The 85,363-nt window shown below is 70.9% G+C and carries 76 protein-coding genes and 1 pseudogene (1 of these 77 cut by a window edge); 49 read left to right on the forward strand and 28 right to left on the reverse strand.

The annotated features are described in order from the left end of the window. From BLV01_RS12705 to BLV01_RS12715, 3 genes are all read right to left on the reverse strand, one after another. A protein-coding gene (locus BLV01_RS12705) for a hypothetical protein (RefSeq protein WP_091799799.1) crosses the window boundary here: on the reverse strand, window positions 1-241 show its 5' portion. The gene continues 83 nt to the left of window position 1, outside the view; the window shows 241 of its 324 coding nt (coding positions 1-241); the start codon lies at window positions 239-241; its stop codon lies beyond the left edge, outside the window. Window positions 242-306: 65 nt separating this feature from the next. Further along, on the reverse strand, window positions 307-1,227 hold the full coding sequence (locus tag BLV01_RS12710; RefSeq protein ID WP_091799801.1) for an NAD(P)/FAD-dependent oxidoreductase: 921 nt from the start codon (window positions 1,225-1,227) through the stop codon (window positions 307-309). Continuing rightward, window positions 1,220-1,681 (reverse strand): Rrf2 family transcriptional regulator, encoded by a 462-nt coding sequence (locus BLV01_RS12715; protein ID WP_091799803.1) that lies wholly within the window; start codon window positions 1,679-1,681, stop codon window positions 1,220-1,222. Before BLV01_RS12715 ends, BLV01_RS12710 begins: the two co-directional genes overlap by 8 nt. Before the next feature lie 475 nt (window positions 1,682-2,156). Between BLV01_RS12715 and BLV01_RS12720 the strand changes: the two genes are divergently transcribed. Genes BLV01_RS12720 through BLV01_RS12730 form a run of 3 tightly spaced genes read left to right on the forward strand, consistent with a single transcriptional unit; the run spans window position 2,157 to window position 12,669 of the window. Continuing rightward, entirely contained in the window at window positions 2,157-8,654 is a 6,498-nt protein-coding gene (locus BLV01_RS12720; RefSeq protein WP_175485915.1) for a DUF7507 domain-containing protein, read from the forward strand. Then, a complete protein-coding gene (locus tag BLV01_RS25450) occupies window positions 8,561-8,878 on the forward strand; it encodes an OmpA family protein (RefSeq protein WP_139178665.1) in 318 nt (105 codons plus the stop codon). Before BLV01_RS12720 ends, BLV01_RS25450 begins: the two co-directional genes overlap by 94 nt. A gap of 11 nt (window positions 8,879-8,889) precedes the next feature. After that, complete coding sequence (locus BLV01_RS12730) at window positions 8,890-12,669, forward strand: hypothetical protein (protein WP_254782631.1); 3,780 nt, start codon at window positions 8,890-8,892, stop codon at window positions 12,667-12,669. 444 nt (window positions 12,670-13,113) lie between these two features. Here BLV01_RS12730 and BLV01_RS12735 read toward each other — a convergent pair whose 3' ends face one another. Then, entirely contained in the window at window positions 13,114-15,993 is a 2,880-nt protein-coding gene (locus BLV01_RS12735; protein WP_175485917.1) for a M16 family metallopeptidase, read from the reverse strand. A gap of 175 nt (window positions 15,994-16,168) precedes the next feature. Between BLV01_RS12735 and BLV01_RS12740 the strand changes: the two genes are divergently transcribed. From BLV01_RS12740 to BLV01_RS12765, 6 genes are all read left to right on the forward strand, one after another. Then, window positions 16,169-17,356, forward strand: coding sequence for a cystathionine beta-lyase (locus tag BLV01_RS12740; protein ID WP_217633504.1), 1,188 nt, complete (start codon window positions 16,169-16,171; stop codon window positions 17,354-17,356). 172 nt (window positions 17,357-17,528) lie between these two features. Further along, window positions 17,529-17,735: a hypothetical protein gene (locus BLV01_RS12745; protein ID WP_091799809.1), complete on the forward strand. Its 207-nt coding sequence runs from the start codon at window positions 17,529-17,531 to the stop codon at window positions 17,733-17,735. Between the two features lie 552 nt (window positions 17,736-18,287). After that, window positions 18,288-18,500, forward strand: coding sequence for a ribbon-helix-helix domain-containing protein (locus BLV01_RS12750; RefSeq protein ID WP_091799811.1), 213 nt, complete (start codon window positions 18,288-18,290; stop codon window positions 18,498-18,500). A gap of 126 nt (window positions 18,501-18,626) precedes the next feature. After that, window positions 18,627-19,277, forward strand: a complete 651-nt coding sequence (locus BLV01_RS12755; RefSeq protein ID WP_091799813.1) for a hypothetical protein — start codon at window positions 18,627-18,629, stop codon at window positions 19,275-19,277. Between the two features lie 415 nt (window positions 19,278-19,692). Further along, window positions 19,693-20,433, forward strand: coding sequence for a response regulator (locus tag BLV01_RS12760; RefSeq protein WP_091799816.1), 741 nt, complete (start codon window positions 19,693-19,695; stop codon window positions 20,431-20,433). Continuing rightward, a complete protein-coding gene (locus BLV01_RS12765) occupies window positions 20,430-22,430 on the forward strand; it encodes an ATP-binding protein (RefSeq protein WP_091799819.1) in 2,001 nt (666 codons plus the stop codon). The genes BLV01_RS12760 and BLV01_RS12765 overlap by 4 nt, the downstream gene beginning before the upstream one ends. A gap of 15 nt (window positions 22,431-22,445) precedes the next feature. On the opposite strand, the gene BLV01_RS12770 is transcribed toward BLV01_RS12765, so the two are convergent. Further along, complete coding sequence (locus BLV01_RS12770; protein ID WP_091799822.1) at window positions 22,446-23,246, reverse strand: helix-turn-helix domain-containing protein; 801 nt, start codon at window positions 23,244-23,246, stop codon at window positions 22,446-22,448. Between the two features lie 203 nt (window positions 23,247-23,449). Between BLV01_RS12770 and BLV01_RS12775 the strand changes: the two genes are divergently transcribed. Then, window positions 23,450-24,292, forward strand: a complete 843-nt coding sequence (locus BLV01_RS12775; RefSeq protein ID WP_091799825.1) for a hypothetical protein — start codon at window positions 23,450-23,452, stop codon at window positions 24,290-24,292. A 294-nt stretch (window positions 24,293-24,586) separates the two neighbouring features. Here the strand turns inward: BLV01_RS12775 and BLV01_RS12780 are convergent, their stop codons facing one another. After that, window positions 24,587-25,423: a universal stress protein gene (locus tag BLV01_RS12780; RefSeq protein ID WP_091799828.1), complete on the reverse strand. Its 837-nt coding sequence runs from the start codon at window positions 25,421-25,423 to the stop codon at window positions 24,587-24,589. Between the two features lie 333 nt (window positions 25,424-25,756). Here BLV01_RS12780 and cydP point away from each other — a divergent pair, with 333 nt between their 5' ends. The 5 genes from cydP to BLV01_RS12805 are packed head-to-tail and all read left to right on the forward strand — an operon-like array spanning window position 25,757 to window position 29,099. Then, window positions 25,757-25,963 (forward strand): cytochrome oxidase putative small subunit CydP, encoded by a 207-nt coding sequence (gene cydP / locus BLV01_RS12785; RefSeq protein ID WP_091799831.1) that lies wholly within the window; start codon window positions 25,757-25,759, stop codon window positions 25,961-25,963. Between the two features lie 5 nt (window positions 25,964-25,968). Continuing rightward, a complete protein-coding gene (locus BLV01_RS12790; protein WP_091799834.1) occupies window positions 25,969-27,528 on the forward strand; it encodes a cytochrome ubiquinol oxidase subunit I in 1,560 nt (519 codons plus the stop codon). Window positions 27,529-27,538: 10 nt separating this feature from the next. Further along, window positions 27,539-28,672, forward strand: a complete 1,134-nt coding sequence (cydB, locus tag BLV01_RS12795) for a cytochrome d ubiquinol oxidase subunit II (RefSeq protein ID WP_091799837.1) — start codon at window positions 27,539-27,541, stop codon at window positions 28,670-28,672. Next, window positions 28,672-28,797 carry a cytochrome bd-I oxidase subunit CydX gene (gene cydX, locus BLV01_RS12800; protein ID WP_078996588.1) on the forward strand — a complete coding sequence of 42 codons (126 nt, stop codon included), beginning with the start codon at window positions 28,672-28,674 and terminating at the stop codon, window positions 28,795-28,797. The genes cydB and cydX overlap by 1 nt, the downstream gene beginning before the upstream one ends. Beyond that, window positions 28,797-29,099 carry a cyd operon YbgE family protein gene (locus BLV01_RS12805; protein WP_091799840.1) on the forward strand — a complete coding sequence of 101 codons (303 nt, stop codon included), beginning with the start codon at window positions 28,797-28,799 and terminating at the stop codon, window positions 29,097-29,099. The genes cydX and BLV01_RS12805 overlap by 1 nt, the downstream gene beginning before the upstream one ends. A gap of 4 nt (window positions 29,100-29,103) precedes the next feature. Here BLV01_RS12805 and BLV01_RS12810 read toward each other — a convergent pair whose 3' ends face one another. After that, the gene (locus BLV01_RS12810; RefSeq protein ID WP_091799843.1) at window positions 29,104-29,727 is read right to left on the reverse strand and encodes a LysE family translocator; all 624 of its coding nucleotides are present in this window, start codon (window positions 29,725-29,727) and stop codon (window positions 29,104-29,106) included. A gap of 365 nt (window positions 29,728-30,092) precedes the next feature. Between BLV01_RS12810 and BLV01_RS12815 the strand changes: the two genes are divergently transcribed. The 4 genes from BLV01_RS12815 to BLV01_RS12830 all read left to right on the forward strand — a co-directional run bounded on the left by BLV01_RS12815 (window position 30,093) and on the right by BLV01_RS12830 (window position 34,192). Next, complete coding sequence (locus BLV01_RS12815; RefSeq protein ID WP_175485919.1) at window positions 30,093-31,829, forward strand: serine hydrolase; 1,737 nt, start codon at window positions 30,093-30,095, stop codon at window positions 31,827-31,829. After that, window positions 31,813-33,057, forward strand: a complete 1,245-nt coding sequence (locus tag BLV01_RS12820; RefSeq protein ID WP_091799849.1) for a sensor histidine kinase — start codon at window positions 31,813-31,815, stop codon at window positions 33,055-33,057. Before BLV01_RS12815 ends, BLV01_RS12820 begins: the two co-directional genes overlap by 17 nt. Next, the gene (locus BLV01_RS12825) at window positions 33,054-33,815 is read left to right on the forward strand and encodes a LytR/AlgR family response regulator transcription factor (RefSeq protein WP_091799851.1); all 762 of its coding nucleotides are present in this window, start codon (window positions 33,054-33,056) and stop codon (window positions 33,813-33,815) included. Before BLV01_RS12820 ends, BLV01_RS12825 begins: the two co-directional genes overlap by 4 nt. A gap of 212 nt (window positions 33,816-34,027) precedes the next feature. After that, a complete protein-coding gene (locus tag BLV01_RS12830) occupies window positions 34,028-34,192 on the forward strand; it encodes a DUF1328 domain-containing protein (protein WP_078996594.1) in 165 nt (54 codons plus the stop codon). Between the two features lie 101 nt (window positions 34,193-34,293). Here the strand turns inward: BLV01_RS12830 and BLV01_RS12835 are convergent, their stop codons facing one another. Continuing rightward, window positions 34,294-35,235, reverse strand: coding sequence for a LysR family transcriptional regulator (locus BLV01_RS12835; RefSeq protein ID WP_091799854.1), 942 nt, complete (start codon window positions 35,233-35,235; stop codon window positions 34,294-34,296). Window positions 35,236-35,368: 133 nt separating this feature from the next. Here BLV01_RS12835 and pcaD point away from each other — a divergent pair, with 133 nt between their 5' ends. The 5 genes and pseudogenes from pcaD to BLV01_RS12860 all read left to right on the forward strand — a co-directional run. After that, entirely contained in the window at window positions 35,369-36,172 is an 804-nt protein-coding gene (pcaD, locus tag BLV01_RS12840; RefSeq protein WP_091799858.1) for a 3-oxoadipate enol-lactonase, read from the forward strand. Between the two features lie 82 nt (window positions 36,173-36,254). After that, window positions 36,255-36,506: a hypothetical protein gene (locus tag BLV01_RS12845; protein ID WP_091799862.1), complete on the forward strand. Its 252-nt coding sequence runs from the start codon at window positions 36,255-36,257 to the stop codon at window positions 36,504-36,506. A 201-nt stretch (window positions 36,507-36,707) separates the two neighbouring features. Beyond that, a complete protein-coding gene (locus tag BLV01_RS12850) occupies window positions 36,708-37,181 on the forward strand; it encodes an RcnB family protein (protein WP_091799865.1) in 474 nt (157 codons plus the stop codon). A gap of 65 nt (window positions 37,182-37,246) precedes the next feature. Continuing rightward, complete coding sequence (locus tag BLV01_RS12855; protein WP_091799868.1) at window positions 37,247-37,531, forward strand: hypothetical protein; 285 nt, start codon at window positions 37,247-37,249, stop codon at window positions 37,529-37,531. Window positions 37,532-37,706: 175 nt separating this feature from the next. After that, window positions 37,707-38,984: pseudogene (locus BLV01_RS12860) on the forward strand (D-amino acid dehydrogenase); the annotation flags it as partial. Between the two features lie 102 nt (window positions 38,985-39,086). Here BLV01_RS12860 and BLV01_RS12865 read toward each other — a convergent pair. Next, window positions 39,087-39,728: an arylesterase gene (locus tag BLV01_RS12865; RefSeq protein ID WP_254782632.1), complete on the reverse strand. Its 642-nt coding sequence runs from the start codon at window positions 39,726-39,728 to the stop codon at window positions 39,087-39,089. Window positions 39,729-39,892: 164 nt separating this feature from the next. Here BLV01_RS12865 and BLV01_RS12870 point away from each other — a divergent pair, with 164 nt between their 5' ends. Then, window positions 39,893-40,657 (forward strand): ABC transporter ATP-binding protein, encoded by a 765-nt coding sequence (locus BLV01_RS12870; protein WP_254782633.1) that lies wholly within the window; start codon window positions 39,893-39,895, stop codon window positions 40,655-40,657. A gap of 1 nt (window position 40,658) precedes the next feature. Continuing rightward, window positions 40,659-43,163 (forward strand): ABC transporter permease, encoded by a 2,505-nt coding sequence (locus BLV01_RS12875; protein ID WP_091799879.1) that lies wholly within the window; start codon window positions 40,659-40,661, stop codon window positions 43,161-43,163. Window positions 43,164-43,341: 178 nt separating this feature from the next. Here BLV01_RS12875 and BLV01_RS12880 read toward each other — a convergent pair whose 3' ends face one another. Continuing rightward, a complete protein-coding gene (locus BLV01_RS12880) occupies window positions 43,342-43,599 on the reverse strand; it encodes a hypothetical protein (RefSeq protein ID WP_091799883.1) in 258 nt (85 codons plus the stop codon). A 156-nt stretch (window positions 43,600-43,755) separates the two neighbouring features. Continuing rightward, entirely contained in the window at window positions 43,756-44,532 is a 777-nt protein-coding gene (locus tag BLV01_RS12885; RefSeq protein ID WP_091799886.1) for a hypothetical protein, read from the reverse strand. A 100-nt stretch (window positions 44,533-44,632) separates the two neighbouring features. Between BLV01_RS12885 and BLV01_RS12890 the strand changes: the two genes are divergently transcribed. Genes BLV01_RS12890 through BLV01_RS12900 form a run of 3 tightly spaced genes read left to right on the forward strand, consistent with a single transcriptional unit; the run spans window position 44,633 to window position 47,092 of the window. Then, entirely contained in the window at window positions 44,633-45,685 is a 1,053-nt protein-coding gene (locus tag BLV01_RS12890) for a class I SAM-dependent methyltransferase (RefSeq protein WP_091799889.1), read from the forward strand. Next, complete coding sequence (locus tag BLV01_RS12895; protein ID WP_091799892.1) at window positions 45,682-46,383, forward strand: pseudouridine synthase; 702 nt, start codon at window positions 45,682-45,684, stop codon at window positions 46,381-46,383. The genes BLV01_RS12890 and BLV01_RS12895 overlap by 4 nt, the downstream gene beginning before the upstream one ends. A gap of 7 nt (window positions 46,384-46,390) precedes the next feature. Then, window positions 46,391-47,092: an HAD family hydrolase gene (locus BLV01_RS12900; protein WP_256375604.1), complete on the forward strand. Its 702-nt coding sequence runs from the start codon at window positions 46,391-46,393 to the stop codon at window positions 47,090-47,092. 183 nt (window positions 47,093-47,275) lie between these two features. Here the strand turns inward: BLV01_RS12900 and BLV01_RS12905 are convergent, their stop codons facing one another. From BLV01_RS12905 to BLV01_RS12920, 4 genes are all read right to left on the reverse strand, one after another. Continuing rightward, window positions 47,276-48,706 (reverse strand): hypothetical protein, encoded by a 1,431-nt coding sequence (locus BLV01_RS12905; protein ID WP_217633505.1) that lies wholly within the window; start codon window positions 48,704-48,706, stop codon window positions 47,276-47,278. A gap of 4 nt (window positions 48,707-48,710) precedes the next feature. After that, the gene (locus tag BLV01_RS12910; RefSeq protein ID WP_139178668.1) at window positions 48,711-49,571 is read right to left on the reverse strand and encodes a hypothetical protein; all 861 of its coding nucleotides are present in this window, start codon (window positions 49,569-49,571) and stop codon (window positions 48,711-48,713) included. 447 nt (window positions 49,572-50,018) lie between these two features. Beyond that, window positions 50,019-50,576, reverse strand: coding sequence for a DUF1415 domain-containing protein (locus tag BLV01_RS12915; RefSeq protein WP_091799901.1), 558 nt, complete (start codon window positions 50,574-50,576; stop codon window positions 50,019-50,021). Between the two features lie 10 nt (window positions 50,577-50,586). After that, complete coding sequence (locus BLV01_RS12920) at window positions 50,587-51,069, reverse strand: YajQ family cyclic di-GMP-binding protein (RefSeq protein ID WP_091799904.1); 483 nt, start codon at window positions 51,067-51,069, stop codon at window positions 50,587-50,589. A gap of 218 nt (window positions 51,070-51,287) precedes the next feature. Here BLV01_RS12920 and BLV01_RS12925 point away from each other — a divergent pair, with 218 nt between their 5' ends. The 4 genes from BLV01_RS12925 (at window position 51,288) to BLV01_RS12940 (ending at window position 54,876) form a co-directional block, all read left to right on the forward strand. Beyond that, the gene (locus tag BLV01_RS12925) at window positions 51,288-52,343 is read left to right on the forward strand and encodes an NAD(P)-dependent alcohol dehydrogenase (protein WP_091799907.1); all 1,056 of its coding nucleotides are present in this window, start codon (window positions 51,288-51,290) and stop codon (window positions 52,341-52,343) included. A 62-nt stretch (window positions 52,344-52,405) separates the two neighbouring features. After that, window positions 52,406-52,972 carry a CcdC protein domain-containing protein gene (locus BLV01_RS12930; RefSeq protein ID WP_091799910.1) on the forward strand — a complete coding sequence of 189 codons (567 nt, stop codon included), beginning with the start codon at window positions 52,406-52,408 and terminating at the stop codon, window positions 52,970-52,972. A 120-nt stretch (window positions 52,973-53,092) separates the two neighbouring features. Next, a complete protein-coding gene (locus tag BLV01_RS12935; RefSeq protein WP_254782634.1) occupies window positions 53,093-53,977 on the forward strand; it encodes a DMT family transporter in 885 nt (294 codons plus the stop codon). A 98-nt stretch (window positions 53,978-54,075) separates the two neighbouring features. Beyond that, window positions 54,076-54,876, forward strand: a complete 801-nt coding sequence (locus tag BLV01_RS12940; RefSeq protein ID WP_139178669.1) for a VOC family protein — start codon at window positions 54,076-54,078, stop codon at window positions 54,874-54,876. A 187-nt stretch (window positions 54,877-55,063) separates the two neighbouring features. Here BLV01_RS12940 and BLV01_RS12945 read toward each other — a convergent pair whose 3' ends face one another. Both BLV01_RS12945 and BLV01_RS25460 read right to left on the reverse strand, forming a co-directional pair. Further along, on the reverse strand, window positions 55,064-55,696 hold the full coding sequence (locus BLV01_RS12945) for an OmpW/AlkL family protein (protein WP_091799916.1): 633 nt from the start codon (window positions 55,694-55,696) through the stop codon (window positions 55,064-55,066). Window positions 55,697-55,828: 132 nt separating this feature from the next. Continuing rightward, window positions 55,829-56,284: a hypothetical protein gene (locus BLV01_RS25460; protein WP_139178670.1), complete on the reverse strand. Its 456-nt coding sequence runs from the start codon at window positions 56,282-56,284 to the stop codon at window positions 55,829-55,831. 74 nt (window positions 56,285-56,358) lie between these two features. Here BLV01_RS25460 and BLV01_RS12950 point away from each other — a divergent pair, with 74 nt between their 5' ends. From BLV01_RS12950 to BLV01_RS12970, 5 genes are all read left to right on the forward strand, one after another. Beyond that, complete coding sequence (locus BLV01_RS12950) at window positions 56,359-57,141, forward strand: DUF2884 family protein (protein WP_091799920.1); 783 nt, start codon at window positions 56,359-56,361, stop codon at window positions 57,139-57,141. Window positions 57,142-57,359: 218 nt separating this feature from the next. After that, a complete protein-coding gene (locus BLV01_RS12955; RefSeq protein ID WP_091799923.1) occupies window positions 57,360-58,766 on the forward strand; it encodes a dihydrolipoyllysine-residue acetyltransferase in 1,407 nt (468 codons plus the stop codon). 72 nt (window positions 58,767-58,838) lie between these two features. Then, the gene (locus BLV01_RS12960; protein ID WP_091799926.1) at window positions 58,839-59,522 is read left to right on the forward strand and encodes a hypothetical protein; all 684 of its coding nucleotides are present in this window, start codon (window positions 58,839-58,841) and stop codon (window positions 59,520-59,522) included. Window positions 59,523-59,673: 151 nt separating this feature from the next. Further along, window positions 59,674-61,488, forward strand: coding sequence for a dihydrolipoyl dehydrogenase (lpdA, locus tag BLV01_RS12965; protein WP_091799929.1), 1,815 nt, complete (start codon window positions 59,674-59,676; stop codon window positions 61,486-61,488). Next, window positions 61,445-62,332, forward strand: coding sequence for a hypothetical protein (locus BLV01_RS12970; protein WP_139178671.1), 888 nt, complete (start codon window positions 61,445-61,447; stop codon window positions 62,330-62,332). The genes lpdA and BLV01_RS12970 overlap by 44 nt, the downstream gene beginning before the upstream one ends. Before the next feature lie 79 nt (window positions 62,333-62,411). On the opposite strand, the gene BLV01_RS12975 is transcribed toward BLV01_RS12970, so the two are convergent. Together BLV01_RS12975 and BLV01_RS12980 are read right to left on the reverse strand one after the other, a co-directional pair. Beyond that, window positions 62,412-63,218: a hypothetical protein gene (locus BLV01_RS12975; RefSeq protein WP_254782635.1), complete on the reverse strand. Its 807-nt coding sequence runs from the start codon at window positions 63,216-63,218 to the stop codon at window positions 62,412-62,414. A gap of 311 nt (window positions 63,219-63,529) precedes the next feature. Continuing rightward, entirely contained in the window at window positions 63,530-63,748 is a 219-nt protein-coding gene (locus tag BLV01_RS12980) for a DUF2061 domain-containing protein (protein ID WP_091799935.1), read from the reverse strand. A gap of 322 nt (window positions 63,749-64,070) precedes the next feature. Between BLV01_RS12980 and BLV01_RS12985 the strand changes: the two genes are divergently transcribed. From BLV01_RS12985 to BLV01_RS13025, 9 genes are all read left to right on the forward strand, one after another. After that, window positions 64,071-64,439, forward strand: a complete 369-nt coding sequence (locus tag BLV01_RS12985; protein WP_254782636.1) for a hypothetical protein — start codon at window positions 64,071-64,073, stop codon at window positions 64,437-64,439. A gap of 9 nt (window positions 64,440-64,448) precedes the next feature. Beyond that, window positions 64,449-65,279: a F0F1 ATP synthase subunit A gene (atpB, locus tag BLV01_RS12990; protein ID WP_091800065.1), complete on the forward strand. Its 831-nt coding sequence runs from the start codon at window positions 64,449-64,451 to the stop codon at window positions 65,277-65,279. Between the two features lie 77 nt (window positions 65,280-65,356). Further along, a complete protein-coding gene (gene atpE, locus BLV01_RS12995; RefSeq protein ID WP_057946213.1) occupies window positions 65,357-65,638 on the forward strand; it encodes a F0F1 ATP synthase subunit C in 282 nt (93 codons plus the stop codon). 88 nt (window positions 65,639-65,726) lie between these two features. Further along, complete coding sequence (locus BLV01_RS13000) at window positions 65,727-66,197, forward strand: F0F1 ATP synthase subunit B (RefSeq protein WP_057946214.1); 471 nt, start codon at window positions 65,727-65,729, stop codon at window positions 66,195-66,197. A 17-nt stretch (window positions 66,198-66,214) separates the two neighbouring features. After that, window positions 66,215-66,742, forward strand: a complete 528-nt coding sequence (locus tag BLV01_RS13005) for a F0F1 ATP synthase subunit delta (protein ID WP_091799938.1) — start codon at window positions 66,215-66,217, stop codon at window positions 66,740-66,742. A gap of 123 nt (window positions 66,743-66,865) precedes the next feature. Beyond that, complete coding sequence (atpA, locus tag BLV01_RS13010; protein ID WP_091799941.1) at window positions 66,866-68,416, forward strand: F0F1 ATP synthase subunit alpha; 1,551 nt, start codon at window positions 66,866-66,868, stop codon at window positions 68,414-68,416. An 85-nt stretch (window positions 68,417-68,501) separates the two neighbouring features. Further along, window positions 68,502-69,365 carry a F0F1 ATP synthase subunit gamma gene (atpG, locus tag BLV01_RS13015; protein WP_091799944.1) on the forward strand — a complete coding sequence of 288 codons (864 nt, stop codon included), beginning with the start codon at window positions 68,502-68,504 and terminating at the stop codon, window positions 69,363-69,365. 70 nt (window positions 69,366-69,435) lie between these two features. Continuing rightward, window positions 69,436-70,872, forward strand: a complete 1,437-nt coding sequence (gene atpD, locus BLV01_RS13020) for a F0F1 ATP synthase subunit beta (protein WP_091799947.1) — start codon at window positions 69,436-69,438, stop codon at window positions 70,870-70,872. A gap of 140 nt (window positions 70,873-71,012) precedes the next feature. Further along, window positions 71,013-71,438 carry a F0F1 ATP synthase subunit epsilon gene (locus BLV01_RS13025; RefSeq protein WP_091799950.1) on the forward strand — a complete coding sequence of 142 codons (426 nt, stop codon included), beginning with the start codon at window positions 71,013-71,015 and terminating at the stop codon, window positions 71,436-71,438. Between the two features lie 113 nt (window positions 71,439-71,551). Here the strand turns inward: BLV01_RS13025 and BLV01_RS13030 are convergent, their stop codons facing one another. Next, window positions 71,552-71,935, reverse strand: coding sequence for a GtrA family protein (locus BLV01_RS13030; RefSeq protein ID WP_091799953.1), 384 nt, complete (start codon window positions 71,933-71,935; stop codon window positions 71,552-71,554). 407 nt (window positions 71,936-72,342) lie between these two features. Here BLV01_RS13030 and glmU point away from each other — a divergent pair, with 407 nt between their 5' ends. Continuing rightward, the gene (gene glmU / locus BLV01_RS13035) at window positions 72,343-73,713 is read left to right on the forward strand and encodes a bifunctional UDP-N-acetylglucosamine diphosphorylase/glucosamine-1-phosphate N-acetyltransferase GlmU (protein WP_091799956.1); all 1,371 of its coding nucleotides are present in this window, start codon (window positions 72,343-72,345) and stop codon (window positions 73,711-73,713) included. A gap of 276 nt (window positions 73,714-73,989) precedes the next feature. On the opposite strand, the gene BLV01_RS13040 is transcribed toward glmU, so the two are convergent. The 8 genes from BLV01_RS13040 to BLV01_RS13075 form a co-directional block, all read right to left on the reverse strand. After that, window positions 73,990-75,294: a sensor histidine kinase gene (locus tag BLV01_RS13040; RefSeq protein ID WP_091799959.1), complete on the reverse strand. Its 1,305-nt coding sequence runs from the start codon at window positions 75,292-75,294 to the stop codon at window positions 73,990-73,992. An 11-nt stretch (window positions 75,295-75,305) separates the two neighbouring features. After that, window positions 75,306-76,670 (reverse strand): sigma-54-dependent transcriptional regulator, encoded by a 1,365-nt coding sequence (locus tag BLV01_RS13045; protein WP_091799962.1) that lies wholly within the window; start codon window positions 76,668-76,670, stop codon window positions 75,306-75,308. Between the two features lie 167 nt (window positions 76,671-76,837). Further along, on the reverse strand, window positions 76,838-78,703 hold the full coding sequence (locus BLV01_RS13050; protein WP_091799964.1) for a DUF885 domain-containing protein: 1,866 nt from the start codon (window positions 78,701-78,703) through the stop codon (window positions 76,838-76,840). A 213-nt stretch (window positions 78,704-78,916) separates the two neighbouring features. Beyond that, on the reverse strand, window positions 78,917-80,143 hold the full coding sequence (locus tag BLV01_RS13055) for an ABC transporter permease (protein ID WP_091799967.1): 1,227 nt from the start codon (window positions 80,141-80,143) through the stop codon (window positions 78,917-78,919). Window positions 80,144-80,150: 7 nt separating this feature from the next. Then, window positions 80,151-81,479 (reverse strand): ABC transporter permease, encoded by a 1,329-nt coding sequence (locus tag BLV01_RS13060; RefSeq protein WP_091799970.1) that lies wholly within the window; start codon window positions 81,477-81,479, stop codon window positions 80,151-80,153. A gap of 10 nt (window positions 81,480-81,489) precedes the next feature. Next, a complete protein-coding gene (locus BLV01_RS13065; protein WP_091799973.1) occupies window positions 81,490-82,212 on the reverse strand; it encodes an ABC transporter ATP-binding protein in 723 nt (240 codons plus the stop codon). A gap of 180 nt (window positions 82,213-82,392) precedes the next feature. After that, complete coding sequence (locus BLV01_RS13070; RefSeq protein ID WP_139178672.1) at window positions 82,393-82,602, reverse strand: hypothetical protein; 210 nt, start codon at window positions 82,600-82,602, stop codon at window positions 82,393-82,395. Between the two features lie 2 nt (window positions 82,603-82,604). After that, window positions 82,605-83,888 carry an efflux RND transporter periplasmic adaptor subunit gene (locus BLV01_RS13075; RefSeq protein WP_091799980.1) on the reverse strand — a complete coding sequence of 428 codons (1,284 nt, stop codon included), beginning with the start codon at window positions 83,886-83,888 and terminating at the stop codon, window positions 82,605-82,607. A 184-nt stretch (window positions 83,889-84,072) separates the two neighbouring features. Between BLV01_RS13075 and glmS the strand changes: the two genes are divergently transcribed. Further along, window positions 84,073-85,363 (forward strand): glutamine--fructose-6-phosphate transaminase (isomerizing) (gene glmS / locus BLV01_RS13080; protein WP_091799983.1); only part of this gene is annotated, 1,291 nt, incomplete at its 3' end.

Genomic DNA, 85,363 nt, shown 5'->3' on the forward strand with positions numbered 1-85,363 from the left:
CCCAGCCCGCCGCCGCCGCATCGGTGCGGAACGGTCGGCTGACGTGGTCCTTGAGCCCGAGGTGGCGACGGATCGTGGCGATCGCGCCGTGCCCGTCGCGGGCCGGGGTGACCGTGGCCAGCCAGGCCTCGCAGTCCTCGTCGGGTACCGCGACCAGGTGCGAGGGGAAGATCGAGCCGGCGAAGGGGGCCTCCCAGTGGAACCCGGGCGGCAGCTCGTGCAGGGGCGAGTGAGTGTCCATGGCGCGGACGCTAGAACGCCCGCGTCTCGCGAACTAAGACGCGCCGCGCGCGGCGGACGCGCAGTTCAGGCCGCCAGCGGCTGGAACACCAGCGCCTGGTGCGCCGACGCGCCGGCGGTGACGCCGTCGGACGCGGCCCAGGTCGCGTTGTGCATCGGCCGGGCGATGTCGCCGGCGGCGTACACGCCGGCGACCGTGGTCTGGCGGCTGTCGTCGGTGCGGATCACCGGCCCCATCGGGCCTTCCTCGATGGCGCAGCCGAGTTGCTCGGCCAGCGCACTGTTCAAGCGCGTGCGGCCGGCGATGAACAACGCGTCGATGGCGACCTCGCGGCCGTCGCCCAGGCGCAGCGCCGACAGCGATTGTTCCGCGCCCAACAGTTCGGCGATCGGCGCCGGTTCGATCGCCACGCCGCGCTGCGCCAATTGCGCGGCGACCTGCGCGTCCGGCGCCGGCTCGCCGTTGAGGTAGAGCGTGGTCGGGCCCCAATCGGCGACCAACAGCGCCTTTTGCGCGGAAAAACTGGCCGACTGCAGCACGCCCAGGCGCCGGCCGGAGAATTCGTAGCCGTGGCAGTACGGGCAATGCAGCACGCTCTTGCCCCAGCGTTCGGCCGCGCCGGGCAGCTGCGGCAGCACGTCGTTGACGCCGAAGGCCAGCACCAGCTTGCGCGCGGCGAGCACGCTGCCGTCGGCGGCGGCGACTTCGAACCCGCCGTCGATGGCGGCCGCGCGCACCGCTTCGGCGGCGATGACGCGGGCCGAGGGATAGCGGCGCAGTTGCGCCTGCGCGGCGGCGACCAGGGTGCGCGGGTCCTCGCCGTCGCGGCTGAAGAACCCGTGCGCGGCGTCGGCGAAACGGTTGCGCGGGCGGCCGGCGTCGAGGATGCGCACCGAGCGGCGCGCGCGCGCCAGCTGCAGCGCGGCGGAGAGTCCGGCGAAACTGCCGCCGATCACGATGGCGTCGAGCAGGGAATCGTCAGTCATGGGCGTGCTCCAGGTCGATGGTGTGTCCGGCGGCGACCACGCCGGCGTGGAAGTCGGCGCTCAGCGCGGCCAGGGTCACGCCGCCGAAGCGTTCGAGCAGCAGCGACTGGGCCGCGTCGAAGGCGCCGTCGAGGGCGTGGTTGACCGCTTTCTCGACCAGGCAGTGCGGGTTATCGCTGCGATGGCCGAGCGCGAACAGGCCGGGCGCGCCGATGCCGCGGTAGATGTCGAGCAGGGTGATGGCGTCGAGCGGGCGGGCGATGCTCCAGCCGCCGCCGTGGCCCTTCTCCGAGCGCACCAGCCCGGCCTCGCGCAGGCCGGCCATGGTCCGGCGCACGACCACCGGGTTGGTGCGCATCGCCCGGGCCAGGATTTCCGAAGTGACCGGACGCGGCGACTCGGCCATGTGCAGCAGCACGTGGAGGACGCCGGAGAGGGTGCTGTTGGATTTCATGGAACTAATGATGTTACGTGATGCGGGGCATTGTCAAACCGGGCGACCGGGACGAAGGCGCGACGCGCCCGCTGCGGCGGGGTCGGGGTTCGCTGCGGTTATCGATCGCCCGTGTCGGCGGGCGGGCGCACGCGCTCGGCGGAGATGGCCTGCGGCTCCTCTGATGTGCCTTAGGGCGAAGAAAAACCGCTTTCGATGACGCAGTCGCCGTGTGCGGGGGGCGCTTCCCTGGGCGAAGTTCGATGTCGGAAGACAGCACGAAGCAGTTTCGCGCCTGAGCGATTCGGATTCGTCCCAATCGGCCCAAGCCCTTGCCGATCAGCCTTTTACGGGAGCCTGGGCGCCCGCGCCTGTGATGCGTTTCGCCTTCATGTCCGCGCCGGAGTTCGCCCGGCGATTGAAGGGGTTAGTGAATCAGGGGGCGTCATCCGTGTTGGGATCGATCTTCAAGCAAACGGCTGCGGTCGGCGGCAGCGTGGGCAGGTGGCTCCTGCTTGTCTCGCTGTTGGCGGGAGCCGGCAACGCCCTGGCCCAGAACGCGACCAACCGCGCCAGCGTCGCCCCCCCTGTGGGCATCGTCAACACGGGCGCGGGCTGCACCGCCGCGGGCGGCGTCTTCGACAACGCCACCGGCAGTTGCACGGCGACCGACGACGACCCGATCTTCCGGCTCAACCTCAGCAAGACCGCCGGCACCGCGACTGGGCCGACCGCCGCCGGCGTGTATTCGGTCACCTATACCATCGCAGTGGCCAACGGCACTGCCGCGGCCGGCACCTACGGGCCGATCAGCGACGCCCCCTCGTTCCCGACCAACCTGCAGGTCACCGGCGCCGCCTGGACCTGCACCGGCGGCTGCACCGCCGGCAGCGCCACCGGCGCGGGGCCGTACCAACTCGCCGCCGCCAACACCGCGATCGCCGCGAACGCGACCCACACCTATTCGCTGACGATCAACTTCGTCTACACCGACGACACGCCCGCGCCGGCGTGTTCGGCCAACACGCCCGGCCAGGGCCTGTACAACCGCGCGGACCTGCCCAGCGGCGCGGAGAACGACACCACCGACAACGCCGCCTGCGTGAACCCGCCGCAGCCGCCGACTCCGGCATTGGACCTGACCAAGACCGCAGGCGCGATCACCGATACCGACACGCCGGCCAACGGCGCGGGCGATGTCGGCGACACCGTCGCTTACACGTTCGAAGTGACGAACACCGGCAACGTCACCTTGACCGACGTCAACGTGACCGATCCGCTGCTGCCGAACCTCGCGTGCACGTCGGTAACGCTGACGCCGGGCGAGACCCAGACGCTGACCTGCACGGCGGGCAACGTCTACACGCTGACCCAGGCCGACGTGAACGACGGCGCCCTTGTGAATACGGCCACCAGCACCGGTACGACGCCGAGCGGCGGCATCGTGGACGACATCGACAGTGCGACGGTGACGATCGCGGGCGCTCCGCAGTTGACCCTGACCAAGACGGCCGGTGCGATCACCGATACCGACACGCCGGCCAACGGCGCGGGCGACGTCGACGACACCGTCGCCTACACCTTCGCAGTGCAGAACACCGGCAACGTCACCTTGACCAACGTCAACGTGACCGACCCGCTGCTGCCGAACCTCGCGTGCACCGCGGTGACCCTGGCCCCGGGCGAGACCCAGACGCTGATCTGCACGGCGGGCAACGTCTATACGTTGACCCAGGCCGACGTGAACGCGGGCAGCCGTGCCAACACGGCGACCGGCACCGGCACCACGCCGAGCGGCGGCACCGTGGACGACACCGACGATGAGACGGTGACGATCGCCCAGGCGGCCGACCTGACCTCGGAAAAGACTCAGACCAGCAACGCCGACGAAGACGGCAGCGGCTCGATCACCGTGGGCGACACGCTGAGCTACCGCGTCCGCGTGACCAATACCGGCAATGTGACGCTGACCGACGTGGCCGTCAGCGACGACAAGATCACGCCGAACACGATCACGTGCGCGACCGTGGCCCCGGGTGCGTTCTGCGACCTGGTCGGTACCTACAAGGTCCAGCAGAGCGACGTTAACGCCGGCTCGATCGTCAACAAGGCGACGGTGAACACGTCGACGCCGGGCGTCTGCCCGACCGGCTCGACCGACGCCAAGTGCAACCCGACGGTGACCGTGCCGGTGACCCAGACGGCTGACCTGAGCTCGGAGAAGACCCAAACCACCAATGCCGATGAAGACGGCAGCGGCAGCATCACTGTGGGCGACACGCTGAGCTACCGCGTCCGCGTGACCAATACCGGCAATGTGACCCTGACCGACGTGGTCGTCACCGACGACAAGATCACGCCGAACACGATCACCTGCGCGACCGTGGCTCCGGGTGCGTTCTGCGACCTGGTGGGTACCTACAAGGTCCAGCAGTCCGACGTGAACACGGGCTCTATCGTCAACAAGGCGACGGTGAGCACGTCGACGCCGGGCGCGTGCCCGGCTGGCTCGACCGACGCCAAGTGCAACCCGACGGTCACCGTGCCGGTCACCCAGACGGCTGACCTGACGTCTGAGAAGACCCAGACGGCCAATGCGGACGAAGACGGCAGCGGCAGCATCACCGTGGGCGACACGTTGAGCTACCGCGTGCGGGCGACCAACACCGGCAACGTGACCCTGACCGACGTGGTCGTCACCGACGACAAGATCACGCCGAACACGATCACCTGTGCGACCGTGGCCCCGGGTGCGTTCTGCGACCTGGTCGGTACCTACAAAGTCCAGCAGTCCGATGTGAACGCGGGCTCGATCGTCAACAAGGCGACGGTGAGCACCAGCACGCCAGGCGTGTGCCCGGCGGGCTCGACCGACGCCAAGTGCAACCCGACGGTCACCGTGCCGGTGACCCAGACGGCCGACCTGACCTCGGAAAAGACTCAGACCAGCAATGCCGATGAAGACGGCAGCGGCAGCATCACCGTGGGCGACACGCTGAGCTACCGCGTCCGCGCGACCAACACCGGCAACGTGACCCTGACCGACGTGGTCGTCACCGACGACAAGATCACGCCGAACACGATCACCTGCGCCACTGTGGCCCCGGGTGCGTTCTGCGACCTGGTCGGTACCTACAAGGTCCAGCAGAGTGACGTCGATGCGGCTTCGATCGTCAACAAGGCGACGGTGAGCACCAGCACGCCGAACGTCTGCCCGACCGGCTCGACCGACGCCAAGTGCAACCCGACGGTCACCGTGCCGGTCACGCAGACGGCGGACCTGAGCTCGGAGAAGACCCAAACCAGCAATGCCGACGAAGACGGCAGCGGTTCGATCACCGTGGGCGACACGCTGAGCTACCGCATCCGGGTGACCAACACCGGCAATGTGACCCTGACCGACGTGGTCGTCACCGACGACAAGATCGCGCCGAACACGATCACCTGTGCGACGGTTGCTCCGGGCGCCTTCTGCGACCTCATCGGTACGTACAAGGTCCAGCAGTCGGATGTGAATGCCGGCTCGATCGTCAACAAGGCGACCGTTGCCACCTCGACGCCGAACGTGTGCCCGGCCGGTTCGACGGATGCCAAGTGCAACCCGACGGTCACCGTGCCGGTCACGCAGACGGCGGACCTGAGCTCGGAGAAGACCCAAACCAGCAATGCCGACGAAGACGGCAGCGGTTCGATCACCGTGGGCGACACGCTGAGCTACCGCATCCGGGTGACCAACACCGGCAATGTGACCCTGACCGACGTGGTCGTCACCGACGACAAGATCGCGCCGAACACGATCACCTGCGCCACGGTGGCCCCGGGTGCGTTCTGCGACCTGGTCGGTACCTACAAGGTCCAGCAGTCCGATGTGAACACCGGCTCGATCGTCAACAAGGCGACGGTGAGCACTAGCACGCCGAACGTCTGCCCGACCGGTTCGACCGACGCCAAGTGCAACCCGACGGTGACCGTCCCGGTCACCCAGACGGCGGATCTGAGCTCGGAGAAGACCCAAACCACTAACGCCGATGAAGACGGCAGCGGCAGCATCACCGTGGGCGACACGCTGAGCTACCGCGTGCGGGTGACCAACACCGGCAACGTGACCCTGACCGACGTGGTCGTTACCGACGACAAGATCACGCCGAACACGATCACCTGTGCGACCGTCGCTCCGGGTGCGTTCTGCGACCTGGTCGGTACCTACAAGGTCCAGCAGTCCGACGTCAACGCGGGCTCGATCGTCAACAAGGCGACCGTTGCTACGTCGACACCGAACATCTGCCCGACCGGCTCGACCGACGCCAAGTGCAACCCGACGGTCACCGTCCCGGTGACCCAAAAGGCCGATCTGACGTCCACCAAGGCCCTGACCGGCAATGCCGACGAGGACGGCAGCGGTTCGGTGACGGCCGGCGATACGTTGACCTACACGATTACGGTCGCCAACACCGGCAACATCGCGCTGACCAACCTGACGGTGACCGACGACAAGATCACGCCGAACTCGACCGTCTGCGCGACCGTCGAGCCGGGCCAGACCTGCGTGCTGACGGGTACCTACAAGGTCACCCAGGCCGACGCGAACACCGGACTGGTGCGCAACACGGCCGTGGTCCGGGCCGAGACGCCGCCGGGCGTGCCGTCGCCCTGCGTGGCCGGCGGCAGCGATCCCAAGTGCAACCCAACGGTGACCGTGCCGGTGGCCCAGGCCCCGGGCCTGACCTCGGTCAAGACCATGGACCGCAACGCCGATGAGGACGGCAACGGCGCGGTGAGCGTCGGCGACACGCTGACCTACTCGATCACGGCGACCAACACCGGCAACGTGACCCTGACCGACGTGGTCGTCAGCGACGACAAGATCGCGCCGAACACGATCACCTGCGCGAGCGTGGATCCGGGCCGTACCTGCGTGCTGACCGGTACCTACAGGATCGTCCAGGCCGATGTGGATGCCGCCGCCGTGGTCAACACCGCGACGGTGACCACCACCACGCCGAACGTGTGCCCGGCGGGCTCGACCGACAAGGCCTGCAAGCCGACCGTGACCGTGCCGATCCAGGCGCATCCGGCCGTGGCCATCGTCAAGGTCGCGACGCTGACGGTCGACAACGCCACCCAGGGCGTCGGCAACGTCGGCGACGTCATCAGCTATGCGGTGCGCATCACCAACACCGGCAACATCACCCTGCACGACATGGGCACCAGCGACGTACTGGAGAACTACGCGCCGACCCAGCTGCGCTGTGGCACCACCACGCTCGCCCCGGGCGCCAGCACCGATTGCGAGGTCTACACCCACACCATCACCCGCGAGGAAGCCCGCGCCGGCGGCACCCTGGACAACGTGGTCACGGTCACCGCGCACTACGGCAGCGTGGGCGGCGGCCAGACCTCGGGCACCGCGACCGCCACCGGCACGGCGATCATGCCGATCGAGCCGGAGCAGGACACCGACCTGGTCGTCAGCAAGGAAGCGCGTCCGCAGCGGATCAAGATCGGCGACCTGGTGCGCTACACGGTGACCGTCAAGAACGTCGGCGAGACCGACGCGATCGACGCGACCCTGGTGGACACGCCGCCGGCCGGCTTCAGCCTGGTCGAAGGCAGCCTGCAGGTCGCCGACCGCGACGGCCAGGGCCGCCTGGTCGGCACCTCGCCGGTCAGCGTGGACGGCCTCGACATCCAGGCCGGCCAGTCGGCCACGGTGGTCTACCTGCTGCGCGTGGGCGCCTCGGTACGGCCGGGCAGCCACATCAACAGCGCCTACGCCGAGGACGGCGGCAAGCGTTCCAACATCGCCACGGCGACGGTGGAATTGGTGTCCGACCCGCTGCTCGACGAATCGCTGCTGCTCGGCACCGTGTTCGACGACCGCGACGAGGACCGCTGGCAGGATCCGGCCGACTTGACCGACCTGCGCGTGCAGGGCGGCTTCGCTCCGGGCGCCTACATCGCCGGTTCGACCACGGTCGACCGCGGCGACGGCGCCCGGCCGGAACCGGACGCCAGCGCGCCGATGCTGCACGGCATCGACCTGGGCAAGATCGGCGGCCGCCAGTCCGACGCCGACCCGGTCGCCGCGCATACCGTGACGATCAGCCAGTTGCTGCGCGAGCCGGGCTTTACCGACGACTTCGTGCTGACCAACGCGCAGGGGGTGACCGTGCGCATGGACGCGGCCGGCAACACCCGGGTGGAGCGTTCCGGCGATGCCGCCAAGGGCCTCACCGGCGCCAACCCCAAGGTCGAACGCCGCGTGGCGCAGGCGCAGGGCGGCTACCGCGTCGACTACATCGTGAGCAACCACGGCGTCGACGAACGCGGCATCCCGGGCGTACGCCTGGCGTCGGTCGAGGGGCTGTTGATCGAGACCGACCAGTTCGGCCGCTACCACCTGGAGGGCGTCGCGGGCGGGCCATGGGAGCGCGGGCGCAACTTCGTGCTCAAGCTCGATCCGGCGACCCTGCCGCCGGGCAGCAAGCTCACCACCGACAACCCGTTGGTGCGTCGCCTGACCCCGGGCATCCCGGTGCGCTTCGACTTCGGCGTCAAGCTGCCGCCGGGCGAGATCCCCGGTCCGAAGCAGGACGTGGAACTGCGCATCGGCGAGGTGTTCTTCGATGCCGGCAGCGCGCAGGTCAAGCCCGCTTACCTGCCGGCAGTGGAGAACATGGCCGAGAAGGTCCGCCAGTACGGCGGCGGCGAGATCGTCATCACCGCCAACGGCGACAGCGAAGCGCTGGCGATGGATCGCGCCCTGGCCGTGCGCAAGGCGCTGGAGTCGCTGTTGGCGCCGGAGCAGCTCAAGGCAAGGCGCTGGAGTCGCTGTTGGCGCCGGAGCAGCTCAAGGCACTGCAGATCAGCGTGCGTACCGACGCGCAGGACCCGAAGACGATGGTGGTCGGCTTCGCCGAATGGCCCAAGCTCGGCGAGGTGCTGTTCGACACCGACAAGTCCACGGTCAAACCGAAGTACCTGCCGTTGCTGAAGAAGATCGCGGCCGCGCTGGAGGACTTGAAGGGGAATCGCGTGGTCGTCATAGGCCACACCGACAAGCGCGCGTCCGATGCCTACAACGTCGCCTTGGGCATGCGGCGGGCGAAGGCGGTTTACGACGCCATCGCAGCGCACGCCAGTCCCGAGGTGCGCAAGGCCCTGCGCGTGGATGCGAGCAACGATCCGGACGCCCCCGCCGGCAAGAGCGAGAAATGAAGGGCGCCACCATGAAGATGAAACTGCTCGACTACACCCTGATCGGCATCCTGGCCGGTCTGTCCCAGGTCGCCGGCGCGCAGCAGGCCGCGCCGCCGGCTGCGGCCGCGCCCGCGCCGTCGCCCGAGTCCGCGCAAGCGCCGGCCCCGGCGCCGCAAGCGGTCGGCGCGCCGCCGTTGAACTGCGGCGACAACGGTTGCGGCAGCGGCGAAGGCGTGCTGTTCGAGCTGCGCACGCGCGGCAAGCGCCAGCCCGAGACGGTCGGCACCACCGACCGTTCCTCGTCCCAAGCGCTGCAGCCCGATCGCCGCGTGACCATCGAGGCCGAAGTGCCGCGCTCGGAGTGGAAGGGCGTGCTGCAGCCCGGCCAGGCCATCGTTGTCGGCAAATGGTCGCTGCAGCTGCCCGGCGGCGGCGTGGTGTGGGCGACCGAAGACCCCAACCTCGGCCAGCCGCGCATGGCCGTGTCGGCGCCGTCGCTGCTCGCGTTCGAGAACGGCAAGATCGCCAAGCCGGTCAGGTTCTACGCGTACAACAACTATTCGGCCTTCATCAAGCGCGCCGAAGTGCTGCTGTACCGCGCCACCGACACCGACCTGGTGACGCCGATCGCCAAGGTCGAGCTGCCCAATGCCGCGGTCGCCGACGCCGAATGGAACGGCGAGCTCGACCCGGCGCTGCAGCTGCGGCCGGGCGACGAGCTGGTCTACATCGTGCGCGCCTACGGCGACGGCGGCAGCTTCGACGAGACCTATCCGCGGCGGCTGCAGCTGGTCAGCCCGAGCGAGGCCGAACGCGGTTCGCGCCTGCTGCGCGAGCAAGTGGAAAAGCGCCAGGGCGCGGCCTTCAGCGTCGAGGACGCCGAGCAGCTCAGCCAGGTCGACCGGGTGTTCGGCCAGGACAGCCTGCGCCAGCAGAACATCGCCATCTACGGCTCGCGCATCCGCATCCAGGGCCGCAACATCCCCGACCGCGAATCGATCAAGATCAACGGCCAGTCGCATCCGATCGACCTGGAGCGCAAGTTCGTCGCCGAGTACCTGGTGCCGGTGGGGCAACACCGCTTCGACGTCGAAGTCAGCGGCGGGCAGGGCGGCCGCTCGCACCAGGCGCTCGATGTCGACGTCAGCGGCCGTTACCTGTTCGCCGTCGGCCTGGCCGACGTCACCGCGTACAAGGGCAGCACCAGCGGCTCGATCGAGACGGTGGCCAACGACAAGCGCCTGGCCGACGACAGCCTGGTCGTGGACGGGCGGCTGGCGTTCTATCTGAAGGGCAAGTATCGCGGCAAGTACCTGGTCACGGCCCAGGCCGACACCCAGGAACGCGAGGTTTCCGAGCTGTTCAACGGCTTCTGGGACGCCGACCCGCAGGACGTGTTCCGGCGCCTGGATCCGGACCAGTACTACCCGGTCTACGGCGACGATTCGACGACCTACCGCGACGTCGACACCATGGGCCGGCTGTACCTGCGCGTGGACTGGGACAAGAACCAGGCGCTGTGGGGCAACTTCAACACCGGCCTGACCGGCACCGAGTACGCCCAGTACAACCGCTCGCTGTACGGCGGCGCGCTGAGCTGGCGCAGCCGGCGCAGCACCGCGCTCGGCGAGCCGGGCAGCGAACTGCGCGTGTTCGGCTCGCAGGCGCAGACCGCGCCGGGCCACACCGAACTGCTCGGCACCAACGGCAGCCTGTACTACCTCAAGCACGGCGATCTGCTGCCGGGCTCGGACAAGCTTGCGGTGGAAGTGCGCGACCGCACCACCGGCCGGGTGCAGAGCCGGGTCGAACTGGTGCGCGGCGCCGACTACGAGATCGACGAGCTGCAGGGCCGGGTGCTGCTGACCCGCCGGCTGGACCAGATCAGCCGCCAGGATGCGCCCAGCCTGACCCGCGACACGCCGCTCGACGGCTTCGACCAAGTGCTGCTAGCCGACTACGAGTACGTGCCGACCGGTTTCGATCCGGACGACACCACGCTCGGCTTCCGCGGCAAGCACTGGTTCGGCGAGCACCTGGCCGTGGGCGGCACCTGGATCGACGAGAACCGTTCCGGCGAGGACTACACGCTGCAGGGCGCCGACGTCACCCTGCAGGCCGGGCGCGGCACCTTCCTCAAGCTCGAGAACAGCCGCACCCAGGCCACCAGCGCGCCGATCTTCTATTCCGACAACGGCGGCCTGAGCTTCTCCGAACTCAATTCCGGGCTGCAGGACCGCAGCGGCCGCGCCCGTTCGGTCGAAGCGCGGGCGAACTTCAAGGAACTGGGCTGGAGCGACGGCGAATGGACCGCCGGCGCGTGGTGGCGCGAGGTCGACAAGGGCTATTCGATCGCCCGCTACGACACCAACGCGGCGGTCGAGGAGCGCGGCGCCGAGGTCTACGGCGAGCTGACGCCGTCGCTGCGCCTGTTCGCGCGCTACAGCGTGGCCGAGCGCGGCCCGCAGTCGCTGACCCAGGCCCAGGCCTCGCTCGAATGGCGGCTCAACGACGAGTCCACGCTCAGCGCCGAAGTGCGCCGGGTGCAGGAAGACCGCGCCAACGGCCTGGATGCCAACGGCGTGCTGGCCGCGCTGCAGTACAAGCAGCGCATCGGCACCCAGCTGGAGCTGTTCGCGACCGTGCAGAAGACGGTCGACGACGACGAGGGCCGCTATGCCGACAACGACCGGGTCACGGTCGGCGGCAAGTACCTGTTCGGCGAACTGTCCAGCGTCGGCGCCGAGATCAGCAGCGGCGACCGCGGCGATGCGGCCAAGCTCGACGCCGAATACCGGCTGACCCCGGACCATTCGATCTACGGCGCCTATACCTATTCCACCGACACCAGCGACTACGAGCCGCTGTTCGACGACCGCCTCAACACCGGCTGGACCCTCGGCCAGCGCTGGCGCCTGTCGAACCAGGTCAACCTGTTCAACGAGAGCGTGTTCCTCAAGGCGCCGAACGAATCGGGCCTGGGCCATACCTTCGGCATGGACTTCTACCCGGGCGAGGGCTGGAACCTCGGCTTCGCCCTGACCAAGTCCACGCTCGAGCGCGAGGCCGAGCTCGGCAACGTCCAGCGTCGCGGCGCCAGCCTCACCGGCGGGCGCAGCTCGCTCGACACGCAGTGGCAGAGCAAGCTGGAATGGCGGCGCGACAGCGGCGCCGAGCAGCGCGAACAGTGGACCAGCACCAACCGCTTCCTGCACAAGTTCGACGACAGCTTCCGCATCGCCGGGCGGCTCAATTACTCGCAGACCCAGGACAAACTCAACGCCCAGGCCGGCGCCAAGTTCGTCGAGGGCAACGTCGGCTTCGCCTGGCGTCCCTACAACAGCACCCGCTGGGCGCTGCTGGGCAAGTACACCTACCTGTACGACGTGTCTTCGCTGCAACAGGTCGGGCCGGACATCGCCACCTACGACCAGCGCACCCAGGTGCTCTCGTTCGAGGGCGTCTACAACCCGAATCAGCGCTGGGAGTTCGCCGGCAAGCTGGCGCGGCGCGAGGGCGAAGTGCGCTTCGGCCGGCTGGAAGGAAAGTGGGCGGACTCGGCGACCACCTTCGGCGCGGTGCAGGCGCGCTACCGCGTGCACGAAGTCTGGCACGGGCTGGCCGAGTACCGTTGGCTGGACGTGCGCGACGGCGGCACCCGCACCGGCCTGCTGCTCGGCGTGGATCGCGACCTCGGCAAGAACTTCCGCGTCGGCGTGGGCTACAACTTCACCGAGTTCAGCGACGACCTCACCAACTTCGATTACGACCACCGCGGGTGGTTCCTCAACATGGTCGGCAGCTACTGAGGCGTCCCGATGCGCGGCCGAGGCCGCGCATCGGGACGGGCGAATCGACGGGCGAATCGACGGGCGAATCGACGGGCGAATCGACGGGCGAATCGACGGGCGAATCGACGGGCGAATCGACGGGCGAATCGACGGGCGAAGGGCGGTGTCTGCGGCGCGAGGACGTTGCCCGGTCGCGGCTCGGCACATCCGCGCCGACAAGGTGGAAACGAGGCCGTTCGTCGATTGGCGCGCGAGCTATGGCTGTCGATCAAGCGCCCGCGGCGCGAACGCGGCAGTCCGCGGCGACAAGGTCGCTACCCGAAGCGAACGCAGCAGGCGGTCTGCGAGCGCGCCGATCGTGCGCCATTGGGCGAGGCCGGAAGCGTCGCCATGCGGCTGCTGCGCGTGGCAGCCTTACAAAAACGCGTTCATCGGCCCTAAGCCGCGCGAAACCGGGACACTTCAGCGCTGCGCCTCCTCGGCCGTCAGCGTCTCCACATCCGAATAGGCCGCGCGCAACGGCGCGGCGAGGGTCGCGGCCGGTCCGACTACGGTTAGGCTGCTGCCCTGCGGCGCGAACCAGCGTCTGGCCGCTTGCCGGACCTGTTCGGCCGCGACGTCTCCGATCGCGTCGGGATAGTCGCGCAGTTGCGCGATCGGTACGTCCTGGGCGACGAAACCGGCCAGGGTCGCCGCCAGGCCCGCGCGGGTGCCGAGCCGGCGCTCGTAGTCGCCGACGACCAGCCGCTTGCGCGCGTCGAGTTCGGCGGGGGCGAGCGGCGCGTCGCCGAGGCGGCGCAGTTCGGCCTGGATCAGCGCGGCGACCTCGGCGGCGGACTCGGGGCGGGTCAGGGTGGCGGCGTAGAACAGGCCCGGCGTGCGGGTCTGGCTGAGCAGGCTGCCGGCGTCGTAGGTCAGCCCGCGCTTGTAGCGCAGTTCGGCGTTGAGCCGCGACGAGCCGCCGGCGCCGAGCGCGGCGTTGGCGACCGCGGCGGCGGGCCAGTCGGGATCGCTGCGCGCCGGGCCGGGCCGGGCGACGATCACCGCCGCCTGCGCGGCGTCGGGGCGGTCGACCAGGCGCGTGCGCGGCGGCGGGAGCGCGTCCGCATCCGCCGGCGGCGCCGGGGCGTCGGGCGGCGGCGTCGCGCGCCAATCGCCGAAGGCGGCTTCGGCCAGCGCTTTGGCGCGTGCGATGTCGATATCGCCGACGACGATCAACGCGGTGCGCTCCGGCCGCCATGCGCGCGCGTGCGCCGCGCGTGCGTCTTCGCCGGTCGCCGCGCGCAAGCCGACGGCGTCGCCGCCGGGCGGGCGGCCGTAGCCGCTCGTGCCGAACGCGCTGCGCGCGGCGACGCGGCGGGCCAGCGCCATCGGTTCCTGCAGCGTGCCGTCGAGGTTGTCGAGGGCGCGCTCGCGCACCGGCTCGAACCCGTCGGACGCGAACGCGGGGCGGCGCACCAGATCGGCGAGCAGGTCCAGCGCCGGCGCCAGCGAAGCGCCGTCGACGCTGAGTTCGTAGCTGGCCGCATCCGGCCCGACCGCGCCGCCGAGGCTCGCGCCCAGCGCCTCGGTGTCGGCGACGATGCGCTGCGCCGGGCGCGTCGCGGTGCCCTGCAGCGCCCATTGCCGGGCCAGCGCGGCGACGCCGGCGCGGCCGCGCGGATCGGCGACGCTGCCGGCCGGCGCGGTCAGCGCCAGCGCCACCAGCGGCGATCCGCGGCGCTCGGCGACGATCACGCGCAGGCCGTTGTCCAGGCGCAGCTCGTGCGCGCTCGGCGGCGGCGTTTGCGCCATCGCGGCCGGCGCGGGCAGCGGCACGCGTTCGGATTCGGGCGCGGTCGCGACAACGGGCAGGCCGGCGGGAATCGCCAGTTCGTTCTCGACCACGCTCGCGGCCACCGCGACCGGATCGGCGCGGCCGCCGGGCGCTGCGGTCTCGGGCAGGCCGCGCACGAATGCGGCGCGCTGCGGGCGTAGGTATGTGCGGGCGACGCGCTGCACGTCGGCCGCGGTCACCGCCGCCAGCGCGCGCCATTGACGGCGGTCGGCGGCGGCGTCGCCGGCCACGGCCAGCGCGCGGCCCAGCGCCAGGGCGCGGCCGTCGGGCGTTTCGCGCTCGCGCAGCGCGGCGGCGAGCAGCAGGCGCTTGGCGCGCAGCAATTCGCCGGCCGCGACCGGATGCGCGCGCAGGTCGTCGATCTGGGCGAGCAACGCGGCTTCGCCCGCGGCCGGATCGGCATCGCCGGCGAGGATCGCGTACAGCGCCAGGTAGCCGCCGTAGCGGCGGCGCTCGAACAGGCTGGAGGCGGCCTGCGCCTTGCCGGCCTGGACCAGCCGCGCGTTGAGGCGCGAGCCGGCGCCGTTGGAGACGATCGCGTTGAGCGCCATCAGCGCCGGCGTGTCGGCGTGCGCGTCCGGCGGCAACGCGAACGAGGCCACCACCGCCGGCAGCGGCGTGCCCGGCGCATGCACGGTGCGCCGCAGCGGCGCCCGCCGCGCCGGTTCGACGGTGGCCGCGAGCGTCGGCAGCGGCCGCGCGGGGCGCGCGATCGGGCCGAAGTAGCGGTCGACCCAGCGCTGCAACTGCGCCGGATCGAAACGCCCGGACACGATCAGCGCCGCGTTGTCGGGGCGGTAATAGGCGGCGCGGAACGCGCGCACCTCGTCCAGCGAGATCCGGTCCAGGTCCTCGGGCCGGCCGATCGACGGGCGCGCGTAGGGCAGGCGCGCGTACGCGGCCGCCGGCAGGTCGGCCTGGACCAGCCGGCCGAAGTCCTGCGATCGCAGGCGGGTGCGGATTTCCTCCTTGACCACCTCGCGCTCGGCGGCGAGGGTGGCGGCGTCGATCACCAGCGCGCCCATGCGCTCGGCTTCGGCGAACAGGATCCGCTCCAGGTACGCGGCCGGCACGGTTTCGTAATAGCGGGTGTAGTCGTCCTCGGTGGCCGCGTCGTCGCTGCCGCCGATCTCCTCGGCCAGGCTGGCGAAGCGGCCGGCGGGCAGGTTGCGGGTGGCCTTGAACATCAAGTGTTCGAGCAGGTGGGCGAGGCCGGCGCGGTCCTTGGGATCGTCGCGGCCGCCGACGCCGTACCACAGGTTCACCGCGACCTCGCTCGCGTCCGGATCGGGCAGGGCGTAGACGCGCAGGCCGTTGCCCAGGGTGCGCTCGGTGTAGGCCAGCGGCGGCACCGCGAGGCCCGCGTCCGCGGCCGGCGCGGGCGATGCGGCCACCACCGGCATGAGCGCCAGCACGGCCAGTGCGGCGAGCGCGGCAGGGACGAGCGAACGGTGCAGGCGCATCCGGCACAACCCCGACAGGGACGAAGACTGGAGCTTACTCACGCTTCGGGTCGGCGCCGGGACTGCCATGAGTCACGATCCGCAACGCCGACGACCGCCGTCGCCCGCACGCCACCGCGGCCGTACGGGCGCGGTGCGCGCTTGTGTAAGCTCGGGCCGACCCCCGGCGCCGCGCGCGCCAACCGCACCGCGCGCCGCCCTCATCGACGGACTGCCCATGCCCCCCGAAACGCCTCCCGCCCCGCCCCTGGACTGGCGCACCCGGCTCGCCCATCCCGACGCCGCGGCGCCGCCGGGCTTCCGCTCCCTGGTCACCCCGGTCTACCGCGGCTCGACCACCGTGTTCGCCAGCGCTGCGCACGTGCACGACCACTGGGACCGGCGCGAGACCCCGTACACCTACGGCCTGTACGGCACCCCGACCACGCTGGAGCTGGCCGCGCGCATCGCCGAGTTGGAAGGCGGCGGGCTGACCTTCATCGCCCCGGGCGGACAGGCCGCGATCGCCCTGGTCGATCTGGCCGTGCTCAAGGCCGGCGGCCATGTGCTGGTCCCGGACTGCATCTACGGCCCGCACCGCGAATTCTCCGACCGCTGGCTGCGCCGCTGGGACATCCGCGCCGAGTACTACGACCCGATGATCGGCGCCGGCATCGCCGCGCTGCTGCGGCCGCAGACCCAACTGGTGTGGTGCGAGAGCCCGGGCTCGGTGACGATGGAAGTGCAGGACGTGCCGGCGATCGCCGCCGCCGCGCATGCCGCCGGCGTGCCGGTGGCGCTGGACAACACCTATTCGGCCGGGGTGTTCTTCGACGCCTTCGGCCACGGCGCCGACTTCGCGGTGCAGGCGCTGACCAAGTACATCGGCGGCCACAGCGACCTGCTGCTGGGCTCGGTCACCGTGCGCGACGAGGCGCTGTACCAGGCGCTCGGCGACGCCCAGCAACTGCTCGGCATGGGCGCCTCGCCCGACGACTGCAGCCTGGCGCTGCGCGGCCTGCAGACCCTGGGCGTGCGCCTGGACCACCTGCAGCGCAGCACGCTGGAGGTCGCGCAGTGGCTGCAGGCGCAGCCGCGGGTCGCGCGCGTGCGCCACCCGGCCTTGCCGGGCAGCCCGGGGCACGAACTGTGGAAGCGCGACTTCACCGGCTCGGCCAGCGTGTTCTCGGTCGAGTTCGATCCGGCCCTGGCGCAGGACGAGCTGGTCGCCTTCATCGACCGGCTGCGCCTGTTCAAGATCGGCTACAGCTGGGGCGGCACCACCAGCCTGGTGGTGCCGCAGTTCTCGTTGCACCGCGAGCTGCCGCGCGCCGGCCGCAACCTGGTGCGCTTCAACATCGGCCTGGAGCGCAGCGCCGACCTGATCGAGGACCTGCGCGCCTCGCTGGCGCGGCTGCCGGGCTGAGCGCCGCCGCGCCGGCGTTGCGAAACCACCAAGCAGCGCACGCTTGCAGTGCGACATGGTGCCATCCGGCGCAGGTGCGCCGTGCCGGACGGCGTCGCTAACATCGCAGGACCGGCGCCGCCCGGCGCCGGCGGGCCATGCCCAGCCATGGGCGATGCAAAGGAGAGCCACGATGAAGATGCAGGGAAGGACGCTGGCGGCGCTCGCCGCGTTCGTGTTCGGCAGCGCGGCGGCGATGAGCGCCGGCGCCAACAGCTACGACTGCCAGCGGTGCTGGGACAACTACCACGGCTGCAAGAACACGCCGGAATACTGCGACGGGCAGTTGCAGGAATGCCTGCTGCGCGGGGACGGCAAGTTCCCCTGTCCGCCGGCCTGAGCCGGGGAACGGCACCGGCCGGTCGCGGCGCTGCGCCGCGGCCGGTCGGCGCGACGGCGCACGCGGGCGTGCGGGTGCGGCGCCAGCGGCCGCGATGCCGCGCGCGGCGGCGGTTCGCAACGATGGCCTGAACATCCGGGATGCGTTCGCCCCAGGCGCGAGCGCATGGCCGACAACAGCGCGAGCGCCCGGCGACACGACGCGGCACGACCGCCCAGCGGCGGCACCAAAACTGCGCAGTAACGAGCCCGGATGCTGCACCGCCGGCCCACGCGCTGCCGGAAAACCGCAACGGTTTGTAACCAGCGTTCGATTGCGTGCGTTCGCGCACACGATCGCGCCCGCAGCGAGGCGGGACGCGGCGCGCCTTTGGCGAGCTGTGCATCTATTGATGTATTTCGTGAGTATTCAATACTCAAAAAATCAGCAAATCGATCTGACAGGCTGTAAAAACCATGACTTTCGCGCGCCAGAAAATGCAGATCGCATAGGGTGAACGGCTATCGTGTGCGTTTGTTCCATTCCCTACGCCACGTTTTCCCGGAGCGATCGATGAAGCACCAACGCATGACCTTGAGCCTGGAAGCGGGCGAGATGGCCGAACTCGAACAAATGGCCAAGCGCGGCAATTCCAACAAGACCGAGGTGATCCGGCGCGCGGTGCGCATCTATATGCTGCTGGAGCAGATGCGCAGCGAGGGCAAGGAACTGCACGTGCAGGACCAGCCGGGCTCGCGCCAACTGGAGCGGCTGGTCTTCATCTGAGCCGCGTCGCATACGCGTGCCGGCCGCGTGTCCGCATCGCGGCCGCCGGGGCGATGGGAGCAAGGCTGCGCCGCAGGACGGGAACGCTCCGCGCCGCGCCTGGCTCACCTCACCCGGGAAATCCTCATGAACACCGCAATCGCGCGGACCCTGGCCGCCGCGCTCGCAGGCGCGCTGTCGCTCCAGGCCGCCGCGCAGGAACGCAGCTACACCTACCTGGAAGCCGGCTATGTCGCGCAGGCGTTGCAGTCGCCGCGCGACGCCCGGTTCGCGCTCGACGATATCGACGCGCGCGGCGGCTATCTCGCCGGCTCGCTGGCGCTGGGCCCGCAGTGGTACCTCGTCGCCGGTTTGTACAAGGGCCGCGACGAGGTCGCCCTGCGCGCCGCCGGGGTCGAACTGGCGAAGTTCGACCTCGACGCGCAGCAGGCCGTGCTCGGCCTGGGCTACCGTCATGCGCTGAGCGAGCGCCTGGACTGGACCGCCGAACTGTCCTGGCTCGACACCCGCCTGGCGTTCGAGCACAAGCCGCTGGCGCTGCGCGAGCGCAGCGACGGCGACGACGCGCGCCTGGCCCTGGGCGTGCGCGGCGATCTCGCGCCGAACCTGGAGGGCTGGGCGAGGCTGCGCTACACCGACGGCGATGCCTACGACGGCGAATTCGGCGGCGGCGTCGGCTTGTTGCTCAAGTTCAACCGTGTCTGGGGCGTGAGCGCCCATGCCGAGGCCGGCGCCGGCAACCGCCAGTACAGCGTCGGAGTGCGCGCGAGCTTCTGAGCGGCCGTCGCGGGCGCGCGTGTCGAGCGCCGCGCGCGATCGCAGGGGCGCGGCGGTCGCAGCCGCGCCGGGACGGCGGATCGGATGTTTCGATCCGGGTCGAGCCTTGCGTGCGCAGGACGGCGCCATGGCCGGTGCCGCAGCAGCAGCCGCGGCGCAACCGCGAGCCGTCCGGGATCGCAGCGCGCGCATGCGACGGCGCGCGTACGGCGACGCGATGAGCCGCCGCAGCGGCCATCGCCCTATCACGACTGCGCGCCGCGCAACTTGATCCGGATCAAGCCATGCGCACGCCAAGCCTTGCGCACACGCGACGCGCTGCCGCGCATGCGACCGGCCGCGCTATTGCCGCTGCCTGCGAATCGTTCCATGCTTTCTGCGCCTTTCTTCCACAGCCGCCGTGCGAGTGAGCGCGATGCCTCCCCAATCCAGCGACGCCGCACCGGCCGCCGCGCAGCCGCGGCTGCTGCTGGTCGACGACGACGCCGACATCCTCGCCCTGCTGGCGCGCTACCTCGGCGCCAACGGCTGCAAGACCGCGACCGCGGCCAGCGCGGCGCAGGCGCGCGCGAGCGTGGCCGCGGGCGGCATCGACCTGGTGCTGCTGGACCTGGGCCTGCCGGACGAGGACGGCCTGTCGCTGCTGCGCCACCTGCAGACCCAATGGCGCGGGCCGGTGATCGTGGTCAGCGGGCGCGGCGAGGCGGTCGACCGCGTGGTCGGGTTGGAGCTGGGCGCCGACGACTATGTGGCCAAGCCGTTCGACCTGCGCGAACTGCTGGCGCGGGTGCGCTCGGTGCTGCGCCGCGCCGCCGCGCCGGCGCAAACGCCCGCGGCCGATTGCCTGCGGTTCGAGGGCTTCCGTCTCGATCTGTCGGCGCGCCGGCTCACCGACGCGGCCGGCGCCGAGATCGCGCTGACCACCGGCGAGTTCCAACTGCTGCGCGCGCTGTTGCAGCGGCCGCAGCAGGTGCTCAGCCGCGACGAATTGATGAGCGCGCTGCACGGCCGCGAGGCCGGGCCGTACGACCGCACCATCGACGTCGCCATCGGCCGGCTGCGGCGCAAGATCGAGGCCGACCCGGCCGCGCCGGGCCTGATCAAGGCGGTGCGCGGCGCCGGCTACCTGTTCGCCGCCACGGTCAGCGCGGCATGAGCGCGCGCGCGTCCTTCGCCGATCTGTTCGAAGCGGTGCCCGACGCGCTGCTGCTGGTCGACGGCGACGGCTGCATCGTCCAGGCCAACGCCCAGGCCGAGCGGCTGTTCGGCTACGCGCCCGGCGCGTTGCTGCGGATGCCGGTCGAGGCGCTGATCCCGGCCGCCGCGCGCGAGCGCCATCGCCGCTATCGCGAGCACTACATGGCCAAGCCGCACGTGCGGCCGATGGGCGTGACCGGGCAGAGCCTGATCGGGCTGCGCCCGGACGGCACCCAGTTTCCGGTCGAGATCGCGCTGAGCCCGATGGGCGGCGAGCACGGCCCGCGCTACCTGGCCTCGGTGCGCGACATCTCCGAGACCCAGCGCGCGCGCCAGGCGCTGGTGCGCGCGCGCTACGACGCGCTGGCCGCGCGCATCGGCCAGCTGGCGCTGGAAGCGCAGGACGAATCGGGCGTGGTCGACGCGCTGCCGCAATTGCTCGCCGCCGCGCTGGACATCGCGACGGTGGCGGTGCTGTTCGTGTCCGGCGACCGCCAGAGCGTGGAAGTGCGCGCCAGCGTCGGCCTGGACGAAGGCGACGCCGCCGCGCCAGGGCTGGACGAGGCGCTGTTGCTGGCCCAGCTCGGCGCCGGCGACAGCGTGCTGGCGGAGGATTTCGCCAGCGCCGCGGCGCCGCGCTTCGCCTTGCCCGCGGCCGCCGGCAGCGGCGTGCTGGTGCCGTTGCTCGACCGCGGCCGGCCGATGGGCGCGCTGCTGGCGCTGGCGCCGCAGCCGCGCCACTTCGACCACGATGCGCTGCATCTGCTGCGTTCGGTCGCCAACCTCGCCGCCGCGTTCGTGCAGCGCCGCCGCACCGAGGAACAGCTGGCGCATTCGCAGCGGCTGGACGCGATCGGCCAGCTCACCGGCGGCATCGCCCACGATTTCAACAACCTGCTCACGGTGATGTCCGGCAGCCTGCAACTGCTGGAAATGGAATGCGCGGACAAGCCCGAGGCCGGCGAACTGATCGCCAGCGCGCTGCGCTCGGTCGGGCGCGGCGCGGAACTGACCGGCAAGCTGCTGGCGTTCGCCCGGCGCCAACGCCTGAGCCCGCGCGCGGTCGACGTGCCGGCGCTGCTGGGCGATGTCGAGAGCATGCTCAAGCGCACGCTCGGCGACAGCGTGCACCTGCACGTGCAATGCGCCGATGCGCTGGCGCCGGCGTACGCCGATCCGGGACAGCTGGAAGCGGCGTTGCTCAACCTGGCCTTGAACGCGCGCGATGCGATGCCGCGCGGCGGCGAGATCGCGATCGAGGCCGGCGCCCACCGCGTCGCCGCCGCGCACCGCGGCGGCGACGGCGAGGCGGAATTGATCGCGGGCGACTACCTGCGGCTGACCGTAGCCGACACCGGCCGCGGCATGGCCCCGGAAACCCTGGCGCGGGCGATGGAGCCGTTCTTCACCACCAAGGAAGCCGGGCGCGGCAGCGGCCTGGGCCTGAGCATGGTCTACGGCTTCGCCAAGCAGAGCGGCGGGCACCTGCGCATCGACAGCGCGCTGGGCTACGGCACCCGGGTGGAGTTGTTCCTGCCCGCGGCGCGCGCGCCTGCGGCGGCGCCGGCGCCGGCCGCCGCCGCGCACGCCACCGGCCGCGGCGAGACCGTGCTGGTGGTCGAGGACGATGCGGCGGTGCGCGCGATCGCGGTGGCGTTCCTGCGTTCGTCCGGCTATGGCGTGGTCGCGGTCGGCAGTGCGGCGGAGGCCTTGCGCTACCTCGCCGGCGACGGCGAGGCGGCGGCGATGTTCAGCGACGTCATGCTCGGCGAAGGCATGAACGGCAAGGAGCTGGCGGCGGCGGCGCGGCGGTTGCGCGCGGCGCTGCCGGTGGTGCTGACCTCCGGCTACGAAACCCCGGCCGTCGCCGCGGGCGAAGCCTTCGACCTGCTGCGCAAGCCGTACCGGCGCGAGCAGCTGGCCGCGGCGATCGCGCGCGCGGTCGGCGCCGGCTGAGCCTGCGCCGCCGGTTCAGTGCACGCGCGCGCCGGCGCTCAACACCTCGCCCAGGCCGGCGCGGTCGCGCAGGCGGATCTCGCGGCCGGCCACCTCGATCAAGCCGCGCGCCTGCAGCCGCGACAGCGAGCGGGCCACCGTTTCCAGGGTCAACGCGAGGAAATTGCCGAGTTCGGCGCGGGTCATGCGCAGCTGCAGGCATTCGCCGCTGAAGCCCAGCGCGTGCAGGCGCGCGGCCAGGTCGAACAGGAAGGTCACCACGCGCTGGTCGGCGCCGAGCGTGCCCAGCGCCAGCATCCAGTTCCAGTCGCGGCGGATCTCCTGCGCCAGCAGCGCGGTGATGCGCTCCTGGAACTGCGGGTGTTGGTTGCGCAGTCGCGCGAACGGGACTTCCCACAGCTCGCCGGTGTCCAGCGCGACCGCGTCGCAGGCGTAGGCGTTCATGTCCAGCGCGTCCAGGCCGAGCAGGTCGCCGCGCATGCGGAAGCCGGTGATCTTCTCGCGTCCGTCTTCGCTGACCAGCGCGGTCTTGAAGAAGCCGGCGTGGACCAAGTACAGCGCGGTGCGCGGCTGGCCGGCGCGGAACACGTGTTGCTTGGCGCGCACCCGGCGGCGCTGCAGCGGCAGGCCCAGGCGCGGCAGTTCGCGCTGCAGCCACAGTTCCAGCCCGGCGTCGCTGGCCGGCGCGCCGGCGGCGAATGCGGCTGCGTCGGCATGGGTAGAGCGGGCTTCGACAGCGTGCGCTTCGAGGACGCCCGCTTCGAGGACGTCGCCAGCGAGATAGGCATCGGCGAGAACGTTGCGATCGAGCAGCATGGCGGCGGTTCCGGTTCGGCGTGTGGGCTGCGCACAGGCTAGGCGCGCGGGCCCGCGCGGCGATGGGGAGGCGGTAACCGGCGGTAACGGTTTGTAACGCCCGCGGCGGCGCGCGAAGTTGATCCCGATCAAGCATCCGCCGCGCACGGCGGGCACAGTGACGGCGAGCGGGCGCGTCCCGCGCTCGCCGGACCCGCCTTGCCGTGACCCGTCTGACCCGATTCACCGATCCGCACGCCGTCGACCTGTGGGACACCCGGTTCCGCTGGCGCAGCGGCGAGCGCCTGCGCGACCGCACCGTCGACGCCACCTGGCAGCGGGTGGCGGCGGCGCTGGTCGCGGTCGGCGGCGACAGCGGTTACTGGTGCAGCCGCTACGTCGCCGCGTTCGGCGCTTGGCAGGTGCTGCCCGATCCGCGCCTGCTGCGCCGCGCCGGCACCGAGCGCGCGGTGCCGGCGCTGCGCACGCCGCGCGCCGCGCTCAACGCCGGCGCGTTCGTGCTCGACGCCGGCGGCGAGCGCGCGCGTTTCGACCACGACCGCTTCGCCATCGCCGCGGCGTTGGCGGTGCGCATGCTCGACGATGCGGCGGTGGCGTTCGGCGCCGAGCGCGGGCGCCTGCGCCTGGAAGTGGGGGTGATCGGGCTGGCCGATGCGCTGGCGCGGATGGGCGTGGATTACCTGGACGCGGCCGCGCCGGCGCAGGCGCAGGCGATCGCCCGTTCGTTGGCGCTGGGCTGCCTGCAGGGCGCGGGACGGCTGTCGCGCGAGCGCGGCGCGCGCGCGGGCGGCCCGGACCTGGCCGCGGCGTGGTCCGCACGCGAGACCCCTGCGGCGCTGGCCGAAGCGCTGTCGGCCAATCGCCGCCACGCCCGCCTGACCCGGGTGCGCCCGCAACCAGCGTTGGCGCGGCTGGCCAACGGCGCCAGCGACGGGATCGAGCCGGCGCGCCACGCGAGCCCGTCCGGCCCGCTGCGCGCGGCGCGGGCGCGGATCGCCGCGGCGATGCAGGGGTGGATCGATGCGCCGGTGCGGACCCGGTCGTAAGCGATGGCGTCGTGCGCTGTGCAGGGGCGGGGCGGGCTGCGGTTGTGGCGGGGCGCGCGCGGCGAAGCCGTTGGAGCGTCGTGGGGTTGCGCTTGGGCTGGCGGCGGTTGCGTCGTGGTTGCGGTGGCGCGGTCGCGGCTTGCGCCGCTCCTACAAGGGCCAGCGACGGGTTCGTGAGCGCCCTGTAGGAGCGGCGCAAGCCGCGACCGCGCCACGACGCTTACGACGAAACCCTCGCTGCGTCGTTGAAGCCAAACCTGGGCCGCCGCAGGCGGGCCAGCCACCGAACCCGCATCAGTGGCCGAAGAACACCGGCAGCCGCGCCGACAGCAGCAGCTCGCGGGTCACGCCGCCCAGCACCCATTCGCGCAGGCGCGAGTGGCCGTAGCCGCCGGCCACCAGCAGTTGCACGCCGCTGCGTTCGGCGTAGTCGAGCAGCACTTCGGCGACGCTGTGCTCGCCCGCGCGCAGGTTGACCAGGTCGGTGGGGATGCTGTGGCGGACCAGGTGGGCGACCATGCGCCGGGCCGAGTCCAGCGCCGGGTCGTCGTCGCCGCGGCCGATCACCACCAGTTCCACCAGGCCGGCGTCGGCCAGCAGCGGCAGTGCGTCGTGCACGGCGCGCGCGGTCGGCCGCGTGGGTTGCCAGGCCACCATCGCCCGCCGCAGCGGCAGGGTCGGGCCGCTGGCGGGCGGCACCACCAGCACCGGGCGGCCGGACTCGAGCAGCAGGGCGGTGAACCACGCGTGCAACGCAGCCGCGCCGTCGGCGCGGCCGCCGCTGCCGGCGAGCAGGCACAGGTCGGCGTCGAAGGCTTCGCGCGCCACCGTGTGCGGCGCGTCGGCGTACATCGCCTCGACCGCGCGCGCGTCCCAGCACACGGTTTCGTCGTCCAGGCGCGCCTTGAGGTCGGCCAGGCGCTGCTGGCCGCGCTCGCGCAGCGCTTCGTACACGCCGCCGCCGGTCGGGTCCGGGACCATGTCCCAGGCATGGCTGATCGGCACCGGCAGGTCGACGCTCTCCAGCACCGACAGGCGCGCGCTGTGGCGCGCGGCGAGTTTCACCGCCAGCCGCAGCGCGTCGGCGTCGCCGGCGTCGCCGGTCATCGGGATCATCAGGTCCTTGTACATGTGCGTTCTCCGCGGCCGGATCGGCTCCGGCCCGTATGCCGCCTGTCCGCCGCGCGCCGGCCCGCGTCGCGCGGGTTCGGGTCGTGCCGGTCCCGGCGCGTGACCGCCGCCGCCCGCCCATTAGCGCCGGCCGGGCGCGCGCGGCGTTGATCCGGATCAAGCCGCGGCGGTGACCGGCGGCGGCGTTCGCCGCGCGCGGGCGCGAACGCGGTCGCAAACGCGACGGGCGCGGCGGTCGGGCCGCGGCGACCGATCGGCTGGCGGCTTGACCTGGATCAACACGCCACCGGCTGCGTTCGCGTCGAATGCTCGCAGATTCCCCGGGAGCCGGCCGTGAAAAATCCGCAAGCGCAGGACGATGAACGCGGCGCCGCCGCGTCGCCGCCGCGCTGGCGCGCGGCGTTGCTGCGCCGCATCGCGCTGACCATCGCCGCCAAGCTGGCGTTGCTGACCGCGCTGTACCTGCTGTTCTTCTCGCCCTCGCACCGCCCGCCCATCGATGCCGGCGCGATCGACCGGCTCCTCCTGCAAGCAAGGTGAACCCCATGCCGGACCTGTACGTCGTCGATCTGTCGCGCCTGCAATTCGCGCTGACAGCCCTCTACCACTTCCTGTTCGTGCCGCTGACCATCGGCCTGGCGCTGATCATGGCGATCATGGAAAGCGTCTACGTGATGAGCGGGCGCGCGATCTGGAAGCAGATGACCCGGTTCTGGGGCGTGCTGTTCGGAATCAACTTCGCCATGGGCGTGGCCACCGGCATCACCATGGAATTCCAGTTCGGCACCAACTGGGCCTACTACTCGCACTACGTCGGCGACATCTTCGGCGCGCCGCTGGCGATCGAGGGGCTGATGGCGTTCTTCCTGGAGAGCACCTTCGTCGGCCTGTTCTTCTTCGGCTGGGAACGGCTGAGCAAGCTGCAGCACCTCACCGTGACCTGGCTGACCGCGCTGGGCGCGAACCTGTCGGCGCTGTGGATCCTGATCGCCAACGGCTGGATGCAGAACCCGGTCGGCGCGCAATTCAACTTCCACACCATGCGCATGGAGATCACCGACTTCGCCGCGGTGGTGTTCAACCCGGTCGCGCAGGCCAAGTTCGTCCACACCGTCAGCGCCGGCTACGTCACCGGCGCGATGTTCGTGCTGTCGATCAGCGCCTGGTACCTGCTGCGCGGGCGCAACGTCGAGATCGCCAAGCGCTCGATGGTGGTGGCGGCCAGCTTCGGCCTGGCCTCGGCGCTGTCGGTGGCGGTGCTCGGCGACGAGAGCGGCTACACCGCTTCGGAAAACCAGAAGATGAAGGTCGCCGCGATCGAGGCCGAATGGCGCACCCATCCGGCGCCGGCCGCGTTCACCGCGTTCGGCATCCCCGACATGGAAAAGCGCGAGACCGCGCACGCCGTCCGCATTCCCTGGGCGCTGGGCCTGATCGCCACGCGTTCGCTCGACGGCGAAGTCGCCGGCATCCACGACCTGGTCGCGGAGAACCGCGAGCGCATCCGCCGCGGCATCGGCGCCTACCAGGCGCTGCGCGAACTGCGCGCCGACCGCGACGACGCCGACAAGCAGGCCGCGTTCATGGCCCTGCGCGAGGACCTCGGTTTCGGCCTGCTGACCCTGCGCTACACCGCCGACCCGGCCAGCGCCGACGAGGCGATCATCGAGCGCGCCGCGTGGAGCACGGTGCCGAACGTGCCGGTGCTGTTCTGGTCGTTCCGGATCATGGTCGCGCTGGGCTTCTACTTCATCTTCCTGTTCGCCGCCGCGTTCTGGCTGGCTACGCGCAACCGCCTGGAAACGCGCTGGTTCCTGCGGATCGCGCTGTACAGCCTGCCGCTGCCGTGGGTCGCGGCGGAACTGGGCTGGATCGTGGCCGAGGTTGGCCGCCAGCCCTGGGCCATCGACGGCGTGCTGCCGACCTTCCTCGGCGTGTCGGCGACCAACTCCACCCAGGTGATCGCCAGCCTGGTCGGCTTCGTCGTGCTCTACACCGGATTGGCGGTGGTCGATGCGGTGCTGATGCTGCGCGCGATCCGCTCCGGACCCGATCGGCTGAAATTCTGGCCGGCTACCCGCACCGCCGCTGCGCACACCGCCTGAGGACCCGGCCATGATCGATTACGCACTGTTGCGCGAACTGTGGTGGCTGCTGCTCGGCGTGCTGCTGATCGGCTTCGCCGTCACCGACGGCTACGACCTGGGGCTGGGCGCGATCTTGCGCCTGATCGGCCGCGACGACGTCGAGCGGCGCATGGCGCTGGAGGCGATCGAGCCGAACTGGGAAGGCAACCAGGTCTGGTTCGTCCTCGGCGGCGGCGCGGTGTTCGCGGCCTGGCCGCTGCTGTATGCGGCCTCGTTCTCGGCGTTCTACTTCGCCATGTTCCTGCTGCTGGTGGCGCTGATCCTGCGCCCGGTCGGCTTCGCCTTCCGCAACCGCCTGCCGCACCCGCGCTGGCGCGGGGCGTGGGACTGGGCGCTGACCATCGCCGGCGCGGTGCCTTCGCTGGTGTTCGGCGTCGCCTTCGGCAATCTGTTCCTGGGCGTGCCGTTCCACTTCACCGAAGACCTGCTGCCGGTGTTCGACGGCGGCTTCCTCGGCCTGTTCCATCCGTTCGCGCTGCTGGCCGGCGTGGTGAGCCTGGCGATGCTGGTGATGCACGGCGCCAGCTACGCGGCGATGCGGGTGGAAGACCCGGTCGGCGCGCGCGCGCGCCGCATCGCCCGGATCGCCGCGGCGGCGACGATCGCCGCGTTCGCCGCGGCCGGGGTATGGCTGCGCTCGCTGCCGGGCACGGCCATCGTCGGCGCCTGGAGCACCGCCGCGCCGTCGGACCCGCTGGCCAAGCAGGCCATCGCCGTCGACGGCGGCTGGCTGGCGAACTACGCGCTGCAGCCGTGGCTGATCGCGCTGCCGGCGCTGGCGTTCGCGGCCTTGCTGGCGGTGGCGCTGCTGCGCTCGCGCACGGCGAGCTTCATCGCCAGCGGCCTCGCGGTGGCCTGCATCATCCTGACCGCCGGTGCGTCGCTGTTCCCGTTCCTGCTGCCCTCGGCCACCGATCCCGCCCACGGCCTGACCGTGTGGGACGCGTCCTCCAGCCAGCGCACGCTGGGGATCATGCTGGTGGCCGCGGCGATTTTCCTGCCGCTGATCCTGGCCTACAGCGCGTGGGCGTTCCGGGTCATGCGCGGCACCATCACCCGCGCCCATGTGCAGGCGCAGGGCGAACACGAAGGAGGTTACTGATGTGGTACTTCGCCTGGATCCTGGGCCTGGCCCTGGCGTGCAGCTTCGGCGTGCTCAACGCGATGTGGTTCGAGATGCGCGAGGACGACGAGCAGTCGCGCGCGCAGGCGCGGCGCGGCCGCTGATGGACGCCGCGCACGAAGCGGCGCACGCGGCCGCGGGCGGCGGCTGGGTGCGCGCGCTGTCGCTGCTGCTGGCAGCGTCGCTGTCGCTGGCGCTGCTGTTCCTGCCGGCGATGCGCGGCGCCGAACTCGGGCCCGGCGCGCACGGCCTGCTGACGCCGCTGGTGATGGCGATCTGCGCCGGCTTCGTCCACGGCGTGGGCCTGCGCCCGCGGCGCGCCTGGGCGCGTGCGCTGCTGCATCCGGCGCTGCTGTGGCCGCTGATGCTGGGCCTGGCCGCGCTGTGGGCGCGCAGCCTGCAGTAAGGCCTCAGCGCTGCGCGGTGGCGAGCTTGGCGGCGAGCCCGACGAACACCGCCGCGGCGGCGCGGTTCATCCAGCGCTGGGCGCGCCGGGAACGGGCGAAGCGCTGGCCGAGCGCGCCCGCGCTCAACGCCAGCGCGCCGAACACCAGCGTGGTGGCGACGATGAAGGTCGCGCCCAGCCCCAGCATCTGCGCGGTCACCGAACCGGCCTGCTGGTCGACGAACTGCGGCAGGAAGGCGAGGAAGAAGATCGACACTTTGGGGTTGGTGAGGTTCATGACGATCCCGCGCAGGTACAGCCGGCCGGCGCCGCCGCGCGCGCCTTCGCCGTCCGCGGCCGTCATCGCCGGCGCGCGCAGCGACTGCCAGGCCAGGTACAGCAGGTAGGCCGCGCCGGCGTACTTGAGCAGGTCGAAGGCCAGCCGCGAGCGCTCGAACAGCGCCGCCACGCCCAGCGCCACCGCGCCGGTGTGGACCAGCAGCCCGCTGCACAGCCCCAGCACCACCCACAGCCCGGCGCGCTTGCCGCGCAGCGCGGACTGGGTCAGCACGAACACATTGTCCGGGCCCGGCACGACGGCCAGCAACAGCGCGGTGGCGAAGAACGCGGCGAGGGTTTGCGGGTCCATGGGACGGCTGCGAGGCGGGGCGTTCCATTGGAGGCGAGCGGGCGGCGGCGCGCAAGCGCGGGCTGCGTCCGGCCTGCGCGTTGCATGGATTCGCTTGCTGTAGGAGCGGCGCCAGCCGCGGCCGCGACAGCGCGCGCGCCGGCGCGAGCGTCTGTCGCGCGGACGGGGCCGCAGCCGGGGCGGGTTGCGCCGGCGGTCGCGGGCCGCGGCCGTGGCTGGCGCCGCTGCTACACGGGCCGGGGCGGCAAAGGCTCCGTCGCGCCCGCGCCGGGGTTCGTCGCCGCCGGTCGTGCGCCGGTCGCATGGCTAAGCGCAGCGGGGCCGTGCGGGCGAGGCTGGCGCTTTCCCGCGAAAGGAGTCCGCCGATGAATCCGTCCCGTCCCTTCCGTCCGGTCGCGGCCTGCGCCGCGCTGGCTGCGGCCTTGGTCGCCACCGCATGTGCCGCGTCCGTGCCGGCCGCCGCCACCGCCACCGCCACCGCCGCCGACGAGGCGCCGCCGACCGCGCTGGCCGCCGCGCTGCGCGCCCGCCTCGACGGCGACCGCAGCGGCGCGTGCTGGGCCGCCGCGCTGATCGACGGCGAGCGCGTGCAGCGCGCGTATGCGTGCGTGGATCCGCGCCAGGTCTCGCGCATCGGCCCCGACGCCGCGTTCGAGATCGGCTCGATCAGCAAGACCATGACCGCCGCGCTGCTGGCCGAACTGATCCGCACCGGCCGCGCCTCGCTCGACGATCCGCTGGCCGACTACCTGCCGGCCGGCGCCCGGGTGCCGGCGTTCGAAGGCCGCCCGATCCGCCTGCGCGACGTGGTGACCCACCGCTCCGGCCTGCCGGCGCTGCCGCCGGGGGTGGCGCTGGACCCGGCCGATCCCTACGCCCGGCTCGACATCGCCGCGCTGGTCGGCGCGCTCGCCCGGGTCGAGCTCAGCGCGCCGCCGGGCCGCGACTTCGCCTATTCCAACTACGCGATGATGCTGCTGTCCTACGCGGTCGCGCACCGCGCCGGAAGCGACTACGAAACCCTGTTGCGGCAAGGCCTGCTGCAGCCGCTGGGCATGCGCGGCGCCTACGTCGACCGCCGGCCCGAGGGCGTGCGCGAGGTCGCCGGCCGCCTGCCCAACGGCCAGGCCACGCCGGCGTGGCGCTTCGGCGCCGACCTCGCCGGCGTCGGTGGGGTGCGCGCGACCCTCGACGACATGGTCCGCTACGCCCAGGCCGGACTGGCGCTTGCGCCGGCGACGGGCGAGGGCGCGCCGGCCGTCGCCGCCGTGCAGCAGACCCTGCAAGCGCTGCCGGGCGAGCCGCCGATGGGGATGAACTGGATGCTGCTGGAACACGATGGCCGCACCCTGGCCGAGCACGCCGGCGGCACCGGCGGTTTCTCGTCCTACCTCGCCCTGGACCGCAGCCGCGGCCGCGCGGTGGTGGTGCTGTCGGACACGTCGCTGACCGCGACCGGCGGCCTGGCCGGGTTCGGCCGCCACCTGCTCGACCCGGGCTTCCCCGCCGAGCGCGCGCGCAAGCCGGCCAAGCCGGATGCGGCCTTGCTCGACCGCCTGGCCGGCGACTACTCCCTGGCCGGCCTGGCGACCACGCTGCGCCGGCGCGGCGACGCGCTGACCGTGCAGGCGCAGGGGCAGCCCGAGTTCGAGCTGGGCTACGACGACCACGGCGATTTCTACCCGCTGCAGTTCGATGCGCTGTTGCGCCCGGTGCGCGGCGGCGACGGCCGCGACGCCTTCGTGTGGAACCAGGGCGGCGGCAGCATGGCGGCGCAGCGCAGCGCGCCGGCGGCCGCGCCGCCCGCCAACGCCGCGGCCAACGCCGCGCCAGCGCCGGCGCCGGCCGCGCAACGCCTGGGCGATTTCGTCGGCGACTATCCGCTGGCGCCCGGCTTCGTGCTCGCCATCCGCGAGCGCGACGGCGCGCTGTACGCGCAGGCCACCGGCCAGGGCGCGCTGCGCCTGCTCGCCGAGGGCGCCGAGCGCTTCCGCACCGAAGGGGTCGATGCGCGGATCGAGTTCCAACGCGGCGGCGATGGCAAGATCGTCGCACTGACCCTGCACCAGAACGGACAAGCGCTCCATGCCCCGCGCCGCTGACGCCGCCCCGCCAGGCCCTGCCGAACCCGCGCTCGACCGCGCGCTGCCCGCCGACGTGCAGATCGGCGGGCACCAGGTGTGGGACCGCTACAAGCGCTATCCGGTGTTCAGCCGGCCGTGGCTGCGCGGGCGCAGCGCGATGTTCGCGCTGGTGGCGACGCTGTTCGCCGCCGCCACCGCGGTCGGCGTGTACGTGATGAGCCATTCCTGGCTATCGACCCTGATCAGCGCGCCGCTGCAATTCGCGTTCTGGATGGTGGTCACCTCGGCCGGGCCGGCCCTGGCGGTCGCGGTGCGCCATCGCGGCTGGCCGCCGCGGCGCGAGCGCGCGGCGATCTTCGCGGCGATCGCGCTGGGCGTGGTGCTGGCGTTCCTGGTCGATGCGGTGGCCTCGCAGTGGATGGTCGAGCTGATGGGCGAGCAGGCGGGCCAGACCGCCGCCCACGCCGCGGCCCCGCCGCCGCCGCCCTGGCGCTGGTTGCTGACCGCGCTGGCGCTGTCGCTGGAAGGCCTGCTGTACGCGCTGCTCGGCGGCGCGCTGGCGGTGTACGCCTACCTGGGCGAGGCCTCGCGCTGGCAGGCCAGCCTGGAGCGCCGCCGCTACCTCGCGCTCGACGAGAGCAACCGCCGCACCGAACTGCAGCTGGGCGTGCTGCAGGCCCAGATCGAGCCGCATTTCCTGTTCAACACCCTGGCCTCGGTGCGCGCGCTGGTGCGGCCCGATCCCGCCCGCGCGGAAGCGACGCTGGACGCCCTGGTCGGCTATCTGCGCGCCACCATCCCCAAGCTGCGCGAAGCCGAGGCGCGGCTGGACGCGGAGCTGGGCCAGCAGCTCGACATCTGCGCCAGCTACCTGGAAGTGATGCGGCTGCGCACCGACGGCCGGCTCAGCCACGCCGTGCAGGCGCCGCCGGCGGTGCGGCTGCTGCCGTGCCCGCCGCTGCTGCTGATCCCGCTGGTGGAGAACGCGGTCAAGCACGGCATCGAGCCGCGCAGCGGTCCGGGCCGGATCGACCTGCGCGCGCGCCGCGACGGCGACTGGCTGGAACTGGAAGTCGCCGACGACGGCGTCGGCCTGCGCACCGGCGTCGGCGGCGGCGTCGGCCTGGCCAACGTGCGCGCGCAGCTGGCCGCGCGCTTCGGCGAGCGCGCCACGCTGCAACTGTGCTCGCGCCGCGAGGGCGGCACCCTGGCGCGGGTGCGCCTGCCGCTGGAGCCGTCGGCATGAGCGAACGCATCCGCGCCGTGCTCGCCGAAGACGAGGCGCCGCAGCGCCAGGCGTTGCGGGAGGCGCTGGCGCAGGCGTGGCCCGAGCTCGATCTCGCCGCCTGCGAGGACGGCGCCGAGGCGTTGCAGGCGGTGCGCGCGCTGCGCCCGCAGGTCGCGTTCCTCGACATCCGCATGCCCGCGGTCGGCGGCCTGGACGTGGCGCGCGAAGCCATCGCCGGCGGCGCGCTGGTGGTGTTCACCACCGCCTACGACGAATACGCGGTGCGCGCGTTCGAAGCCGGCGCCGCCGACTACCTGCTCAAGCCGGTGAGCCGGGAGCGTCTGGACCAGGCGTTGGCGCGCGTGCGCGAGCGCCTGCGCCAGGCCCGCCCCGACGACTGGCGCGCGCGCCTGGACGCGCTGGAAGCGCAACTGCGGCCGCAGGGCGAGCGCCTGATCCGCTGGATCGGCGCCAGCGTCGGCGACAGCGTGCGCATGATCGGCATCGACGAAGTCGTGTATTTCCAGGCGCAGGAGAAATACGTGCGGGTGGTGACCGGCGACGGCGAAGCGCTGGTGCGCACGCCGGTCAAGGAACTGCTGGCCGGGCTCGACCCGGCCTTGTTCTGGCAGGTGCACCGCGGCCTGGTGGTGCGGGTGGCGGCGATCGACCGCGTGCGCCGCAACGAACTGGGCCGGCACGAGCTGACCTTGAAAGCGCGCGCGGAAATCCTGCCGGTCAGCACGGCGTTCGCGAGCCGCTTCCGCGGAATGTAGCGGAAGCAGCGCGACCCAGCGCACGCCTGCAGGCTGAATCGTACAGCGGCGTGAAGCCGCGGCGACGCGACGTTAACGAAACGATGAGGGCGCTGAAGCTGCGCTGCACGGGGATGCGCGCCATCACCGCGCGCGAACCTGCGCTGGGGGAGGATCGATCCACCAGCTTCGGGCCGCGCCCGCAGCGCAAACCTGCAGTCAGGAGAACCCTCATGCTTCACTACGCCGTCGTGTTCTTCGTCATCGCCCTGATCGCCGCCGTGCTGGGCTTCACCGGCATCGCCGGTGCGGCCAGCAACATCGCCTGGATCCTGTTCGTGGTGTTCGTGGTGCTGGCGATCATCTCGCTGCTGCGCGGCCGCCGTCCGGCGGCATAACCCAGCCGCGCTCTTCGCAATCCGACGCGGCGCGCAGCGCCGCAAGGCCGGACCGGTTCGCCGGTCCGGCCTTCGTTTTGGGCGTCCGATCGGCGCGTCCGCTAGCGCGCGCGCTCGCCGGTCGCGGCGGCCGGCGCCGCCAGTGCGGCGCGCAACTGCGGCGCGTGCGCCTGCAGGTGATCCCAGAGCCGCGCCGCGACCGGCCCGTGCGCGCGGTCGCGGCGGCGCGCGGCGACCAGGCGTTCGCTGCGGCCGGGCAGGTGGCGCCCGGCGATGGACTGCAGCCGGCCGTCGGCGAGTTCGTCGGCGACCAGGAAATGCGGCATGTGCCCCCAGGCCAGTCCGTGCGCGATCAGGTCCTTCTTCATCAGCTGATCGGCCACCGTGCACTGCGGCGCGCCGTCGATGGTGAAGTAGTCCACCGGCGGCGAATGCCGCGCGCTGTCGCGCATCACGCACTGGGTGAGGCCGCGCAGCCGTTCGGGACGGATCGCGCGGTCGATCGGGAAGGGCAGGAAGCCCGGCGCGACCACCGGCACCATCCGCACCTCGCCCAGGGTTATGGTTTCCAGCTGCGCATCGCCGGCGTCGAGGCGGTGCACGATCAGGTCGGCGCTGTCGTCGAACAGACGCTCGCGCGGCCCGCTCACCGATTCGAAGTGCAGGTGCAGGCGCGTGTTCGGGCACTGGGCGAAGAATCGGCCGAGCACCGCCAGCGCCTGCGGGCGCGGGCACAGGTCGCCGAGGACGATATGCAGCTCGCTTTCCTCGCCCATCGCCAGTTGCTCGGCGTGGGCGCGCAGCTGCTGCAACTCGCCCAGCAGGTTTTGCGCGCGGCGGTGGAACGAACGCCCGGCCGCGGTCGGCGCGACCCGGTAGCCGCTGCGGTCCAGCAGCGCCAGCCCGAGCTGGCGTTCCAGCCGGGCGACCGCGGCGAACACCGCCGGGTGCGAGCGGTGCAGCGCCGCGGCCGCGGCCTGGAAGCCGCCGGCCCGGATCACCGCGTCGAAGCATTGCAGGTCGTGCAGGGTGAATCCGGACATGTCCGTTTTATCTACAGAGTTATTGCGATCTTTGTAATATCAATCCGGGCGCCCGGCAACCAGGATGCCGGGCATGCGGCGGCATCGTCCCGCGATGCTTGAGCCGCGATAGCGATCTTTCCTGGAGCCGCCCGTGTCCGCTTCCTTCTCCTCGCACATCCTCGCCGGCGACGGCGTCCGCATCGCCTACCGCTTCGACGGCGACCCCGGCCTGCCGGTGCTGCTGCTGTCCAACTCCATCGCCACCGACCTGCATATGTGGGACGCGCAGATTCCGGCGCTGAGCCGGCGCTTCCGGGTGCTGCGCTACGACGCGCGCGGCCACGGCGCGTCCGCGGCGCCGGCCGGCGCGTATTCGCTCGACCGGCTCGGCCGCGACGTGCTGGAACTGCTCGATGCGCTCGGCCTGGACCGCGTGCACTTCCTCGGCCTCTCGCTCGGCGGCTTCGTCGGCCAGTGGCTGGCGGTGCGCGCGCCCGAACGCATCGACCGGCTGGTGCTGAGCAACACCTCCGCCTACCTCGGCCCGGCGGCGGTGTTCGACGAACGCATCCGCGAGGCCGAAGCCGCGACCGACATGCGCGCCATCGCCGAGCGGTTCCTGCGCGACTGGTTTCCCGCGGCGATGCTCGACGCGCGCGATCCGCGGGTGGAGCCGTTTCGCGCCACGCTGCTGGCGCAAAGCGCGGCCGGCCTGGCCGGCAGCTTCGCCGCGGTGCGCGACGCCGACCTGCGCCGCACGCTCGGCCTGATCGCCGCGCCGACCTTGGTGATCGCCGGCGAATCCGACCCGGTGACCTTGCCCGAACACGGCCGCGCCATCGCCGCCGCGGTGCCCGGCGCGCGCTGGCTCGCGTTGCCGGCGGTGCATATGGCCAACATCGAAAACCCCGATGCGTTCGAGCCGGCGGTGCTCGACTTCCTGTCGGCGGCGTGAGCGGTCGGTTGCGCGACCGCCGGCGCGGTCGCGTCGCCGGCTTTGGAGTATCTTCGGCCGGTCCTTCCGCCCCAACGCCCCCATGAGCGACCGCGAACGCCGCAAGCTCGATGCCGAACTGGTGAACCCGGCGGGCCTGCGCGCCGGGCTCAACCGCGCCCAGCTCGATGCCTTGGCGACGCTGGAGCAACTCGGCTGGACCTTGCGTTTCGTGCGCCGGCCGATGTTCCTGGATCCGATTCCGGTGGTGTTCCAGCGCGACGGCGAGCGCTTCGTGGTGGTCGAGTCCGACGGCTCGTTGAACGAAAACCCGAGCTTCCGCATCCGCCAGTGACGGCGGCGCTGAACGCCGGCCCAGCGCCGCGAAGCGCTTACGCAAACGATACCCGCGCTTCGCGCGCGGCTTACGATTGAAATTCTTTAATCCTCCCGCCAGCACCACGACAGCCCGGCGGACTGAGGATCACAGGCACGCGTCCGGCAGCCGCGATCGTCGCTGACATCCCGTCAGCTCTCCTCAGAAGGAGTCCGGATCATGTTCGCCTTGTCCTGCGATTCTCCGCGCTGTCGCCGCCGTCTCGCCGTTGTGGCGCTGGCGCTGGTCTTGCCTGCTCTGGCGCTGTCCGCCGGCGCGTTCGAACGCCGCGGCGGCGCGTTCGAGCCCCAGCGCGCGCCGCACGGCTACCAGCGCATGGAGCCGCCGCGCGGCGTCGAGGCGCGGCCGCGCCAGTTCGATCGCGGCTACTTCGCCCACAATTTCCAGGCCCGGCGCGGTTACCGCATCGGGCCGTGGCGCGCGCCGCCGGGCTTCGCCTACCGGCGCTGGGGCTACGGCGAATTCCTGCCGCGCGCGTACTGGGCGCCGGAATTCGTGCTCGCCGATTTCTGGCTGTTCGGTCTGGACATTCCGCCGGTCGGCTACGAATGGGTGCGCTACGGGCCCGATGCCTTGCTGATCGATCTGCGCAGCGGCGAAGTGGTGCAGAGCGTCTACGACAATTTCCTGTGAGCGCGCGCCGGAGCCGCGGCTGCGGCGCCGCCGCGTGGCGATTTCCCCGCAATGGAGCCGTTCCGATGAATCCTCGTATCGCTGTCGTCGCGGCGGTCGCCGCGTTCGCGCTGTCCTGCCTGCCGGTCTGGGCCGCTGCGCCCAAGCCGGCGCCGCCGTCGGCCGCCACGGCCTTGCCGAGCTACGAATCGCTCGACGGCAACGGCGACGGGGTAGTGACCCTGCCCGAGGTGACGGTGCGCGCGCCGGAGCTGGCCAAGCGCATCGTGCATTGCGATGGCGACCGCGACCGCCGGCTCAGCCGCAAGGAATACGCGGCGTGCAAGCCGGCGCCGGCGCACGCGGGCTGAGGCGCCGCGCTGCGCACCGGCGCACAGTTCGCGCCGGCGCGTCGGCGCATGCGTGCGCGATGCGGGTTTCCGCCGTATTCCTGCGGCCGCGGTGCGGTGGTAGCCTGCCGGCTCGGCGCTCGCCGGCGCCGGTTTCGGGCCCGCACGGGCCGCGTATCGGCAGGCCCGCGCGGCGGCGGGCATTCGGGAGTCGCGCATCAAAGTCCTCGTCCTCGGCAGCGGCGTGATCGGCACCGCCGCGGCCTACTACCTCGCCCAGGCCGGCCACGAAGTCGAAGTGATCGACCGCCGGCGCGCGCCGGCGATGGAGACCAGCTACGCCAACGCCGGCGAGGTCTCGCCGGGCTATTCGGCGCCGTGGGCCGGGCCGGGCGTGCCGCTGAAGGCGATCAAATGGCTGGCGATGCGGCACCGCCCGCTGGTGATCCGGCCCGCGCTGGATCCCGCGCTGTGGCGCTGGTGCCTGGCGATGCTGCGCAACTGCACCCACGCGCGCTATCGGATCAACAAGGGCCGGATGGTGCGGCTGGCCGAATACAGCCGCGACTGCCTGCGCGAGCTGCGCGCCGACACTGGCATCGACTACGACGCGCGCGAGCTGGGCACGCTGCAGCTGTTCCGGAGCCAGCGCCAGCTCGACGACGCCGGCAAGGACATCCAGATCCTGCGCGAGTCCGGTGTGGCCTACCAATTGCTCGACCGCGACGGCTGTATCGCGCACGAGCCGGCGCTGGCGCGGGTGCGCGAGCGGTTCGCCGGCGGCCTGCGCCTGCCCGGCGACGAAACCGGCGACTGCTTCAAGTTCAGCCAGAATCTCGCCGCGCTGGCGCAGGCGGCGGGCGCGCGCTTCCGCTTCGACACCCAGCTCACCGGCGTGGAAGCCGAAGGCGGGCGCTGGCGCCGCGTGCGCACCGACGCCGGCACGCTGGAGGCCGACGCCTGCGTGCTCGCGCTCGGCAGTTATTCGCCGCGCTGGCTGGCGCCGCTGGGGCTGCGCATCCCGGTCTATCCGGTGAAGGGCTATTCGCTGACCCTGCCCATCGTCGATGCCGCCTGCGCGCCGGAATCGACGGTGATGGACGAGACCCACAAGGTCGCGGTGACCCGCCTGGGCGACCGCATCCGCGTCGGCGGCACCGCCGAGCTGGCCGGCTACGACCTGCGCCTGCACGAAGCGCGGCGGCGCACCCTGGCGCACGTGGTCGGCGACCTGTTCCCGGGCGGCGGCGACGGCGCGCGCGCCGAATTCTGGTGCGGCCTGCGGCCGATGACGCCCGACGGCACGCCGCTGCTCGGCGCCACCGCGGTGCGCGGCCTGTACCTGGCCACCGGCCACGGCACGTTGGGCTGGACCATGGCGGCCGGCACCGGGCGGGTGCTGGCCGACCTGATCTCGGGCCGCGCGCCGCAGATCGACCTGGAAGGGTTGGGCATCGAGCGCTACGCGCGCTGAGGCGCGCGTAGCCGGCTTCGCGGACGTCGCGGCCGATATCGCGCCAGCTATTCGACGTCATGCCCGCGAACGCCGCAATCCATGCGCGGCTGCGCTACTCGCTCACTTCAGCATCGGCCCCAGCTTGGTCCACACGTGATCGCGCAGCTTCGGCTGCGCCGCCGCGGTCGGGTGCAGGTTGTCGTTCTGGAAGTTGTTGCGGTCGGCCGCGACCGGTTCGAGCAGGAACGGCAGCAGCGGCGCCGAATGTGTCTGCGCCAGTTCGCGGTAGTTGCGCTCGAAGCCTTCGGTGTACTCGCGGCCCAGGTTCGGCGGCATGCGCATGCCGATCAGCAGCACCTGCGCCTTGGCCGCCTGCGCGGCCTGGATCATGCGCTCCAGGTTGGCCCGGCTCTGCGCCAGCGGCAGGCCGCGCAGGCCGTCGTTGGAGCCCAGCTCGATCACCACCACCGCCGGCCGGTTGCGCTGCAGTTCGCCGGCGATGCGCGCGGCGCCGCCGGCGGTGGTCTCGCCGCTGATGCTGGCGTTGACCACCCGCCAGCCCGGCTTGGCCTGGGCGATGCGCTGCGCGGTCAGCGCCACCCAGCCCTGCGGCGCGGCCAGGCCGTAGCCGGCCGACAGCGAGTCGCCCATGAACAGCACCGTGCGCTGGGCCTTGGCCGCGGGCGCCGCAGGCGCGGGTTTCGCGGCCGATGCGGGCTGCGCGGCCGCCGGCGCGGCGGCGAACGCGGCGGCGGCGAGCACGCCCGCCGCCAGGGCAGGACCGATGGCCCATTGAAGCCGGCGCCGCGGCCCCGCATATCCTTCGTTCGCGGCGCGCGCACCAAGGGCGCGCGGCGCGCCGAAACTCTTAAAGATCATTTAATAACGTCTCCCGAAGATGCGGCGAGGCAAGCAGAAGGACGATCATGGCAGTTTCCGACCTGGCCGCACCGATCATGGCCGATGGCCTCGCGCAAAACGATGAACGAGCGCAGACCGGGCGGTCGCCCGATCCGCTGCGTCCGATCACCCTGGACGTGCGCGGGCTCGGCAAGCGCGTGAGCCTGCCGTCCGGCGAACTCAGCATCCTCGATGGGGTCGGTTTCGCCATCGCCAAGGGCGACACGGTCGCGATCGTGGGCGCGTCCGGCTCCGGCAAGAGCACGCTGCTGTCGCTGCTGGCGGGCCTGGATTCGCCCAGCGCCGGCACCGTCACGCTCGACGGCGAGACCATTTCCGCGCTCGACGAGGACGGCCGCGCCCGGGTGCGCGGCGAGAAGGTCGGCTTCGTGTTCCAGAGCTTCCAGCTGCTGCCGTCGCTGACCGCGCTGGAGAACGTGATGCTGCCGCTGGAGCTGCGCGGCGACCGCGACGCGCAGGCGCCGGCGCGCGCGATCCTGGACAAGGTCGGCCTCGGCCAGCGCCTGGACCACTATCCGCGCCAGCTCTCCGGCGGCGAGCAGCAGCGCGTGGCGCTGGCGCGCGCGTTCGTGACCCGGCCCTCGCTGCTGTTCGCCGACGAGCCCACCGGCAACCTCGACACCCACACCGGCCAGGCGATCATCGAACTGCTGTTCCAGCTCAACGCCGACGCCGGCACCACCTTGATCCTGGTGACCCACGACGATCATCTGGCCGAACGCTGCCACCGCCGCATCCGCCTGGACAGCGGCCGCCTGGTGCAGGCCTGACATGGGCCGCACGATCGCGATGGCGTGGCGCCAGCTGCGCCGCGACCTCAAGGCCGGCGATGTGCGCATCCTGCTCGCCGCGCTGGTGCTGGCGGTGCTGGCGGTGACCGCGGTCGGCTTCGTCACCGACCGCGCCGAGCGCGCGCTGGCGATCGAGGCCAACCGCCTGCTCGGCGGCGACGCGGTGGTGCGCGCCGACCAACCCATCGCCGGCAAGCTGCGCGCAGCCGCCAACGCGCCGGAACTGCGCCGCGCCGAGGCGACCGAACTGCAGACCATGATCCGGGTCGGCGAGCGCCTGCAGCTCGGCGACCTGCGCGCGCTCGGCGCGGGCTTCCCGCTGCGCGGCGCGTTCCGCATCGCGCAGCGCGCCGGCGGCGCCGAGCGCGACGCGCCCGGCGTGCCCGCGCCGGGCACGGTGTGGATGAGCCAGGCCGGCGCCGACACCCTGGGCGCCCGGATTGGCCAGGAGATCGCCATCGGCGACGCGCGCCTGCGCCTGGCCGCGCTGGTGACCCAGGAGCCCGACGCGTCGCTGGACTACTTCAACATCGCGCCGAAGGTGTTCCTCAACCTGTCCGACCTGCCGGGAACGGGCCTGATCCAGCCCGGCAGCCGCATACGTTATCGCCTGGTCGTGGCCGGCCCGGCCGCGGCGGTGGAGCGTTTCGTCGCCGCGGCCAAGCCCGCGCTCGGCCGCGGCCAGCGCCTGGAGACCATCGCCGACGCGCGCCCGGAAGTGCGCTCCGCGCTCGACCGCGCCGGCCGCTTCCTCGGCCTGGCCGCGCTGGTCTCGGTGGTGCTGGCGGCGGTGGCGGTGGCGATGGCCGCGCGCCGCCACAGCGAGCGCCACCTGTCCGGCACCGCGGTGATGCGCTGCCTCGGCGCCAGCCAGCGCACCCTGGTCGGCATCCATGTCGGCGAGATGGTGCTGCTGGGCCTGCTCGCCAGCGCGATCGGGGTGACGCTCGCGTTCGGCCTGCAATGGGCGATCGGCGGCTGGCTGGAGCAGTCGCTGAAGATGTCGATCCCGCCGGCCGGCCTGCTGCCGGCGCTGCAGGGCTTCGCCGTCGGCCTGGTGGTGCTGCTGGCGTTCGGCGCACCGCCGGTGCTGGCGTTGCGGCGGGTGCCGGCGCTGCGGGTGCTGCGCCGCGATCTCGACGCGACCGAGCCCAGCGCGTGGCTGGTCGCGCTCGCCGGCCTCGGCGGGCTGGCCGCGCTGCTGTGGTGGAAGGCCGGCTCGCTGCTGCTCGGCGCGTACATGCTCGGCGGGATCATCGCCACCTTCGCGGTGCTGGCGCTGTTGGCGCTGGGTCTGATCGTCGCGGTGCGGCGCCTGCGCTCGCGCCTGCGCGGCGCGCTGCGCTACGGCCTGGCCAACGTCAGCCGCCGCGCCGGCGCCAGCATCGCCCAGGTCTCGGCGCTGGGCCTGGGCCTGATGGCGCTGCTGCTGCTGACCTTCGTGCGCACCGATCTGCTCGACCGCTGGCAACTGGCGCTGGCGGCCGACGCGCCGAACCGCTTCATCATCAACGTGCAGCAGGACCAGATGGCCGATGTGCGCCGCTTCATCGGCGAACAGGGCATCGGCGAACCGACCCTGTTCCCGATGATCCGCGCGCGCCTGGTCAGCCACAACGGCCAGGCGGTGACCGGCGACAGCTACGCCGCGCGCGGCGACCGCGCCAAGCAACTGGCCGAGCGCGAGTTCAACCTGTCGGTGGCCGATACGCTGCGCGACGACAACAAGATCGTCGACGGCGCGTTCTGGGCGCCGCGCAAGCTGGCGCAGCCGGAGGTGTCGGTCGAGGAAGGTTTCGCCGAAACCCTGGGCTGGAAGGTCGGCGACCGCATCGGCTTCGACATCGCCGGGCAGCCGTACGAGGCCAGGATCGGCAGCCTGCGCAAGGTCGATTGGGAAAGCTTCCGGCCGAACTTCTTCGTGATCGGCTCGCCCGGCTCGATGGACGGCTACGCCGCCAGCTACATCACCGCGATCAGCGTGCCGGCACAGGACACCCGCTTCACCTCGCAGTTGGTCGAGCGCTTTCCCAACCTGTCGGTGATCGATGTCGAGCAGGTGCTCAAGCAAGTGCGCAGCACCGCCGACCAGGTCTCGACCGTGGTCGAGGTGGTGTTCTATTTCTCGCTGTTCGCGGGCCTGCTGGTGCTGATGGCGGCGGTCAGCGCGAGCCAGGACGAGCGCCTGCTCGAAGGCGGGGTGATGCGCGTGCTCGGCGGCAGCCGTTGGCAGTTGCGGCTGGCGCAGGCCTCGGAGTTCGCGGCGATCGGGCTGTTGTCGGGGCTGGTCGCGGCGATCGCGGCCTCGGCGCTGGCCGGCGTGGTCGCGGTGAAGGTGTTCGACCTGCCGTGGGAGTTCGACTGGCGCATGGCCGCGGCCGGCGGCGCGGCGGGCATGCTGGCGGCGTTGGCGGCGGGGATGTTCGCGACCCGGCGGGTGCTGGATGCGCCGCCTTCGGTGACGTTGCGCGAGCTGCAGAACTGAGGCTGCGCGTTGTCCTGATCCGCCCGCTGCCTTCGCACGGGCAAGCGCTTCGCGGCGCCCTGGATTAAAGCATTCGCGGGCAGGCCCTTCTCCCGCAAACGGGAGAAGGGCCGCGATCAACGCTTGGCTTTTGAAGCCCCTCTCCCCGTGCGGGAGAGGGACTGGGGTGAGGGCCGCCTCACACGCTCAACTGCGGTTCCGCCTCGAACCTGCGCGCATAGCCGCGCTCATCGGCCACCCGCTCGATTTCGCCGTCGGCCAGTTCCGGCGCCGCGTACACCGCGTAGACCACGTCGCCTTCGCGCAATCCCACGTGGTGCAAGCGATAGCGCGCCTTGCCGCTGCCGGTGTCCGGCGGATAGTGGCGCGGCGCGGTGCCGCCTTCCAGATCGAGTTCGCTGTTGTCGACGGTGCCGCCGACGAAGAGGGCTCGCATTGCGCGACGCTCCTGTGCTGGACGAGGTTTCATCCTCGCGGCGGCGGCGTTGGCGCAGGATGAAGCGGATGTTGCCGCGATGCGAAATGCGCGAGGCCCTTCAGGCCCGATGCTCGTGTTTCAGGTCGCGGCGATCCGAGACACGAGCATCCAAACTCACTCGCCCGGCGAGAGATGCCCCGAGAACACCCGGTGCTTCGGATGCAGCCGCAGCCACGCGGTCTGCGCGAGCAACGCGGCCGCGATGGCGACCGCGGTCCACGCCGCCACCGTCGCTCCGGGCAGGGCCGATTCGGATTGCTTCGCATACACCGCGGCCAGGCCCCACAGCGCCGCCAGCACGTAGCCGGCGCTGCCGCGCAGGCGCGCGTTCAAGGCCAGCAGCACCAGCGCCGCGGCGGCGAACAGGGCCAGGCTCCACGGCAGCATGGCGTCCACCGGCGCCAGCCGGTAGGCCACGATCACCTGCGCGGTGTTCAGGAACGCCGCCAGCGACAGCCAGCCGGCGTGCAGCGACATCGCGAACTTCGCCCACAGCGCCTGTCCGGGCAGCGGGGTGGGATCGCGCGCCAGTACCGCCGCGGCCCAGGCCAGGCAGGCCAGGGCCAGCCAGATCGTCGCCAGCGCCAGCCAGAACCATTGCTGCGAGAACAGCGGCATCCACAGCGCGGTCAGGGTGAAGCCGGCCGCGGCGGCGGGGCGCACCCGCTGCAAGGTGTCGTCCTCGCGCCGGCGCGACCCCAGTTGCCAGACGGCGAAGGCCAGATCGAGCAGGAAAATCAGGCCCCAGATCGCGAAGGCGTAGCCGGCGGCGACCAGCAAAGTGGGGTAACGGTCGGAGATTTCGCCGTTGTCGGGGCCGAAATAGCCCTGTTGCGAGAACCAGGCCACCGCCGGCATCAATGCGGCCGCGACCAGCACGGGCAGGCGCACGGTGGGCGCTCCTTGCGTCGATTGCGATGGCCACACCCTAACCCGCAGCCGCGTAAAATCGGCGCGATGAACCTTTTCGCCCAACTGGCCAGTGCCCGCCATGCGCGTTGACCGCTCCGACGACGCGCTCGACACCCTGTTCCAACCCATCGCCGACGGCGTGCTGGCCTGGCCCGGCGAGGCCTTGTTCCTGCGCGCGCGCGACGGCGTCGGCCTGCGCCGGGCGCCGCGCCCGGGGCTGCTGTGCGAGCAGGACTTCAAACCCGCCGCCGACGCGCTGGAGCGCGGCGGCCTGGACGTGGTCGACCTGGAAACGTTGGACCCGCAGCGCCGGTTCCCGCTGGTGCTGGTGCTGCCGCCGCGCCAGCGCGAGGAGGCGCGCGCGCTGTTCGCCCAGGCCGTGGCGCGCTGCGCGCCGGGCGGGCGGGTGCTGGCGTGCCTGCGCAACGACGAGGGCGCGCCCTCGGGCGAGGACGACCTGGCCAAGCTGGCCGGCAAGGTCGGCAGCCTGTCCAAGCGCAAATGCCGCGCGTTCTGGACCGCGCCGCTGCAGGGCCCGGCCGATCCCGCGCTGCTGCGCGCCTGGTCGGCGCTGGACGCGCCGCGCGCGATCCTCGACGGCCGTTTCCTGAGCCGTCCCGGCGTGTTCGCCTGGGACCGGATCGACCCGGCCTCGGCCCTGCTCGCCGCGCACCTGCCGGCCGACCTGGCCGGCCGCGCCGCCGACCTGGGCGCCGGCTACGGCTATCTGTCGGCCGATCTGCTGGCGCGCTGCCCGCGCATCGTCTCGCTCGACCTGTACGAAGCGCAGGCGCGCGCGCTCGCGCTGGCGCGCCACAACCTGGACGGCGCGCGGGTGCCGGTGGAAAGCTTCTGGCACGACGTCACCGCCGGCCTGCCGCGCCGCTACGACGTCATCGTCAGCAACCCGCCGTTCCACGCCCAGGGCCGCGAGGAGCGCCCGGACATCGGCCGCCGCTTCATCCAGGTGGCGGCGCAATCGCTCGAGCGCGGCGGCCGCCTGTGGCTGGTCGCCAACCGCCATCTGCCGTACGAACAGGCGCTGGACGAGCACTTCGGCGAAGTCCGCACCGTCGCCCAGGACGGCGGCTTCAAGGTGGTGGAGGCGCGCGGCGCGCGGGGGCGGGCATGAAACTGGTCAAGCTGATCGCCAACCTCGGCTACGGCAGCCGCAAGGACGTGGCGGCGATGTTCCGCCAGGGCCGCGTCGCCGATCCCGACGGCGAAGTGCTGTACGCCGACGACCAGGTCGAACACGCCGCGATCCGCATCGACGGCGAGCCGCTGGACCCGCCGGCCGGGCTGGCGCTGATGCTGCACAAGCCGGTCGGCTACACCTGCTCGACCAAGGACCCGGGCCGGGTCGTCTACGACTTGCTGCCGCCGCGCTTCCGCCTGCGTTCGCCGTTGCTGTCGCCGGTCGGCCGGCTCGACCGCGACACCAGCGGCCTGCTGCTGCTGACCGACGACGGCGCGCTGCTGCACCGGATCGTTTCGCCGAAGGCCAAGCTCGGCAAGGTCTATGAAGCTATCTTGGCTCAGGACCTGCGCGGCGACGAGGCGGCGGTGTTCGCCAGCGGCGAGTTGATGCTGGAGTCGGAGAAGACTCCGCTGGCGCCGGCGGTCATGGAAACGCTGGAACCGCGGCGGGTGCGGCTGACCCTGACCGAAGGCCGCTACCACCAGGTGCGGCGCATGTTCGCCGCGGTCGGCAACCACGTGGTCGCGCTGCACCGCGCGCGCATCGGCGGTTTGTCGCTGCAGGATTTGCCGGGCGGGCAATGGCGCACGCTCGATTCCACCCATCTCGAGACCCTGTTCCGTGGCTGAAACCTCCGTGGCTGAGACGTCCGCAGCGCTGGATTTCGTTCCCGACGCCGTGCTGTTCGACATGGACGGCCTGATGCTCGACAGCGAGCAGGCGATGCTGGAGACCTGGCGCGAAGCCGCCGCGGCCGAGCGCTTGGTCGCGCAGGACGCGGTGTGGCTGGCGATGGTCGGCATGCACGACCGCGCCAGCCTCGCCCACCTCAGCGGGCATTTCGGCGCCGACGCCGCGGCGCGCTTGCGCGACACCAGCTATCGGCTCTACGACGAACGCGTCGCCGCCGGCCTGCCGCGCAAGCGCGGCCTGCTGGAACTGCTCGACCTGCTCGACGCGCACCGCGTGCCCAAGGCGGTCGCGACCTCGACCCAGCGCCCGCGCGCGCTGGCCAAGCTGGCCGCGAGCGGATTGATCGAGCGCTTCGCCGTCGTCGTCGCCGGCAGCGACGTCGAGCATCCCAAGCCGGCGCCGGACATCTACCTGCTGGCCGCGCGCGAACTCGGCGTCGACGTGCGCCGCTGCGTGGTGCTGGAAGACTCCGAACCCGGCGTGCGCGCCGCGCTGGCGGCCGGGGCGACGCCGATCCAGGTGCCCGACCTGGTCGCGCCGGGCGCGGAACTGCGCGCGTTCGGCCACCGCATCGTGGCCTCGCTGGAACAGGCGCGCGGATTGCTGGAGCGGGTGCTGGCGCCGGGCGCAGCCCGGGCCGGCTGAGCGGCCGCACGCGCCACGGCTCCACGTATCGCTGAGCCGCCGCGCCGGCGTGCGTGCGACCTGGGCCTACTGAGGGCGGGCCATTTCGAGCTGTCGGTCGAGCGTCGTTCCAGGGCTCTGGACACCGTCGCGCTGCCGACGGGGCGGTCTCTGCGCAAGCGTGAGGACGCGGCCGCGCCCTATCTAGAGCGTCATCCTGGCGCCGGTCGGGCCTTCCGGGTCTTGAGTCGGGGCCTGGGCCTGCTGCCGGGCCTGTTGTTGGTTGAGTCGCTCGACCCGTTCCAGGCTCGTTTCCGCAGGCACTTGGGCGGCGTTGCCGGCGTCGATCGCCAGGTGGTGGTGCGGCCCGGCCGGCCCGTGCGGGGAGGCAAACCCGATGAGGTTCGTGCCCCCGTCCGCCGCCTTGCCGATCGCGACCCCGGTGAGGTTGGCCCCGACGATCGGGTCCGCCTTTACGGCCGCCAGGCCGGCCGCGGCGAGGTTGCGGGACTCGGCTTCGCTCCAACGTCCGTCCGCCTTGATCGCGCCGTGGAACATCTCGAATCCCCGGTGGTCCGGGTGGCCGGGGCTGTCCGCGCGAAACGCGGGACACGCGGCTGGGGCGTCGACGTCCACGTCCTTGGGGGGCGGGTTGGAGGGGCCTGTGCTCGTATCGCGCACGGTCTTCCACTCGAGCTTGCCGTCGCTGGTGTCGGTGAAGCTGAAGCGCTTACCGGGGCTTCCCAGGTCCACTCCGTTGCGTTCGATCTGCGCCAGGTCGAGCTTCAGGCGTTTCAGGTCGAGCCGGACCTCCGGCACCGCTTGCGTCGTTCCCTTCGCCGCTTCGGCGTGTGCCGCAGCGATGGTCGACAGCACGGACGGCCCGTAGTAGTTGCGGTAGTTCGAGTCCCCGCTCCGCCCGAGGGTCGCGCCCCGGTCGTAGTGGCAGGCCGCCACCGCTTCAACGGCCGGGCTGTTGAAGCGGTTGCCTGTGAGCTGGTATCCGCGGGGCCCGAGTCGGATCCCGGGGGCCAGCTTGGCCTCCAGGCTGTCTTCGTTGGTGTCGACGCACTTCGTGGACGCGTCAACGCGTTGAAGGAAGCTCTCTTGGGTATAGCCGCCCGGCTGGGTAGAAGCCACCCGGCTCGCGACAGCATTCATGCCGATCAACTCGGACAGCGCTTCGTCGCCGCGAGTGAAGTTCAAGTAGCGCTTGGCGTCGGCGGTCACGTCGACATACGACGCGTTGCCCACGCCTTCGGTGAGCCTGATTTCGATCGCGTTGGACAGCCGGCCGATCTCTTCTGTGCGCTGCTTGGCTGTGAGCGCGTGCCCCGTTTCGTGACCCAGCGTGTTGGTGATGTTGTCCAGACGGGCCTGCGCGTTGACGGTTTTATCGGTGAAGCTGCCCACGCTGATGAAAACGGTGCCGGTCGCGCTGTCGTAGTGGCCGCTCTCGTGTTTTCCCTGGGTCACGCCGATGCGCTTGAGGGCCTTCTGGTTCGCCGCGTCGACCATCACGCTGGCGAGGTAGGGCGAGGTCAGGATTGCCGCCTCGACGTCCCGGGCTGCGCCGGGCGGAATGTTCTTTTGGCTGGCGAGTTCGTCGACCAATGCGCGCAGTTGCGACGGCATCGGCTCAGCCATGGTCGACCTCGGCGTCGTCGGCGTCGATCTCAACGGCCATCACGCAAGGGCGCCCCTTCGGATCGGAACCGTCGAGCGCTCGGTAGAGGGTCACGACCAGGTAAAAGGTGATGTTGTTCGCCGGGACGTCCTTGCGAAACGACCAAAACTCCTTGAGGTGCGGCGCGCTTTTCGAGCGCGCGTAGCCCATCGCGGCGATCTCGTCGCTGAAGGGGCCGAAGTCGAAACTGCACGTGGACAACGCGTTCTCGGGCTTGCGGGGGTCGCCCTTCCAACCCGCAGGCACCCAGCGGATTTCCACGTGCTGCCCCGGTGTGCCCGAATACAAGGCATTGACCCTGACGCCATAGCGAACCCCGTCCACCAGCGGCCCAGCGACCCGCTGGCGCTCGGCGTCCTTGGGGTCCGGGCCCAAGGGGGTTCCCAGCACCTGCGCGACGTGGGCTGCCTCGGTGTCGCGAGCGGTCTTCAGCCCCGCAATGAGCTTCAGCACCCGCGCCCGCAGCTCTTGGGTCGACAGGGCGGGTCCCTGAGGCAGGGGTAGGGGCGTCGATGGGGCCGGGTTGGCCTTCGGCGGCGGAGTAACGCTCTCGGCGTAAGCCGCGGCGCGATCAGCGGCGGCTGCCGCCGCATCGGCGGGGTTGTCGGTGGGGGCGGTGGCGTCTGGTGGGACGGAGGTGGGCGCCGTCATGGCGGGCTGCTCCTGGCGGGACGCGGCGACGGGGTCGGCCGCTGGCTGGGCGCACGCCGCCACGCCAGCCAAGGCAAGCGCCAAGAGGTACCCGCGGCCGCGCGGGCGGGATTTGGGGCGGTCAGGGCCGTCCGCGGGGCGGATGGCGGCATTGCGTGTCATCGGGTCCATCCTTCGCCGCGTCCATCGCCGGGTGCCCGGCGAGGCCAACGATGCGCAGCTTTGGGTTGTGCAGCAAGGCCCATTTTGAGGAGGCGGTCAAGCGGGCAACGCGATGCGGGACGCAGATCGAAAGGCCCATTCGAGACGTGTACTCGCCAGGCACGCGGAGTGTACCTGCCCCCTGTCTGGCCAAGCCCAAGGGTCAAGACCGAGTCCGGATCGCGCGAGGGTTCCGGCGATGTAGCCGATCAAGGTCGCGCCCGGCGACAGCGAAGTTGCGGCTGCGAAAATCCTCGAAGAGCGACTTCGGTGGCGGGCGCCGGCTTCGCTGTTGGCTGGAGTCGATGGCCGCGCATCTGCAGCGGCGTGACGCGTTCGCGGCCGACCCGGATCGGGGACGAAGCGTTTTGATTTAGCTCCGCCGATCTCGACGCAACCGCGCCCGACTCAGCCGCCGAAATTCCACGCCGACAGCTTGCGCCAGCCCTCGGCGCCGAGCTTCTCCAGCGTCGCCAGGTTGCGCTCGACGATCGCGTCGGGGTCCGGGAACGCGGCCACCGCGCGCTCCACGCTGCTCTCGCGCAGCAGGTGCAAGGTGGGGTAGGGCGAGCGGTTGGTGCAGTTGCCGATGTCGTCGTAGGCGGTGCCGGCGAACTGGTAATCCGGGTGGAAGCTGGCGATCTGGATCTCGCCCTCCAGGTCCAGCAGCGCCACCGCCTCGTCGGCGAGGTCGAGGAAGTCGTTGAATTCGAGGAAGTCGGTCAACGCCTGCGGATGGATCAGCAGCGTGGTGTCGATCTGCTCGGCCGGGGTCTGTTCCAGCAGCACCAGTTCCGACGACAGTTCTTCCAGCAGTTGTTCCGGGGTGCGCGCGTAACTCAGCACGAAGCGGATCTGGCGCTTGGCCAGCACCGCCTTGGCGAACGGGCACAGGTTCAGCCCGATCACCGCGCGCTCCAGCCAGCGCGCGGTCTGTGCGACAGGATCGGGGCCGTACTCGTGCATCGCGCGCGGCTCAGTCGCGGAAGTTGTCGTACTGCAGCGGGCGCTCGAAGTCGCCGGCGCGCAGCAGGGCGATGGCGGCCTGCAGGTCGTCGCGCTTCTTGCCGGTCACGCGCAGCTTGTCGCCGTTGATCTGGGTCTCGACCTTGAGCTTGGCGTCCTTGATCGCGGCGGCGATCTTCTTCGCCAGCTTCTGCTCGATGCCCTGCTGCACGGTGATCTTCTGGCGCGCGCCGGCCAGGTTGGTCTCGATGTCGCCGAACTCCAGGCAGCGCGCGTCGATCTGGCGCGCCGACAGGCGCTGGCGCAGGATCAGGGTCATCTGCTCGAGCTGGAACTCGCTCGGCGCCGACTGGGTGATCAGCTTGTCGTCGAGCGCGAACTTGGCGTCCACGCCCTTGAAGTCGAAGCGGGTGGACAGCTCGCGGTTGGCCTGGTCGACCGCGTTGGTGAGTTCGTGGGTATCGACTTCGGAAACCACGTCGAAAGAAGGCATGGCGCACTCGCACGATGGGGGAAACGCCGCACAGGGTAGCGCAAGCGCGACGGCGATACGCAGCGTTGCAGCGGCGCAGCGTTCCCGGCCGCGCCGGATTGACGCCGGCGCCACGCCGCGCGCCTAGAATGAACGCCCCAGCGCCCGTCCGCCTCCGGCCACGACCCGGGGGACCCGCGGCCGCCGCTGCGTCCCGTCCACGCCACCTGGAATCCCCCATGCCCAAGACCGCCGCCTACGCCGCGCGCAACGCGCATTCGCCCCTGGCCCCGTTCTCGATCGACCGCCGCGAGCCCGGCCCGGACGAGGTGCTGATCGACATCCTGTATTGCGGCGTCTGCCATTCCGACATCCACCAGGCCCGCGACGAGTGGGGCGGTTCGATCTTCCCGATGGTGCCGGGCCACGAGATCGTCGGCCGGGTCGCCCAGGCCGGCGCCAACGTGAAGGGCTTCAAGGTCGGCGACGCCGTCGGCGTGGGCTGCTTCGTCGATTCCTGCCGCGAATGCGCGCAGTGCAAGGCCGGCGAAGAGCAGTACTGCGACCAGGGCATGACCGGCACCTACAACTCGACCGAGCGCGGCAGCGGCGCGCCGACCTACGGCGGCTACTCGACCCGCATCACCGTCGACCAGGCCTACGTGCTGCGCATCCCCGAGTCGATCCCGCTCGACCGCGCCGCGCCGCTGCTGTGCGCCGGCATCACCACCTACTCGCCGCTGCGCCACTACGGCGTCGAGGCCGGCGACGAACTGGCCGTGGTCGGCCTCGGCGGCCTGGGCCACATGGCGGTCAAGCTGGCGGTGGCGATGGGCGCGCGGGTGACCGTGCTGAGCACCTCCGAGTCCAAGCGCGAGGCCGCGCTGGAACTGGGCGCGCACGCCTTCGCCGCGACCCGCGACAAGGACACCTTCAAGCGCCTGGCGCGCAGCTTCGACTTCGTCATCGACACGGTCTCCGGCGAGCACGACTACAACGCCTACCTGAGCCTGCTCAAGGTCGACGGCACCATGGTCCTGCTCGGCGTGCCGGAAAAGCCCGCGCCGGTCGCGGCCGGCGCGCTGATCATGCAGCGGCGCAAGCTCGGCGGCTCGCTGATCGGCGGCATCCGCGAGACCCAGGAGATGCTGGACTTCTGCGCCGAGCACGGCGTGGCCTCGGACATCGAGCTGATCGGCATCGAATCGATCAACGAAGCCTACGAGCGGATGATCAAGGGCGACGTGCGCTACCGCTTCGTGATCGACATCGCCAGCCTCGAAAAGGCCGCCTGATCCGCGGGCCGCGGGAGGGCCCGAACGCCCTCCCGCCGCCCTCGCGGCCGTAGACTGCGGCCATGCCGCTGCTGCTCATCCCGTTCGCCCTGCTGGCCCTGGCCCTGTTGTGGGCGCTGCTGATCCCGGTCGGCCTGATCCAGCGCTATCGCTACGGCAAGGCCCGCCGGCGCGCGCTCGGCTGGGCGGTGAGCCTGGGCGCGGCGTTCTCGCTGCTGTCGCTGCTGCTGTTCTTCGCCGGCGCCTGGGTGTCGGGCCACTGGGTCGCCGACGCGCCGGCGTTCGCTGCCGCCGGGTTGCTGGCCGGGCTGGCGCTCGGCGCGCTCGGGCTGGCCCTGACCCGGTTCGAGGACGACCCTCGCGGCCTGTACTACACCCCCAGCCGCTGGATCGCGCTCGGCCTGACCGGCTTGATCGCCGCGCGCCTGGCCTACGGCCTGTGGCAGGGCCTGCACGCCTGGAGCGCCGACGCGCCGCACGCCTGGCTGCCGCGCCAGGGCGGCCTGTTCGCGGTCGGCGGGCTGCTGCTGGGCTATTACCTGGTCTACACCCTCGGCCTGCGCCGCCGCCTGCGACGCCATCGCCTGGCCCGCACGCCGCCGCCCGGCCACACTGCTGCCGGGCGCTGACAGCAGGCGGGTGACGGCCCGCGGCGGCCGGGTCATGATGCCGGACCCCGACGTCGCCTCTGCCATGACCACGCCGTTCTCCCGCTGCTTCGCCGCCGCCTGCGTCCCGGCGCGCGCGCCATGACCGCCGCCAACCCGCACGCGCGCCGCGCCATCGCCACCATGCTGGTGGCGGTGCTGATGTTCTCGATGATGGACGCGCTGCTGAAGCTGCTGTCCGAGCACTACCCGCCGTTCCAGGTGGCGACCCTGCGCGGCGCCTCGTCGCTGCCGTTCGTGCTGACCTGGGCCTTCGCCAGCGGCGGCGGCCGCAGCCTGCTGCGGGTGCGCTGGCCGCTGCACCTGCTGCGCGGCGCGCTCGGCGTCGGGATGATGGCCTCGTTCGTCTACGGCGTGAACCGGTTGCCGCTGTCGACCGCGTACTCGATCTTCTTCATCGCCCCGCTGCTGATCACCGCCCTGTCCGGCCCGCTGCTGAGCGAGCAGGTCGGGCCGCGGCGCTGGGTCGCCATCGGCATCGGCCTGCTCGGGGTGCTGGTGCTGCTGCGGCCGACCGGCGCGGGCATGCTCAGTGTCGCCGCGCTGGCGATCCTCGGCGCGGCGCTGGGTTATGCGGTCACCGCGATCACCGTGCGCGTGCTCGCGCGCACCGACAGCACCCAGGCGATGATGGTCTGGCTGATGGGGCTGATGACCCTGGGCGCCGGCGCGCTGGCCTGGCAGGACTGGGTGCCGCTGCGCGCCGAGCACGCCTGGCTGATCGCCGGGCTGGGCGTGGCCGGCTCGCTCGGCCAGTACGCGGTCACCGAAGCCTTCCGCCTCGGCGAGGCCTCGCTGATCGCGCCGCTGGAATACACCGCCTTGATCTGGGGCGTGATGCTCGACTTGGCCCTGTGGGGCGTGCTGCCCGACGCGGTGACCTGGGTTGGCGCGGCGATCATCGTCGCCAGCGGCCTGTACCTGCTGCGGCGCGAGCGCGTTCACCTCGAAGCTGAACATCCTTAAAGCTCGCGGCGTTTTCTCGCCGCAGCGCGCCATGACGGCCGCCGTTCCCGGAGTTACTGTCGAGACGTAGTTGGCAGTAGCACGGGGGAAGCATCGCGATGACCGCACTCGTCCACGCTCCGGGGGCTCCGTGCTGGTTCGAGTTGGCCACCGACGACCAGCCGGCGATCGAGGCCTTCTACCGCGCGCTGTTCGGCTGGACGGTCGAGCGCACGCCGATGCCCGACGGCAGCCTCTACACCATCTTCAAGCTCGACGGCCGCGACGTCGCCGGCACCTACACCCTGGTGCCGGGCGCGGTGACCGGCATCGACGGCATCGGCGGCCCGCACTGGGGCGTGTATTTCCGCACCGCCGACTGCGACAAGGCGGTCGCGCGCGCGGTCGCGCTGGGCGGGCGCATGGTCGCCGCGCCGTTCGAACTGATGGAACACGTGCGCATGGCGGTGTGCGCCGATCCCGAGGGCGTGGTGTTCTCGCTGGCGCAGCAGCGCGCCCACCCCGGGGTGGACGCGCTGGGGGTCGACAACGCGGTGTGCTGGGCCGAATTGGCCACCGGCGACATCGACCGCGCCGAGCGCTACTACCAGCAATTGTTCGGCTGGCGCATGCGCAGCCATCCCAGCGGGCCGGACGGCTACCGGGTGTTCGCCGACGGCCAGCGCCTGCTCGGCGGCCTGCTGCAGATGCGGCCGGAGTGGCAGGGCCTGGCCCCGCATTGGTCGATCTACCTGCAGGTGGCGGACGTGGCGGCCTGCGTGCAGCGCGCGCTGGCGCTGGGCGGGCGGCTGGAGGCGGCGCCGTTCGAGGCCACCGGCGTGGTCCGCATCGCCCGCTTGAGCGATCCGCGCGGCGCCGGGTTCTACCTCATCCAGTTCCTCGACGACGGCTCCGGCTGAGCCGCGCGCAAGGCGAACGCGCAAAAACGAACGGGCTCCCGAAGGAGCCCGTCCGCTACGGCTTACTGCATGGTGCTTGTTGCGTACTGCGGTGTTGCGACTGCGTACTGCTACGAGCGACTTCCACAACGGTACTGCCTGCTGCCTTGCTGCTTTGGCGCGTGCGCCTGGATCGGCCGCGCGCCGATCAGAAGCGCGCGCCGATGCCGACGCCGACGGTGACCGGGTTCAGCTCGGCTTCGCCGACCTTGACGCCGTCCAGCTTCACGTCCGACTTGCTGCCCTGCATGTAGCGCACGTCGGCGCGGGCGAACCAGGTCGGGTTGATGTTGAGGTCCACGCCGGCGGTGGCGATGCCGCCCTTGGCGTTGTCCACGCCCAGGCGCTGGCCGCTGATCAGCTTCTCGCCGGTGTAGTTGGCCTGGTAGTAGCCCAGGCCCACGAACGGACGCACGATGCTGTCGGCGCCGCGGAAGTGGTACTGGCCGCTGAGCGCGACCGGCTGCGAGTCGATGCTGCCGATCTTGCCGCCGTTCGAGTTCAGGCGCTGGCCGAACTTGTCGGCCGAACCCCACGCCTCGATGGCGAAGTTGTCGTTGAAGAAGTAGCTGGCGCTCAGGGTCGGGGCGCCGTCGCCGTCGACGTCGGTGCGCACGCCGCCGATCTGCGGATTCTTGGTCGGCTGGCTCAGGGCGTAGCCGCCGACGATGGCGAAGCGCTTGCCGCTGGCGCTGTCGGTGGAGGCATCCTGAGCGAAGGCGGCCGGGGCGAAGGCCAGGGCGCCGAGCATGGCAAGGGTCAAATGACGGAAGCGGATCATGGAGTGAACTCCTGTGTTGTTGTGTGTGTTGCGTGTTGCCTTGGGGGAGGCGGGGCGCAAGTTAGCAACGCATCCATGAACCGGACGTGCCGCGCGAACGCGCGTGAAGGAACTTTTCACGCGAGGATCGTGTTAGAGCCCTGTTTTCAAGGCAAAAATGAATGAAATGAACGGACAAAGAGCGAAGCGAAAACGCGCGGATAGCGCATGCGAGCCGAGGCGAAAAAAACGCGCGGAGCGACTCGCCGCGATTGCGTTTTCGCAAGGAAATGCCTGAAAAACGGCCTTGTCCGATGCGCATGGCCGCAGCATGAACGACGCGCGCGCGTGCCTCGGCGCGCGTAGCGCGACGGCGCGCAACAGCGTGCGTGCGATGGCGCGGATGCGCGCGCGCTGCTTGAACGGATCGGAAACGAAGGGTTTTTCCGTCGCGGCAAGCGCGCGGCGCACGCGTTCGCCGCGCGCTGCGCAGCGATGCCCGCGCGACCCGCCGCGCATGCGCGCGAACGCCGCCGGCCGCGCACGCGCATTTCGCGCCGCGCGCGAGCCGCCACGATCGGCACGGCCAACCGCCATGACGAAGGTCATGCCGCCGAAAGGCACGTGCCGCGCCGGCGGCTGCGGCGGCAAGCTGGAGCCATCCCACCGTCGAGGATGCGACGATGTCCGCCCGCCCGTTGTTCCGACTCGCCGCCGCCGCCACGATGCTGGCCTGCGGCGCCGCTTCCGCCAGCGTCGAGATCGACAGCCGCTGCGAGATCGACAGCCCGTACCAGCTGACCCTCAACGAGCGCAGCCTGATCCTGACCCGCCAGGACGGCGAGCCCAAGGCGATCGTGATGCGCCAGGGCCGGCTGTTCGTCGACGACCGCTGGGTCGAGCTCAGCGCGCAGGACGCGCGCCGGCTGGCCGAGTTCGAGCGCGGCGCGCGCGCGACCATGCCCGAGACCCAGGCCATCGCCCGCGAGGCCGCCGACATCGCCCTGGTCGCGATCGGCGAGGTCGCGGTCAAGCTCGGCAACCACCCCGACCGCACCCAGGCCAAGGTCGCGCAAGCGCGCAAGCAGCTCGACGCCAGCCTGCGCGACGCCATCGGCCCGACCCGCTTCAGCGGCAAGCGGCTCGGCGACGGCATCGGCAAGGCGGTCGGCGAGGCGGTGCCGCTGGTGATCGGCGACCTGGTCGGCGGCGCGGTCAGCGCCGCGCTCAGCGGCGACATCGAGCGCTTCGAGAAACTCGACAATTTCGACGCCCAGATCGAGGCCGCGGTGAAGCCGCGCGCCGACGCCCTGGAGCGCCGCAGCGACCGCCTGTGCCAGAGCGTGCGCGCGCTGGACGAGCTGGAGAACGCGCTGACCTACCGCTTCGACGACCGCCCGCTGGACCTGCTCAAGGTCGATTACGCCCCGGCGCGGCCGCACACCGCCGAGGCCGGCAAGCGCTGAGCGACCGTCGCGGCGGGGCCGGCGCCGGACCTGTCCGCGCCGGCGCGCACCGGTTCGCCGGCCGGGCGCGGCCGCCAATACTGGGGCGTACGCACACGCCGGCGGCGCAAGGGCTGTGCCGCTTAGGCCTTTAGTACTGCACCGGGCAGGGTGCGGTTGGCGCAACCGGCCGCAGGCGCCACAATAGGGTTTTCGCGCATTTGCGGAGCCCCACGAACATGGCTGATCTGAAGGAAGCACGCGTCCCCGACATCGGCGACTACGACGGCGTGCCCGTCATCGAACTGTTGGTCGCGGTCGGCGACACGGTGACCCAGGACCAGGGCCTGGTCACGCTGGAGTCGGACAAGGCCACGATGGAAGTGCCGGCGCCGTTCGCGGGCATCGTGCGCGAGCTCAAGGTCAAGATCGGCGATCAGCTGGCCGAAGGCAGCGTGGTGGCTTTGATCGAACCCACCGAAGGGGAAGCAAAGCAGGCGCCCGCGCCGGCCCAGGAAGCGGCCAAGCCCGCCGCTCCCGCCCCCGCCAAGGCCGAAGCCCCCGCGCCGGCCAAGAGCGAACCCGCGCCGGCGCCGAAGGCCGAAGCGCCCCAGGCCCCGGCCCCGCTCGCCGGCGCCAGCGCCGGCACCGACCCCGAGGCGCTGCCGCCGCGCACCCCGCCGGTGGCCTTCAGCGCCGAAGAACTGATGCCCGACAAGGTGCCCTACGCCAGCCCGGCGGTGCGCCTGTTCGCGCGCGAGCTCGGCGTCGACCTGATGCGCGTCGGCGGCAGCGCCCGCGGCGGCCGGATCAGCAAGGAAGACGTTCAGTCCTTCGTCAAGGGCGTCATGCAGGGCGGCGGTGGCGCGCCGGCCGCGGCCGGCGCCGCGCCGTCGCTCGGCGGCGGCCTCAACCTGCTGCCGTGGCCGAAGGTCGACTTCAGCAAGTTCGGCGAGATCGAAACCAAGCCGCTGACCCGGATCCAGAAGCTCTCCGGCGCCAACCTGGCGCGCAACTGGGCGATGATCCCGCACGTCACCCAGCACGACGACGCCGACATCACCGACCTGGAAGCGCTGCGCGTGGCGCTCAACAAGGAGAACGAGAAGGCCGGCATCAAGCTGACCATGCTCGCCTTCCTGATGAAGGCCTCGGTCAACGCGCTGCAGAAGTTCCCGACCTTCAACGCCTCGCTCGACGCCAGCGGCGAGAACCTGACGCTGAAGAAGTACTTCCACATCGGCTTCGCCGCCGACACCCCGAACGGCCTGGTCGTGCCGGTGGTGCGCGACGTCGACAAGAAGGGCGTGCTGCAGATCGCCAAGGAAACCGGCGAGCTCGCGGGCAAGGCGCGCGAAGGCAAGCTCGGCCCGGCCGACATGAGCGGCGGCTGCTTCTCGATCAGCTCGCTCGGCGGCATCGGCGGCACCGCGTTCACCCCGATCGTCAACGCGCCGGAAGTGGCGATCCTGGGCGTGTCGAAGTCGGCGACCAAGCCGGTGTGGGACGGCAAGCAGTTCGCGCCGCGCCTGATCCTGCCGCTGTCGCTGTCCTACGACCACCGCGTCATCGACGGCGCCGCGGCGGCGCGCTTCACCGCCTACCTCGCGCAGCTGCTCGCCGACATGCGCCGCTCGCTGCTGTAACGCACGCGCCGCCGCAGGGCCGGCCGCCGCGCGCGGCCGGCCCGCCTTCGCCCCCAGGAACCGACTTCGCCGATGAGCCGTCACCCGCACCCCGTTTCCGCCGCCCGCCGCCTGGCCTGGCTCGGCCTGGCCGCCGTCCTCGCCGCGCCGCTGGCGCAGGCCGCCGACGGCTGCCGCCTGCCGCTCGGCCGCGGCTGGCCGCCGGCGACGGAGAACCACGGTTCGGCCGTGGAGCAGCTGCTCGCCGCCAAGGCCGAGCCGCGGCTGAGCCTGACCCTGCTGCCGACCCGCGGCGCCGAGAGCGCAGTGATGCTGATCCCGGCCGCCGCCGACGGCGCCGACTGGACCCTGCGCCATGCCACCCCGGACGGGCGCGTCCAGGTCTGGAACGGCTCGCGCGGCGGCGGCGCGCTGGAACTGCGCGTGGACCAGGACGTGGACAGCGAGGAAGCGCCGATCCCGGCCGCGCTGGCCCAGCGCCTGGTCGCGACCTGGAAGCGCGCGCTGGAGCAGGCGGTGCCGGCCGACAAACCGGCCGAGTACCGCGATTCCGAACAACTGCTGTTCGTGGTCGACGGCCTGCGCGTCAGCGGCGCGCGCCCCGACTGCGGCTACGGCGAAACCCTGATGGAGCAGGCCACCCTGCTGACCGAGGCGGCCAACGAAAGCGCCGGCAAGCGCGAGCGCCGCTGGCGCGCGCTGGGCGAATCGCTGGACCAACTCGAACGGCTGCTGCAGGCCGCGCCCGCATCGTGACCGCCCCGGCGCGCGCGGCGGCGACGCCCGCGCGCACCGGCGCTTTTCCGGCATCCGCCGCGGCGGACGCCACGCATGGCCTGGCCGTGCGCCCCCACCGCGCGCGCCCCACGCGCGCGCCAGCGAAGATTTTCAAGAGGATTGCCGCGTCATGGCCAACAGCATCGAAGTGAAGGTTCCCGACATCGGCGACTACGACGACGTACCGGTCATCGAGTTGCTGGTCGCGGTCGGCGACACGGTCAAGAAGGACCAGGGCCTGGTCACGCTCGAATCGGACAAGGCGACGATGGAAGTGCCGTCCTCGGCCGACGGCGTGGTCAAGTCGATCAGCGTCAAGGTCGGCGACAAGGTCTCGCAGGGCGCGGTGATCGCGGTCCTCGAAGCCGAGGGCGCCGGCGACGCCGCCCAGCCTGCGGCCGAAGCGTCCAAGCCCGCCGCTGCCGCCGAGCCGGCCAAGCCGGCCGCGGCCGAAGCGGCGAAGCCGGCCGCGGCGGCGCCCGCACCGACCGCCGCCGCCGCGAGCGGCCGCAAGGCCGACGTCGAATGCCGCATGCTCGTGCTCGGCTCCGGCCCCGGCGGCTACACCGCCGCGTTCCGCGCCGCCGACCTCGGCCTCGACACCGTGCTGGTCGAGCGCTACGCCAGCCTCGGCGGCGTCTGCCTCAACGTCGGCTGCATCCCGTCCAAGGCGCTGCTGCACGCGGCCGCGGTCATCGACGAAGCGCAGCACGCCAGCGACTACGGCGTCAGCTTCGGCAAGCCGACGATCGACCTCGACGCGCTGCGCAAGTACAAGGAAAAGGTCGTCGGCCAGCTGACCAAGGGCCTGGCCGGCATGGCCAAGCAGCGCAAGGTGCGCACCGTCGTCGGCACCGGCCGCTTCGTGTCGCCGAACGAACTGGAAGTGAAGGGCGAGAACGGCACCCAGCTGATCCGCTTCGAGCAATGCATCATCGCCGCCGGTTCGCAGGCGGTGAAGCTCGGCAACTTCCCGTGGGACGACAAGCGGGTCATGGATTCGACCGACGCGCTGGAGCTGGCCGACGTGCCGGCCAAGCTGCTGGTCGTCGGCGGCGGCATCATCGGCCTGGAAATGGCCACGGTGTACCGAGCGCTGGGCAGCGAAGTGACCGTGGTCGAGTTCCTCGACCAACTGATGCCGGGCGCCGATCCGGACCTGGTCAAGCCGCTGGCCGACCGCCTCAAGAAGCAGGGCGTGAGCGTGCACCTGAAGACCAAGGCCGCGGCCACCGAGGCCTTGAAGGAAGGGATCAAGGTGAGTTTCGAAAGCGCCGAGGCCGGCAAGGCGCCGGCGCTGGAATCGGGCGTGTACGACCGGGTGCTGGTCGCGGTGGGCCGCGCGCCCAACGGCGCCAAGATCGGCGCCGACCAGGCCGGCGTGCAGGTGAGCGAGCGCGGCTTCATCCCGGTCGACCGGCAGATGCGCACCAACGTCGCCCACATCTTCGCCATCGGCGACCTGGTCGGTAACCCGATGCTCGCGCACAAGGCCACCCACGAAGGCAAGCTCGCCGCCGAAGTGGCCGCGGGCGAAAAGAAGGAGTGGGTCGCGCGGGTGATCCCGTCGGTGGCCTACACCGATCCGGAAATCGCCTGGGTCGGCGTGACCGAGACCGAAGCCAAGGCCAAGGGCCTGAAGGTCGGCGTCGGCAAGTTCCCGTGGGCCGCCAGCGGCCGCGCCATCGGCATCGGCCGCACCGAGGGCTTCACCAAGCTGGTCTTCGACGAAGCCACCCACCGCATCGTCGGCGGCGGCATCGTTGGCGTGCACGCCGGCGACCTGATCTCCGAAGTGGCGCTGGCGATCGAGATGGGTTGCGAGGTCGCCGACATCGGCCATACGATCCATCCGCATCCCACGCTCAGCGAATCGGTCGGCATGGCCGCGGAGGTGTTCGATGGAACGATCACCGATCTCTACATCCCCAAAAAGAAGGGGTAAGGCCGGCGTCGCGACGCTGGCCTCGGCGCTGGCGCTGATCGCCGGCCTGTACGCGACCCAGGCGGCCGCGTTGTCGCTGGCGCCGGCGTTGCGGCCCGGCGAGGCGGACTATCGGGCCTGTCCGCAAGGCCAGGCCTGGAAGAACGGCGAAGCCGCGCGCCTGCAGCGCGAGCGATTGCGCAGGCCGTCGTCGGCGCCGCGCGATCCGGCGCTGCGCGAGAACGTGTTGCGCTGGGGGCATCAGACCTTGTTCGGCGGCTACGACCGCTACTACGCCCTCAATGCCGCGAACGCGGCCGCCGACGCGGCGGCCGACGCCGCAGCGAGTGCGGCCGATGCCGCAGCCGATGCCGCGACCCCTCCCGGCGCGAAGCCGGTACAGCGCAAGCCGGCCGAGCCGCGCGTGTCGCCGGCCCAGGCGCGGGCGGCGGCGCAACGATTGCGCGAGATCCTGCAGCGCCGGCCGATGCCCGGCGTCGACCAGATCGGCACGGACGGCGTCGATGCCCTGTGGCAGGCGATCTACCGCGACCACGACGACCGCACGAGCCAGCTGCGCTGGGCCGAAGCGTTCCTGGACACGCAGCGGCGGGTGCCCGGCGCGGACGGGCACCTGATCCGCGAGGCGATGGAGAAGGTCGACCGGCTGCGCCTGGACGATGGACGGCCGCAGCGCTATGGCACTCAGTTCGAGTTCGTCGACGACAAGGTCGTCCAGCGGCCGCTCGAGAGCGCGCAGGTCGCCGAAGCCGAACGCCGCGAGTTCGAGCGCATGCCGATGGCGCTGGAGATCTGCCTGCGCAAGCGCTTGAACGCCATGCGCGTGTCGATACCGGGGATGTGAGCGCTGCGTCGTCCGGGGCCGGCGGCTGCGATGCCGCGTCGCGATCGCGACGCGGCATCGGATTGGAACGTCGCCGCGATCAGAACGAGAAGGTCACGCCCGCCATCGGTCCCTTGAAGCGCTGGTCCAGGCCGACATCGACGTTGTTGCGGCTGCGCTTGGCGTTGATCTTGAACCAGTCGTAGCCGACGAACATGCCGACGTTCTCGGTGAAGCGGTATTCGGCCAGCGCGTTGGCGCGGCTGATGTCGCCCTTGTAGTCGCCGAAGTCGCCCCAGCCGGCGTCGAGGTACTGGCCCTGCACGACGAAGCGCCAGTGCTCGTTCGGCGACAGGGTCAGGCGGCTGCCGACCACCGGCGCGTAGCCGTCTTCGCTGCGGCTGGCGCTGTAGTTGGCGGCGCCGGCCTGCGCGCGCAGCTTGCCTTCGATCTTGGCGTACTCCACGCCGATCTGCAGGCCCCAGCTGACCGTGTCGGTCTCCACCACCGCGTAGTCGTACATCGCGCTGGCCAGTTCGAACTTGGTCTTGGCGCGGGCGAAGCTGCCGGCGGCGATGGTGGTGTCGTCGAAGGACACGTCCTGGGTCAGCCGCGCGGTCTTGCTCTTGTCGTAGCCCCAGTAGTTGAACAGCAGGCGATGGCGGTCGCCGAACTTGAACAGGCCTTCCAGGCGCGGCACGGTTTCCTTGCTGCCGAAATCGAAGTCCTGGCTGAACTCGTAGGGATTGCCGCGGAAGGTGGTGCCGGCGGTGAATTCGCCGCTGGTATCGACCGACATCGCGCCCAGGCGGATGGTGAATCGGTCGTCCTCGGCGTGCGCGGGCAGGGCGTACGCGGCGCCGGCGCCCAGCAGCGCCAGCGTCAACGGCAGGAATCGGTTGGTCACAGGATTACTCCGGATACAGGGGGGAGAAGGCAGCACATTCGTGTACTGGTGCGTACATGGATGCCGTCGTTCAGGTGGAGTAACCGTGAAAAAACCCGCGATGACCGATCGCGCAAAGCCGCGAGCGATGAACTGTGACGTGGGTGGTAGAAAGCTGCACGCCGGAAAAGGCGAAGCCCCGGCGGGTCGTGCCGGGGCTTCGGGGTGCCCGCCGCTGCTTTGCCATTGACGAGGAGAGAGTGGCGGCGGGCGTTCCTGGATACTGACCGGTGCGGCGTGGAAAGGTTCCGCAGTCCGTCAAAGATTTTCGATCACGTCGCCAGGACGTCGCCGCCGGCGCCTGCGGCGGCCGCGGCGCGGCGCTGCTCGATCCGCTTCCACACCTTCTCGTGCAGGTGGAAGGCAACGGTGTTGCAGGCCGGTTCGACCAGGGCCAGGGCGCCGCCGACCCAGACGCTGCCGGTCATCAGATAGCCGACCAGGAAGGCGACGGTGAAGTGGACGCCGGCGAAGCTGAGGGTCTTCTTCATGGGATTGGGCTCGGATGAGAATGATTCTCAACTTACGCCTTCGCGGACGAAACGCAAATCGAATGATGCGAAGGTTTCGATAGCTGTTGTCTATGAAAGGCTCGGCCTACGCGCACCGGCTTACCTCCCAGGTAATTCAACGCTCTAGCCCTTGGCGGCATAGTCGCGGCCATGAACGCGCAGCCCGCCACCGCCACCGCAGCCCCCCGCGACGCCTATGGCAGGGCTGTGACTGCCGCCGGTTGCCGCAAAGTCGCCCTCGTTCTATACTTTTGCGGCTCTACCGGGCGCTTTGCGCCAACCCCAGACCGACGAGACCCGCGTGCACGATCCATTGTCCGCAGGCCGCCGGCTGGCGTCGCGCGCGATTGCTTGGCAAGCCGGCGCGACGGCGCTGGTCGCGCTGGCCTTCCTCTCCCTCGGTGCGTCGTCCGCGCTGGCGGCAGCGGTGGGTGGCGGCGCGGCGGTGGCCGGCAATCTCGCGGCCGCCAGGATGGCGTTGGGGGGCGGGGTGCAACCGGCCGGATCGGCGATCGGGCGGTTGTTGCTCGGAGTCATATTCAAATGGGTGGCGGTATTGACGATGCTCGGCCTGGGAATGGCCGTGTGGCGTCTGCCTCCCCTGCCAATGCTGGTGAGTCTGTCGGCGGCAACGCTGGCGTTCGCACTGGCCAATCTTTTGAAACGATAGGTGTCTTTCGTGAGTGAACAGACCGGTTCGGGCGGCCTGAACGAATACATCCAGCATCATCTTCAGCAGAACACGATCTCGCTGGGTGGTGGTGCCTTCCATATCGACACCTGGGTCGTTTCGTTGATCCTGGGTCTGATCTTCATCACCTGGTTCGGCTTGTTCGCGCGCAAGGCCACCTCGGGCGTGCCGTCCAAGGGACAGGCCTTCGTCGAGCTGATCCTGGAGTTCATCGACGGCCAGGTGAAGGACAGCTTCCACGGCGACCGCAGCTCGCTGACGCCGCTGGCGCTGACGATCTTCGTCTGGGTCGTGCTGATGAACGGCATGGACCTGCTGCCGCTCGACCTGCCGGGCTGGGTGGTCAAGACCACCGCCGGCGCCGAAGTGGCGCACCACACCTACTTCCGCTGGGTTCCGACCGCGGACCTGAACACGACGCTGGCGCTGTCGACCACCGTGTTCTTCCTGATCCTCTATCACTCGGTCAAGGCCAAGGGCGGCCTGGGCTTCGGCAAAGAACTGCTGACCTCGCCGTTCCACGCTCACGGCACCGGCGCCAAGATCGCGCTCGCTCCGGCCAACCTGGGACTCAACGTCATCGAGTACCTGGTCAAGCCGGTCAGCCTGGCGATGCGACTGTTCGGCAACATGTACGGCGGCGAGCTGGTGTTCATGCTCATCGCCGGCCTGCTCGGCGGCGGTCTGCTGATGTTCGTGCCGGGCGTGATCTTCAACGCCGCCTGGGCGCTGTTCCACATCCTGATCGTGCTGCTGCAGGCCTTCATCTTCATGATCCTCACCGTCGTCTACATCGCCGGCGCGTACGAGAGTCATTGACCCGCGTTCCACCTTTTAGTTCTTTGCGCGTTTCACCCTTTCCTTTAGCCAAACCAACGTTTCAGTAGGAGAAAACCATGGAATTCATCGCCAATGTGCAGGGCCTGACCGCTATCGCGATCGGCATCATGGTCGGCCTCGGCGCGATCGGCGCTTGCCTCGGCATCGCGCTGATGGGCTCGAAGTTCCTTGAGTCGGCCGCCCGTCAGCCGGAACTGGTGCCGATGCTGCAGGGCCGCATGTTCCTGCTGGCCGGCCTGATCGACGCCGCGTTCATCATCGCGCTGGCCGTCGGCTTGCTGTTCGCCTTCGGCAACCCGCTGCTGGGCGCCCTGCAGGCTGCCGGCGCCGCCGGCTGATCCTCGCTTCAGCGAGCAGTCTGAGCCGTCCGCGCGAGCGGGCGGCTCTTCCGGGCCCTAGCGCCCGCAGCGTCCCATCGGAGCTGTCATGAATATCAACATGACCTTCTTCGGCCAGATGATCACGTTCGCGATCCTCATCTGGTTCACGATGAAGTTCATTTGGCCGCCCCTGAACAAGGCGATCGAAGAACGGCAACAAAAGATTGCCCAGGGCCTGGCGAATGCCGAAGGCGCTGAGGTGCTCATCCAGCAGGCGCGCGCGCAGGCGGATGAAATCGTGCGCGAAGCCCGCGTCAAGGCCAACGAAGTCGTCGAGCAGGCGCATTCGCGCGCCAACCAGATCGTCGATCAGGCCAAGACCGATGCGATGGTCGAAGGCACGCGCTTGAAGGCGCTGGCCGACGCCGAAATCGCCGCCGCCGCCGACCGTGCCCGCGAGGATCTGCGCAAGCAGGTGTCCGCGCTGGCCGTCACCGGCGCCGAAAAGCTGCTCAAGCGCGAAATCGACGCCAACGCCCACAAGGCGCTGCTCGACGAGCTGGCCGCGGAAATCTGACCGGAACGCCCCACGCGATGAGCCAGAACCTCACCCTCGCCCGTCCGTATGCCCGCGCCGCGTTCGCGCTGGCGCGCGAAGCCGGCCGCACCGCCGATTGGTCGCAAGCGCTCGCCTTCTCGGCGCGCGTGGCCGCCGATCCGCAGGTGCAGTCGGTGCTCGGCCACCCGCGCCTGACCGGCGCCGACGCGGTCGCCCTGGTCGCGATCGACGGCGCGGACGAGTCCGTGCAGCGGTTCCTGACCCTGCTCGCGGACAACCGCCGCCTCGCCCTGCTGCCGGAAATCGCCGGCCTGTTCGAGGAACTGCGCGCCGACGCCGACCGTGTGGTCAAGGCCAAGGTCACCTCCGCCAGCGACCTGCCGGCGGCCGAGCTCGAATCGATCAAGGCCGCGCTGGTCAGGCGCTTCGGCCGCCAGGTCGAGATCGAGACCGCGGTCGACGCATCGCTGATCGGCGGCGCGGTGATCGACGCCGGCGAAGTGGTGATCGACGGCTCGCTCAAGGGCAAGTTGTCGCGCCTGCAGACGGCGCTGGCCGGTTAAAGCCGGGAATTGGGAATAGGGAATCGTCGAAGCAGAGCGCTTCCGACTCCCGGCTTCCGAGTCCCGTTAAAAAGAAAGCACCCGCGCGTCGCTTCGTCGCGATGCAGGACCAAGGAAACGACAATGGCAAGCACCCAGCTCAACCCGTCCGAAATCAGCGAACTGATCAAGACCCGCATCGAGAAGGTCAAGCTGGCCGCCGAAGCGCGCAACGAAGGCACCGTGACCTCGGTGTCCGACGGCATCGTGCGCATCCACGGCCTGGCCGACGTGATGCAGGGCGAGATGATCGAACTGCCGAACAACACCTTCGCCCTGGCGCTGAACCTGGAGCGCGACTCGGTCGGCGCCGTGGTCCTGGGCGATTACGAGCACCTGCGCGAAGGCGACGTGGCCAAGACCACCGCCCGCATCCTGGAAGTGCCGATCGGCCGCGAGCTGCTGGGCCGCGTGGTCAACGCGCTGGGCGAGCCGATCGACGGCAAGGGCCCGATCGGCGCGACCATGACCGCTCCGGTGGAGCGCGTCGCCCCGGGCGTGCTGTGGCGCAAGTCGGTCGACCAGCCGGTACAGACCGGCTACAAGTCGGTCGACTCGATGATCCCGATCGGCCGCGGCCAGCGCGAGCTGATCATCGGCGACCGCCAGACCGGCAAGACCGCGATGGCCATCGACGCCATCATCAACCAGAAGGGCACCGGCATTAAGTGCATCTACGTCGCGATCGGCCAGAAGGCCTCTTCGATCGCCAACGTGGTGCGCAAGCTGGAAGAGAACGGCGCGCTGGCCCACACCATCGTGGTCGCCGCGACCGCGTCCGAATCGGCCGCGATGCAGTACATCAGCGCCTACTCGGGCTGCACCATGGGCGAGTTCTTCCTCGACCGCGGCGAAGACGCGCTGATCGTGTACGACGACCTGTCCAAGCAGGCCGTGGCCTACCGCCAGATCTCGCTGCTGCTGCGCCGTCCGCCGGGCCGCGAAGCCTACCCGGGCGACGTGTTCTACCTGCACAGCCGCCTGCTCGAGCGCGCCGCGCGCGTGAACGCCGACTACGTCGAGAAGTTCACCAACGGCGAAGTCAAGGGCAAGACCGGTTCGCTGACCGCGCTGCCGATCATCGAGACCCAGGCCGGCGACGTTTCGGCGTTCGTACCGACCAACGTGATCTCGATCACCGACGGCCAGATCTTCCTGGAAACCGACCTGTTCAACGCCGGCATCCGCCCGGCGGTCAACGCCGGCATCTCGGTGTCGCGCGTCGGCGGCTCGGCCCAGACCAAGATCATCAAGAAGCTGTCCGGCGGCATCCGCATCGCCCTGGCCCAGTACCGCGAACTGGCGGCGTTCGCCCAGTTCGCCTCGGACCTCGACGAAGCCACCCGCAAGCAGCTCGAGCGCGGCCAGCGCGTGACCGAGCTGATGAAGCAGAAGCAGTACGCGCCGATGTCGATCGCGCTGCAGGCGCTGTCGATCTACGCGGTGGACAAGGGCTACATGGACGACGTGCCGGTGGCCAAGATCGGCGCCTTCGAAGAAGCGCTGCACGGACATTTCCTCAACACCCAGGGCGCCCTGGTCGAGAAGATCAATTCGACCGGCGGCTGGGACGACGAAATCGAAGGCGCCTTCAAGAAGGGCATCGAAGAGTTCAAGCAGACCGGGACCTGGTAAGGCGGGTCGCACGGCGCAAACCGGCCCCGCCGGTTTGCGCGCCACCCTGAACCCCAAGCCCTAAAGCGAACAAAGCGAGCGAGAGATGGCAGGCGGACGCGAAATCAAAACCAAGATCAAGAGCGTGCAGAACACCCGCAAGGTGACCCGCGCGCTGGAAATGGTCTCGGCTTCCAAGATCCGCAAGGCGCAGGATCGGATGAAGACCTCGCGCCCGTACGCGCGCGTGATCAAGCAGGTGATCGGCCACCTGGCCCAGGCCAATTCCGATTACCGGCATCCGTACATGGTCGAGCGCAAGGACGTGAAGCGCGTCGGCTACGTGATCGTGTCGTCCGACCGCGGTCTGGCCGGCGGCCTCAACAACAACATGTTCCGCAAGCTGCTGGGCGAGTTCCGCAAGTGGCAGGAGCAGGGCGTCGAGGTCGACGTGGTCACCATCGGCCAGAAGGCCTCGGTGTTCTTCCGCCGGATCAAGGTCAACATGCTCGCCTCGGTCACCCATCTGGGCGACCAGCCGCACGTGGAGCAGCTGATCGGCGTGATCAAGGTCGTGCTCGACGCGTACAGCGCCGGCACCGTCGATCGCGTGTTCGTTTGCTACAACGACTTCGTCAACACCATGACCCAGCGCGCGGCGTTCGATCAGCTGCTGCCGCTGCCGGCGCCGGAAACCCAGGTCGCCAAGCACGATTGGGACTACATCTACGAACCCGATGCGCAGACCGTGCTCGATCACGTGCTGACCCGCTACATCGAGTCGCTGGTGTACCAGGCGGTGCTGGAGAACGTGGCCTCCGAGCATGCCGCGCGCATGGTCGCGATGAAGTCGGCGAGCGACAACGCCACCAAGCTGATCGGCACCTTGAACCTGGTCTACAACAAGGCGCGTCAGGCGGCGATCACCCAGGAAATCTCCGAAATCGTCGGCGGCGCCGCCGCGGTCTAACCCCATCCGGTGGGCGCGGCCCAGGGCCTGCGACCACCAGCAGCATTTGAAAGTTACTGAGGAATCCAAGATGAGCAGCCAAGGCAGCCAGGGCAAGATCGTTCAGATCATCGGCGCGGTCGTCGACATCGAGTTTGCGCGCGAGGCCGTGCCGCGGGTCTACGATGCGCTGAAGGTCGAGAACACCGCCATCACCCTCGAAGTGCAGCAGCAGCTCGGCGACGGCATCGTCCGCGCGATCGCGCTGGGCTCCACCGACGGCCTCAAGCGCAACCTGATCGCGACCAACACCGGCCGCGCCGTGGCCGTGCCGGTCGGCACCGCGACCCTGGGCCGCATCATGAACGTGCTCGGCGAGCCGATCGACGAGCGCGGCCCGGTCGAGAGCGACGTGCATTGGGAAATCCACCGCGCCGCCCCCGATTACGCCGACCAGTCCTCGGGCAACGAGCTGCTGGAAACCGGCATCAAGGTCATCGACCTGATGTGCCCGTTCGCCAAGGGCGGCAAGGTCGGCCTGTTCGGCGGCGCCGGCGTCGGCAAGACCGTGAACATGCTCGAGCTGATCAACAACATCGCGACCGAGCACGCGGGCCTGTCGGTGTTCGCCGGCGTGGGCGAGCGTACCCGCGAGGGCAACGACTTCTACCACGAGATGTCCGACGCCAACGTCATCGTGCAGGAAGACCTGTCGAAGTCGAAGGTGGCGATGGTGTACGGCCAGATGAACGAGCCGCCGGGCAACCGTCTGCGCGTCGCGCTGACCGGCCTGACCATGGCCGAGTACTTCCGCGACGAGAAGGACGCCAGCGGCAAGGGCCGCGACGTGCTGTTCTTCGTCGACAACATCTACCGCTACACCCTGGCCGGCACCGAAGTGTCGGCGCTGCTGGGCCGCATGCCGTCGGCGGTGGGCTACCAGCCCACGCTCGCCGAGGAAATGGGCGTGCTGCAGGAGCGCATCACCTCGACCAAGACCGGTTCGATCACCTCGATCCAGGCCGTGTACGTGCCCGCGGACGACCTGACCGACCCGTCGCCGGCGACCACCTTCGCCCACCTCGACGCCACCGTCGTGTTGAGCCGAAACATCGCCGCGCTGGGCATCTACCCGGCGGTCGATCCGCTCGACTCGACCTCGCGCCAGCTCGACCCGAACGTGGTCGGCGCCGAGCACTACGACACCGCGCGCCGCGTCCAGGCCACCTTGCAGAAGTACAAGGAGCTCAAGGACATCATCGCGATCCTGGGCATGGACGAGCTGTCGGAAGAAGACAAGACCGCCGTGGCCCGCGCGCGCAAGATCGAGCGCTTCTTCTCGCAGCCGTTCCACGTCGCCGAAGTGTTCACCGGCGCGCCGGGCAAGTACGTGTCGCTGAAGGACACCATCCGCGGCTTCAAGGGCATCTGCGACGGCGACTACGATCACCTGCCGGAGCAGGCGTTCTACATGGTCGGCGGCATCGAAGAAGCCGTCGAGAAGGCCAAGAAGATGGGCGTGGGCTGAGACGCCCTGCGGGCGTCTCGGGAATCGGGAGCGGGGAATAGGGAATCGTAAGGGCGCCACGCGCCGACTCGATGCCCCTGCTTTCCCGATTCGCGATTCCCAATTCCCCATTCCCGTCGAACGAGCAAAGCGAGACAGACATGGCATCCACCTTCCGTTGCGACATCGTCAGCGCCGAAGACGAGATCTTCCACGGCGAGGCGACGCTGCTGGTCGCCACCGGCGAGATCGGCGAACTCGGCATCGCGCCGCGCCATGCGCCGCTGATCACCCGGCTCAAGCCGGGCAAGGTCGTGGTGACCCTGCCCAGCGGCGAGCAGCTCGACTTCGCGGTCTCCGGCGGCATCCTCGAGGTGCAGCCGCAGGTCGTGACCGTGCTGGCCGACACCGCGATCCGCGCCCAGGACATCGACGAAGCCGCCGTGCGCGCGGCCAAGGAAGAAGCCGAGCGCGCGCTGGCCAACCGCGGCCCGCAGATGGAGATCGCCGAGGCCCAGGCCAAGCTGGCCGAGGCGATGGCGCAGTTGCAGGCGCTCGAGCGCCTGCGCAAGAACATGAAGCACTGAGCCGCGGTTGTTTCGCAGCTACGAAAACGCCGGCCTCGCGCCGGCGTTTTCGTTTTCGCCGATGGACGCGGGCGCGGCGCCCGGTCGGCCTCGCGGTTCGCCGCGGCGGCGCCTCAGCGCCGGTAGACCCAGTACCGCGACACCGTGAACCCGACCACGGCCAGGGCCAGTTCGATCACCGGCTTGGCCAGCCACGTCCACTTCAGGCCGGCATGGGTGTCGACCAGGCTGATCGCCAGGGTGCTGAGCACGGTGCTGCCGATCCACAGGGCGACGAAGCGCCCGAACTGGCGGCGGCCGAGCGCGCTGTCCTCGCTATTGAAGGTGAAGCGGCCGTTGAGCCAGAACCCCAGCAGCGCGCCGCTGACGCGGCCGGCGAGGTTGGCCGCTTCCACCGGCATGCCCATGTGGCTCAGGCCGACCATCATCCCCCAGTCCACGCAGTATTGGATCGCGCCGAAGATCAGGTAGTTGCGACCTTGTCGGGTCAGGCTCATGGGCGGGGGAGGGCCGGGCGTCAGCGGGGAATGCGGCATTTTAGTGAAACGCGGCGCGCTGGGGTAAGGCGCAGGTGGCGGACCGGTCAGCTGGGGCTGGGGGTCGCGGCGGCCGCGGGCGATCCGCGCGGCCGCAGCCGCGAAAACGCCGCGGCGCGCTCGGGTCGCGACCCGAGCCCCGTTCAGCGCGAACCGGCGGACATCGCCACCGCAGCGATGCGGCCATTCGCGATCGCGCTCGCCGCGGCCGGACTGCCTCGGCCATCGCAGTTCGCGCCGCGGCGGCGTGCGCGCTCAGCGCGTGTGCAGGGTCGTGCGGGCGGCGCTGCTAAGATTCGGCTCCGACGGGGGGCCCACGTCAAGCAACCGAACAGCTCAGGAAGGTTTCGTACATGGCTCATGAGTCGATGAACCAGTTGCACATCGTCATTCTCGCCGCCGGCGAAGGCAAGCGGATGAAGTCGGCGACCGCCAAGGTGCTGCAGAAGATCGCCGGGCGGCCGATGCTGGCGCACGTGATCGAGACCGCGCGCGCGCTGCGGCCGGCCGGCATCCACGTCGTCTACGGCCACGGCGGCGAGCAGGTCCGCGCCGCGTTCGCCGGCCAGGACGACCTGCGCTGGAGCGAGCAGGAGCAGCGTCTGGGCACCGGCCACGCCGTGCAGCAGGCGATGCCGGGCGTGCCGCAGGACGCGCGGGTGCTGGTGCTGTACGGCGACGTGCCGCTGATCGCCGCGCCGACCCTGCAACGGCTGCTCGATGCGCCCGGACGGCTGGCGGTGCTGGTCGCCGACCTCGACGACCCGACCGGCTACGGCCGCGTCGTGCGCGACCCGGAAGGCCGGGTCGGCCGCATCGTCGAGCACAAGGACGCCGACGAGGACCAGCGCACGATCCGCACCGTCAACACCGGCATCCTGGTCGCCGACGGCGAACCGCTGCGGCGCTGGCTGGACCGCCTGGGCAACGACAACGCCCAGGGCGAGTACTACCTCACCGACGTGTTCGCCTCCGCCGCGGCCGAGTACAACCCGGCCGAGATGGTTCACGTGGAAGACCCGATCGAAGTCGAGGGCGCTAACGACCCGTGGCAGCTGGCCCAGCTGGAGCGCGCGTTCCAGCGCCGCGCCGCGCGCGCGCTGTGCGTGCAAGGCGCGCGCCTGGCCGATCCGGCGCGCTACGACCAGCGCGGCACGGTGACGGTGGGCCGCGATGTCGAGATCGACGTCGACGCGATCCTGGAAGGCACGGTCGAACTCGGCGACGGCGTGCGCATCGGCCCGTTCTGCCGGCTCAAGGACGTGCGCCTGGGCGCCGGCACCGAAGTGCGCGCGCATTGCGACCTCGACGGCGTGGTGGTCGAGGGCGCGGCGCAGATCGGCCCGTACGCGCGCCTGCGCCCGGGCACGGTGCTGGCCGACGGCGCGCACGTGGGCAACTTCGTCGAGACCAAGAACGCGCGGGTCGGCGTGGGCAGCAAGGCCAACCATTTGAGCTACCTCGGCGACGCGGTGATCGGCGCGGGCGTCAACGTCGGCGCCGGCACCATCACCTGCAACTACGACGGGATCAACAAGTGGGTCACCACGATCGAGGACGGCGCCTTCATCGGCTCCAATTCCTCGCTGGTGGCGCCGGTGACCATCGGCAAGGACGCGACCATCGCCGCCGGTTCGACGATCACCCGGCCGGCGCCGGCCGGCGAGCTGAGCATCGGGCGCGCGCGCCAGGCGACGGTGGAAGGCTGGAAGCGGCCGGTGAAGAAGCCGAAGGAGTGAGGCGCGGGCCGATGTTCCTCTGCGATGAGGGGCGTCGTCCGTTGCGTGAGTTTCATCGGCGCTGCGGGAGCGGCGCCGGGTGCGAGGGTCGCGTCGGTGTTCGGGGTGGCGCGGTCGCGGCTTGCGCCGCTCCTACAAGGGCTGCGGATCGCGCCTGGCTCGCGGTAGGAGCGGCGCAAGCCGCGACTGCGACGCCGCACGCGCCGGCGCCCGTGTCGCTCGCCGGTGAATGCGCTCGCCTTCGCTCGCCCGCGGCCGGTAACGCCGCCGCCGCGGTCAGTCCGGCAGCACCATCGACACGCACAACCCGCCGCCCTCGCGGTTGAGCAGGGCGATGCGGCCGCCGTGCGCTTCGGCGATCTCGCGCGCCAGCGCCAGGCCCAGGCCGGTACCGTTGCGCTTGGTCGAGTAGAACGGCAGCAGCGCGTTGGCCAGCACCGCCTCGTTCATGCCGCTGCCGCGGTCGAGCACGTCGATGCGCCACGCGTCGGGCGTGCGCCGCAGCTGCAGGCGCACTTCCTGCGGCGCCGAACCCGATTCGTGCGCGTTCTTGAGCAGGTTGATCAGGCTCTGCTCCAGCTGCGCCACGTCGACCCGCGCGATCGCCTCGCCCGCCACGCCGTCGTAGCCGAACTCGACCTGGCTGCGCAGTTGCTGGATGAAGCGCGACCATTCGATCGGCTCCAGCCGCGGCGAGGGCAGTTTGGCGAAGCGGGCGTAGTCGCGGATGAAGCCTTCCAGGTGGCGCGCGCGTTCCTCGATGGTGGTGAGCGCGGTCGGCAGGCGCTCGTACTGGCCGCGGCGCAGCAGTTCGGCGCCGGAGTGGGCCAGCGAGGCGATCGGCGCCAGCGAGTTGTTGAGCTCGTGGCTGATCACCCGGATCACTTTCTTCCAGGTCTGCACTTCCTGCCGGCGCAGTTCGGCGGTGAGCTGGCGCAGCAGCACCAACTCGTGGACGCGGCCGTTGAGGCGGAACATGCGCCGCGACAGGTGGTAGATGTCCTCGTTCTCGACGTCGCCGACGCTGAACATGCCGTCGCCGCCGCGTTCGAAGGCCTCCTGCATCGGCGCCGGCGCCTCGCGCATGAGTTCGCCGAAGTCCTGGCCTTCCAGGCGCCGGCCCTCGCCGAGCATCTTGCGCGCGGCCAGGTTGCCCAGCACCACGCGCCGCGAGGGATCCACCAGCAGCATCGCCACCGGCGTGTTCTGCACCATGGTGTCGAGCAGCAGTTCGCGCTGGACCAGGTTCAAGCGCTGCTCGCGCAGGGCGTCGCCGAGGCGGTTGTGGCTGGCCACCAGCTCGCCGAGGTCGCCGTGGCCGCTCCAGTTGAAGCTGAAGGAATAGTCGCCGTCGCGATAGCTCGCGACCGAGCCGGCCAGCGCGCGGAACAGCGAGTTCATCGGCGCGAACAAACGGCTCACGTGATAGAACAGCAGCGGCGCCAGCGCCGCGATCACGATCGGCAGCGCCAGCCACGGCGGCGAGATCTGCCGCGACAGCCACCATGTCGCGGCCGCGCCCACCGCCAGGTAGGCCAGTGCGACCGTGCCGAACACCAGACTCAAGGGCAGGCGGCGCATGCTCGCTCTCCTCAGTCGCGCTTGATGCCGAGCCGGTCCAGGCGCCGGTACAGCGCCTGGCGCGACAGGCCCAGTTCGCCGGCGGCCTGCGCGAGCACGCCGCCGGCGCGCTCGATCGCCGCTTCGATCGCGGCGCGGTCGGGTTCTTCGGCGCCGGCCACCGGCGCCGCGGCGGCTGCTGCGGGCGCCGACGGCAGGCCCAGGTCGGCCGCGGCGATGCTGTCGCCGCGCGCCAGCAAGGCCGCGCGCTGCAGGGTGTTGCGCAGCTCGCGCACGTTGCCGGGCCACGGGTGCGCGAGCAGCGCGCGCTCGGCGTCCTCGCCCAGGCGCTTGCCGGCGCCGAGCGGATTGTCGGCGAGGAAATGCCGCGCCAGCGGCAGCACGTCGTCGCGGCGCTCGCCCAGCGGCGGGATCGCGATCTGGATGGTGTTGAGCCGGTAGTAGAGGTCTTCGCGGAAGCGGCCGTCGCGGATCATCGCCGGCAGGTCGGCGTTGGTCGCGCTGATCACCCGCACCCGCACCTGGCGCTCGCGGTTGGAGCCGAGCCGTTCGAAGCGGCCGGTCTCGAGCACGCGCAGCAGCTTCATCTGCCCGGCCGGCGGCAGGTTGCCGATCTCGTCGAGGAACAAGGTGCCGCCGTCGGCGGCCTCGAACTTGCCCTCGCGCATCTTGTTGGCGCCGGTGTAGGCGCCCGCGTCGGCGCCGAACAGTTCGGCCTCGATCAGTTCGGTCGGCAGCGCGCCGCAGTTCAAGGTCACGAACGCGCCGGCCTTGACCGCCGAGTTGGCCTGCACGATCTCGGCGATCTTTTCCTTGCCCGCGCCGTTGGGGCCGACGATCAGCACCGGCACGTCGGCGCGGGCGACGTGGCAGGCCAGCTCGACCACCCGCGTCATCGGTTCGGAGGCGAACACCAGCCCGCGCAGGTCGTAGCGCGCTTCCAGCTCGCGCACGACGCGGCGGCGCTGCTCGTGCAGGCGGCTGACCTCGCGCGTGCTGGCGCCCAGTTCGAGCAGGTTCTCGACGCTGGCCAGCAGTTTCTGGTCGTCCCAGGGCTTGGCCAGATAGTCGGCGGCGCCGGCCTTGGCCAGGTCCACCGCGATGTCCAGGTGGGTCCAGGCGGTCAGCAGGATGATCGGCAAGTCCGGGTGGCGCGCGCGGATCGCGCGGAACAGCGCCACGCCTTCCTGGCCGGAGGTGGTGTCGGCGGTGAAGTTCATGTCCTGCAGCACCAGGCCGATGTCCTCGCGCGCAAGCAGGTCCAGGCCCTGCTGCGGCGATTGCGCGGTCAGCACGCGGATATCGCGCAGGCCGAACAGCAGGTCCAGGGCGGTGCCGACCGCGGGGTTGTCGTCGATGACCAGGACGGTGCGCATGCGGGGCCGTGTGCGGAGGGAGGTGCGGAAAGCGCGGGTTGTTGCGCGCTTTCCAGGTGCCGAGTATGCCAGCGCGGGTCGGCGCCGGCGTAGGCCGGAAGGCGCGGGCGCGGGCGCGGCGCGCGGGAGCGATGGCGGCAGCCGCGACGCCATCGCTCCGCGCCGGCTCACTTCGCCGTCGTCGCGCCGGCGTCGCCGGCCTTGGCCGCGGCGATCCATTCGCCGATCCGCGCATCGAGTTCGCTCAACGGCAGCGCGCCGCCGCCGAGCACGCGGTCGTGGAAGGCGCGCAGGTCGAAGCGCGGGCCGAGTTCGCGCTGCGCCCGCGCGCGCAGTTCGCGGATCTTGAGCTGGCCCATCTTGTAGGCCAGCGCCTGGCCCGGCCAGGCGATGTAGCGGTCGGTCTCGGCCTGGATGTCGGGTTCCTCCATGTCGGAGTGCTCGCGCATCCACTGCACCATCTGCTCGCGGCTCCAGCGCTTGTAGTGCACGCCGGTGTCCAGCACCAGGCGGTTGGCGCGGATCAGTTCCTCCGAGAGCCGGCCGAAGTCGCTGTACGGGTCCTGGTAGAGGCCGACGTCCTTGCCCAGTTCCTCCGAGTACAAGCCCCAGCCTTCGATGAAGGCGAGCTGGCCGAGCAGGGTGCGGAACTTCGGCAGCGCCGGCAGTTCGCGGGCGATGCTCATCTGCAGGTGATGGCCGGGCACGCCTTCGTGGTAGGCCACCGCCTCGATCCGGGTCAGCAGGCGCTTTTCCGGCTCGCTGGTGTTGACCGTGATCAGGCCCGGGCGCTTGCCGTCGGGCGTGCCGGCCATGTACTGCGCGGCCGAGGCTTCCTTCTCGCGCCAGGTCTCCACCGCCTGCACCTGCACCTTGGCCTTGGGCAGGGTGCCGAACAGCTGCGGCAGCTTGGTTTCCATCTGCGCCAGGTATTTGCGGTACTCCTCCACGATCTGTTCGCGCGAGCTGGCGTGGTGCTTGGGATCGGTGGCGACGGCCTTGCGCATCGCCTTCAGGTCGGCGTAGCCCAGGCGCCGGGCGATGTCGCTCTGCGCTTGCTCGATGCGCTCCACTTCGCTCAGGCCGAGGCGATGGATCTGCTCGGGCGTCGCCTGGGTGGTGGTGTATTCCTCGATCGCGTCGCGGTAGATCGCCTCGCCGTTGGGCAGCGACCACACGCCGTATTGCTCGCGGCCGTGCGGCGCGTAGTCCTCGCGCACGAACCGGGCGAGTTCGCGGAAGGCCGGGCGCACCTGCTCATCGATGGCCGCGACGATCTCGCCGCGCAGGCGCTCGCGTTCGGCGGCGGGCACGGTGCCTGGGAATTTCTTCAGCGACGCGGCGAACACGTTGTCGGCGCCGGCCGGCGCGGCCAGGTCGTCGCACTGCTTGGCGACCTTTTCCAACAGGTAGCGCGGCGGCATCAGTCCGTCCTTGACGCCCTGCCGGGCCACGTCGGTGACCTGTTCGAGCAGCTTGGGCAGGCTGCGCAGACGGGTGGCGTAGTCCTGGTACTGGCGCGCGTTGTCGAACGGGAACGCGCTGGCCAGCGCGGCCAGGTTGAGGTGCACGCCGACGAACTGGTCCAGCGGCATTTCGTAGGTCTTCAGTTCGTAGCTGCGCAGCGAGCTGCTGAGCCAATCCACCATCAACCGGTGGTTGAGCCGGTCGCCCTCGGCGAAGCCGCGGGTGTCGATCGCCTCGAACTTGGCCAGCATGGCGCGGTTGCTGCGGTTCATGCGCGCAGCGCCGGCCAGCGAGTAATCCGCCCAGGCGTCGTTGCGGCGATAGTCGCCGAAGAAGCTGGCCTGCTCGGGCAGTTGCAGCATCAGGTCTTCCCACTGCTCGTCGAGCAGGGCGTTGAAGGCCTTGAGCCGCGCGGCGACGTCGGCGGCTTGCGCGTCGGCCGCGGCTGCGGGCGCTGGCGCGGGCGCGGCGAATGCGGACAGGCCGGGCGTGGCGGCGAGCGCGGCGGACAGCAGGGCGACGCGCAGCGCCGGACGCAGGGCGCGGCGGGAAAAGCTTCGGCTCATGGAAGGCTCCGTGACGAGAACAAGGACGGACAGGGCGCAGCATCCCGGGCCGTCCGGCGCGGGCGCCGGGCGGAGCGGAAGATCGCGGGGGCGCGCAGGCCGGCAGCTTGCCGCGCCTGCGCGTGTGGCACTACTGACGGGTGCCAGCGGTGCGATGTGACACGCCGGCGCCGGGTACGGCGCATGCCTTCGCCGGCGACGGCCGACCGCGGCTCAGGCCGCGCGCGTGGCCAACGCCGGCGGCACCATCGCCGCGCGCCGGGCCGGGCCGTACACCGCCAACTGGCCCAGCAGCCACAGGCTCAGCGCGCCCAGCGGCAGGTACAGCACCGGCAGCCGCGGCAGTTCGTAGTACTTCATCAGCAGCAGGTTGATCGCGAACGCGATCACCATGCCCAGCACGATGCCGATGCCGGTCAGCAGGAAGTTCTCGGTCTGGAAGTAGCGCAGGATCTGCCCGCGGGTGGCGCCGAGCGCGCGGCGCACGCCGATCTGCTTGGTCCGCTGCTGCACCCAGAAGCTGGCCAGGCCGACGATGCCGAGCGCGGTGACGATCAGCAGCGCCACGCACACCGCGCCGAGCAGCCACACCATCGAGCGGTCGGTGCGGTGGAACTTGTCGGCCATCTCTTCCAGCACGCCGTAGTCTTTGTCGAGGATGCGCTGCGGCCCGTTCTTGCTCAGGGTGCGGCCGACGGCCTCCAGCACCTGCTTGCGCTGGGTGGGATCGTTCACCCGGATCAGGTAGAAGCCGTTGTTGTAGTCCACCCGGCTGGGAAAGATCACCGAGTAATCCGCCGCCGCCGGCCCGGTGAGTTCGTTCGGGCGCAGCAGGTGCTCGATCACGCCGACGATGCGGATGCCGTCGGTGCCGCCGTTGTAGAACGGGCGCCCGAGCGGGTCCTGGCCGGGGAACAGCTTCTCGGCCAGCGCCTTGGTGACGATCGCGACCGGGATCGGCGGCGCGTCGGGCTTGGTGCGCTGGTTGAAATCGACGATCTCGTCTTCGCTGAAGTTGCGCCCGGCGACCAGCTTGGCGCCCAGCGTGTCGAGCAACTGGGCGTCGGCGAAGAACGTGGTGACGCTGGCGGTTTCCACTTGCTGGCTCGGCTTGGGGCCGATGCCGGAGTTCCAGGCCGAATCGCCGTAGCGCACCTGGTTGCTGATGGTGGCCGAGCGCACGCCGGGAATCGCGCGCAGCGCTGCCAGGTCGGAGCGGGTCAGCGCGTCGGTTTCGTTGCCGTTGCTGATGTCGCTGATGCGCAGCGCCAGCAGTTCCTTCTCGGCCATGCCGCTGGGGCGGTCGAGGCGGGCGATGCGGGTCTGGATCAGGAACAGCGCGTTGCAGATGATCGCGCAGGTCAGCGCGACTTCGAACACGATCAGCGCGGCGGCGGTCTTGTGCCGGCGCAGGGTGGTCAGGATCGGACGGATGTCCATGCGGGCCTCACTGGCTCTTGAGCTGGATGGCGGGCGTCACCTGGCAAGCGCGCCAGGCGGGCAGCAGCCCGGCCAGCACGCTGGCGGCAACGGCCAGGACGAAGGTGAAAGCGAGCATGGCCGGGTCCAGGTGGGCCAGTCCGGAGTAGCTGGTCTGCTGTTGCCGCACCGCCCACAGGCCGAGCTGGGCCAGCAGCAGCCCGAGCAGGCCGCCGGCCAGGCCGACGCTGCCGGCCTCGGTCAGGCACTGGGCGAAGATCTGGCGGCGGGTGGCGCCGAGCGCGCGGCGTACGCCGATCTCGCCGGAGCGGCGCAGGAACTTGGCCAGCAGCAGGCCGACCGTGTTGAGCAGGCACACCGCGAGGAAGCCGAACGCCAGCCACATCTGCAGGCGCACGTCGGCCGGCACCACCCGCTTGTAGTCGAGCCAGCCCATCAGCGTGTCGAGCTCGGGCGCGGTCGGGCGCACGAAGCGGCCGGCGGCGCGTTGCTGCGCGCTGTAGTTGACCAGGTACTGGCGGTACGCATCCACCTTCTGCGCCGTGCCCAGCTCGACCCAGTACTGGACCCACGCGCATTCGGCGTTGAGCGAGCGGTTGCCTTCCGGCAAGGCGCTGCTGTCGCCCCAGCAATCGATGTTGCCTTGCGGATTCATGCGCAGGTCGCGCGAGGTGCTGAACGGCACGAACAAGTCTTCGGGTTCGCCGAAGCCGCGCTGCAGGGTCAGGTCGTAGAAGTTGGGCTGCGGATGCCAAGACTCGATCACCCCGACCACGCGCAGTTCGTGGTTGTCCACCCACACCGACTTGCCGACGCTGTCGACGCCGCCGAACAGGCGGTCGTTGAGGGTCTTGCCGAGCACCGCCACGCGCGCGCGGTCGGCGTCTTCCTTGCCGGTCCACGCGGCGCCGTACTTGAACGGCACCTTGAACATGGGGAAGAAGTCGGCCGAGGTGAAGCGCGAGTTCTGGCGGAACGCCGGCAGGTTGTCGCGGCGCGGTTCGATCGCCACGTTGCCGGCGGTCATCAGCGCCTGGCGGTCGGCGCGCGCCTCGCGCAGCAGCGTTTCGGCGTCGAAGCGGGTCATGCTGTCGGATGGCTCGTGGTTGGTCACGTAGCCGGTCATCGAGCGCGGCTCCAGGCGCGGGTGGAACAGGTTCTGGCTCTGGCCCGGCAGCGGATCGCCGGAGAGCACGTAGAACACGGTCAGGGTGGTCATCGCCGCGCCGATGCCGAGCGCGATGGCGACCACCATCAGCGCGGTCAGCACCCGGTTGCGCTTGAAGCTGCGCGCGGCGAGCTGCAGGTAGTAGACGAACTGGCTGTTGCCGGACATGGGCGCGGCCTCAGGCGATGGCGTCGGCGGTGGCGCCCGCCGCGGCGCGGATCAGGCTCGGCTCGGCGCGCAGGTCGGTGGCCATGCCGTCGACGATGTGCACGTTGCGCTGGGCGCGCGCGGCCAGTTCCGGGTCGTGGGTGACCATGACGATGGTGGTGCCCTGGGCGTTGATGTCCTCGAGCAGTTCCATCACCCCGCGCGCCATCTGCGAATCCAGGTTGCCGGTGGGTTCGTCGGCCAGCAGCAGCCGCGGCGAGCCGGCCAGCGCGCGCGCGATCGCCGCGCGCTGCTGCTGGCCGCCGGACAGTTCGGTCGGGTAGTGGCGCATGCGCGAACCCAAGCCGACCTGGGTCAGCGCCTGCTCGATGCGCTCGCGCCGTTCGGCCGCGGGCATGCGCCGGTAGCGCAGCGGCACGTCGCAGTTGTCGAACAGGTTGAGGTCGGGGATCAGGTTGAAGCTTTGGAAGATGAAGCCGATCTTCTGGTTGCGCAGGCGCGAGCGGGCGTCGTCGGACAGGCCGCTGACGTTCTCGCCGTCGAGGGTGTACTCGCCGCCGGTGAAGGTCTCCAGCAGGCCGGCGATGTTGAGGAAGGTGGTCTTGCCCGAACCCGACGGCCCGGTCACGGCGACGAACTCGCCGTCGCGCACGTGCAGGTCCAGCGAGCGCAGCGCGTGGGTTTCGACGAGTTCGGTGCGGTAGACCTTGGTGACCTGGCGCATCTGCAGCATGGCGGTGTCCTTGAAGCGTGGATTGGATGGTCGGGTTGGGCAAACGGCTGGCGCGGCCTTCGGGACGTCATCCCCGCGAAGGCGGGAATCCAGAGACTTCGACGTCATGCATCGATGAAGCCCTGGACTCGCGCCTTCGCGGGGATGGCGTGCTGGCGGGCGCGCGGCATTGGGCGCGCTTCAACGCACCGAGAACAGCGGCAGCGCGATCGCGGCGGCGAAGCGCAGGCGGCTGCGCTTGGGCGCGGCGGTGGCGGCGTTGGCGCTGTCGGCGCGCTCGCCGTCGTGGTTGAAGTCGATCAGCTGATGCAGGCGCAGCGGCACCGCATCGGTCAGGTCCTGGGCGTTCCAGTGCGGGGCGAAGTCGTAGGCGTTGTTGGCGGCGTTCATGATCATTCTCCGGAGATGCGGACGGTTTCGGCGTTGGCGAACTGGTCTGCGCCGGAGACGACGATGCGCTCTCCCGGCTGCAGGCCCTCGAGGATTTCCACTTGGCTCAGGCTGCTCGCGCCGGTGCGGATGGCGCGGCGGGTGGCGACGCCGCCGGCGACCACGTAGGCGGTGGTGCCGCCGTCCTGTTCCAGGAACGGCCCGCGCTCGACGGTGAGCGCGTTGCGGCGGGTGTCGAGCACGATGCGCGCGCTCAGGCGCTGGTTCTGGCGCAGCGCCGGCGGCTGCGCGCCGGCGAAGCGCAGGCGGCTGACCACTTCGCCGGCGACGACTTCCGGCGACACCGCCGAGATCTTGGCCGCGTAGGACTTGCCGTCGTTGCCGGCGATCTGCGCCGGCATGCCGATGGCCAGGTCGCGGGCGAAGCTTTCCGGCACCTTGATCTCGACCTCGAACACGCCCAGGTCGACCACGCTCAGCACCGGATCGTTGATGGCGACGTTGGCGCGCTGCGCCACCTGCACCTGGCCGACCTGGCCGTCGAACGGCGCGCGCAGGGTCAGCGCATCGACCTGGCGCTGGGCCTCGGCGACGATGGCGGCCTGGCGCTGCGCCAGCAGGCGCTTGTTGCGCGTGTCCAGCGCGGCGCTGCGGTCCTGGCGGCCCAGGCCTTCGCGCGCGTGGCTCAGGCCGATCTGCGCTTTCTTCAATTCGTCCTGGGCCTTGGCCACGTCGACCTTGGCCACCGCGCCGCCCTCGAAGGCGCGGTTGTAGCGTTCCAGGTCGCGCTCGGCGGCGACGCGGTCGATGCCGGCCTGGTCGAATTCCTTGCGCGCGGTCGAGCGCGCCAGTTCGCCGTCGAGTTCGGCGCGGCTGGCCTCGGCTTCCAGGCCGGCCAGGGTGGACTGCTCCTGGGCGAGCTTGCTGCGCAGTTCCGGGCTGTCGATCTCGGCCAGCACCTGGCCCTTGCGCACCACGTCGCCGGCCACGACCTTGAGATCGACCGAGCCGCCGGCGATGGCGTAGAGGATCGGGTTGTTGGCCGCGATCACGCGGCCGTCGGCGGCGATGTCGCGGACCAGGTCGCCGCGCTTGACCTGCGCGATGCGCAGGCGCTCGGCCGACACCGAGGCGCCGCCGGCGGCCCAGCCGGCCGCGACCCAGGCGCCGGCGCCGAGCACCAGCGCGCCGGCCGCGGCGCCCAGCGCCCATTGCCGGCGGCGACGGGACTGGCCGGCGGCGGGGGCGACGCGGTGGTCTTGGGCGGAGGTGTCGCGGATGCTCATCGAAGGCGCTCGGCAGGGACTCTGCCCTATACCAAGCACATCCCGTGCCAACTTCAAGTTATTGATTTGAAAGAGGTGGGGCGGCTGTCCGCGCGTCCGTCCGTCCGGACAGGGCGTCCGCGCGGACACCGTGCGGGCGCGTCCGCAGCTAGAATGCGGTCACATTTCTTGGAGCGACTCCAGCATGTGCGGAATCGTTGGCGCGATCGCCGATCGCGATGTGGTACCGGTCCTGATCGATGGCCTGAAGCGGCTGGAATACCGCGGTTACGACTCGGCGGGCATCGCCGTGTTCGACGGCGCGCAGCTGCGCCGGGTGCGCCGCACCGGGCGCGTGGCGGAGATGGAGAACGCGGCCCAGGCCGAGGGCTTCAACGCCCAGGTCGGCATCGGCCACACGCGTTGGGCGACCCACGGCGGGGTGACCGAGGCCAATGCGCATCCGCACATCAGCTTCGGCGAACTGGCGGTGGTGCACAACGGCATCATCGAGAACCACGACGAGCAGCGCGAGCGTTTGCGCGCGGCCGGTTATGCGTTCGAATCGCAGACCGACACGGAAGTGATCGCGCACCTGGTGCATTTCCATTTGCGCCAGGGCCTGGACCTGCTCGCCGCGGTGCAGTCGGCGGCGCGCGAGCTGGTCGGCGCCTACGCGATCGCGGTGGTGAGCCTGAACGAGCCGGGCCGGCTGATCGCCGCGCGCATGGGCTGCCCGCTGCTGGTGGGCCTGGGCGAGGGCGAGAACTTCGTCGCCAGCGACGTCTCGGCGATCGTGCAGGCCACGCGCCGGGTGATCTTCCTGGAAGAGGGCGACACCGCCGAGATCACCCGCGCCGCGGTGCGGGTGTTCGACGCGGACGGCGCGGCGATCGAGCGCGAGGTGCATTTGTCGGACGTGTCGCTGGCCTCGCTGGAGCTGGGCCCGTACCGCCACTTCATGCAGAAGGAGATCCACGAGCAGCCGCGCGCGATCGCCGACACCATCGAGGCGGTGATCGACAACAACGGCTTCAGCGCGTCGCTGTTCGGGGCCAAGGCCGAGGACGTGTTCGCCGGCGTCGAAGGCGTGCAGATCCTGGCCTGCGGCACCAGCTATTACGCCGGCCTGACCGCGCGCTACTGGATCGAGGCCATCGCCGGGCTGCCGTGCCAGGTCGAGATCGCCAGCGAGTACCGCTACCGCGCGGCGGTGGCGAACCCGAAGCAGCTGATCGTGACGATTTCGCAGTCGGGCGAAACCCTCGACACGATGGAGGCGCTGAAGTACGCCAAGTCGCTGGGCCACGACAAGACCCTGTCGATCTGCAACGTGCCCGAGAGCGCGATCCCGCGCGCGAGCAAGCTGGTGTACTACACCCGCGCCGGCGCCGAGATCGGCGTGGCCTCGACCAAGGCGTTCACCACCCAGCTGGTGGCGTTGTTCACCCTGACCGCGACCCTGGCCAAGCTGCGCGGCGCGCTCAGCGACGAAC

The sequence above is a fragment of the Lysobacter sp. yr284 genome, from assembly GCF_900107375.1.
GTDB lineage: Bacteria > Pseudomonadota > Gammaproteobacteria > Xanthomonadales > Xanthomonadaceae > Lysobacter.

Excerpts from the sequence above, each read along its gene's own strand:
- BLV01_RS12930 (WP_091799910.1), top strand. The coding sequence starts at position 52,406 with ATGCCGCTGCTGCTCATCCCGTTCGCCCTGCTGGCCCTGGCCCTGTTG.
- BLV01_RS13050 (WP_091799964.1), bottom strand. The coding sequence starts at position 78,703 with ATGAGCCGAAGCTTTTCCCGCCGCGCCCTGCGTCCGGCGCTGCGCGTC.
- cydX (WP_078996588.1), top strand. The coding sequence starts at position 28,672 with ATGTGGTACTTCGCCTGGATCCTGGGCCTGGCCCTGGCGTGCAGCTTC.
- BLV01_RS12855 (WP_091799868.1), top strand. The coding sequence starts at position 37,247 with ATGAATCCTCGTATCGCTGTCGTCGCGGCGGTCGCCGCGTTCGCGCTG.
- BLV01_RS12790 (WP_091799834.1), top strand. The coding sequence starts at position 25,969 with ATGCCGGACCTGTACGTCGTCGATCTGTCGCGCCTGCAATTCGCGCTG.
- BLV01_RS12815 (WP_175485919.1), top strand. The coding sequence starts at position 30,093 with ATGAATCCGTCCCGTCCCTTCCGTCCGGTCGCGGCCTGCGCCGCGCTG.
- BLV01_RS12925 (WP_091799907.1), top strand. The coding sequence starts at position 51,288 with ATGCCCAAGACCGCCGCCTACGCCGCGCGCAACGCGCATTCGCCCCTG.
- BLV01_RS12750 (WP_091799811.1), top strand. The coding sequence starts at position 18,288 with ATGAAGCACCAACGCATGACCTTGAGCCTGGAAGCGGGCGAGATGGCC.
- BLV01_RS12825 (WP_091799851.1), top strand. The coding sequence starts at position 33,054 with ATGAGCGAACGCATCCGCGCCGTGCTCGCCGAAGACGAGGCGCCGCAG.
- BLV01_RS13040 (WP_091799959.1), bottom strand. The coding sequence starts at position 75,294 with ATGCGCCGCCTGCCCTTGAGTCTGGTGTTCGGCACGGTCGCACTGGCC.
- BLV01_RS13075 (WP_091799980.1), bottom strand. The coding sequence starts at position 83,888 with ATGAGCATCCGCGACACCTCCGCCCAAGACCACCGCGTCGCCCCCGCC.
- BLV01_RS12850 (WP_091799865.1), top strand. The coding sequence starts at position 36,708 with ATGTTCGCCTTGTCCTGCGATTCTCCGCGCTGTCGCCGCCGTCTCGCC.
- BLV01_RS12940 (WP_139178669.1), top strand. The coding sequence starts at position 54,076 with ATGACCGCACTCGTCCACGCTCCGGGGGCTCCGTGCTGGTTCGAGTTG.
- BLV01_RS13025 (WP_091799950.1), top strand. The coding sequence starts at position 71,013 with ATGGCATCCACCTTCCGTTGCGACATCGTCAGCGCCGAAGACGAGATC.
- atpD (WP_091799947.1), top strand. The coding sequence starts at position 69,436 with ATGAGCAGCCAAGGCAGCCAGGGCAAGATCGTTCAGATCATCGGCGCG.
- BLV01_RS12910 (WP_139178668.1), bottom strand. The coding sequence starts at position 49,571 with ATGACACGCAATGCCGCCATCCGCCCCGCGGACGGCCCTGACCGCCCC.
- BLV01_RS12765 (WP_091799819.1), top strand. The coding sequence starts at position 20,430 with ATGAGCGCGCGCGCGTCCTTCGCCGATCTGTTCGAAGCGGTGCCCGAC.
- BLV01_RS12955 (WP_091799923.1), top strand. The coding sequence starts at position 57,360 with ATGGCTGATCTGAAGGAAGCACGCGTCCCCGACATCGGCGACTACGAC.
- BLV01_RS12935 (WP_254782634.1), top strand. The coding sequence starts at position 53,093 with ATGACCGCCGCCAACCCGCACGCGCGCCGCGCCATCGCCACCATGCTG.
- BLV01_RS12980 (WP_091799935.1), bottom strand. The coding sequence starts at position 63,748 with ATGAAGAAGACCCTCAGCTTCGCCGGCGTCCACTTCACCGTCGCCTTC.
- BLV01_RS13030 (WP_091799953.1), bottom strand. The coding sequence starts at position 71,935 with ATGAGCCTGACCCGACAAGGTCGCAACTACCTGATCTTCGGCGCGATC.
- cydB (WP_091799837.1), top strand. The coding sequence starts at position 27,539 with ATGATCGATTACGCACTGTTGCGCGAACTGTGGTGGCTGCTGCTCGGC.
- BLV01_RS12905 (WP_217633505.1), bottom strand. The coding sequence starts at position 48,706 with ATGCCGTCGCAACTGCGCGCATTGGTCGACGAACTCGCCAGCCAAAAG.
- BLV01_RS12710 (WP_091799801.1), bottom strand. The coding sequence starts at position 1,227 with ATGACTGACGATTCCCTGCTCGACGCCATCGTGATCGGCGGCAGTTTC.
- BLV01_RS13065 (WP_091799973.1), bottom strand. The coding sequence starts at position 82,212 with ATGCTGCAGATGCGCCAGGTCACCAAGGTCTACCGCACCGAACTCGTC.
- BLV01_RS12740 (WP_217633504.1), top strand. The coding sequence starts at position 16,169 with ATGCCCCCCGAAACGCCTCCCGCCCCGCCCCTGGACTGGCGCACCCGG.
- BLV01_RS13000 (WP_057946214.1), top strand. The coding sequence starts at position 65,727 with ATGAATATCAACATGACCTTCTTCGGCCAGATGATCACGTTCGCGATC.
- BLV01_RS12715 (WP_091799803.1), bottom strand. The coding sequence starts at position 1,681 with ATGAAATCCAACAGCACCCTCTCCGGCGTCCTCCACGTGCTGCTGCAC.
- BLV01_RS12835 (WP_091799854.1), bottom strand. The coding sequence starts at position 35,235 with ATGTCCGGATTCACCCTGCACGACCTGCAATGCTTCGACGCGGTGATC.
- atpG (WP_091799944.1), top strand. The coding sequence starts at position 68,502 with ATGGCAGGCGGACGCGAAATCAAAACCAAGATCAAGAGCGTGCAGAAC.
- BLV01_RS12830 (WP_078996594.1), top strand. The coding sequence starts at position 34,028 with ATGCTTCACTACGCCGTCGTGTTCTTCGTCATCGCCCTGATCGCCGCC.
- atpE (WP_057946213.1), top strand. The coding sequence starts at position 65,357 with ATGGAATTCATCGCCAATGTGCAGGGCCTGACCGCTATCGCGATCGGC.
- BLV01_RS12770 (WP_091799822.1), bottom strand. The coding sequence starts at position 23,246 with ATGCTGCTCGATCGCAACGTTCTCGCCGATGCCTATCTCGCTGGCGAC.
- BLV01_RS12805 (WP_091799840.1), top strand. The coding sequence starts at position 28,797 with ATGGACGCCGCGCACGAAGCGGCGCACGCGGCCGCGGGCGGCGGCTGG.
- BLV01_RS25450 (WP_139178665.1), top strand. The coding sequence starts at position 8,561 with ATGGTGGTCGGCTTCGCCGAATGGCCCAAGCTCGGCGAGGTGCTGTTC.
- BLV01_RS12870 (WP_254782633.1), top strand. The coding sequence starts at position 39,893 with ATGGCAGTTTCCGACCTGGCCGCACCGATCATGGCCGATGGCCTCGCG.
- BLV01_RS25460 (WP_139178670.1), bottom strand. The coding sequence starts at position 56,284 with ATGACCTTCGTCATGGCGGTTGGCCGTGCCGATCGTGGCGGCTCGCGC.
- BLV01_RS13060 (WP_091799970.1), bottom strand. The coding sequence starts at position 81,479 with ATGTCCGGCAACAGCCAGTTCGTCTACTACCTGCAGCTCGCCGCGCGC.
- BLV01_RS12970 (WP_139178671.1), top strand. The coding sequence starts at position 61,445 with ATGGAACGATCACCGATCTCTACATCCCCAAAAAGAAGGGGTAAGGCC.
- BLV01_RS12950 (WP_091799920.1), top strand. The coding sequence starts at position 56,359 with ATGTCCGCCCGCCCGTTGTTCCGACTCGCCGCCGCCGCCACGATGCTG.
- BLV01_RS12810 (WP_091799843.1), bottom strand. The coding sequence starts at position 29,727 with ATGGACCCGCAAACCCTCGCCGCGTTCTTCGCCACCGCGCTGTTGCTG.
- BLV01_RS12895 (WP_091799892.1), top strand. The coding sequence starts at position 45,682 with ATGAAACTGGTCAAGCTGATCGCCAACCTCGGCTACGGCAGCCGCAAG.
- lpdA (WP_091799929.1), top strand. The coding sequence starts at position 59,674 with ATGGCCAACAGCATCGAAGTGAAGGTTCCCGACATCGGCGACTACGAC.
- BLV01_RS13055 (WP_091799967.1), bottom strand. The coding sequence starts at position 80,143 with ATGGACATCCGTCCGATCCTGACCACCCTGCGCCGGCACAAGACCGCC.
- BLV01_RS12730 (WP_254782631.1), top strand. The coding sequence starts at position 8,890 with ATGAAGATGAAACTGCTCGACTACACCCTGATCGGCATCCTGGCCGGT.
- BLV01_RS12920 (WP_091799904.1), bottom strand. The coding sequence starts at position 51,069 with ATGCCTTCTTTCGACGTGGTTTCCGAAGTCGATACCCACGAACTCACC.
- BLV01_RS12945 (WP_091799916.1), bottom strand. The coding sequence starts at position 55,696 with ATGATCCGCTTCCGTCATTTGACCCTTGCCATGCTCGGCGCCCTGGCC.
- BLV01_RS12780 (WP_091799828.1), bottom strand. The coding sequence starts at position 25,423 with ATGTACAAGGACCTGATGATCCCGATGACCGGCGACGCCGGCGACGCC.
- glmU (WP_091799956.1), top strand. The coding sequence starts at position 72,343 with ATGAACCAGTTGCACATCGTCATTCTCGCCGCCGGCGAAGGCAAGCGG.
- BLV01_RS13005 (WP_091799938.1), top strand. The coding sequence starts at position 66,215 with ATGAGCCAGAACCTCACCCTCGCCCGTCCGTATGCCCGCGCCGCGTTC.
- BLV01_RS12760 (WP_091799816.1), top strand. The coding sequence starts at position 19,693 with ATGCCTCCCCAATCCAGCGACGCCGCACCGGCCGCCGCGCAGCCGCGG.
- atpA (WP_091799941.1), top strand. The coding sequence starts at position 66,866 with ATGGCAAGCACCCAGCTCAACCCGTCCGAAATCAGCGAACTGATCAAG.
- BLV01_RS12755 (WP_091799813.1), top strand. The coding sequence starts at position 18,627 with ATGAACACCGCAATCGCGCGGACCCTGGCCGCCGCGCTCGCAGGCGCG.
- BLV01_RS12875 (WP_091799879.1), top strand. The coding sequence starts at position 40,659 with ATGGGCCGCACGATCGCGATGGCGTGGCGCCAGCTGCGCCGCGACCTC.
- BLV01_RS12890 (WP_091799889.1), top strand. The coding sequence starts at position 44,633 with ATGCGCGTTGACCGCTCCGACGACGCGCTCGACACCCTGTTCCAACCC.
- BLV01_RS12745 (WP_091799809.1), top strand. The coding sequence starts at position 17,529 with ATGAAGATGCAGGGAAGGACGCTGGCGGCGCTCGCCGCGTTCGTGTTC.
- BLV01_RS13070 (WP_139178672.1), bottom strand. The coding sequence starts at position 82,602 with ATGAACGCCGCCAACAACGCCTACGACTTCGCCCCGCACTGGAACGCC.
- BLV01_RS12915 (WP_091799901.1), bottom strand. The coding sequence starts at position 50,576 with ATGCACGAGTACGGCCCCGATCCTGTCGCACAGACCGCGCGCTGGCTG.
- BLV01_RS12960 (WP_091799926.1), top strand. The coding sequence starts at position 58,839 with ATGAGCCGTCACCCGCACCCCGTTTCCGCCGCCCGCCGCCTGGCCTGG.
- BLV01_RS12820 (WP_091799849.1), top strand. The coding sequence starts at position 31,813 with ATGCCCCGCGCCGCTGACGCCGCCCCGCCAGGCCCTGCCGAACCCGCG.
- BLV01_RS13045 (WP_091799962.1), bottom strand. The coding sequence starts at position 76,670 with ATGCGCACCGTCCTGGTCATCGACGACAACCCCGCGGTCGGCACCGCC.
- BLV01_RS12880 (WP_091799883.1), bottom strand. The coding sequence starts at position 43,599 with ATGCGAGCCCTCTTCGTCGGCGGCACCGTCGACAACAGCGAACTCGAT.
- BLV01_RS12845 (WP_091799862.1), top strand. The coding sequence starts at position 36,255 with ATGAGCGACCGCGAACGCCGCAAGCTCGATGCCGAACTGGTGAACCCG.